Raw genomic sequence first — 114,151 nt, forward strand, 5'->3', positions numbered from 1 at the left:
GCCGTCCGAGTCGATCAGCGCGGAGCGCTCACCCACCGGGGGCAGCTCCTCCTTCTCCGCCTCGTACTCGGCGAGCAGCCCGGTCGTCGACACCTTCACGCCGTCGAGCACCGCCCGGACGAGCCGGTCGCGCAGCGGGCCGGGGAAGGCGAGCAGAAAGGGCTTGAGCGGTTCACTGTTCGGCATGGCGCTCAGTCTGGCACGCGCTCACGAACCCGGTGCCGGACGGCACGCCCTCCGTTCCCGCTGGTCAACCGCGCAGACGGTGACGGCGCCCGCACCGGACGCACGCCTCGGCATTTCGAAGCAAACCTTGCCGGTCGCGGCACTAAGGGCTGTCCCGCAATCCCTGACGGGCGCCCGACGACAGCCGCGGCACCTCGCCGCGTTGTCGGAACGCCCACATACGTCCCGTATGCGGGCGCCCCTCCGTCTTGCGATGCACCACATCTGACGCCGCGCGCTGATCCGCCACGGATTACGGGACAGCCCTTAGAGAAGCAGCGACAACGGCAGGATGAAGGCCAGCGCGACCACGGAGATGATGGTCTCCATCACCGACCAGGTCTTGATCGTCTGACCGACGTCCATTCCGAAGTACTCCTTCACCAGCCAGAACCCGGCGTCGTTGACGTGGCTGAAGAAGAGCGAGCCCGCGCCCACGGCGAGGACCAGCAGCGCGATGTGAGCGGTCGACATGTCGGCGGCCAGCGGGGCGACGAGACCGGCGGCCGAGATGGTGGCCACGGTCGCCGAACCGGTCGCGAGCCGGATCGCGACGGCGATCAGCCAGCCCAGCAGCAGGGCCGGGATGGACCAGTCCTTCGAGAAGTCCAGAATCATCTGGCCCACGCCGACGTCGATGAGGGTCTGCTTGAAACCGCCACCCGCGCCCACGATCAGCAGCACCCCGGCGATCGGGGCGAGGGACTTCTCGACGGTGCCGGAGAGCCGGCCCTTGGTGAACCCGGCCGCCCGGCCCAGTGTGAACATGCCGACGAAGACGGCCGTCAGAAGTGCGATCAACGGGGAGCCGATCACGTCGGTGACCCGCTGGAGGTGGCTCTCCGGGTCGTCCACGACGATGTCGACCAGAGCCTTGACCAGCATCAGCACGACCGGCAGCAGAATCGTCGCCAGTGTGGCGCCGAAGCCCGGACGGCGGTTCAGCTCCTCCGAAGGGCGCTGGGGGATCATCTTCTCCGGCGCCTCGACGTCCACCCAGCGCGCGGCGTAGCGGGAGAAAATCGGACCCGCGACGATCACGGTCGGGATCGCCACCAGCACACCCAGCGCGAGCGTGACACCGAGGTTGGCGCCGAGGGCGTCGATCGCCACCAGCGGGCCGGGGTGCGGCGGGATCAGACCGTGCATCACGGAGAGACCGGCCAGCGCCGGAATGCCGATCCGCATCAGCGAGTAGTTCCCGCGCTTGGCGACGAGCAGCACCACCGGGATCAGCAGCACGATCCCGACCTCGAAGAACAGCGGCAGGCCGATGACCGAGGCGATCAGCACCATCGCCCACGGCATGGCCCGCCCGCTCGCCCTCGCGAGGATCGTGTCGACGACCTGGTCCGCGCCGCCGGAGTCGGCGAGCAGCTTGCCGAGGATGGCGCCGAGCGCGATGAGGACCCCGACACCCGACACGGTGGAGCCGAGCCCCGTGGTGAAGCTGGCGATCGTCTTGTCCGCTGCGGCCCCGGCGAACGAACCGAGCGCCAGCGACCCGATGGTCAACGCGAGGAAGGCGTGCACCTTGAACTTGGTGATGAGCAGGACGATGACGGCGATGCCCGCCAGTACGGCGATGCCCAACTGCGCGTTGCCCGCCGAAGTGATTGGTTCGACGGCGTCCGCTGCCAGCGTCTCGACGCTGAGACTGGTCACGGTGGTGGTCCTTAGTCGTCGAGCCGCCGCAGTGCGGCGACGGCTCGCTGGGTGATTTCTTCAGGGGTGCCGGACACGTCGACCGAGACACCTGCCTCGTCCGCCTGGAGCGGCTCCAAGGTGGCGAACTGCGAGTCGAGCAGCGCGGTGGGCATGAAGTGGCCCTTGCGCTCCGCCATGCGGGCCCCGATCAGGGCGCGGTCCCCGGTCAGGTGCAGGAAGACCGCGCCGGGCGCCTCGGCCCGCAGCCGGTCCCGGTAGACCCGCTTGAGCGCCGAGCTGCTCACCACCCCGCCGAGCCCCGCCCGGCCGTGGGCCCACCGGCCGATCGCATCGAGCCAGGGCCACCGGTCCGTGTCGTCCAGCGGGATGCCCGCCGACATCTTGGCGACGTTCGCCGCGGGGTGGAAGTCGTCGCCCTCGGCGTACGGAACGCCCAGTTCGGCGGCGAGCAGGGGGCCGATCGTGGTCTTGCCGGTCCCTGCGACGCCCATCACCACGACGACGTGGGGGGTGCTCATTGGTGGCCTCGCTGTTCTCTTCGACGTCTTCCTCGACATCGGTCCGTCGCGCTACTGAAACGTATACGTACGACATATTCAAGATGTTGTGACATAAACGTCGTACTTTTCGGTCTCCGAGGGTGCCCCGTAATCTGTCCCCATGACCACACAGGGCCCCGGGCTGCATACACATGTGCTGGACACCCTGGGTCTGGAGATCGCCGCCGGGGAGCACCGTCCCGGGCAGGTACTGCGCACCGAAGAACTGGCCCGGCGCTTCGACGTCTCCCGGACGGTCGTGCGCGAGGTGGTCCGCGTCCTGGAGTCCATGCACCTGGTCGAGTCGCGGCGCCGCGTCGGCGTCACCGTGCGGCCGACCGAGGCGTGGAACGTGTACGACCCGCAGGTCATCCGGTGGCGGCTGGCCGGTGCCGACCGCCCGCGCCAGCTGCGCTCCCTGACCGTGCTGCGGTCGGCGATCGAGCCGGTGGCGGCGGGACTCGCCGCCCGCAACGCGACCCCCGAGCAGTGCGCGGCCCTCACGGAGTGCGCGCTGGGCATGGTCGCCACTTCGCGCGGCCGGCAGTTGGAGGGCTATCTGGAGCATGACATCGCGTTCCACCGGATCGTGCTCGACGCCTCCGGCAACGAGATGTTCGCGCGGCTCGGCGACGTCGTCGCCGAGATCCTGGCCGGCCGCACCCACCACCACGTGATGTTCGAGGACCCCGACCCGGCGGCGGTCACCCTCCACGTCCGGGTCGCCGAGGCGGTGCGCGAGGGGGACGCGGAAGCGGCGGAGCGGCTGACGAAGGAGATCGCGGTGGGCGCCCTGCACGAGCTGGACGTGCTCGCGCCCTGACCCCGCCCGGACACACGGCGGCCCCCGCCGGGACCTGCCGTCGGGTCGTCGCCCGCCGTCCGTGCGGCGGCGGTCCGACGACAGGCCCGAAGCGGCCGACGCGTCACCGGGACGGCGTCGGCGCTCCCGCGGGGGCCGTCGTTCGCGACCGGGTCAGACGCCGTGCCCCGGGCCGTGGCCGCCGTGCCCGGCGCCGTGGTCGAACTTGAGCGCCTCCGGCGGCATCACGACGAACGGCCGCATCATGCCCATGTCCTCGTGCTCCAGCAGATGGCAGTGGTACATGAACCGCCCGTACCCGCCGTCGAAGTTGCCGAGCACCTTCACCAACTGCCCCTGCGGCACCCGGAAGACGTCCTTCCAGCCCTGCTCGTTCGGCGGCACCGGGATCTTGGTGCCGTGGTCGAACGCCACGGGGGAGCGGGTGCCGCCGATCGCGGTGTCGAAGCCGTCCACCGTGTACGCCTCCCGGCCGAGGACCTGGAAGTCCGCCAGGTGGATGTGCATGGGATGGGTCGGGGCGCCCAGGTTGAGGAACGACCACTGCTCGTACGTGTTCTCGCCGACCGTGAACCCGAGCCCGTCGTTGAAGGTCCGGGCGATCCTGCGGTACGTGCGCACCGTGCCGTCCTCGCCCCGCACCTGGACGATGCCGTCCGACGGCACCGGCACCCCGGACGCGTCCTCGACCTCCGCCATCTCCCAGATCTCCGGGTGGCCGCCGCCCCCGACCGTGCCGGGCGGGGTCAGCACGACGAGCCGGTGCCCGTGCTCCACCAGGCTGTGCTCGTACCGGCGGAAGGAACCCGACAGCACCTCCGGCGGCACGAAGGCGTCCCGCCGCCCGGTCTCCCGTACCCGGAACTCCATCACCTGCGGGAACGGCACGCTGGACGCCGGGTCCGGCACCCCCGGCCCGAGCCTGCCCCGGTTGACCAGGCGGACCCGTCGCCCGGCCAGCGCCGAGAAGTCGATCAGCAGGTCCATCCGCTCGGCCGGTGCGATCGTCAGCGCCGGCATCGATTCGTCGAAGTCGACCGGCACCGGGCGCGCCAGCAGCCCGCCGTCGCTGCCGATCTGCCGGATCACGCCCGGCACCGGCTCGTTCGCGTCGTCCAGCAGCACCAGATCGTAGATCCGGGCGTTGGAGGCGTTGACCAGCCGGAACCGGTACCAGGCATCGTCCACGTCGAAGTGCGGCCAGATACGGCCGTTGACCGTCGTGTACGGGCCCAGGAACGGCAGCGACACCGGCTTTCCGGTCTCCGGGTCGGCCGCGACGACCACGGTGGTCTTGTGCAGCAGCCGTCCGTTCGGCCGTCCGTCCTCGTCGGTGTCCAGATTGCGGTCGGCGAGGATCAGCGGCACCTCCCGGTCGCCGGACGGCAGACCGAGCGTGTCCTCCTCGTCGTCCCGGACCAGGTAGGTGCCGACGAGCCCGGCGTACACGTTCCACCGGGTGATGTTCATGGCGTGGTCGTGGTACCACCAGTGGGCGGCGTGGTGGTCGTTCGGGTACTCCGACAACTGGGCGTCGCCGGAACCGACGGCGTTGTCCGCCCAGCCGTCGTTCCCGCCGCCGGTCTGCGCGCCGTGCAGGTGGGTCACCGTCCAGGCGGGCAGCGCGGCGACGTCCGCGTCCGGCTCGACGCCGTCGCGTCCCGGCCGGTTGTGCGGGGCCGTCTCGCCCGGACCCACCGGACCGACCTCCACGGCGGTCACCGGGTACTCGCTCCCCTCGGGCACCCGGTTCGTCCAGGCGATCCTGATCCGCTCCCCGCGCCGCACCTCGATGGTCGGCCCCGGCACCATCCCGTCGTACCCCCACATCAGGGTCGGCGGCAGCTGCGAGTGCATCCGTACCCAGGTGGGCGACACGGCGATCTCGGTCTCGTGGAGCGGGTCGTCGCTCCGCGGGCGCAGCACCGGTGGTACGGGCAACGGGTCGGCGTACGGCACGAGCCCGCCCACCCGCGCCGCCGGCACGGCCGCCCCGGCCTCCGGCGCCACCGCGTCGGTCCGGGCCGCGTCGGCCGGTGCCGCGGCCGTCACCGCGTCGGTTCCCGCCGTGTCGGTCCGCCGGCCGGTCTTCTCCGTGAACTCGGCGATCTCGGTCAAGGCACATCCCCCGTGATCCATAGATCATTTGTCGGTGGACCACGGGACCCCTGCCCCCGCAGGTATCGGCCCCGTGGTCCCTCTGCATCGAAGGACCGCGGAGAATGGTGCCGCAGTTCACCACAACGCCCCATCTGACCGAAACCGGTACATCCCACTGGGTGGACGGCGGCCGTTTCGCGCCAACGCGGCGCGCCGCCGTGACACCCTTTCGGGGCGTACGGTTGTTCGTGTTCGATCTTCACGAAATGACGGAAACAGGAGACCGCGGTATGTCGCAGCAGGTGCAAGGGGTCATCGCACCGGGGAAGAACGAGCCGGTACGGGTCGAGACCATCGTGATCCCGGACCCGGGCCCCGGCGAGGCCGTGGTGAAGATCCAGGCGTGCGGCGTCTGCCACACCGATCTGCACTACAAGCAGGGCGGTATCAACGACGAGTTCCCGTTCCTCCTCGGACACGAGGCGTCCGGCGTGGTCGAGTCCGTCGGCGAGGGCGTCACGGACGTCGCGCCCGGCGACTTCGTCATCCTCAACTGGCGAGCGGTGTGCGGCCAGTGCCGGGCGTGTCTGCGCGGCCGGCCCTGGTACTGCTTCGACACCCACAACGCGAAGCAGAAGATGACGCTGCTCGACGGCACGGAACTCTCCCCGGCCCTCGGCATCGGCGCGTTCGCCGAGAAGACCCTGGTCGCCGCCGGCCAGTGCACCAAGGTCGACCCCGAGGTCTCCCCGGCCGTCGCCGGACTCCTCGGCTGCGGCGTCATGGCGGGCATCGGCGCCGCCCTCAACACCGGCCAGGTCGGCCGCGGCGACTCGGTCGCCGTGATCGGCTGCGGCGGTGTCGGCGACGCGGCGATCGTCGGCGCCCGGCTGGCCGGAGCGGCGCGGATCATCGCGGTGGACGTCGACGACCGCAAGCTGGAGACGGCGAAGTCGATGGGTGCCACCCACACCGTCAACTCCCGTTCCACCGACCCGGTCGAGGCGATCCGCTCGCTGACCGGCGGCAACGGCGCGGACGTCGTCATCGAGGCGGTCGGCCGCCCCGAGACGTACCAGCAGGCGTTCTACGCCCGCGATCTCGCGGGCACCGTCGTCCTGGTCGGCGTCCCCACCCCGGAGATGCGGCTGGAGCTGCCGCTGCTCGACGTCTTCGGCCGCGGCGGCTCGCTCAAGTCCTCCTGGTACGGCGACTGCCTGCCCTCGCGCGACTTCCCGATGCTCGTCGATCTGCACCAGCAGGGCCGCATCGACCTCGGCGCGTTCGTCACCGAGACCATCGGACTCGGCGATGTCGAGAAGGCGTTCGCCCGGATGCACGAGGGCGACGTGCTGCGCTCGGTGGTGGTCCTCTGATGGCCGCCCGCATCGACCACCTCGTCACCTCCGGCACCTTCGCCCTCGACGGCGGGGAGTGGGACGTCGACAACAACGTCTGGATCGTCGGCGACGACACCGAGGCGATCGTCATCGACGCCGCCCACGACGCCGACGCCATCGAGACCGCGCTGAACGGCCGTGCCCTGCGTGCCATCGTGTGCACGCACGCGCACAACGACCACATCGACGCGGCCCCGGCCCTCGCCGCCGCCACCGGCGCACCGATCCTGCTGCACCCCGACGACCTGCCGCTGTGGAGGCGCACCCACCCGGACCGCGCCCCGGACGGCGAACTGACCGACGGTCAGGAGCTGCGGATCGCCGGCACGACGCTCACGGTCCTGCACACCGCGGGCCACGCGCCCGGCGCCGTCTGCCTGTACGCCCCCGGGCTGACCACCGTCTTCACCGGCGACACGCTCTTCCGGGGCGGCCCGGGAGCCACCGGACGCTCCTTCTCTCACTTCCCCACGATCATCGACTCGATCAGGGAACGGCTGTTCACCCTGCCCCCGGAGACCACCGTCCGCACCGGACACGGCGACTCCACCACCATCGGCTCGGAGACCCCGCACCTCGACGAGTGGATCGCCCGCGGCCACTGAGGCCGGGCGGCGCACACCGGTCCGGGCCCGCGGAGGTCACCCGGCCCCGGACCGGTACGGCCCGCCGGTCACCGTTCCGGCCACGCGCAGAGCCGCAGCCCGCTCTCGAAGCGGCGCGGCTCGCCCGTGACCGGATCGGTGAACTCCAGTACGCGCGCGAGCAGTTGGAGCGGGTGCGACCAGTCGTCGGCCTGGCCGTCTGCCTCGACCACCGGATAGACCGGGTCATTGACCAACGGCAGCCCCAGCCCGTTCATATGGACCCGCAGCTGGTGGGTGCGTCCGGTGGCGGGCAGCAGCCGGTAGCGGCCGAGACCCGCCCGGTGCTCCAGCAGCTCGATCCGGGTCTCGCTGTTCGGCTCGCCCGGCTCCTCACGCGCGGCGACGACCCCGCGCTCCTTCACGATCCGGCTGCGCACGGTCCGGGGCAGGGCCGGCCCGGGATCGTACGGCGCCACCGCCTCGTACTCCTTGCGCACCAGCCGGTCCCGGAACAGCGTCTGGTACGCGCCCCGCTCCTCGGGCCGCACCACGAACAGGACCAGTCCCGCGGTCAGCCGGTCCAGCCGGTGCGCGGGCTGCAGCGCGGGCATGTCCAGCTCGCGGCGCAACCGGGCCACCGCCGTCTCGGTGACATGACGTCCGCGCGGCGTCGTCGCAAGGAAGTGCGGCTTGTCGGCGACGACGAGATGCGCGTCGCGATGGACGACCCCGACCGGGAACGGCACCGGCTCCTCCGCCGCGAAGTCCCGGTGGAACCAGAGGTACCGCCCCGCGGCGTACGGCTCGTCGGCGGACACGGGACCGCGCACGGACACGAACCGCCCCTCGGCGAACATGGCGTCCACCCGCGCAGCCCCGATCGCGCCCGCGAACCGTGCCCGCAGATGATCCCCGACCGTCGCCCACCGCCCCTCCGGGTCCTCCGGAAGCCGCACCCGCACCGGATCGATCCCGTCCCGCTGGGGCAGCGGCGCGGGCGGGGGCTTCGCGCGTCCCCTCACCGGGGCGCGCCGTCCGGTACGGCGGTGGGCATGGCACGGACTCCTCGTGTCCTCGTCGGGGCGCTCGCCCAGTATCCCCGGTCGTCCGGGCCCGCCGGGCCACCGCCCCCGCCCCGCGGGACGGAGCGCGGGCCCGCTCCGCCCGGGAAGACGACGCGGCCGACCGGACCCTCGCGCACGCGGCAGGCGGGGCACGGCCCGTGCCCACCGCTCCGCATTCGACCGGACGGAACCGTTCGGCGGCCGACTGCGTGTCGGAGTATTCGGGGGATGTCGTGATCACCGGAGAAGGGAACGCCTTGCACCCCACAGGACCACGCCCGTCCCGCCGTACCGCGCTCGCCCTGGGCGCCGGCGCGGCGCTCTCCGCCGCCCTGCCCCTCGCACTCGGCGGCACCGCGTACGCCTCGACCGGCGGCACCGTCGCCTCGCGCCTGGCACGACTGGAGCGGGAGCACGGCGCCCGGCTCGGCGTGTACGCCCACGACACACGCACGCGGAGAACGGTGGCCTACCGGGCGGACGAGCGCTTCCCGATGTGCTCGCTGTTCAAGACGATCGCCGCCGCGGCCGTGCTGCGCGACCTCGACCACGACGGCGAGTTCCTGGCCGAGCGCATCCACTACACCCGCCGGTACGCGGAGGACTCCGGGTACTGCCCGATCACCGGCGAGGAGGAGAACATCGCCCGCGGTATGACCGTCGAGGCACTGTGCGACGCGGCCATCCGCCACAGCGACAACGCCGCGGGCAACCTGCTCCTGCGGGAGCTGGGCGGGCCGACCGCCATCACCCGCTTCTGCCGTTCGACCGGGGACGGCCGCACCCGGCTCGACCGCTGGGAGCCCGAACTGAACTCGGCGGAGCCGTGGCGTGTCACCGACACCACCACCCCGCGCGCCATCGGCCGCACCTACGCGAACCTCACGCTCGGCGACGCGCTCTCGCCCCGGGACCGGCGCCTCCTCACCGGCTGGCTGCTGGGCAACACCACCAGCGACGAGCGGTTCCGCGCCGGTCTGCCCGCCGACTGGACCGTCGCCGACAAGACCGGCGGCGGCCGGTACGGCGGCAGCAACGACGTGGGCATCACCTGGCCTCCGGGCGGCGCTCCGATCGTGATGGCCGTCCTGACGACCAGGTACGAGGAGGACGCGCCGGCCGACAACGCGCTGGTGGCCAGGACCGCCGCCCTGCTGGCCGAGGCGCTCGCGTAACCGGGGGGAGCCGGGGCCCGGGACGTCGACGGACGGCGTGCCGGGCCCGTGCGCTCCCGTGCCCCTGCCCGAAATAGCAGAAAACCCCAGCTGAGCTGGGGTTTCATTGGTGTCCGAGGGGGGACTTGAACCCCCACGCCCGATAAAGGGCACTAGCACCTCAAGCTAGCGCGTCTGCCATTCCGCCACCCGGACCAGGTGTTTGTCGTGCGGGCCTCGCCCGTTCCGACGTGGAAAACAATAGCAAACATCCGGGGGTGCTCGATCACGCCGGGGAGTGTGAAGGGCACATGACGAGAGGCGGAGGGCCTTGGGCGGGCGGACAGGGCGGGAGAGGATGAGGGGGAGGGACACAGCGACAGTGGAAGGAAGCAGTGTGAGCGAGACCAACACGGCCCGGACCGTCCCGGGCGAGGACGAGGTCGTGGACCTCTGTCGTGACCTGATCCGCATCGACACCAGCAACTACGGGGACCACTCGGGACCGGGGGAGCGCGGCGCCGCCGAGTACGTCGCGGAGAAGCTGGCCGAGGTCGGGCTGGAGCCGCAGATCATCGAGTCCCACAAGGGCCGGGCCTCGACCGTCGCCCGGATCGAGGGCGAGGACCCGTCCCGTCCCGCGCTGCTCATCCACGGGCACACGGACGTGGTGCCGGCCAACGCCCACGACTGGACCCACCATCCGTTCTCCGGCGAGGTGGCGGACGGCTGCGTGTGGGGCCGGGGCGCGGTCGACATGAAGGACATGGACGCGATGACCCTCGCGGTCGTCCGCGACCGGCTGCGCAGCGGCCGCAAGCCCCCGCGTGACATCGTGCTGGCGTTCCTCGCCGACGAGGAGGCGGGCGGCACGTACGGGGCGCGGTATCTCGTGGACAAGCACCCCGGTCTCTTCGAGGGCGTCACCGAGGCGATCGGCGAGGTCGGCGGCTTCTCCTTCACGGTGAACGAGAAGCTGCGGCTCTACCTCGTCGAGACGGCCGAGAAGGGCATGCACTGGATGCGGCTCACCGTGGACGGCACCGCCGGTCACGGCTCGATGACCAACGACGACAACGCGATCACCGAGCTGTGCGAGGCGGTCGGACGGCTCGGGCGGCACAACTGGCCGGTCCGGGTCACCAAGACCGTGCGGTCCTTCCTCGACGAGCTGTCCGACGCGCTCGGCGTTCCGCTCGACCCGGAGAACATGGAGGCCACGCTTCCCAAGCTCAACGGCATCGCCAAGATGGTCGGCGCCACGCTCCGCAACTCCGCGGCCCCCACCATGCTCGGCGCCGGCTACAAGGTGAACGTCATCCCCGGACAGGCCGTGGCCCACGTCGACGGCCGCTTCCTGCCCGGCTTCGAGGAGGAGTTCCTGGCCGATCTGGACCGCATCCTCGGCCCCCGGGTGAAGCGGGAGGACGTGCACACGGACAAGGCGTTGGAGACCAGCTTCGACGGCTCGCTCGTCGAGGCGATGCAGGTGGCCCTCAAGGCCGAGGACCCGATCGCGCGTGCGGTCCCCTACATGCTCTCGGGCGGTACCGACGCCAAGTCCTTCGACGACCTCGGCATCCGGTGCTTCGGGTTCGCCCCGCTGAAGCTGCCCCCGGAGCTCGACTTCGCGGGCATGTTCCACGGCGTGGACGAGCGGGTGCCGGTGGACGGCCTCAAGTTCGGCGTGCGGGTGCTCGACCGTTTCATCGACAACTGCTGAGCCCGCGCCGCCTCCGAGCAGGGACGAGTGACACCGGTCCGCCTCTGCGTCACGCAAATATTCGCCAACGTGTGCGCATCTGCCCGGAACGAGTGAAAGGAACCATACGCTCGTAGCCCGATTAGCTCGTCCTCGTTACAGGTGATGCGGTCCGCGGCTGGGACCGCATTGCCAACTAGGAGGAAACTAATGATCAAGAAGGTCGTCGCTGCTGCGGCCGTGACCGGTGGTCTGGTGCTCTCGGGCGCGGGCATGGCCGTCGCGGACTCCGGTGCCCAGGGCGCCGCCGTCGGCAACCCGGGTGTCGTCTCGGGCAACGTCATCCACGTGCCCGTGCACGCCCCGATCAACCTGTGCGGCAACACGGTCGACATCATCGGGCTGCTGAACCCCACCTTCGGCAACCCCTGCGTCAACGCCTGACGTTGATGGGTCAACCCGTGAGGGTTTGAATCCGGTCGGCCCCGGAGTGCACGTCATGCACTCCGGGGCTGCTGGGTAATCCGCCCCCGCTCGATCGAGTCCGGGGGTATTCCGGAAGGCAGAAGGCAGGAAAGAAGTTATGCGACAGGTCACGCGCAAGGGCCTGATCACCATGGCGGCGGCGGGCGGTGCGCTCGCGCTGAGCGGTGGGTACGCGCACGCGGACGCGGGGGCGTCCGGCGGCACGGCGAATTCCCCGGGGGTGCTTTCGGGGAATTCCGTCCAGATCCCGGTCGACGTCCCGGTCAACGTCTGCGGAAACTCCGTGGACGTCGTGGCGCTGATCAACCCCGCGTTCGGGAACACCTGTGGAAACGGTTCGCAGGGGGCCTCCGCGGGCAAGCACGCCTCCGGCAGCCAGGTGTCCGGCGACCTCACCCAGGCGAGTCGGCCGGGAACGGGCAAGCACCGGGCCCCGATCGACGGCGGGGCGACGGCCCAGGCCGTCGCAAAGGGTTCACCGGGCGTGCTGTCCGGGAACAGCGTCTCGGCGCCGATCGACATTCCCGTGAACGTCTGCGGGAACAGCGTCACCATCGGCGGACTGCTCAATCCCACCTTCGGCAACGAATGCGGGAACGGCACGGACGCCGTCACACCGCCGGTCAAGCCGGTCAAGCCGGTCAAGCCGGTCAAGCCGGTCACGCCGGTCACGCCGGTCACCCCGGTCACCGAGCACAAGCCGCCGGTGCCGGGTCCGCGGGAGGTGCCGAACGTGCCCGAGGCGCGGAACGTGCCCCAGCTCGCCCACACCGGGGCGGGAGGTGCCGGACTGCTGATCCCGGCGAGCGCGGGCCTGCTGCTGGCGGGTGCCGGGGCGGTGTTCTACCGCCGCGCCCGCCTGTCCGCGTAACGGACCGGGGCGGCGAAGCGAGAGGGGCGGGACCCGCGACAGCGGGGCCCGCCCCTCTCACCAGGTGGCGCGGAGCTGGCGGATGATCCGCCGTCGCAGTCGCACCCTGCGGCTGCCGTCGTGGCGCAGCGTCAGTCGGTCCAGTTCCCAGTACCCGTACTCGGCATGGTCGGTCAGCAGGCGTGCGGTCTCCTTCCGGGACACCCCGCGCGGTACGTACACATCGACAAATTCGTATTCCGGCATCGCATCCATTGTGCGGGCAGAGGCCCGGTACGGATAGCGTCTGCACCATGTCTGATGCTGCGCAGCCCACCGCTGCCGAGGTACGCGCCGCCGCCGAAGCCATCAAAGCCGCGCTCGACCGTCACCTCGACGCGGTCGAGCGCCGGACGGGGGACGACGATCCCGCCGTCTACGACGCGTTCAACGCACTGGCCGCCGCCGCCGAGGTCTACGACGAACTGCTCTACGACCGCTACGACGAGGTCACCCCCTTCGAGATCCCGGGTGCGGACGGCTCCCTGCCGCCGTACACCGGCCCCGAGGAACCGAACGCGCTCAGCGTTCTGATCCGGCGGGACTACGCCGTGGTGGAGCCGCCGCGGCTGTTCGCACAGGCACAGCGGATCGCCGACCTCGATCCCGACGACCGGGCCACCGGGAGCGCCGCGGTCGTCGGCTCCAGCGTGCACGCGGCCCTCGGAGTGCTGTTCGGGGAGTACGAACCGGACGAGATCGCCTCCCGGCACGCCGAGTTCGGGTTGGAGGAAGGGGACTCCACGCTCTGGGTCACGGCCGTGGAGGAGCCGCCGGAGGCGGGGGAGTGGCTCGACGCGCCGTTCGAGGACGCGGATCCGCAACTCGTGGTGTGCCGCTTCGACGTCAGCTCCGTCTTCGACGAGGACGACGCGGACGAGGAACCGACGGGACTGGTGGCGGACGGCTCCTGACCTGTGCCGTCGGCCGGGTCCGTACCCCCGGGCGCCCGGCCCGTCCCGTACCCGCCGCCGGAATCGGCCGGGGGTACGGGACGACGGGTGGCCCGGTCAGCGGTCCGCCGCCTCCAGGAGGCCGCGCAGCCGCGTCGTGCGGTCCTGGGCCGGGGGCTCGGCGACGGCGCGCGGGAGCGCCTGGTCCACGCCGTGCACCACGGAGAGGTGCCGCTCGGCCCGGCCGAACGCGGTGTACACCCAGGGGCGGCTCAGCCCCTGCGCCGCGTCGCCCGGCAGCACGACGACCACCGCCGGCCACCGCGTCCCGGCCGCCTGGTGGGCGCTGAGGGCCCAGCCGTGCCGCACGGACGACGCCACCCGCCGCTGGGGGACGACGATCCGCTCGCCCGCGCAGTCCAGGTGCAGGCCTTCGGCGTCGGCCGAGACGACCGTGGCGGGCACGGTCCTGCCGGGCGCCGGGACGTGGACGACCCGGTCGCCCGGATCGAATCCGCCGAACCGCCCCGGGCCGGGGTTGAGCCGCTGCTTGAGGGCCGCGTTCAACGCGCGGGTGCCCGCCGAACCTCCGTGGCCGACGGTGATGACCTGGGTGTCGGCCGAGGGGATGCCGAGGGCGCGCGGCACCGAGTCCGCGACCAGCTGCACGGTGCGGTGCACCGCCTCGCCCCCGTCGCGCACGGGGACGATCACCACTTCCCTGCCCGGCGCCTCGACCTGGTTCAGCTCACCGATGCCGATGCCCGAGACCAGTTCGCCGATCGGCCCCGGATCCGGGGTGCGGGAGACCACCTGCGGGCAGGCGCGGGCCGCCAGCACATCCGCGAACACCCGCCCCGCACCGGCCGATCCCAGCACGCCCGGATCGCCGCTGAGCACCAGCCGGGTGCCGTCGGCCAGGGACTCCACGAGCATCGCGGCGGACTCGACGTCCACCTGCGGGGCGTCCAGGACGACGAGCAGGTCGACGGCGATCGCCCCCTCCTCGTCCCGTCCCGGGCCCTCCGCGCCGGAGAGCAGCCCGGCGAGGGTGACGGCCGCCGCCGGATCGCCGGTCGCCCCGGCCAGCCTGCGTCTGCCGTCGACGCCGTGCGCGGCGCCCAGGACGCGCAGGCCCAGCGCGCGGGCGGTGACGAGGAGCGCGGCGGGTTCGGCACGGGCCGCCTCGCCGCCGGTGTGCGCCACGACGCCGTGGGCCGCGACCGCGCGGATCAGCTCGGCCGCCGACGGGGAACCCGCGGCCGCTGCCGCCTCCGTCCAGTCGCCCTTCTCGCAGGCGTGGGCCAGGCGGGCCAGACCGTCGGCGAGGCTCTCCTCGGCGAGCGCGTACCGGTCGAGCCCGAGCAGCACCCGGACAGGTTCCCGCCCGGACGGGTCGTCCTCTCCCGTGTCCTCGCCGGATTCCGGGGCGGTGGCCGGGCCGCCGTCCCCGGCCTCGTCCTCCTGGAACACGAGGACCGCGCCCGCGGCGACGGCGTGCCGCACGGCTGCCTCCGGGTCGGACACCGCGTGCTCGGCGAGCGCGGCGCGGACCGCCGTCGCCTCCATCGCCGTGTGTCCCCGCAGTGCGGCCCGCTCCAGCAGTCGGCCGATCAGGGCGGTGGTCCTGCGCTCGTCGTCCGGACTGCATCCGGGCCCCAGCAGGGCCCGCGCGAAGGCGTCGGCCTGCTCGGGTCCGACCCCCGGCACGGCCAGCATCCGCCACGGGTCCTCGCGCAGGACCCCGGCCGCCTGCGGGCCCAGTGCCTCGGCCGTCGGTCCCGCGAGCGCTTCGGGAGCACCGCCCTCGGCCAGCACCGCGGCCACCTCGGCCACCGTCCTTGGGGCGGGGCCGCGAGGAGCGGGCGCCGGCTCGGGCGGCCGGGGGCGCGTGGGCGCGGGGGCCGGAGCGGGCCGTCTGGGCACGGCGGCGGGCGCGGGCGAGTCGAAGAACGCGGCGGCGGTCTTCTCGCCGCTCTCCACGGCACGCACGGCGGCCAGCAGATCGGCCGCCGTGCCGCTCAGCTTCCCGCCGGCCGGGATGGGGCCCGCCTTCTCGGCCTTGCGCTTCTCGATCCGCTCCCTGAGTTCGCGCTGGGCTGCGAGCTCGGCCTCGGTCTCCGAGAGCGGCGCGGCGGCCCCTTCGCCCCCGGCGGTCTCCTCGCCGGGCGTCCCCTCGGCGTCGGTGGCCTCTCCGCCCCCGGACTCCCCGTCCTCGGGGGTCCCGTCGTCCCCGCCGTCCGGGGCCGCCTCCGCCCCCTCGGCGGCGACGTCGGCCGTCGCCGCTCCTTCGTGTGCCTCCCCGCCCTCGCCCCGCACGGGTGGTGAGGGCGGGGAGGGAACGGTTGCGGGGTCCGCGACGGCGCCTGCGTCGTCGGCGGCCGGGGAGCCGGGGGTGTCTCCCCCGGGAAGCGCGGTCACAGCGTGCTCCAGTCCTGGTCGGGATAGCGGTGCACGGGCGCCGACACGTCGTCGAGCGCCTGGCAGATCTCGTCAGGAAGACTAAGCGTCTCCACCGACAATGCCTCCGTCAGCTGCTGCGCGTTGCGTGCGCCGACGATCGGGGCCACCACTCCCGGCCGGTCCCGTACCCAGGCCAGCGCCACCTGGAGCGGTGTGGTGGCCAGACCGTCCGCCGCCGTGGCCACCGCGTCCACGACGCGGGCCGCCGCGTCGTCCAGATACGGCTCGACGAACGGAGCGAGCAGTTCCGAGGCGCCGCGCGAGTCCGCGGGAGTGCCCGTGCGGTACTTCCCGGTCAGCACTCCCCGGCCCAGCGGCGAGGAGGGGAGCAGTCCCACGCCCAGGTCGAGGGCGGCGGGCAGCACCTCGCGCTCCACCCCCCGCTGCAACAGGGAGTACTCCATCTGGGTGCTCGCCAGCCGGGTGCGCGCGCCGGGTGCGGCCAGCTGCCAGGTCGCCGCCTTCGCCAGCTGCCAGCCACAGAAGTTCGACACCCCCGCGTACCGGGCCCGGCCGCTGGACACCGCCAGGTCCACCGCCTGAAGCGTCTCCTCCAGCGGAGTCGCCGGGTCGAAGGCGTGGACCTGCCACAGGTCGACGTGATCCGTGCCGAGCCGGTCCAGCGAGGCGTCCAGGGCCGCCAGCAGATGCCCCCGGGAGCCGTTGAACCTGCGGTACGGGTCGGCGACACTGCCCGCCTTCGTCGCGATGATCAGCTCGTGCCGCGGCACGAGGCCGTCGGTGAGCCGTCCGAGCAGGTACTCGGCCTCTCCGCCGCCGTACACGTCGGCCGTGTCGATCAGGGTGCCGCCCGCCTCCCAGAACGCCTTCAGCTGTTCGGCGGCGTCGTGCTCGTCGGTGTCCCGTCCCCAGGTGAGGGTGCCGAGCCCGATCCTGGACACGCGAAGGCCGGTGCGGCCGAGATGCCTCTGCTCCATGGGCGCTGAGATTACTGGCCAGAACCCCACGGGGCGCGGGGCTGTGGACAACCCGGTTCCGGGGTCGCCCCTGACGCGAGGGGCCGACGGGCGCTAGAGTCCAGGACCCAGAGACGTTACTGATCGGTAAGGGGAGCGGCTATGCGGCTCGGCATCAATCTCGGTTACTGGGGCGCGGGCATGGACGGCGACAACCTCGCCGTGGCACAGGAGGCCGACCGGCTCGGCTACGACGTCTGCTGGGCGGCCGAGGCGTACGGCTCCGACGCGCCGACCGTGCTGTCCTGGGTGGCCGCCCGGACCGAGTCCATCGACGTGGGCTCCGCGATCATGCAGATCCCGGCCCGCCAGCCCGCGATGACGGCGATGACAGCCGCCACTCTCGACTCGCTCTCCGGAGGCCGCTTCCGGCTCGGCCTCGGTGTGTCGGGGCCCCAGGTCTCCGAGGGCTGGTACGGCGTGAAGTTCGACAAGCCCCTGGCCCGCACCCGGGAGTACGTCGAGATCGTCCGCCGGGCGATGTCCCGTGAACGGCTGACGTACGAGGGGCAGCACTGGACGCTCCCGCTGCCGGACGGCCCGGGCAAGCCCCTCAAGCTCACCGTCCACCCGCAGCGCGAGCACATCCCGCTCTACATCGCCGCCATCGGCCCGAAGAACCTGGAGCAGACGGGCGAGATCGCCGACGGCGCCCTGCTGATCTTCCCCGCGGCCGAGCACCTGGAGGAGACCGCGGTCAAGTACCTGCGGGCCGGGCGCGAGAAGGCCGGGCTCACCATGGACGGCTTCGACGTGTGCCCGACGCTGCCGCTCGCCGTCGGCGACGACATCGACGCGCTCGCGGACACGTTCCGTCCGTACACCGCGCTGTACGTGGGCGGTATGGGCAGCCGCGACCAGAACTTCTACAACCGGCTCGCACGGCGCATGGGCTACGAGAAGGAGGCCGTCGAGATCCAGGACAAGTACCTGTCCGGCGACAAGAACGGCGCCGCCGCAGCCGTCCCGCACGAGCTGATCGACCGGACCACGCTGCTCGGCCCGGTCGAGCGGATCGCCGAGCGGATGCAGGCGTACGCCGCCGCGGGCGTCACGACGCTCACCCTGGCCCCGGCCGGATTCACGCTCGACGAGCGGATCGCGGGGCTGCGGGCCGGCACGGAGGCGCTGGAGCGGTCCGGCCTCGCGTGACACGGATCCGCGGACCCCGGCGCCACGGGCTCCGACAGGCGTCGCGGCCGTGGTGGGGGCTCGGGGGTCTCCCCGCCACGGCCGTCACGCGGAACAACGCCCCCGACGGCGCGCGGTTACGCCCGCCCGGCCCGCCGTCCCTCGGAGGTGAAAGGTTTCGGCCACGGCGGCCACAGCGGCCACGGCGGCCGCGCGGCCGGCAGCCCGTCCGGCGTAGCCAAAGGCCGTTCCTGTTGCCCGGCTGGACGCGTCGCATTTGACTGGCGATGGGCCGAAGCCGGTACGGAGGTGGCTGTGGTGTTCTCGGCAAGGGACCTGTTCCAGGAGATTCTCGACGAGGACGAGTCGTTCCGGCTGTTCTGCTCCATCGCGGCCGGCGGCGAGGCCCAGGGCGGCTGGGAGAACGGCCGGATCGCGGCCCTCGTCCCCGGGAGCCAGCGGGCCCTGGCGCCCAGGATCGCCCGGCACGGCGCCGACGAGGACAAGCACGGACGGATCTTCCACGCACTGCTGAGGAAGCGCGGACTGCGACCGGTCGAGGTCCCGCCCGGGACCGACTACACGATGCTGCTGGAACGGCGGGGCATCGGCCTCGCCCACGAACGGCTGGCGCGCCGGGATCCGCTCACCGAGCGCGACATCATCGCCTATCTCGCCCACAGCCGGGTCACCGAGCAGCGCGCCTCCGAGCAGATGGCGCTGCTGCGACGGCACTTCGGCGACCACCCCGGCATCGGCCGCGCGGTGCGGATGATCGCGGACGACGAGGACAACCACCTGGCGTACTGCCACGAGGAGCTGCTGCGCCTGGCCGCTGCCGGACACGGCCGTACGATCCAGCGCCTGCTGCGCGAGTGCGCGCTCGCCGAGATCCGGGTGTACCGCGACGTCAGCCTCGCCGTGATGGACCACATGGGCCGCATCCTCGGCTGGTCCCGGGCCAGGGCGGCCGTACTGGCGGCGGGGATCCACCTGGTCCACGCGTACGAACGGCTCGGGGGATGGCGGCGCATGGTGCGCCTGGAGCAGCCGGAGCGCCGCGACGCACTGGGCGGGCGCGCGCCGTGCGAGGCCGAGCCCGTCTGACCGGCACCCCCGCACCGGACGGCCCGGCAACGCCGGAAGCCCACGCACCATGCCGCGTCCGCCTTCCGGTCGGAGCTCACCCGGCAGGCTCTCAGAGCCAGCCGCGGCGCTTGAAGAGCCGGTGCAGCCCGAAGACCACGGTGGCCATCAGCGCGATCACCGCCGGGTACGCCCACACCCAGCCGAGTTCCGGCATGTGCTCGAAGTTCATGCCGTAGATCCCCGCCACCATGGTCGGAACGGCGGCCATGGCCGCCCAGGCCGAGATCTTGCGCATGTCGTCGTTCTGCCGCACGCCCACCTGGGCCAGATGGGCGGCCAGGATGTCCGAGAGCAGCCGGTCCAGCCCCTCCACGTACTCGTTGGCCCGCGTCAGGTGGTCGTTCACGTCCCGGAAGAACGGCTGCGAGTGCTCGTGGACGAACGGCACGTCCGCGCCCGCCAGCCGGGCCATGGGGGCACTCAGCGGACCGGCGGCACGGCGGAACTCCATGATCTGCCGCTTGAAGGTGTAGATGCGGGACGCGGTGTTCTTGGTGTTCGCCGAGCCGGTCGGCGCGAACACCTCGGTCTCCAGCTCCTCCAGGTCGTTCTGCAGCTCGCCCGCCACCTCGATGTAGTGGTCGACGACGGCGTCGCTGATCGCGTACAGCACCGCGGTCGGCCCGTGCCTGAGCACCTCCGGCTCCGCCTCCAGCCGGCGTCGTACCGCGGCGAGCGGCGCGCCCTCCCCGTGCCGGACCGTCACGACGAACGAATCGCCGATGAAGGCCATCAGCTCGTCGGCGGTGACCGTGTCGCTGAAGTGCTCATACACCACCGGCTTGATCACCGCGAACAGCGAGTCGTCGTACACCTCCAGCTTGGGCCGCTGGTGGGCGCTCAGGGCGTCCTCCACGGCCAGCGGGTGGAGACCGAACTCCTCGGTGACGCGCTCCGTCTCCCGCTCCGTCGGCTCGTACAGCCCGATCCAGAGGAACGCGTCCCCGGTGGCCCGTGCCTGCGCGAGGGCGTCGGAGAGGTCGGCGGGGCCCTCGGTACGGCGCCCGTCCCGGTAGATCGCACAGTCCACAATCACGGCGCGCATTCTTCCCTGCCCCGCACTCCCGCGCATCCCGGCCCGCTCCGCGCGCCCCTGCGGCGGCCTACGCTGGCCCGTATGCCCACCCTGATCCTCGTACGCCATGGACGCTCCACCGCCAACACGGCCGGGGTGCTCGCCGGCCGCACCCCGGGGGTCGCGCTCGACGAGCGCGGCACCGCGCAGGCCGCGGCGCTTCCCGGACGGCTGGCCGCGCTGCCCCTCGCCGCCGTCGTCACCAGCCCCCTCCAGCGCTGCCGGGAGACCCTGCGCCCGCTGCTCGACGCCCGGCCGGACCTGGTGGCGCACACCGAGGAACGGATCAACGAGTGCGACTACGGGGACTGGTCGGGGCGCAAGCTGGCCGAGCTCGCCGACGAGCCGCTGATGAGCGTCGTGCAGCGGCACCCGTCGGCGGCGGCGTTCCCGGGCGGAGAGTCCCTGCGCGCCATGCAGGCGCGCGCCGTGGACGCCGTACGGGACTGGAACGCGCGGATCGAGTCCGGGCACGGCGACGACGCCGCCTACGTGATGTGCTCGCACGGCGACGTCATCAAGGCGCTCGTCGCCGACGCGCTCGGCATGCACCTCGACCTCTTCCAGCGGATCCACGTGGACCCCTGTTCGGTCACCGCGATCCGCTACACACGTCTGCGGCCGTTCCTGCTGCGGCTCGGCGACACCGGGGACCTCGCCTCCCTGGCGCCGCGCGAGCGGACGGACGGGGCGGAGCCGGCCGCGCACCCGGCCGCCGGCACCGAAGTCGACGCGGAGGTCGGTGGCGGCGCCGGGGCGCCGTGATCGCTTCGCGCAGTAGGGTGGACGCGCCGTGGGCGCCCGGACCGGGACGGCCCGGCGGCCCGGCCCCCATTCCCCATTCGCCGTCGATCTTCAAGGGAGACAGGACGTGTCCCGTCAGGTGTTCCTCTACGACCCCCCGGACCGCTTCGTGGCCGGCACGGTCGGGTTGCCTGGACGTCGTACGTTCTTCCTGCAGGCATCCTCGGGCAGCCGCGTCACCAGCGTGGCCCTGGAGAAGACTCAGGTCGCCGCACTCGCCGAGCGCATCGACGAACTGCTCGACGAAGTGGTCCGGCGCACCGGCGGCAACTCGCCGGTGCCCGCCGTCGCGCCCATGGACGTCACCGACACCGCCCCGCTCGACGTGCCCGTCGAGGAGGAGTTCCGGGTCGGCACGATGGCGCTCGCGTGGGACGGCGAGGAACAGCGCATGATCGTCGAGGCGCAGGCCCTGGTCGAACTGGATGTGGAATCAGACGAGGACCTCGCGGAGGCCGAGGAACGGCTGCTGCAGGACGAGGAGAACGGTCCTCCGGTCCTCCGGGTCCGTCTGAGCGGCGCACAGGCGCGGGCCTTCGCCAAGCGCGCCCTGGACGTCGTGAACGCCGGGCGACCCCCGTGCCCGCTGTGCAGCCTGCCGCTCGACCCGGAAGGACACGTATGCCCGCGCCAGAACGGATACCGCCGCGGAGCCTGACCGACGCCGACCCGGTCACCGTGCTGACCGAGGGTCGGCTCACCGTCCGCGGACAGGTCCGCGGGGCGTCCAACGCGGTGCTGCACTGCGCGGTCTCCCACGAGGGCGCGGAACTGGCCTGCGTCTACAAGCCCGTGGCCGGCGAACGGCCGCTGTGGGACTTCCCCGACGGCACCCTCGCCCAGCGGGAGGTGGCCGCGTACGAGATCTCCGAGGCGACCGGCTGGGGACTCATACCCCCCACCGTGCTCCGTGACGGTCCGTACGGCGAGGGCATGTGCCAGCTGTGGATCGATGCCGGGCCGGACGGCGACGGGCACGCCGAGGACCGGCGGCGCCCGCTGCTGGCGCTCGTCGAGGACGACGAGCCCGGCGAGGGCTGGAAGGCCGTCGTACGCGCCGAGATCGGGGAGGGCAGGACGGCCCTGCTGGTGCACGCGGACGACCCGGAGCTGCGGCGGATGGCGGTCCTCGACGCCGTGATCAACAACGGCGACCGCAAGGGCGGCCATCTGCTGCCCGCGCCCGACGGCCGGCTCTACGGCATCGACCACGGTGTGACCTTCAACGCCGAGGACAAGCTGCGCACCCTGCTGTGGGGGTGGGCGGGGGAGCCGCTGACGGCCGAGGCCGTCGGCGTCGTGGACCGGCTGGGCACGGAACTCGCCCCCGGGACCCCGCTCGTCACCCGGCTGGGGGAGCTGATCACCGAGGCCGAGATCGAGGCGCTGCGGGGTCGTGTGGGCGGGCTGCGCGCGTCGGGACGACACCCGGAACCCAGCGGCTCGTGGCCCTCGATCCCCTGGCCGCCGGTGTGAGCCGGTGCCCCGGGCCGCCGGTGTGAGCGGCGGCACCGGGGCGGGCGCGGGCGGCGCACCGGCGCGAACGTTCCGGCGCGGAGGACCGTCCGGGCGGCCCGGGTCGTTCCGGAGTCGGGCATCGCACCCGGCGCGGGGGCACGCCGGGTGCGATGCCCGCGGGGAACAGGCCGGTTCGGCGGTCGTGCGGCAGAAGGCGGGCGGGACCGTGCGCCTCCCCGGGGCACGCGCGGTCCCCGGCGCCGCCTTCCTCCGCGGCCGAAGCAGACGGGGCCGCTTCGCGCAAGAGCGCCTCTTCGGCCAGGATCCGGTATCCGGTTCGTATCCGGAACGTGCATCCGGTTAGGCTCGTGGCATGCATGCCTGGCCCGCTTCTGAGGTCCCCGCCCTGCCTGGCAAGGGCCGCGACCTTCGGATCCACGACACCGCGACCGGCGGACGGATCACTCTCGAACCCGGTCCCGTCGCCCGCATCTATGTCTGCGGCATCACGCCGTACGACGCGACCCACATGGGTCATGCGGCGACCTACAACGCGTTCGACCTCGTTCAACGCGTGTGGCTCGACACCAAGCGGCAGGTCCACTACGTGCAGAACGTCACCGACGTGGACGACCCGCTGCTGGAGCGGGCCGTGCGCGACGGTCAGGACTGGACCCAGCTCGCCGAGCGCGAGACGGCCCTGTTCCGCGAGGACATGACCGCCCTGCGCATGCTCCCGCCGAAGCACTACATCGGCGCGGTGGAGGCGATACCGGGCATCGTCCCGCTCGTCGAACGGCTCCGGGACTCCGGTGCCGCCTACGAACTCGACGGCGACGTGTACTTCTCCGTCGAGGCCGACCCGCACTTCGGCGGCGTCTCCCGCCTCGACGCCGAGGCGATGCGGCTGCTGTCCGCCGAGCGCGGCGGCGACCCGGAGCGCCCAGGCAAGAAGAACCCGCTCGACCCGATGCTCTGGATGGCCGCCCGCGAGGGCGAGCCGAGCTGGGACGGCGGCTCGCTCGGCCCCGGACGGCCCGGCTGGCACATCGAGTGCGTCGCCATCGCGCTGGACCACCTCGGCATGGGCTTCGACGTCCAGGGCGGCGGGTCCGATCTCGCCTTCCCGCACCACGAGATGGGTGCCTCGCACGCCCAGGTCCTGACCGGCGAGTACCCGTTCGCCCAGGCGTACGTGCACGCGGGGATGGTCGCCCTGGACGGCGAGAAGATGTCCAAGTCCAAGGGCAACCTGGTCTTCGTCTCACGGCTCCGCCGCGACGGCGTGGACCCTGCGGCGATCCGTCTCGCCCTGCTCGCGCACCACTACCGGTCCGACTGGGAGTGGACCGACCAGGTGCTCGCCGACGCGGTCGCCCGGCTCGGACGCTGGCGCTCCGCCGTCTCCCGCCCCGACGGACCGTCCGCCGAGGCCCTGGTCGAGGAGGTCCGCGAGGCCCTCGCCGATGACCTGGACGCACCGGCGGCACTGGCCGCCGTGGACCGCTGGGCCGAGCGGCAGCACGCCGAGAGCGGCACGGACGAGGGCGCGCCCGGACTCGTCTCGCGCACCGTCGACGCGTTGCTGGGCGTGGCGCTGTAGCACCCGCGCGGGGCGACCCGCCGATTCCCCGACCGACGAACCGGCCCCGGACTTCGTGCGAAGTCCGGGGCCGGTTCCGTTCCGGGGTCCGGACCCGGACCCGGGGCACGCGTCCGGGGCAGGTGCCCAGGGCCGCGGGCACCTCAGTCGTCGGGGGACTCCTCCGAGGACCGGGCCGGGCCGTCGTCGTCCTCGCCCTCGTCGTCGGCGGTGTCCGGGCGGGCGGAGCCGCTCGCGGGCGGAGCGCCGGGTGCCGTCCGGCCCTCGCCCTCCGGCCGCGGCGACTTCGCCGGACGGTTCCGGCCACCGGAGGTGTCGCGCAGATACGCGGTGTCGCCGCTCTCCGTCGCGTGCCCGCCGGGGCCCTGACCCGGACCGGCGTCCCGTCGGCGCAGATAGCGTTCGAACTCGCGGGCGATGGCCTCGCCGCTCGCCTCGGGAAGCTCCGCGGTGTCCCGGGCCTCCTCCAGCGTCTGCACGTACTCCGCCACCTCGCTGTCCTCGGCGGCCAGTTGGTCGACCCCGAGCTGCCAGGCGCGCGCGTCCTCGGGCAGTTCGCCCAGCGGGATGCGCAGACCGAGCAGGTCCTCCAGCCGGTTGAGCAGCGCGAGGGTGGCCTTCGGGTTGGGCGGCTGCGACACGTAGTGCGGCACCGCGGCCCACAGACTGACCGCGGGCACGCCCGCGTGGGTGCACGCCTCCTGGAGGATGCCGACGATGCCCGTCGGACCCTCGTACCTGGTCTCCTCCAGGTCCATGGACCGGGCCAGGTCGGGATCGGAGGTGACCCCGCTGACCGGCACCGGCCGGGTGTGCGGGGTGTCGCCGAGCAGCGCGCCCAGGACCACCACCATCTCCACGCCCAGCTCGTGGGCGAAGCCCAGGAGCTCGTTGCAGAACGAGCGCCAGCGCATGGACGGCTCGATGCCCCGGACCAGGACGAGGTCGCGGGGCTGCTCCCCGCCGACGCGGACCACGGAGAGCCGGGTGGTGGGCCAGGTGACCTTGCGCGTACCGCCGTCCAGCCAGATCGTGGGCCGGTTGACCTGGAAGTCGTAGTAGTCCTCGGCGTCCAGTGCCGCGAACACCTCTCCCTTCCACTCCCGGTCCAGGTGCGCGACCGCCGTGGAGGCGGCGTCACCCGCGTCGTTCCATCCCTCGAACGCGGCCACCATGACCGGGTCGATCAGCTCGGGAACCCCCTCGAGCTCGATCACCCAGGCCTCCTTCCGAAGTTCCCTTGCGTACGCAACAACCTTACGGCTTTTGGCCACCTCCGACGCAGCCCTCGGACACGGCGGGGTGAACCCGTCCTCGGGATCCCGGTCGCCCCGGCGTTCGCGGCGGCGCGGTGCGGGTCCGCCCGCCCGCCGGTGTCAGGGGGCGGGGTCCGGCCCCCGCCCGGCGTCCCGCGACATCGACCGCAACCACTGCTCCACGCCCGCCACATGCACCGTCGCCCAGGACCGCGCGGCCTCCGCGTCCCGGTCGCGCAGCGCGGACAGGATCGCCCGGTGCTCGTACAGCGTCCGGCCGATCGCGTCCTCCTGAGTCAGGCCGCGCCGGCCCCGCGCCCGGAGCGTCGGGCCCGTCAGCCCGTCGAGCAACGAGCAGAGCACCGTGTTCCCGGACGCCCGTACGATCCCGCGGTGGAACTCCAGATCGGACGCGACCAGTTCCTCCACCGAGGGGGCTTCCCCCAGGGCGTCCAACGCCGCGTCCAGCGCGTCCAGTTGGGCCTCGGTGATCCGGGCGGCGGCCATCGCCGTCGCCGCCGGTTCCAGGATCCGGCGCACCGCGAGGAACTCCAGCACCGTGTCGTCGCGGTGGAAGTCCACCAAGAAGCTCAGCGCCTCCAGCAGTACCTGCGGGTCCAGGCTGGTCACGTACGTGCCGTCGCCCTGCCGCACGTCCAGGATCCGGATCAGCGACAGGGCGCGCACGGCCTCCCGCAGGGAGTTGCGGGAGAGCCCCAGTTCCGCCGCGAGTTCGCTCTCCCTGGGAAGCCGGTCGCCGGGCCGCAGCGCACCCGAGACGATCATCCCCTTGATCTTCCCGATCGCCTCGTCGGTGACAGTCATGACGCTCCTCCTGGGAACGGACCGGAATCAGACGTCCGATGCATCCCGTCATTATGCGGTCCGGGAAGGGGCGATCCCGCGGTTTCGGGAAGGGGTGATCACATGGTTCCGGAAGGCCGGACGGGTCGGCCGGCCGTCGGGCACGGGCGGCGGCCCCGGAGCGAGGTGGGCGCCTCGCGCCGTACCACCGGCGCGCTCTCCTCGGCGAACCGCAGCGGTGTCCCGTCCTGTTCGGGACGGCTCGGCCCGAGGCCGTCCACGGTGACCGACCGGAGATCGTGCCCGTACGCCTCGAAGCGTTCCCGGTAGTGGTCGATCAGCCGGGCGCAGGCCGCGCGGGGCTGGACGGCGTTGGCGGTGAACAGCGGGTCGCCGTGCCGCGCGGCCGGCCCGGGGAGCCGAGGCCGGTCGCCGGACCGCGCCGGACGCGAGGGGCCCCGTCGCAGGGGCCCGACAGGGCGTCGTGTTCTTCAGCGCGGGCCTGAACTCGCCCTCCCGCTCGACGCTTTCGTCTGCCCACAGCCGCCGCGGCAGTTCGTGCTTCTCCTTCCGGCGGTCCCACCGGCGTTCCTCGTCGAGCCCGAGGAGGGAGAAGTGTCCGGCCTCCGCACCCTTCCCGACGACCCGTTCGATCCTGCCCCCGGAGATCGGGTCGAGCGTGGCGAAGTCCTCGGCCATCCGCACCGGATCGAGGATCGCGACGACCGTGACACCGGTCGGCAGCCGGATGGCGGAGGTCGGGGCGGCGAGCGCGCCGAGCACCACGCTCGGGCTCGACGAGAGGAACGGTCCGGCGTGCCGCTCGCCAGTCGCGTACGCGTCGAAGCCCGGCCGCTCCGCGACGACGCCGGTCCCGATCACCTCCTCGAACCGCTCGGCGGGGAAGGGGAGATGGCGGACGAGCGGATGCGGGGCACGGGCGATGAGGGAGAGCACCGAGGACTTCGTGCCTCGACCGTCCCCGCGTCGTACCGCGCGCGGATGGCGGTCGTGCGGCGCGTTCGGCGTGCCGCGTCCGCCGTGTGGGCGACCGCGGCCGACGGGACGCGGACGGGGCGGTCCAGCCGCGGGAGCCGCCCCGTCCGCCTCGTGCGCGTCTCGTCGTGCGCGCCTCGCGCGTCCCGTCAGCCCAGGTTGCCGAGCATGGACTCGACACCGGCCCGGATCTCGTCCGTGGCCAGGCCCCGGATCGTCAGGGTCGTGCGGCGGCGCAGCACGTCGTCCGCCGTCCCGGCCCACTCGTGGTCGCGGGCGTAGGCGACCTGCGCCCAGATCTCCGGCGCGTCCGGGTGGATGCGCGCGGCCAGCGCCGGGTTCTCGTTCGCCAGCCGCGCGATGTCGAAGGCGAGCGAACCGTAGTGCGTGGCGAGGTGGCGCGCGGTGTCCGCAGCCATCCGGGGGCCGGGCGCGGCGCCGTCGATCAGCAGCCGGTGCGCCACCGCGTTCGGGTTGGCGATGCCGGGCAGCGGGAGCTTCCTCGGCAGGTGCGATATCGGCTCCACGCCGCTGCCGAGGGGGCGCCCGGGGAGCGCGGCCAGCTTGGTCATCACCGTGCGGCCGATGTGGCGGAACGTCGTCCACTTGCCGCCCGCGACCGACAGCATCCCGCCGCGGCCCTCCGTGACGACCGTCTCGCGCTTGGCCTTGGAGGTGTCGCCGGGTCCGCCGGGCAGCACCCGCAGCCCCGCGAAGGAGTACGTGATCAGATCGCGCGACAGCTGCTGGTCCTTGATGGAGAACGCCGCCTCGTCGAGGATCTGGGCGATGTCCTTCTCGTCGACCGCGACGTCCGCGGGATCGCCCTCGTACTCCTCGTCCGTCGTACCCAGCAGCAGCATGTCCTCCCACGGCAGGGCGAACGTGATGCGGTACTTGTCGATCGGGGTCGCGAGCGCGGCGTTCCACGGACGCGTGCGCTTCAGCACCAGGTGCGCGCCCTTCGACAGGCGCACCGACGGGGCCGCCTTCGGGTCCTCCATCCTGCGCAGGTGGTCGACCCACGGCCCGGTGGCGTTCAGCACGAGACGGGCGTCGATGCCGAACTCCGTGCCGTCCAGGCGGTCCTGCAGATCGGCGCCCGTCACCCGGCCCCTGGTGAACCGCAGCCCGGTGACCGCCGCGTGGTTCAGGACCACGGCGCCCGCGTCGACGGCCGCGCGGACCGTCATCAGCGCCATCCGGGCGTCGTTCATCTGGCCGTCGCCGTAGACCGCCACGGCCCTCAGGTTGTCCGTACGCAGCTCCGGCACGTCGCGCTGCGCCTTCTCCGGGCTGATCACGTGCCCGACCCCGTCGCGGAACGCGGAGAGCGCCGAGTACGCGAACACGCCCGCGCCGAGGACCGCGGCGCCGTGCGGGCCGCCCTTGTAGACCGGCAGGTAGAAGGTGAGCGGATTGGCCAGGTGCGGTGCCACCTCGCGGGACACCGCACGGCGCTCGAAGTGGTTCTCCGCGACCAGCTTCACGGCACCGGTCTGCAGGTAGCGCAGACCGCCGTGGAGCAGCTTCGAGGAGGCGGAGGAGGTGGCGCCGGCGAAGTCGCCGGCGTCCACCAGGGCCACCCGCAGCCCGGACTGCGCGGCGTGCCAGGCCGTGGAGATGCCCAGGATGCCGCCACCGATCACCAGGAGGTCGTACGCAGCCCTGGACAGCTGCTCCCGAGTCTCGGCACGGCTCGGGAGGGAGCCGGAGGCCGGGTGTGTCCCGAGGGCCGGGACGCTCTGCAGGGTGGTCATGTCGCTTACTCCTCGTGTTCGATCCAGCCCATGGTCCGCTCCACGGCCTTGAGCCAGTTCTTGTACTCGCGGTCGCGGGTGTCCGCGGCCATGCGGGGGGTCCACTCGGCGGCCCGGCGCCAGTTGGCGCGCAGGGCGCCGGTGTCCGGCCAGAAGCCGACGGCGAGACCGGCGGCGTAGGCGGCGCCGAGGCAGGTCGTCTCGGCGACCATGGGCCGCACCACGGGCGCGTCCAGGAAGTCGGCGAGCGTCTGCATCAGCAGGTTGTTGGAGGTCATGCCGCCGTCGACCTTGAGGGCGGTCAGTTCCACGCCGGAGTCCTTGGTCATGGCGTCGGTGATCTCGCGGGTCTGCCAGGCGGTGGCCTCCAGGACGGCACGGGCGATGTGCGCCTTGGTGACGTACCGGGTCAGGCCGGCGATGACGCCGCGCGCGTCGGAGCGCCAGTAGGGGGCGAACAGACCCGAGAACGCGGGCACGAAGTACGCGCCGCCGTTGTCCTCGACCGACGACGCCAGGGTCTCGATCTCGGCCGCGGACTTGATCAGGCCCATCTGGTCGCGCATCCACTGGACGAGCGAACCGGTGACGGCGATGGAGCCCTCCAGGGCGTAGACCGGCTTCTCGTCGCCGATCCGGTACCCGACGGTCGTCAGCAGTCCGTTGTACGAGTTGACGGGCCGTTCACCGGTGTTCATCAGCATGAAGGTGCCGGTGCCGTACGTGGACTTGGCCTCGCCCTCGGAGAAACACGTCTGGCCGAAGAGGGCCGCCTGCTGGTCGCCGAGCGCGGAAGCGACCGGCACGCCGTCCAGGACGCCGCCCTTCGCGCTGCCGTACACCTCGGCGGAGGAACGGATCTCGGGCAGGATGGCCGCCGGGATCTCCATGGACGCGAGGATCTTCTCGTCCCACGCCATGGTGTGCAGGTTCATCAGGAGGGTGCGCGAGGCGTTCGTGACGTCGGTGACGTGGACGCCGCCGTCCGTACCGCCGGTCAGGTTCCAGATGACCCAGGAGTCCATGGTGCCGAAGAGGATGTCGCCGCGCTCGGCGCGCTCGCGCAGCCCCTCGACGTTGTCCAGCAGCCAGCGCACCTTGGGGCCCGCGAAGTACGAGGCGAGCGGCAGACCGGTCTCGCGGCGGAAGCGGTCCTGGCCCACGTTGCGGCCGAGCTCCTTGCAGAGCGCGTCGGTACGGGTGTCCTGCCAGACCAGGGCGTTGTGGACGGGCTCACCGGTGTTCCGGTCCCAGAGCAGCGTGGTCTCGCGCTGGTTGGTGATGCCGATCGCCTTCACGTCGGCGGCGGTGATGCCCGCCTTGACGACGGCACCGGCGACGACCTCCTGGACGTTCTCCCAGATCTCGGTCGCGTCGTGCTCGACCCAGCCCGGCTTCGGGAAGATCTGCTCGTGCTCCTTCTGGTCGACGGAGACGATCCGGCCGTCCCGGTCGAAGACGATGCACCGGCTGGAGGTGGTGCCCTGGTCGATGGCGGCGATGAACGGGCCGCTGGTGTGTGCGTCGGTCACGGTGTGCTCCCGGAGGTCTGTGTGGTCTTGGGGGGTCGGGGCTCGGTGCGTCATGGATCAGGCGAAGGCGACGTTGTAGAGCCCGCCCGCGATCGCGCCGCCGATGAGCGGTCCGACGACCGGGATCCATGCGTAACCCCAGTCGGAACCGCCCTTGTTCGGCAGCGGCAGCAGCGCGTGAACGATACGCGGACCGAGGTCGCGAGCCGGGTTGATCGCGTAACCCGTCGGGCCGCCGAGCGAGAGCCCGATGCCGACCACGAGCAGGGCGGTGACCAGCGCGCCGAGGGTTCCCAGGCCGTTGCCGTCGTTGTTGAGGCCCTGGGTGAGGATCACCAGGACGAGCACCACGGTCGCGATGACCTCGGTGACCAGGTTCTGCGCCACGTGCCGGATCTCGGGGCCGGTCGAGAAGATGCCGAGCACCGGGCCCGCCTCCGGGGCGGCGGCCTGGTCGACCATGCCTTCTTCACCCTTCCGGCCCACGACCCCGGGATCCGTCAGGTGCGCGCGGAACTGCCCGTAGTACGTCAGCCAGACCAGCACCGCGCCGATCGCCGCGCCGAGCATCTGGGAGGCGATGTACAGCGGCACGTCGCTCCACTCGGTGCCGCCCTTGATCGCGAGACCGATCGTGACCGCCGGGTTGAGGTGCGCACCGGACACGCCACCGGCCAGGTACGCGCCGGCCAGCACGGCGAACCCCCACCCGAAGGTGACCGCCAGCCATCCGGCGTTCTGCGCCTTGGAGCGCTTGAGCGTGACGGCGGCGCACACACCACCGCCCAGGAGGATGAGCACGGCGGTACCTATGGTCTCGCCGATGAAGATGTCGGAGCTGGACACCCGCGACTCCTTTGTCCTTAGTCCAGGTAAGCCGAACCCCGGGTCCCTCCGGTGGTCCGCGCCCTCGTGTGAGGGCGTTCTCCGGCCTAGAGCGCTGTCACACCATAACGCTTATTTCCGTTAGTTGTTCGACAATGCCGACCGGTGAACGGCAATGCTTCCCGGCGGTGGTTCGGTCGTCAAGAGTTGTGTGGCCCAAAACTCGATCGTTACCCTCGCGGCGCCCGGCCCGCGGCGCGGGGCGGCGACGGAGTGCGGGTGCGTGCGGCGCGGGGGTGCGCCCCGCTCGGGGCGGGGCCGCGTGGAGGCGCGGGCCCGTCGCCGGTGGTGGTGCGCCCCGCGCGGGGCGGGGCCGCCGTCCGGTGCGTCCGTTACCGCGGCGGCCCGCCGCGTGTCAGAAGCGTCCGGCGCCCAGGTCCCGGGAGACCGCCCGCGCGCAGTCCCGCACCGCCGCGATCAGCTCGGGCCGCAGCTCCCCGTCGGCGCAGACCCGCTCGACCGCGCCGGTCACCGCCACCGCGCCCACCGGCATCCGCCGCCGGTCGTGGATCGGGGCGGCCACCGCGGCCACCCCCTCCCAGGTCTCCTCCACGTCCGCCGCCCAGCCCCGGGCCCGGACCAGGTCGAGCATCGACTCGAAGTCCTCCGCTCCGGTCACGGTGCGTGGGGTGAAGGACTGCCGCTCGGCCTCCAGCGCCTCGGTGTGCGCCACCGGGTCGTACGCCGAGAGCACCTTGCCCAGGGCGGTGGAGTGCAGGGGCTGCATGGCCCCGACCTCCAGGACCTGGCGGCTGTCGTCGGGGCGGAAGACGTGGTGGACGACCAGGACGCCCTGCTGGTGCAGCACGCCCAGATGGACGCTCTCGCCGCTGGAGCGGGCCAGGTCGTCCGTCCAGACGAGCGCGCGGGCCCGCAGCTCGTGGACGTCCAGATAGCTGTTGCCCAGGCGCAGCAGCTCGGCGCCCAGCTGGTAGCGGCCCGAAGCGGCGTCCTGCTCGACGAAGCCCTCGTGCTGGAGCGTGCGCAGGATGCCGTGCGCGGTCCCCTTGGCCAGACCCAGCGAGGAGGCGATGTCGGACAGTCCCAGCCGCCGCTCGCCGCCCGCCAGCAGGCGCAGCATCGCCGCCGCTCGTTCCAGCGACTGGATGTTCTTGGCCATCGCGCCGTACTCCTCCACCTGTGGTTCGACAATGCTGAACACTATCGGTCGATGCCGACCGGCGCTCGATCACGGAGGAAATCCGCCGTAGCCTTCCGCACCGTCCGGATCCGGACACCGCCCGCCACAGCATGCCGTCCGTTCCGTGGGACGGAGTGACGGCCCCGGCCGCCTCCCGGCTAGGCTGGCCTGGTGCGCCTTCCACCGAAGACGCAAAGCCGACAGCCGTCGCACTCCAGGGAGTACATCCATGGCCTCGTTGCCGACCCCTTCCGCCGACAGCCGCCACCGCGCAGACGCGCTGCGCGAAGCCCTCGCCACCCGGGTGGTGGTGGCCGACGGTGCCATGGGCACCATGCTCCAGGCGCAGGACCCCACCCTCGAGGACTTCCAGAACCTCGAAGGCTGCAACGAGATCCTGAACATCACGCGCCCCGACATCGTGCGCTCCGTGCACCGCGAGTACTTCGCCGTCGGCGTGGACTGCGTCGAGACCAACACCTTCGGGGCCAACGCCTCCGCCCTGGGCGAGTACGACATCGCCGACCGCATCCAGGAGCTCTCCGAGTCCGGCGCCCGCATCGCCCGCGAGGTCGCCGACGAGTTCACCGCCGCCACCGGACAGCAGCGCTGGGTCCTCGGCTCCATCGGCCCCGGCACCAAGCTGCCGACCCTGGGCCACGCCCCGTACACGACGCTGCGCGACGGCTTCCAGCGCAACGCCGAGGGCCTGATCGTCGGCGGTGCGGACGCGCTCATCATCGAGACGACACAGGACCTCCTGCAGACCAAGGCCGCCGTACTGGGCGCCCGGCGCGCCCTGGAGGCCACCGGCAGCGACCTCCTGCTCCTGGTCTCCCTGGCGTTCGAGACCACCGGCACCATGCTGCTCGGCTCCGAGATCGGTGCCGCGCTCACCGCGCTGGAGCCGCTGGGCGTCGACATGATCGGCCTCAACTGTTCCACCGGCCCCGCCGAGATGAGCGAGCACCTGCGCTACCTCACGCGCCACTCCCGCATCCCGCTGCTCTGCATGCCGAACGCCGGCCTGCCGGTGCTCACCAAGGACGGCGCGCACTTCCCGCTCGGCCCCGAGGGCCTCGCCGAGGCCCAGGAGACGTTCGTCCAGGAGTACGGGCTCTCCCTGGTGGGCGGCTGCTGCGGGACGACCCCGGAACACCTGCGCCGGGTCGTCGAGCGCGTCCGCGGTGCCGCTCCCGCGCCGCGCGACCCGCGTCCCGAGCCGGGCGCCGCCTCCCTGTACCAGGCCGTCCCGTTCCGCCAGGACACCTCGTACCTCGCGATCGGCGAGCGCACCAACGCGAACGGCTCCAAGAAGTTCCGCGAGGCCATGCTGGAAGCGCGCTGGGACGACTGCGTGGAGATGGCGCGCGAGCAGATCCGTGAGGGCGCGCACATGCTCGACCTGTGCGTGGACTACGTCGGCCGCGACGGCGTCGCGGACATGGAGGAGCTGGCCGGACGCTTCGCCACCGCCTCCACCCTCCCGATCGTGCTGGACTCCACCGAGGTGCCGGTGCTGCGCGCCGGTCTGGAGAAGCTCGGCGGCCGGGCCGTCCTCAACTCCGTCAACTACGAGGACGGCGACGGCCCCGAGTCACGCTTCGCCAAGGTCGCCGCCCTGGCCGCCGAGCACGGTGCCGCGCTGATCGCGCTGACCATCGACGAGGAGGGCCAGGCCCGTACCGTCGAGCACAAGGTCGCCGTCGCCGAGCGGCTGATCGCCGACCTGACCGGCAACTGGGGCATTCGCGAGTCGGACATCCTCATCGACTGCCTCACCTTCACCATCTGCACCGGTCAGGAGGAGAGCCGGGGCGACGGCATCGCCACCATCGGTGCCATCCGCGAGCTCAAGAAGCGCCACCCCGAGGTGCAGACCACGCTCGGCCTGTCCAACATCTCCTTCGGGCTCAATCCGGCCGCCCGTACCGTCCTCAACTCGGTCTTCCTCGACGAGTGCGTCAAGGCCGGTCTCGACTCCGCGATCGTGCACGCCTCCAAGATCCTGCCGATCGCGCGCCTCGACGAGGAGCAGGTGAAGGTCGCCCTCGACCTCGTGTACGACCGCCGCTCCGAGGGCTACGACCCCCTCCAGAAGCTCATGGAGCTGTTCGAGGGCGTCAGCACCAAGTCGATGAAGGCGGGCAAGGCCGAGGAGCTGGCCGCCCTGCCGCTGGAGGAGCGGCTGAAGCGCCGCATCATCGACGGCGAGAAGAACGGGCTGGAGGCCGACCTCGACGAGGCCCTGCTCACCCGCCCGGCGCTCGACATCGTCAACGACACCCTGCTCGACGGCATGAAGGTGGTCGGCGAACTCTTCGGTTCCGGCCAGATGCAGCTGCCGTTCGTGCTCCAGTCCGCCGAGGTCATGAAGTCGGCGGTGGCACACCTGGAGCCGCACATGGAGAAGTCGGAGGCCGAGGGCAAGGGCACCATCGTGCTGGCCACCGTGCGCGGCGACGTCCACGACATCGGCAAGAACCTCGTCGACATCATCCTGTCCAACAACGGCTTCAACGTCGTCAACCTCGGCATCAAGCAGCCCGTCTCCGCGATCCTGGAGGCGGCCGAGGAGCACAGGGCCGACGTCATCGGCATGTCCGGCCTCCTGGTCAAGTCCACCGTGATCATGAAGGAGAACCTGGAGGAGCTGAACCAGCGCAAGCTGGCGGCCGTCTACCCGGTGATCCTCGGCGGCGCCGCGCTCACCCGGGCCTATGTCGAGCAGGACCTGCACGAGCTGTACGAGGGCGAGGTCCGCTACGCCCGGGACGCGTTCGAGGGGCTGCGCCTGATGGACGCCCTGATCGCGGTCAAGCGGGGCGTGCCCGGAGCGGCCCTCCCCGAGCTCAAGCAGCGCCGGGTGCCCAAGCGCGACACCGTCGTCCTGGAGGTCGACGAGCCGGAGGAGGGCGTCCGCTCCGACGTCGCCGTCGACAACCGGGTCCCCGAGCCCCCGTTCTGGGGCACCCGGGTGGTCAAGGGCATCCAGCTCAAGGAATACGCCTCCTGGCTGGACGAGGGCGCGCTCTTCAAGGGGCAGTGGGGCCTCAAGCAGGCGCGTGCCGGCGACGGACCCACGTACGAGGAACTGGTGGAGAGCGAGGGCCGCCCCCACCTGCGCGGCTGGCTCGACAAGCTCCACACCGAGAACCTGCTGGAGGCGGCCGTCGTCTATGGCTACTTCCCGTGCGTCTCCAAGGGCGACGACCTGATCGTGCTCCACGAGGACGGCTCCGAGCGCACCCGCTTCACCTTCCCGCGCCAGCGCCGCGGCCGACGCCTCTGCCTCGCGGACTTCTTCCGCCCCGAGGAGTCCGGAGAGACGGACGTGGTCGGGCTCCAGGTCGTCACCGTCGGTTCGCGGATCGGGGGCGAGACCGCCAAGCTGTTCGAGGCGAACGCCTACCGCGACTACCTGGAGCTGCACGGCCTGTCCGTACAGCTGGCCGAGGCACTCGCCGAGTACTGGCACGCCCGGGTCCGCTCCGAGCTCGGCTTCGGCGGCGAGGACCCGGCCGAGGTGGAGGACATGTTCGCGCTGAAGTACCGGGGCGCGCGCTTCTCACTGGGGTACGGGGCCTGCCCCGACCTGGAGGACCGGGCGAAGATCGCCGAGCTGCTGCGGCCGGAGCGGATCGGCGTGCAGCTCTCGGAGGAGTTCCAGCTGCACCCGGAGCAGTCCACCGACGCGATCGTCATCCACCACCCGGAGGCGAAGTACTTCAACGCGCGGTAGGACGGCGTTCGACGCGCGGTCGCGCGACAAGCCGTAGACTGGTCGGTCCAGTGAAGGCCGGTCGCCCTTCCCACGGGAAACGGCGGCCGGCCTTCTCGTCCCTCACGGAAGGTGTGCCGGATGACCAGCACGGTCCCCGCGTCCATGACCCGCGCGGCCGAAGGCGCCGCGCTGCAGGCCGTCCTGCTCGACATGGACGGCACCCTCGTCGACACCGAGGGCTTCTGGTGGGAGGCCGAGGTGGAGGTCTTCGCCGAGCTCGGTCACCAGCTCGACGAGGCATGGCGCGACGTGGTGGTCGGCGGACCGATGACCCGCAGCGCGGGCTACCTCATGGACGTGACCGGCGCGGACATCACCCTCGCCGAGCTGACCGTGCTGCTCAACGACCGCTTCGAGAGGCGCCTCGACCGCGGCGTGCCGCTGATGCCGGGGGCGAAGCGGCTGCTGGCGGAGCTGGTCCGGCACGACATGCCCACCGCCCTGGTCTCCGCCTCGCACCGGCGGATCATCGACCGGGTGCTGGAGTCGGTGGGCCACCACCACTTCGCCATGAGCGTCGCGGGCGACGAGGTCACCCGCACCAAGCCGCACCCCGAGCCCTACCTGACCGCCGCCTCCGGCTTCGGGGCCGAACCCGGACGCTGCGCGGTCATCGAGGACACCGCCACCGGAGTGGCGGCCGCGGAGGCGGCGGGCTGCCGGGTGGTCGCCGTGCCCTCCGTCGCGCCGATCGCCCCGGCCGACGGCCGGGTGGTCGTGCGTTCGCTGGAAGAGGTCGACCTCGCCTTCCTCCGGGGCCTGATCAGGTGAACACGTGATCAATTCCCGGGATTTCCTGTGAACGAATCGAAAGCACTCGGCGGGATTTCGTGCCTTTTCTGTCGCACCCGCGTGGGTAAATCCCGGACGGACGAACAGGGGAAGAAATGGTGCGGGCGTGAGCTTGGTCACCGAATTTCTCACGGAAAGCTTCCAGGATCTTCCCAGGTGCCCCTTTTGCCGCTTTGAATTGTCCGGATTAGTCCCTTTCTGGGGGCGAATTCCGAGGAAGGGAAATCGGCTCGCCGTCATTCTCCATAACCGTCCGGTCACGCGTCGTGCGGCGGCGACCGGGCGTGAACGACCCGGCCCGCTAAGGTCGCTCTCTCAATGTCCGGACGAGGGAGAGCCACCGAGATGAACCGCAAGACCCTGGTGCTGCCGACCGTCGCGTGCGTGCTCGCGCCCGTGCTCGCCGGGTGCGGCGCGTCCGAGGTCGACGGCGGCCGGGCCGGGATCGTCGTCGGCACCACCGACCGGTTCGTCGCGACCGAGAACGACCCCGCGCCCTTCGACCCCGCGGTCGGGTACGACGCGGGCGTGTGGAACGTGCTCCGCCAGACCGTCCAGTCCCTCCTGCACATACCGCGCGGCGGTGGCCGGCCGGTGCCCGAGGCCGCGGAGAGCTGCGGCTTCACGGACACCCAGAACGAGAGCTACCGCTGCAGGCTGCGCCCCGGCCTCACCTTCGCCGACGGCACCCCCGTCACCCCCGACGACGTGAAGTACTCGATCGACCGGGTCATCGGCATCGCCGCCCCCAACGGCCCGGTGGCCCTGCTGTCCGGCATCGACACCGTCGAGACGCAGGGGGAGCGGGAGATCGTCTTTCACCTCCGCGCGCCCGACGCCACGTTCCCGTACAAGCTCGCCACCCCGGTCGCCGGGATCGTGCCGCGGGCCAGGTACGCGGCGAAGTCCCCGCGCACCGGCTTCCAGGTCGACGGCTCCGGCCCGTACACCATGAAGCCGCGGGTCGAGCACGGCCGGGTGGTCAAGGTCGTCTTCACCAGGAATCCCCGCTACAAGGGCGACCTGCACGTGCGCAACGACCGGGTCGAACTGGACCTCTTCCCCGGCGCGGACGCGATGGGGAAGGCGTTCGACGACAAGAGGATCGACATGATGACCCGCACCATGTCGCCCGAGCAGACCCGGCGACTGCTCGACGATCCCGGCGACGGCGTCAGGCTCACCGAGATGCCCGGCCTCGCCATCCGCTACCTCGGCTTCGACACCGACGACCCGGCCGTCCGGAACAAGGCGGTCCGCCAGGCCATGGCCCAGGTCGTCGACCGCGGGGAGATCGCCGACAAGGTGTACGGCACCACCGCCGAACCGCTGTACTCGCTGATCCCCTCGGGCATCGCCGCGCACACCAACTCGTTCTACAACAAGTACGGCGAACCCGGCACCGCGAAGGCCGCGGCGATCCTGCGGGCGGCGGGCGTAGCCACCCCGGTGAAGCTCACGCTCCACTACACGACCGACCACTTCGGCGCCTCCACCGCCGCCGAGTTCCGGACCCTGCAGAAGCAGTTCAACGACAGCGGGCTGTTCGACGTCCGCGTCCGGGGAACGGACTGGGCCCGGTTCCGGCCGGCGCAGGTGCGCGGAGACTACGCCGTCTACGGATTCGGCTGGTTTCCCGACTTCCCCGACCCGGACAACTACACGGCACCGTTCCTCGACCGGAACAACTTCCTGAACTCGCCCTACAAGTCGGCCCTGGCGCAGAACACGCTCATTCCGCAGACCCGCCGCGAGACCGACCGCGGCACCGCGGCGAAGACCTTCCGGCGGCTCCAGGACATCGTCGCCGACGACGTCCCCGTCCTGCCCATCTGGCAGGGCAAGCAGTACGCCGCCTCCCGGACGGGGCTCCACGGCGTCGAATGGGCGGTCAACTCCGCTGCCGAGATCCGGCTGTGGGAGCTGAGCCGCGACGCCGTCTGAGACACGGCGGCACGCGGCCCCGCTCCCCGGCGCGACGAACGCGCCCCGGCCCCGGCCCCGGCCGCACGCCGCGCGCCGGGGCGCAGGCCATTCACCGGGCGTCGGAGCGCACGCCGGTCACTGGGCGTCGGAGCGCACGCCGGTCACTGGGCGTCGGAGCGCACGCCGGTCACTGGGCGCCGGGGCGCACCAGACCGCTCTCGTACGCGTACACGGCCGCCTGTACCCGGTCGCGCAGACCGAGCTTGGTCAGCACATGGCCGACATGCGTCTTGACCGTCGTCTCGCTGACGAAGAGGTCCGCGGCGATCTCCGCGTTCGACAGCCCGCGCGCCACCAGCTTCAGCACCTCGACCTCGCGGTCCGTCAGCGTGTGCAGTGTGTCCGGGAGCGGCTCCTCGCCCGAGGGAAGGTGGTCCGCGTACTTGTCGAGCAGCCTGCGGGTGACGCTCGGGGCCAGCATCGCCTCGCCGGCCGCGACCACACGGATCGCCTGCACCAGCTCGTTGGCCGGGGCGTCCTTCAGCAGGAAGCCGCTGGCACCGGCGCGCAGCGCCTCCACCACGTACTCGTCGAGATCGAACGTGGTCAGCACCAGCACCTTCGCCGGACCGTCCCGGTCCGGACCGGTGATCTGCCGCGTCGCCTCCACGCCGTCCATCCGCGGCATGCGGATGTCCATCAGCACCACATCGGGCTGGAGTGCCCGCACCTGGTCGAGAGCCTGGAGGCCGTCCCCGGCCTCACCCACCACCGCGATATCGCTCTCCGCCTCCAGGATCATCCGGAATCCGGTGCGCAGCAGCGGCTGGTCGTCGACCAGCAGGACGCGGATTGCCACAAGGTCTCCTCAGGGTCCCTCGACGGTCACGGGCCCGGCGGCCTCGGCGCGGGCCGGGTCCATTCTGCCCTGGACATCCTGAACGGACTCAGCCGGGCGTACCGACAGCGGATACACCGGGGGAGTCCCGCCGAATTCGGGGCAGACCGCCTGGTGGTCGCACCAGCCGCACAGCTTGGTCGGCCGCGGCCGCCACTCGCCCGTCTCCGTCGCGACCCGGATCGCCTCCCACAGCGCCAGCAGCTTGCGCTCGACCCGCTCCAGATCGCCCACCACCGGGTCGTACGTCACGACGTCCCCGCTGCCGAGATAGACCAGTTGGAGCCGACGCGGCACCACGCCCTTCAGCCGCCAGACCACCAGGGCGTAGAACTTCATCTGGAAGAGCGCGCCCTCCGCGTACTCCGGACGCGGTGCCTTGCCCGTCTTGTAGTCCACGATCCGGACCTCGCCCGTCGGCGCCACGTCGATCCGGTCGATCACCCCGCGCAGCCGCAGCCCCGACTGCAGCTCCGTCTCGACGAACAATTCCCGCTCCGCGGGCTCCAGGCGGGTCGGGTCCTCCAGCGAGAACCACCGCTCCACCAGGCGCTCCGCCTCCGAGAGCCAGCGCGCCAGGCGCTCGCCCCCGGCATCCTCCGTGAACAGCTCCGACAGCTCCGGCCTCGACTCCAGCAGCCGGTCCCACTGCGCGGGGATCAGCGCCGTCGCCCTGCGGGCCGTGCGCTCCGCCGCCGGGGCGTCGAAGAGGCGTTCCAGGACCGCGTGCACCAGCGTCCCCCGGGTGGCCGCCTCGCTCGGCTTCTCCGGCAGCCTGTCGATGACCCGGAAGCGGTACAGCAGAGGACACTGCATGAAATCGCCGGCCCGCGACGGCGAGAGGGACGAAGGCGGCTGGGCCGGCCGAGGCAGGGAGGTCATGCGAAGACCCTACGGCCCGCCACGGACATCCGTCGGCTTACCATCGACCACACACCCCCGGACACGGCATGATCGTGAAACAGGGCACCGACCGAAGGGACCTCGTGGACGAGAGCGGCGACAGCGGGCGCCCGCACCCCGGCGCGGGGGGACAGGCCCCCGGGACCGGCCCGGGCAAGGGCGGACCGCGCCGCCCCGAAGAGCCCGGAGGCGGCCTCCTCATGGGCCGTCTCTTCGGCGTACCCGTGTATGTCGCGCCCAGCTGGTTCGTCGTGGCCGCGCTCATCACCTGGGTCTTCGGCGGCCAGCTCGAACGGGTGCTGCCCGAACTCGGCGCGGCCCGCTACCTGGTCTCCCTCTTCTTCGCGATCGCCTTCTACGCCTCCGTGCTCGTTCACGAGCTCGCCCACACGGTCGTGGCGCTGCGCTACGAGCTTCCGGTCCGCCGCATCCAGCTCCAGTTCTTCGGCGGCGTCTCCGAGATCGAGAAGGAGACCGAGACGCCGGGCCGCGAGTTCGTGCTCGCCTTCGTCGGCCCGCTGCTCTCCCTGGTGCTCGCCGGTCTCTTCTACGCCGGGATGGGCCTGGTCGAACCCGGCACCGTCCCCGGCGTCGTCCTCGCCGGCCTGATGATCTCCAACCTCCTGGTGGCCGCGTTCAACCTGCTGCCAGGCCTGCCCCTCGACGGCGGACGCATGCTCCGCGCCGTCGTCTGGAAGATCACCGGCCGCCCGATGAGCGGTACCGTCGCCGCCGCCTGGGTGGGCCGCGCCCTCGCCGTCGTCACCCTCATCGGCCTCCCGCTGCTCACCCACACCGGCTCCTTCGGGAACGACCCCCGCGACCTCAGCGGCACGGACACCGTCACCGACGCGCTGCTCGCCGCCATCCTCGCCGCCATCATCTGGACCGGCGCCGGCAACAGCCTGCGCATGGCGAGGCTGCGTGAACACCTCCCCGAACTGCGCGCCCGCACCCTCACCCGGCGTGCCGTCCCCGTGGAGGCGGACACCCCGCTGTCCGAGGCCCTGCGGCGGGCCAACGAGGCGGGCGCCCGCGCCCTCGTCGTCGTCGACGGGCACGGCGAACCCACGGGCGTCGTCCGGGAGACGGCCATCGTCTCCGTGCCCCAGCACCGCCGCCCCTGGGTCGCCGTGAGCGGACTCTCCCAGGACCTCACCGACGGCATGAAGGTCTCCGCCGAACTGGCCGGCGAGGCGCTCCTGGACCGGCTCAGGGCCACCCCCGCCACCGAGTACCTCGTGGTCGAGGAGACCGGCGAGATCTACGGGGTGCTCTCCACCGCCGACGTCGAGCGGGCGTTCGTCGCCGCCCTGGCCAGGCCCGCCGCCTGACCACGGGCCCGGCCGGAGCCCCGCGGCCGCCCGGGCTCGCGGCCGGAGCACCGCGAATCACCGGTACGCTGGTCACATGTCTGAACCGACCGGTGCCGCCCGCCGACGCGGGCCCTTCAAGGTCGGGGACCAGGTCCAGCTCACCGATCCCAAGGGACGCCACTACACCTTCACGCTCGAAGCCGGAAAGAACTTCCACACCCACAAGGGTTCCTTCCCGCACGACGAGCTGATCGGTGCCCCCGAGGGCAGTGTTGTCCGAACCACGGGAAACGTCGCCTACCTCGCGCTGCGCCCCCTGCTCCCCGACTACGTCCTGTCCATGCCCCGCGGCGCCGCCGTGGTCTACCCCAAGGACGCGGGGCAGATCCTGGCCTTCGCCGACATCTTCCCCGGCGCCCGCGTCGTGGAGGCCGGCGTCGGTTCCGGCTCGCTGTCCACCTTCCTGCTCCGCGCCATCGGCGAGCAGGGCATGCTGCACTCCTACGAGCGCCGCGAGGACTTCGCCGAGATCGCCCGGCAGAACGTGGAGCGCTACTTCGGCGAACCCCACCCCGCCTGGCAGCTGACCGTCGGCGACCTCCAGGACAACCTCTCGGACACCGACGTCGACCGGGTCGTCCTCGACATGCTCGCCCCCTGGGAGTGCCTGGAGGCCGTCTCCAAGGCGCTGGTGCCCGGCGGCATCGTCTGCGCGTACGTCGCGACCACCACCCAGCTCGCGCGGACCGTCGAGTCCATCCGCGAGACCGGCTGCTTCGCCGAACCGCAGCCCTGGGAGTCGATGATCCGCAACTGGCACGTCGAGGGTCTGGCCGTCCGCCCGGACCACCGCATGATCGGCCACACCGGCTTCCTCGTCACCGCCCGCCGTCTGGCCGACGGCGTGGAGCCCCCGCTGCGCCGCCGCCGTCCCGCCAAGGGCGCCTACGGCGAGGACTACGACGGTCCCGGCAGCCAGAGTGGCTCCTCCTCGCGCGGCTGAGCCCTTCGCGCATCCGAGCGCGGCCGGGCCGCGCAACGTACCGGCGCCGCCGCCGAGTTCCCGGACCGATCCGGGAACTCGGCGGCGGCGCCCCTTCGTTGTCCCTACGGACAGTCATCCGTGCCGACCCCACCGTTTCCACCGCTCCGCCCGGTGTGGCACGATGCTGGCCGCTCCCACGCAGTCGCGGACGCCTCCCGGAGGCCGCGGCCCGGCCCGGGGCATCCTCGTCCACAGGAACCACAGGAGACATCCCGCGTGCAGACCTCCGAGCTCCCGGACCTCGCGCACACCGACAGCAGGCCGCTGCACTGGCTCGCCACCGCGGTGGCCATGGCGGCCGTCGTCGGCGCCGCGGGCATGCTCCAGCCGGAGCCCGCGGCATCCGCGTCGACCCACCGGACCACCGCGGGGCAGGGACCGGCTCCCGCGGCCGCGCCCGATCCGCTGCGGGCGACCTACCCCCTGGACTGCGGCGGCCTGGAGCACACCGTCGCCCGGCGGGCCGCGGGCGACCTGGACGGGGACGGCCGCCCCGAGACCGTCGCCGTGGTCCACTGCGCCGCCGGTTCCGGCACCCCGCCCAGCGGCGTCTACGTCCTCACACGGGCGAGCGGGGCCGCACCCAGGGTCGTGGCGACCCTGGTGGACCCCGCCCAGCAGATGAGCGTCGGTGCTCTCGCGGTGCGTGACGGAGTCGTCTCCGCCACCCTGCTCGGCTACTCCTCCGAGGACGTGCCCCGCTGCTGCCCCGACCAGCGCGAAGCGGTCACCTGGCGCTGGCAGGGCGGCGCCTTCGTCCGCAGCGCCGACACCGCCCCCGCCACCCCGGTCGGCGCCTGACCGGACACGTCGGCCGGAGCCGGCACGGGACCGGCCGCCCGGTCCGGTGGATCAGGCGGCCTCGGGGCCGAACACCTCGACCTTGTCCGACACGCGACGCACGTGAATGCACTCGCCGGGGCATTCCTTGGCCGAATCGACGACGTCCTGGAGCAGCGGCAGCGGCACGGGCGTCGTCGCCCCGCTGTCCTGGAGCAACTCGTCGTCGGCGCTCTTCACATACGCCAGACCGTCGATGTCCAGCTCGAAAACCTCGGGCGCATACTGCACGCAGATGCCGTCCCCCGTGCAGAGGTCCTGGTCGATCCAGACCTCCAGATCCTGCGCGTCGCCGCCGGTCGGAGCGTCCTGCTGCACGGTTGTCTCTCCTGTCGTTCCCTGCTTTTCCGAACCAGAAGTGGCCGGCCCTGACGTGTGTTGATCGGTTCGACGATACAACCGGCCGCTTTCCGATGTTGAAGGGTGGGTATTCCCCAGGGACGAGGGGGAACGCAAGGGTGAAGATCGGACACGCCCCGCAGTCTTTGTGATCTAGGGGTTTCAATCATCACCCACCCAGGTAGGGTCAGGAAGCGTCCAGCTCCCCTTGGAGGAGGTGAGGACCGTGGCAGCCCACGACGACGACATCAACCGCGGCATCCGGCCCGGGCGGGGGTCCGAAGACCCAGCCGGCCAGGTCGCCTATCTCGAGCAGGAAATCGCCGTCCTGCGACGTAAGCTCGCCGACTCTCCGCGCCATACGAGGATTCTCGAAGAGCGGATCGTCGAGTTGCAGACCAATCTGGCGGGTGTGACCGCACAGAACGAGCGGCTCGCCAACACGCTCCGCGAGGCCCGCGACCAGATCGTGGCCCTGAAGGAAGAAGTCGACCGGCTCGCGCAGCCGCCGGCCGGCTTCGGTGTGTTTCTCCAGGGAAACGAGGACGGTACCTGCGACATCTTCACCGGGGGCCGCAAGCTCCGGGTGAACGTCAGCCCCAGTATCGAGCTCGACGAACTCCGGCGCGGCCAGGAAGTCATGCTCAACGAAGCGCTCAACGTGGTCGACGCCATGGAATTCGAGCGTGCCGGGGACATCGTCACCCTCAAGGAGATCCTCGAGGACGGCGAGCGGGCCCTGGTCATCGGGCACACCGACGAGGAACGGGTGGTACGGCTCGCCGAGCCCCTGCTGGCCATCACCATTCGCCCCGGTGACGCCCTGCTGCTCGAACCCAGGTCCGGCTACGTCTACGAAGTGGTCCCCAAGAGCGAGGTCGAGGAGCTCGTCCTCGAAGAGGTGCCGGACATCGACTATGACCGGATCGGTGGCCTGGGCGATCAGATCGAGCTGATCCGGGACGCGGTCGAACTGCCCTACCTGCATCCCGACCTCTTCAAGGAGCACGAACTGCGGCCGCCGAAGGGCATCCTGCTCTACGGCCCGCCCGGCTGCGGCAAGACGCTCATCGCGAAGGCCGTGGCCAACTCCCTTGCCAAGAAGGTCGCCGAGGTCACCGGCCAGCCCGCGGGAAAGAGCTACTTCCTCAACATCAAGGGCCCGGAGCTCCTCAACAAGTACGTCGGCGAGACCGAGCGCCACATCCGCCTGGTCTTCCAGCGTGCCCGCGAGAAGGCGGGCGAGGGCACCCCCGTCATCGTCTTCTTCGACGAGATGGAGTCCCTCTTCCGCACCCGCGGCTCCGGCGTCAGCTCGGACGTGGAGAACACCATCGTCCCCCAGCTGCTCGCCGAGATCGACGGTGTCGAGGGCCTGGAGAACGTGATCGTCATCGGCGCCTCCAACCGCGAGGACATGATCGACCCCGCGATCCTGCGGCCCGGACGCCTGGACGTGAAGATCAAGATCGAGCGCCCCGACGCGGAGGCGGCGAAGGACATCTTCGCGAAGTACCTCACCCCCTCGCTGCCGCTGCACGCGGACGACATCACGGAGCACTCCGGCTCCAAGGAAGCCGCGGCGCACGCCATGATCCAGTCCGTCGTCGAGCGGATGTACATGGAGTCCGAGGAGAACCGCTTCCTCGAAGTCACGTACGCCAATGGCGACAAGGAAGTCCTCTATTTCAAGGACTTCAATTCCGGCGCGATGATCCAGAACATCGTCGACCGGGCGAAGAAAATGGCCATCAAGGCATTCCTCGAGCAGGGCCAGAAGGGCCTGCGCGTCTCCCATCTCCTCCAGGCGTGCGTGGACGAGTTCAAGGAGAACGAGGACCTGCCGAACACCACCAACCCGGACGACTGGGCCCGCATCTCCGGCAAGAAGGGCGAGCGGATCGTATTCATCCGTACCCTTGTCACCGGAAAGCAGGGTGCGGACACCGGTCGCTCGATCGACACGGTGGCGAATACCGGACAGTACCTTTAGAACACGGACCGGCTGCGGATGCCCGGCCGGGCATCCGCAGCCGGTCGCTTTCCGGACAGCTCGCCCGACGGCGCCCCACCGGTGCGGAGTCGCTCCAGGCTCTTGCGTACCGCCCGGTCGCGCAGTGCGGGAACGGGCATCGCACACAGGCACCGGACCAGCAGCGGTATGCGAGCGCCGCCCCTGAGGGGAGCGCCCGCCGGGCAAGGAGGGCCGCATGACCGTACGGCGAGTAATGGGCATCGAGACGGAGTACGGGATCTCCGTCCCCGGCCACCCCAACGCCAATGCCATGCTCACCTCGTCCCAGATCGTCAACGCCTACGCGGCGGCGATGCACCGGGCGCGCCGCGCCCGATGGGACTTCGAGGAGGAGAACCCGCTACGGGACGCCCGGGGCTTCGACCTCGCCCGCGAGGCCGCGGACTCCAGCCAGCTCACCGACGAGGACATCGGCCTGGCCAACGTCATCCTCACGAACGGTGCCCGCCTCTACGTCGACCACGCGCACCCCGAGTACAGCTCCCCGGAGGTCACCAACCCGCGGGACGCGGTCCTCTGGGACAAGGCCGGCGAGCGCATCATGGCCGAAGCGGCCGAGCGCGCGGCGCAGCTCCCGGGCGCCCAGCCGATCCACCTCTACAAGAACAACACCGACAACAAGGGCGCCTCGTACGGCACGCACGAGAACTACCTGATGAAGCGGGAGACCCCCTTCTCGGACATCGTGCGCCACCTGACCCCGTTCTTCGTCTCCCGCCAGGTGGTCACGGGAGCGGGCCGCGTGGGCATCGGCCAGGACGGCCACGAGCACGGCTTCCAGATCAGCCAGCGCGCGGACTACTTCGAGGTCGAGGTCGGGCTGGAGACCACGCTCAAGCGCCCCATCATCAACACCCGCGACGAACCGCACTCCGACGCGGAGAAGTACCGCCGGCTCCATGTGATCATCGGCGACGCGAACCTGTCGGAGATCTCGACCTACCTCAAGCTCGGCACCACCGCGCTGGTCCTGTCCATGATCGAGGACGGCTTCATCAACGTCGATCTCGCGGTCGACCAGCCGGTGCGCACCCTGCACCACGTCTCCCACGATCCGACGCTGAAGCAGCTGGTCACGCTGCGCAACGGCCGGACCCTCACGGCGGTGCAGCTCCAGATGGAGTACTTCGAGCTGGGCCGCAAGTACGTCGAGGACCGCTACGGGGCGGACGCCGACGCGCAGACCAAGGACGTCCTGGGCCGCTGGGAGGACGTCCTGGGCCGACTGGAGAGCGACCCGATGAGCCTGTCCGGCGAGCTGGACTGGGTGGCCAAGCGGGAGCTGATGGAGGGCTACCGCCGCCGCGACAGCCTGGACTGGGACGCCGCGCGGCTGCATCTGGTGGACCTCCAGTACGCCGACGTGCGGGCCGAGAAGGGCCTGTACAACCGCCTGGCGGCCCGCGGCAAGATGAAGAGGCTGCTGGCCGAGGGCGCGGTCGAGAAGGCGCGCACGGCGCCTCCGGAGGACACCAGGGCCTATTTCCGCGGTCGCTGCCTGGAGCAGTTCGCCGACGACGTGGCCGCGGCGTCCTGGGACTCGGTCATCTTCGACCTGCCGGGTCACGACTCGTTGCAGCGGGTGCCCACCCTGGAGCCGCTGCGCGGCACCCGTGACCACGTCAAGGAACTCCTGGACCGGTGCCGCACCGCGGAGGAGCTGGTCCAGGTGCTGTCGGGCGGCTGAAAGGGCCGCGACCGGGGAATCATGGAGGTGACCCCGGGCGTCCCGGCAAGTACCGGGCCGATGCCGGATCCCGTGGGTAGGGTCTGAATCAAGTGCTTCGAACCGAGCGGGGTGAGCGAGATGGCGACCAAGGACACCGGCGGCGGACAGCAGAGGGCGACGCGTTCCACCGAGGAGGTCGAGGAGCAGGCGCAGGACGCACAGGCGTCCGACGACCTCAAGGAGCGCCAGGAGAAGCTGAGCGACGACGTCGACTCGGTTCTGGACGAGATCGACGACGTGCTGGAGGAGAACGCGGAGGACTTCGTGCGCTCCTTCGTGCAAAAGGGCGGACAGTAGTTCACGACCGTGAACTCGGGGGAGTGGATGCAGGACGCGCGCGGTACGGGCCAACTCGGCCCGTACCGCGCGGTCGCAAACGGCGCCGCGAGTCGTGCGGGCCGCCCTTCCCGCTTCTTGTGGATCAGCGCCGCGAGCCGGGTAGGGTCCGTGGCACACACCGCATCGACTGCAATTCGGCCACCGTCACGTCGGGAGGGACTCCTGACGCCCTGCGCGGGCCGTCGCACACCTGGAGGGAAACGCGTGGAAGCCAACACTCGTAGCACCGGGCGGCTACCGGCTGCCTTCCTGACGCCGGGATCCTCTTCGTTCATGGAGTTCCTGTCCGCCCACGCGCCCGGGATGCTCCCGGGCAACCGGAGCCTGCCGCCCGTGCAGGGGGCCGTCGAGGCACCGCACGGCACGACCATCGTCGCGGCGACCTTCCCCGGAGGCGTGGTCCTGGCCGGTGACCGGCGGGCGACCATGGGCAACATGATCGCGCAGCGCGACATCGAGAAGGTCTTCCCGGCGGACGAGTATTCGGCGGTGGGCATCGCCGGCACGGCCGGCCTGGCCGTCGAAATGGTCAAGCTCTTTCAGCTGGAGCTGGAGCACTTCGAGAAGGTCGAGGGCGCCCAGCTGTCGCTGGAGGGCAAGGCCAACCGGCTCTCCACGATGATCCGCGGCAACCTGGCGATGGCCATGCAGGGCCTGGCCGTCGTGCCGCTCTTCGCCGGCTACGACGTCGACCGCGAGAAGGGCCGGATCTTCTCGTACGACGTGACCGGCGGCCGGTCCGAGGAGATCGGGTACGCGGCCACCGGCTCCGGATCCATCTTCGCCCGCGGCTCGATGAAGAAGCTCTACCGCGAGGACCTGACGGAACAGCAGGCCCTCACCCTGGTCGTCCAGGCGCTGTACGACGCCGCGGACGACGACTCGGCGACCGGCGGCCCCGACATGGCCCGGCGGATCTACCCGATCGTCACCGTCATCACCGACGAGGGCTTCCGGAAGCTGCCCGACGCGGAATCCTCCGATATCGCCCGCTCGATCGTGGAGCACCGGATGGAACAGCCCGACGGCCCGCGCGCCGCGCTGCTCTGACCGCCGGTCCCGATGCTTCCCCGACACTCTCGTCACTGACAGAAAGGGACGGACAACCGGTGTCGACGCCGTTCTATGTCTCACCCCAGCAGGCCATGGCCGACCGGGCGGAGTACGCCCGCAAGGGCATCGCCCGTGGACGCAGCCTCGTAGTGCTGCAGTATGCCGACGGCATTGTTTTCGTCGGCGAGAACCCGTCCCGCGCGCTGCACAAGTTCAGCGAGATCTACGACCGGATCGGTTTCGCCGCCGCCGGCAAGTACAACGAGTACGAGAATCTCCGCATCGGCGGGGTCCGCTACGCCGACCTGCGCGGATACACCTACGACCGCGACGACGTGACCGCCCGCGGTCTGGCCAACGTCTACGCCCAGACGCTGGGCACCATCTTCTCCAGCGCGGCCGAGAAGCCGTACGAGGTGGAGCTGGTGGTCGCCGAGGTCGGCACCGAGCCCGAGGGCGACCAGATCTACCGGCTGCCGCACGACGGCTCGATCGTCGACGAGCACGGCTCGGTCGCGGTCGGCGGCAACGCCGAGCAGATCAGCGGTTTCCTCGACCAGCGCCACCGCGACGGCATGACGCTCGCCGAGGCGCTCAAGCTGGCCGTGCAGGCGTTGTCCCGGGATCCCAACGGCAGCGAGCGGGAGATCCCCGCCGAGCGGCTGGAGGTCGCGGTCCTGGACCGTACGCGGCCGCAGCAGCGGAAGTTCAAGCGGATCGTGGGCCGGCAACTGGCCCGCCTGCTGGAGGCGGACGGCGGAGCCGCGCCGACCGACGCCCCCTCCGACGACGAGTCCGGCGAGGCGGCCGAACCGCCCGCGAGCACGACGGACACCGTCAGGCCCGCCGACGGCTCCGCCGACTCCGGCGGGGACGTGGAGTAAGCGACCCTCCGGTGCCCCGGTCCGCCCTTCCGGCGGGCCGGGGCACCGTCACGCGCGCCCGGCGTCCTGCGGCGCCGCCGCCGAGGAGCCCCGTGCCACCAGGCGCACGGGCAGGCTTCCCGGCTCGGCGGGGCGGCCGTCCAGGACCGCGAGCAGGGCGGCCATGCCGCGCTCGCCCACCCGCTCCGCGGGCAGCCGCACCGTGGTGAGCTCCGGCTCGACGGCCACGGAGAGGGCCAGATCGCTGAAGCCGGTGACCGACAGGTCGTCGGGGACGCGGAGGCCGAGCCTGCGCGCGGTCTTGCAGGCGCCCGCGGCGAGGACGTCGTCGTCGCACACGATCGCCGTGGGACGCGGCCCCGGGGCGGCCAGCGCCCGCTGCGCGGCCTCGCGCCCGGCATGGACGTCGAGCGCCGCCTCGACGGTCCGTACGCAGGTGCCGGGCACCGCCCCCACGGTGTCGTGCAGCGCCCGGGCGCGGATGGCGAACGTCCAGGAGTCGACCGCCGCCGCCAGGTGGACGAAGCGGCGGTGGCCGAGTGCGAGCAGATGCTCCGCGACCTGCCGCATGCCGTCGGCGATGTCCAGGTCGACCCGGGCCGCGACACCGGTGTCCGCCGGGTCGCTGTCGAGCATGACCAGCGGCAGGTCCGCGCCGCGCAGCGCGTCGAGCGCGCCCGCTGCCATCGACGAGGCGATCACCCCGTCCAGGGAGGCGCGCGCCGAGGCGAAGGGGTCCCTGGCCGGCCCGACGCCCTCGGGGGACGGGTAGAGGACGACCCCGAAGCCGTGTTCCGCGGCGACGGTGGCGGCACCGGTGTGGACGCGGGCGAAGAACTCGTTGGTGAGGGCCGGTACGACCAGCAGCGCCGTCCTGGTGCGGCCGAGGCGCAGCTGGCGGGCGGCCAGGTTGGGCTGGTAGCCGAGGCCGTCGGCGGCGTGCCGCACCCGGGCGGCGGTCGCCTCGGAGACCCGGCCGCGCCACTTGTCCCCGAGCACCAGGGAGACGGTGGCCTGCGAGACGCCCGCGGCCCGTGCGACGTCCCGGCTGGTGGGCCGGGCGGATGCGGGCATCTGTGCGCTGGTCACTCGGGCCTCCGGGCCGGTCGGGGCAGGCGCCGTGCGGTGGACCTGCGGACTGGGCACATGGTACGTATGACCCTCGTCGTTATACGTAAAACCCATGGTGCCGGAAGGCGCCCGAGGAGAGGGACGGGACATGGCCGCCGGATATCTGGACGTCCTCCGGGCGCGGCATGCCGCCAGGCTGCTGGTGGGAACCCTGGTGGGCCGATTGCCCAGCGGCACCGCCCACATCGCGATCGTGCTGTTCACCCGGGCCGAGGGCGGAAGCTACACCCTCGCCGGGGCGCTCGCGGCCGTGTACGGGCTGTCCACCGCGGTCGGTCAGCCGCTGCTGGGCCGGGCCGTGGACCTGTACGGCCAGCCGCGCGTCCAACTGCCCGCCGCCGTGGTGTCGGCGCTCGGCATGGTGATGCTGGCGCTGACGGGCACCGGGTCGCTGGCGCCGGCCTTCGCGGCCGTGATCGTGGCGGGGGTGTTCACCCCGCCGCTGGAGGGCGGCCTGCGGGCGCTGTGGCCGTCGGTGCTGGGCGGTGAGGAGCGGGTGCACCGGGCGTACGCCATGGACGCCGTCGCCCAGGAGGTCATGTTCACCCTGGGGCCGCTGCTGGTGACGCTGCTGGTGTCCCTCTGGTCGCCCGCCGCGGCCCTGCTCGTCATCAACGGCCTGGGGGTCCTGGGGGCGCTCTCCGTCGTGCTCTGCGAACCTTCCCGGGCCTGGCGCTCCGCGCCCCGCGAGGCGCACTGGCTGGGCGCGCTGCGTTCACCGGGGCTGCTGGCGCTGCTCGGCGCGTTCTTCTTCGTCGGACTCGCCCTGGGGTCGATCACCGTCGCCGCGGTGGCGTACGCCGACGACCACGGCCGGGAGTCGGTGTACGGCTGGCTGATGGCCGCGCTCGGCCTGGGCGCGCTGACCGGTGGCGCGGTGTACGGGGCGCGGCAGTGGGCCGGGACCCCGGAGCGCCGGCTGCGGTACCTCGTGGCGCTGCTGGCACTGGGCTACCTGCCGCTGGCGCTGACCCCGGGGGTGGTCGCCATGACCGTCCTGGCGGCCCTCGCGGGCGTCTTCCTCGCGCCCTCGATCGCCTGCTCGTTCATCGTCGTGGACCGGCACGCGCCGCGCGGCACGGTGACCGAGGCGTTCTCCTGGCTGGTGACGACGTTCGGGGTGGGCGCGGCGGTGGGCACGGCCGTGGCGGGTCCGGCCGTCGAGGGGGGCGGGACGTCATGGGGCTTCGTCGTGACCGGGGCCAGTGGGGTGGCGGCGCTGCTCGTTCTCCTGGCCACGAAAAAGGTCCTCGCAGTTCCCGCGAGCACGGGTGTCGCGGTGCGCAGATCGGAAAATGATCGAAACGGTGCTGTCGAACCCGGTTTCAGCTCAGGCCATAAGGCGTAATGTTCAGTCATGGACCGCCGCATTTTCGGGCTGGAGAACGAGTACGGCGTCACGTGCACGTTCAGGGGACAGCGCCGACTGTCCCCTGACGAAGTGGCGCGCTACCTCTTCCGCCGTGTCGTGTCATGGGGCCGCAGCAGCAATGTCTTCCTGCGGAACGGCGCCCGCCTCTACCTCGACGTGGGATCGCATCCGGAATATGCAACCCCCGAATGCGACAACCTGACCGAACTGGTCACCCACGACAAGGCCGGTGAGCGTATTCTCGAAGGTCTGCTCGTCGATGCCGAACGCCGCCTGCACGAGGAGGGAATCGCGGGCGACGTCTACCTCTTCAAGAACAACACCGACTCGGCGGGAAACTCCTACGGATGTCACGAGAACTATCTCGTGGCCCGGCACGGAGAATTCTCCCGGCTCGCGGACATCCTGATTCCCTTCCTCGTCACGAGGCAACTGATCTGCGGCGCGGGCAAGGTGCTCCAGACGCCGCGCGGCGCGGTCTACTGCGTCAGCCAGCGTGCCGAGCACATCTGGGAGGGCGTCAGTTCCGCCACGACCCGGTCCCGCCCGATCATCAACACGCGGGACGAACCGCACGCGGACGCGGAGCGGTACCGCCGTCTCCACGTCATCGTCGGCGACTCCAACATGTCCGAGACCACGATGCTGCTCAAGGTCGGCGCGACCGACCTGGTGCTCCGCATGATCGAGGCGGGCACGGTGATGCGGGACCTGACGCTGGAGAACCCGATCCGGGCCATCCGCGAGGTCAGCCACGACACCACCGGGCAGCGCAAGGTGCGGCTGGCCAGCGGGCGTGAGGCGTCCGCCATCGAGGTGCAGCGCGAGTACTACGAGAAGGCCGTCGACTTCGTCGACCGCCGCGGCATCCGCACCGGGACGGTCGCCCGGGTCCTGGACCTGTGGGGGCGTGCGCTCGACGCGATCGAGACCCAGGACCTGGACCGGATCGACACCGAGATCGACTGGGTGATGAAGTACAAGCTCATCGACCGGTACCGGGCCAAGCACAACATGACGATGTCGCACCCGCGAGTCGCCCAGATAGACCTCGCCTACCACGACATCCACCGCCGTCGCGGCCTGTACTACCTGCTGGAGCGCAAGGGGCAGGCCGACCGGGTCTGCAACGACCTGAAGATCTTCGAGGGGAAGTCCGTGCCCCCGCAGACGACCAGGGCGCGGCTGCGCGGCGACTTCATCCGCAGGGCCCAGGAGCAGCGGCGGGACTTCACCGTCGACTGGGTCCACCTCAAGCTCAACGACCAGGCACAGCGCACCGTGTTGTGCAAGGACCCGTTCCGCTCGGTGGACGACCGGGTGGAGAAGCTGATCGCGGGGATGTGATCCGGCACGGCACACCTCCCCGGGCGGTGACACGACGCGGGCCCCGTACGTTTCTCGTACGGGGCCCCGCGTATGTCCTGAGGGCTGTCCCGTAATCCCTGACGGGCGCACGACGAAATTTACGGCGTCTCGCCGCGTTGTCGGAACGTCCGGATACATCCAGTACGCGGACGTCCCTTCGCCTTGCGATGCACCGCATCCGACGCCGTGCGCTGATCCACCAGGGATTACGGGGCAGCCATTACGACCTCGTTCACGATTGGCAGCGGCGTCGCGGTGTCCGGGACCTCCGCCTCCGGCGTTGTCGTCAGTCCCCGACGCTCCTTCCCCAAGCTCTCAGCTGCGTTCGAGCAGGGGAGACCCCATCCGACTCCCTCCTCCGCCTTGGATTCGAAGGCCCGAGACGCCGCTCTTTCCTCCACTGCCAATCGTGGACGAGGTCGTTAGAGTGGCGGGGACCCAACCGACCGTGCCGTCTGAGATCTGAGGAACACGTGCGCCGACTTGCCGGCCTTCTCGTCGTCCCCCTGCTGCTGCTGACAGGGGCCTGTGGCAACGACAATGGCACCGCTTCCGAGTTCCCCGCGATCACCGCGGGGGCGAAGTTCGGGGAGAAACCCACCCTGTCCAAGGGCTCCGGTAACCCGCCCAAGGAGCTGAAGACGAAGGTCCTCAGCCAGGGCGACGGTCCCGAGGTCAAGAACGGCGAGGCGGTCCAGGTCAACTACCTCGGCCAGTCCTGGGACTCCGACAAGCCCTTCGACAACAGCTTCGACCGCAAGCCGTTCGATCTGACGCTCGGCGCCGGGATGGTCATCCAGGGCTGGGACAAGGGCCTGGTCGGCAAGAAGGTCGGCAGCCGGGTCCAGCTGGTCATCCCGCCGGACCTCGGTTACGGCGCACAGGGCCAGGGCGACATCAAGCCCAACTCCACCCTGGTCTTCGTCGTCGACATCCTGAAGGCGACACAGATCCCGGTATCCGCCAAGGGCACCGAGGTCGCACAGGACGACGTCGACCTGCCGAAGGTCGGCACCAACACCGACGGCAAGGCCCCGAAGGTCACCATCCCGTCCAAGAGCACCCCGCCGTCGAAGCTGGTCTCCAACTACGTCCTGGAGTCCAAGGGCGAGGTCGTGAAGGACACCGACAGCGTCATCGTGCACTACGTGGGCCTGGTGTGGAAGGACGGCAAGACGTTCGACAGCACGTACACCACGGGCCGGACGCAGACCTTCCCGCTCGCCCAGGTCACCCTGAAGGGCCTCAAGAACGGGCTGGTCGGCAAGAAGATCGGCAGCCGCGTGCTCCTCGTCGTCCCGCCGGACCAGGGATTCGGCGACCAGGCGCAGCAGACCATTCCGGCGAAGTCCACGCTGGTCTTCGCCGTGGACCTGCTGGCGAAGATGTAAGACTGTCCCGGTTGCGCAGTTCATCATCAAGAGGAGCAACTCAGTGAGCATCGAGAAGCCCGAGATCGACTTCCCGGGTGGCGAGCCGCCGGCCGACCTGGAGATCAAGGACATCTGGGAGGGCGACGGCGCGGTGGCCAAGGCGGGCGACAACGTCTCGGTCCACTACGTGGGCGTGGCCTTCTCCACCGGTGAGGAGTTCGACGCCTCCTGGAACCGCGGCACCCCGCTGCGGTTCCAGCTCGGTGCCGGGCAGGTCATCTCCGGCTGGGACCGGGGCGTGCAGGGCATGAAGGTCGGCGGGCGCCGCCAGCTGACGATCCCCGCGCACCTCGCGTACGGCGACCGCGGCGCCGGCGGCGGCCGCATCGCCCCCGGCGAGACGCTGATCTTCGTCTGCGACCTGGTCGCCGTCTGATCCGCGCCTCTACGCGACGAGGGCCCGTGCCGCAAGGTGCGGGCCCTCGCTTTTGTCCCGGAAGCCGGGAGCGGTACGGTCGACGATCGTAGAGCGGAGAAGAAAGGGCGTCGATGGCGATCGCCAAGGCCGAGCGGCTGATGAACCTGGCCCTGTGCCTGCTGGGAACGAGGCGCCCGCTGAGCAAGCGTGAGCTCCGGGGGTCCATCGAGGCGTACTTGGAAGCGGGCTCCGACGATGCCTTCAACCGGATGTTCGAGCGAGACAAGGACGATCTGCGCGAACTCGGTCTGGTCATCGAGACCGTGGAGAACCTGGACGGCGACACCGGGTACCTCGCCCGCCGCGACAGCAACCGCCTCCCCCCGATCACGCTGGACGCCGAGGAGGCCGCCGCGCTCGGGCTGGCCGCGAAGGTCTGGCAGCAGGCGCGGCTGGCCGGTGCCGCCAGCGGCGCGCTGCAGAAGCTCCGGGCGGCCGGAATGCCGGAGACCGAGGACACGTACGAGGTGCACAGCGCCCTCGAACCCCGCATCCCCGTGCACGAGGCCGCGTTCGAGCCGCTGATGCTGGCCTGCCGGGACCGCCGCCCGGTGACCTTCGACTACCGCAAGGCCAACGCCGCCCGGCCCGAGAATCGCCACGTCGAGCCGTGGACCCTGGAGTGCTGGCGCGGCCACTGGTACCTGGCCGGCTGGGACCGGGACCGCCGCGCCGAGCGGGTCTTCCGCCTCTCCCGGATCACCGGCAAGGTGCGCTCGCGGGCGGCCGGCACATTCACCGCCGAGGTGCCCGACGTCGTGACGGTCCGTGAGACCGTGGAGAGCTGGGCGGGGGAGACGGCCACCCGGACCGCGCTGATCAGGCTGCGCACCGGCGCCGGATACCCGCTGCGCTCGCGCGCCGTCTCGGTCCGGGAACTCGGGAACGGGTGGGACGAGTTGGAGATTCCCTACGGGCACGGACTGGACGCCTGGCTCGTCGAGTTCGGCCCGGACGTCGTCGTGGAGGAACCCGCGGACCTGCGGGCCGACGTGGTGGAACGGCTGCGTGCCGTGGCCAAGGACTGAAGGGGGCCCGTTCATGGCCACGAACGCGATCGACCAGACCCGGCGGATGCTCTCCCTGGTCACCTATCTGCGCGAGCGCCCCGGCGCCCACATCCAGGACGTCGCCCGCGCCTTCGGTATCACCGAGGACGAGCTGATCTCGGACCTCGACGTGCTGCCCATGTGCGGAACGAGCTTCCGCGGCGGCGACCTGCTGGACATCGACACCGACGGCGAGCGGATCTGGTGGCACAACCCCGACGACGTCGCCGAGCCGCTGCGGCTCGCGGCCGACGAGGCGACGGCGCTCCTGGTGGCCGCCCGCGCCGTGGCCACGCTGCCGGGCCTGCGCGAGAGCGACCGGCAGGCGCTGCTGCGGGCCACCGCGAAGCTGGAGACCGCGGCCGGTGAGGTGGGGGCGGCCAGTTCGAGGCTCTCGGTCACCTTCGAGTCCGAGGGCGGTGTCTTCGCCGAGGTCGACCGGGCGATCTCGGAGCGGCGCCGGCTGTGGCTGCGCTACTACTCGCCCGCGCGAGACGAGCTCACCGAGCGCGAGGTGGACCCGATCCGGCTGTTCGCCGTGGGTCACACGTACATGGAGGCGTGGTGCAGGTCCTCCGAGGACCGGCGCACCTTCCGCCTCGACCGGGTCGCCGCGATCCGGCTGCTGGACGAACCGGCCGCACCGCCGGAGCTCGAACTGCGCGATCTGTCCGAGGGACTGGTCCAGCCCTCGGCCGAGGACCCGGAGGTCGTGGTCGAGGTCGGCCCCGGCGGGCGATGGGTCGCCGAGTACTACCCGCACGACACCGCCCGGGAACTCCCGGACGGCGGGCTGCGGATCGCCCTGCGCACCCCCGACCCGGCCTCGCTGCGCAGGCTCGCGTTGCGGCTCGGCGGGGAGGGGCGCATCGTCTCCCCGCCGGAGCTGGCGCGGAGTGCCCAGGAGGCGGCCCGTGCCGCACTCGCCGCCTATGACGACCCGGTCTGAGCGGACATTCGAGGGAGATGTGAGCGATATGTCTGCGATGTCGGGTGTGCCTACCGTGGTGGTCCCGGACTCCGTGCGCTTCAAGGCGGCCTGTCCGGACTGCCGGGAGCGGTTCGAGCTGACGGCCGGGGCGATCCGGCTCGCCGTGGGCGCCAGCCGCCGCACCACGTTCTACTCCTTCACCTGCCCGGAGTGCGGCTCGGCCGTCCGCAAGCCCGCGGGGGAGCGGATAGTCGAGCTCCTCACCCACGGCGGGGTACGGACGCTGCGCCTCCACAGCAGTCTCTAGTGCCGTGACCGACAAGGTTTGCCCGGAAGGAGCGTCGTCCGGTGGGAAGGGCTACGCGGGCTCTCGGCCAACGCCGAAGGGGGTCCCCCTGGCCCTTGAGGCCTTGGGGGAGTGCGTGCCGGACGGTGCGACGGGGCAAACGTTGCCGGGAGCGGCACTGGTTCCACTCCCGTGCCGGCCGCTCCGGCTCCGGTTCCCTCCGCGCCCCATGTCCACCACCCGTCACCGGTCACCCGCCACCGTCCCCGGAATTCTCCGAGGCCCCGACACATCGAGGATCCCCGCATGTTCTGGCCCATGCTCGCCATCGCCCTGGGCTTCCTCGGGATCGCCGTTCTGGGCGTGCTCGCCGTCAGGGTCTTCATCGAGGTCCAGCGTCTGGGGCGGCAGGTGACGCTGACCACTCAGCGCATCAACCGTGCCGCGGAGGACCTCGAACGGGCTGCGACGGACCTCGCCGCCACGGGCGAGGCGCTGCGCTAAGGGCTGTCCCGTATCCGTCGCGGATCGGCGCGCGGCGTCAGATGTGGTGCATCGCAAGGCGGAGGGGCGCCCGCATACGGGACGTATGTGGGCGTTCCGACAACGCGGCGAGGTGCCGCGGCTGTCGTCGGGCGCCCGTCAGGGATTACGGGACAGCCCTTAGGGAGTGTTTCGAGAGTCCCGTCCGGTCCGCGACGCCTGGCACGGCGCCTCGCCACGTGGTCGAGACGCCGCCGGCCCCGCCCTTCGGGCGGACGGCACCACTTTCGGAACACGCCCCGGCCGGGCGCCGTCGCAGACGTACGCCGCCGGGTGACAGGGGCACGGCAGCCGCGCCGCCACGCGTTCGTGTGAGGCGGTGACCAGGGCCGATCGGTCGTCCAGGGCGCGGCCTCCTGTTTCCCGGACTCGGGGGGTACGCTGCTCGAGCGGCCCGCAGAGCGAGGCGCGGGCCGTCACCGCGGGTACGCACGGGTATTGCCCCGTGTTCACTACCGCGGGATACGATCGCTGACAGTACGACGATCGGACGCCCGTTGTTCGATCCGCCCCACCCCGGCTGCCTCGGTGAGAAGGTACACGCTTATGTTCGGAAAAATCGGCGCTCCCGAGATCATCCTGATCCTCGTCGTCATTGTTCTGCTGTTCGGCGCGAAGAAGCTTCCTGACATGGCTCGCTCGCTGGGCAAGTCCGCCCGCATCCTGAAGAGCGAGGCCAAGGCGATGAAGTCCGAGAGCGGCCCGTCGGCCACCCCGGCCGAGCCGGCGGCCAACGACCAGGCCCAGGACCAGGCCGCCCCGCGTACCATCAAGGCCGCGCCGGGTGATGTGACCAGCTCCCGCCCGGTCGCCGAGCCGACCGACTCGACCAAGCGCTGACAGTAACGGGCCGACGCAGGCGCCGGGGATTCGGTGACGGCCTGCTGCACGAGATGAGGACGTGGGTTGCTCAAGTCTTCCCGCAAGCAGGAGAGGGACCCAGAGGGCCGCATGCCCCTGGTGGAGCACCTGCGCGAGCTGCGTAACCGGTTGGCGAAGGGGTTGCTGGGGATCGTCGTCGTCACGATCGTCGCCGCCTTCTTCTACAAGGGGATCGTCGAGGTCTTCACCGACCCGGTACTGAAGTCGGTCGGTTGCGAGTCGAGCTTCGCCGAACTCGCCAAGAAGGATGACGGCACCTGCGCGCGTATCGTCCTGAACGGTCTGCTCACCCCGTTCACGCTGGCCCTCAAGGTCTCCCTGATGGCGGGCATCGTCGTCTCCTCGCCGATCTGGCTGTACCAGCTGTGGGCCTTCGTCGCGCCCGGGCTGCACAGGCACGAGAAGAAGTACTCCCTCGTCTTCGTGGGCGCGGGCTTCCCGCTGTTCCTCGCCGGGGCCTTCTTCGCGTACAAGACCCTGCCCACGATGGCGCGGGTGCTCCTGGACTTCTCGCCCGCCGATCTCGACAACCAGCTGCCTCTGGACGAGCTGCTGGATGTGATCACGCGCATGGTCGTGGTCTTCGGGCTCGCCTTCGAGCTGCCCCTGCTGCTCGTGATGCTCAACTTCGGCGGGATCCTCACCGGCAAGCGGATGCTCGGCTGGTGGCGGGGCATGATCATGGGGATCACGGTCTTCGCGGCGGTGGCCACTCCCAGCACCGATCCGGTCAGCATGCTGCTGCTCGCCGGACCGATCTGGGTCCTGTACTTCCTGGCCACGGGGATCTCCCTCGTCAACGACCGGCGCAAGGCGCGGCGCGAGGCGGCGGGGCCGGGCGACGACGAGGCGTCGGAGCTGGACCTGACCCCCGCGGACATCGGAGAGGTCGAGTCGGTCGCGTCCCGCGGCGCCCTGCCGCACCCGACGAGCCCGGACCGTGACCGGGTGAACGGTTACGACGACATCACCTGACCTGTAGGGTCCCCGGGTGACCAGCGAGATCACCCTTTTCGTCAATCCCACCGCCGGACGCGGCCGGGGCGCGCGTGCCGCGCAGCCGGCCGCTTCCGCGTTGCGGGACGCGGGATTCTCCGTGCGCACCGTCCTCGGCGAGGACGCCGACGACGCCCTGCGACGGGCCCGCGAGGCCGTCGCGGGGGGCACCGGCGCACTGATCGCCGTCGGCGGGGACGGCATGATGTCCCTCGCCCTCCAGGCCGTCGCCGGGACGACGACCCCGCTCGGCGTCGTCGCCGTGGGCACCGGGAACGACTTCGCCCGCGCGCTGGGAGTGCCGGTCGTGGACCCGGCCGCCGCCGGACGGCTGGCCGCCGAGGCGCTCAAGGGCGGCGGTGTCCGCGAGATCGACCTCGGCCGGGTCGGGGACCGGTGGTTCGGGTCCGTGCTCGCCTCCGGCTTCGACTCCCGGGTCAACGACCGCGGCAACCGGATGCGTTTCGTGGGCGGGCGGTTCAAGTACGACCTCGCGATCCTCGCCGAACTCGCCGCGTTCCGGCCGATCCCGTACCGCCTGCGGCTGGACGACGGACCGGTGCGGGAGATCGAGGCGACGCTCGTCGCCGTCGGCAACGGGACGTCGTACGGCGGCGGCATGCGGATGTGTGCCGACGCCGTCATGGACGACGGGCTCTTCGACGTGGTCGTGGTCGGGAACTGCAGCCGCGCCACGCTCCTGAGGGTCTTCCCCCGGGTCTACCGGGGAACGCATCTCGGCCACCCCGCGGTGACCGTGCACCGGGCCTCCTCGGTCGAACTGTCCGCGGCCGGTGTCACCGCGTACGCGGACGGCGAACCGCTGGGGGCTCTGCCGCTCACCGCGACGTGCGTACCGGGCGCGGTCACGGTGCTCGCGCCCGGTGCTCCCGGCGGACTCTAAAGATCGAGCCGCTGTCACAGGCGGCGGGTACGCTCGTAGGCAACATGACAGAGGACCTCTCACCCGCTGAGCGATACCAGGCTTCTCGGATCCGTGCCGCCGAGCTGGCCACCGCACTCGCGCCCTTCCGGGAGCTGTACGAATTCGAGCTGGACCCCTACCAGATCGAGGCATGCGAGGCACTGGAGGCCGGCAAGGGCGTGCTCGTCGCCGCCCCGACCGGCTCGGGCAAGACGATCGTCGGCGAGTTCGCCGTGCACCTCGCCCTCCAGCAGGGGCGGAAGTGCTTCTACACCACCCCGATCAAGGCCCTCTCCAACCAGAAGTTCGCCGATCTGGTCAAACGCTACGGGCCCGACAAGGTCGGCCTGCTGACCGGTGACAACAGCGTCAACGGCGACGCCCCCGTGGTCGTCATGACGACCGAGGTCCTTCGGAACATGCTGTACGCGGGCTCGCAGGCGCTGCGCGGCCTCGGCTACGTGGTGATGGACGAGGTGCACTACCTCTCCGACCGGTTCCGGGGCGCCGTCTGGGAGGAAGTGATCATCCACCTCCCGGAGTCCGTCACGCTCGTGTCGCTCTCGGCGACCGTGTCCAACGCGGAGGAGTTCGGCGACTGGCTGGACACCGTCCGCGGCGACACCGAGGTCATCGTCGCCGAGCACCGCCCGGTGCCGCTCTGGCAGCATGTGCTCGCGGGCCGCCGGATGTACGACCTCTTCGAGGAGGAGAGCGACCACGGCGGACGCGGTACCGCACGCCGCGAGGTCAACCCCGACCTCATCCGGCTCGCCCGGACGGAGAACCAGCGGACGTACAATCCCCGCGACCGCCGCCGGGGCAAGATGGTCCGCGAGGCGGACCGGGAGCGTGAGCGCCGCCAGCGCGGCCGGATCTGGACCCCGGCCAGGCCCGAGGTGATCGACCGGCTGGACGCCGAGGGGCTGCTCCCGGCCATCACGTTCATCTTCAGCCGGGCGGGCTGCGAGGCGGCGGTGCAGCAGTGTCTGCACGCCGGTCTGCGGCTCAACGACGAGGCGGGGCGCCGCCTGGTCCGCGAGATCGTCGAGGAGCGGACCGCGTCCATCCCCGGCGAGGACCTCCACGTCCTGGGCTACTACGAGTGGCTCGAAGGGCTGGAACGGGGCATCGCCGCGCATCACGCCGGCATGCTGCCCACGTTCAAGGAGGTCGTCGAGGAGCTGTTCGTGCGCGGCCTGGTCAAGGCGGTCTTCGCGACCGAGACCCTCGCCCTCGGCATCAACATGCCCGCGCGCTCGGTCGTGCTGGAAAAGCTCGTCAAGTGGAACGGCGAGCAGCACGCCGACGTCACGCCCGGCGAGTACACCCAGCTGACCGGGCGGGCCGGCCGCCGCGGCATCGACGTCGAGGGCCACGCCGTGGTCCTGTGGCAGCGCGGCATGGACCCGGTGCAGCTGGCCGGGCTCGCGGGCACCCGGACCTACCCTCTGCGGTCCAGCTTCCGGCCCTCGTACAACATGGCCGTCAACCTGGTGCACCAGTACGGGCGGCACCGCTCGCGCGAGCTGCTGGAGACCTCCTTCGCGCAGTTCCAGGCCGACCGGTCCGTGGTCGGGATCTCCCGGCAGGTCCAGCGCAACGAGGAGGGGCTCGAGGGCTACCGCGAGGGCATGACCTGCCATCTCGGTGACTTCGAGGAGTACGCGCGGCTGCGCCGCGACCTCAAGGAGCGGGAGAACGAACTGGCCAAGCGGGGCGCGACCCAGCGGCGGGCCGAGGCGGCGGCCTCCCTGGAGAAGCTGCGGCCCGGCGACGTCATCCACGTGCCCACCGGCAAGTTCGCCGGACTGGCGCTGGTCCTCGACCCCGGTCTGCCGGCCGGCCGGGCCAACGGCCACGGGCACCGCGGGCTCGAATACCACGACGGGCCGCGGCCGTTGGTGCTGACCGCCGAGCGGCAGGTGAAGCGGCTCGCCTCCATCGACTTCCCGGTTCCGGTGCAGGTGCTGGAGCGGATGCGGGTGCCGAAGTCGTTCAACGCGCGCTCGCCGCAGTCGCGCCGCGACCTGGCCTCCGCCCTCCGGACGAAGGCCGGGCACATCGTGCCGGAGCGGCACCGCAAGGGACGGTCCCCGGCCGCCGACGACCGGGAGATAGCCCGGCTGCGGGCGGCCCTGCGCACCCACCCCTGCCACGGGTGCGACGAGCGCGAGGACCATGCCCGGTGGGCCGAGCGCTACCACCGACTGCGGCGCGACACCAAGCAGTTGGAGCGCCGCATCGAGGGCCGGACGAACACGATCGCCCGGACCTTCGACCGCATCGTCGCGCTGCTCACCGAGCTCGACTACCTGCGGAGCGACGAGGTCACCGAGCACGGGCGGCGGCTCGCCCGCCTCTACGGGGAACTGGACCTGCTGGCCAGCGAATGCCTGCGGGACGGCGTGTGGGAGGGCCTGAACCCCGCCGAACTCGCGGCATGCGTCTCGGCGTTGGTGTACGAGGCGCGGCAGGCCGATGACGCGGTGGCGCCCAAGCTGCCGTCGGGGCCCGCGCGGGCCGCGATGGGGGAGATGGTCCGGATCTGGGGCCGACTCGATGCCCTGGAGGAGGAATTCAAGATCAATCAGGCGGAGGGGGTCGGGCAGCGCGAGCCCGATCTGGGCTTCGCCTGGGCCGTCTACATGTGGGCGTCGGGACGCACCCTGGACGAGGTGCTGAACGAGGCGGAGATGCCCGCGGGGGACTTCGTCCGGTGGTGCAAGCAGGTGATCGACGTGCTGGGCCAGATCGAGGCCGCGGCGCCCCGGGACGGCAGCACGGTCGCGCGCAACGCGCGCAAGGCCGTGGACGCGGTGTTGCGCGGGGTGGTCGCCTACAGCTCCCTGGGGTGACCCGGGGGCCGGGGCGGCTGCCGCTTCTTCCGGGCGACGCGGCCGCGCGACCGGCCTCCGGGACGGCGTATGTGCGCGCCGCGGACGGGGCGCGCACACCGGGACCCGGTTCGACGTCCGACGCCGTCCGGTTGCGGGGCGGGCGGGGTGCGCCCGGCCCCGAAGCAGGGACGCGGACCGGTGGCCGGCGTCGTGCTCAGCCACCGGCGGCGGGCGGTTCGTCGTGCGGCGCCGACAGGCTCGCGCGGCAGGCCAGTTGGAGGGCGAGGCGGATGTCCGGATCGCTCAGGTCGGCGCCCGTCAGCCGGACCACCTTGCGGATGCGGGCGCCCACCGCGTTCCGGTGCAGATGCAGGGCCTCGGCGGCGCGGCCGGGCGAATTGTTGTGGTCCAGATAGCCCTGGAGCGTACGCAGCAGCGGCTCGGCGCGCTCCGGGCCCAACGCCAGTACGGGGGCGAGAAGTTCGGCGACCGCCTCGCGCGCGGTGTCGGAGGCGTACCACTCCAGCAGCATCCGGTCGAGCCCCGCCGCGTCGTGCGCGGCCACCGCGGGGCCGAGGCCGCGCGGTACGGCGGCCCGTGCCTCCCGGGCCGAGGTGCGGATGCCCAGCGGACCCCGGTGGGGCGAGCCCACGCCGCACCGCAGTCCGGCCTCCGGACGCAGCCCGGCCAGCCGGTCCACCACGCGGCGGGCCCGGGCCAGGGTCGCGCGCCGCCCGTCCGGCCCCGGGTCGGCGGGCCAGGTGCCGAGCAGCACGAGGGCGTCGTCGACCAGAGCGGCGTTCCACTGGACGGCGTCGGCGGGCGGGGGCGCGGCGCCGGAGGGCTGTGCCGCCGGACCGTCCCAGGAACGCAGCAGCGTCAGGGCCCGGGACATCACCGCGTCCAGCACCTTCGGCCGGTCGGCGGCGTCGAGGCCGCCGGCCTCCACTCGCAACGCCATGTGCCAGCCGTCCACCGGGAGCGCCAGTGCCCGGCCCCGGGCGGCCAGCCGGGCGGCCTGGTCGCGCGGGGCCACGAGCAGTTCGGCGAGCAGCCGGCCGCGGGAGCGCACCGGGACGTCGCCGTGCCCGCCGCCCGCCGCCGCGAGGGCCGCCAGCACCAGCACGGAACGCACCGCCGCCCCCGCGTGGCCGGGACGGGGCGGGGCGGCGAGCCGGATGTCGCCGTCCGGACCGGCGGCCGACGCGCCCTCCTCGCCCGGGCCCGCCGCCCGCAGCTCCACGGGCACCCCCAGGGCCCGGGACGCCGCTGAGGCCACCCGCTCCGGGTCGCCCGCGACCGCCGTCACCTCCCGCGCGGCGGCGGCGACCCGGGCGAGCGCGTCCGCGGCGGACCCGGCCACCGCTCGTTCCACCGCCACCACGAGGGCGGCGAGGTCCCCGCCCGCGTACAGCACCGCGACCCGGCCCCGTTCGGCGAGCGCCCGGGCGGTGGCCGTCACCTCGGCGGGCAGCCCGTGCGGCGCCTGGGCCACCCCCGTCAGGACCAGCGCCGCGGCGCCCGCCGCCGCGGCGTCCCGTACCGCCACGTCCAGCAGATGCCCGGGCAGCGGCGCCAGCAGCACGGCGACCGTCCCCGCGGGCAGGGTGGCGAGCCGGTCCGGGCGAGGCTCCAGGCGCACCCCCGTCACCTCCACCGCGTCGAGCGGCCCCACCAACGGGCGCAGCCCCTCCAGACCGGGGGAGGAGAGGAGTTCCAGGATGTTCGGCATCCCATCAGTGTGCCGTGAGCACACCAGGAGGCCGAAGAGAGGGCCGATGGCCCAGGCGTCGCGCCTTGCGCCTCCCTACGCTGGAACGCATGCACATGGACGCCGGAGCGCTCGCCGACTTCGCGCGGGGCTGTGCCGTCCTGGGATCAGGCGGCGGCGGCCCCGCCGATGTGACGCTGCCCGTCGCCGGACAGGCGATCGAGGAATGCGGTCCGGTGCGTGTCGTCGACCCGTCCGGCCTGCCCGACGACGCGCTGGTCATGCCCGTCGGGCTGGTGGGTTCGCCCGCGGTCGCCGCCGAGCGGATCGGCGGCCGGGACGAGCCCGCGCGGCTGCGCGCCCGCTTCGAGGACCTGCACGGCGCCCCGGTGGCCGCGGTGATGAGCAGCGAGATCGGCGGCCTCAACGGCTGCGTCGCCGTCGCCTGGGCGGCCCGGCTGGGACTGCCGCTGCTCGACGCCGACTCGATGGGCCGCGCCTTTCCCCGCATGGACCAGAACGTGCTGCAATTGGCCGGCCTGCGCCCCTGCCCGGCCGTGCTCGTCGACGAGCACGGTCACACCGTCGTCGTCGACGGTGTCGACGGCGCGCACCTCGAACGCTTCGCCCGCGCCGCCCTCGACGCCTTCGGCGGGCGCGCCGCGTCCGCCGACTACCCCCTCACCGCCGGGCAGGCGGCCCGCCATGCCGTCACCGGATCGGTCACGCGGGCCCTCGCCCTCGGCCGCGGCGAAGGACCGGAGCCCCTGCTCACCGGCAAGGTCTCCTCGGTCCGCCGGTACGCCACGCGGGACGCGGACGGCGACGACGCCACCGCCGTCCTGCTGGAGGGCGCCGGGCCCGACGCCGGGCGACTGGTCCTCGTCGAGGCCCGCAGCGAGTTCGTCGCCGCCCTGGAGGACGGCACCGCGCTCGCCGTCGTCCCGGACGTGATCGCGCTGGTCGACGTGCGGACCGGCTGGGCCGTCCCGGTCGAGGAGGTCCGCTACGGGCTGCGCGTGCACCTCGTCACGCTGCCCTCCGCCCCGGTCTGGTACACGCCGGAGGGGCTGCGACTGGCCGGCCCGTCCGCCTTCGGTCTGCCGGGGCTCGGCCACGCGGACCCCTCGGGGGCCGTTCCCGAGGACGCCGCGCCGCTCGTCGCCGACGGCCGTCCGGGGCTCGTCCCGGACGGCGCGCCCGGCACCTCCTCGGCCGCACCCGGTCACCGGCCCGGGGGAGGCACGCCGTGATCCTCGGCGTGGACGTCGGGCCCACCAACACCGATGCCGTCCTGCTGGAGGGCGGCCGGGCGGTCCGGGCCGTCAAGGTCCCCTCGATCGCCGGTGACGCCGTCGGCTCGCTCGCCGCCGCGGTCGGCGCGCTCCCCGCCGAGCCCCGGCGCCGGGCCACACAGCTCGCCGTGGGGCTGCGGGTCGCCGCCCGCGCGGTCCGGGAACGCGAAGGACTGGCCCGGGTCGGGGTGCTGCGCGTGGGCGGCGCCGCCGCGGACGCCGTCCGGCCGCTGTTCGGCTGGCCCGCGGCGCTGCGCGACGCCGTGTGCGCGGGCACCGCCAACGTACGGGGCGGCGGGGGCCTGTCCCCCCGCGACACCACCCCGCTCGACCGGGACGCCGTCGCCCGGTTCGGCGCCGCGCTCGCGGGCCGCGCCGAGGCGTTCGCCGTCACCGCCGTGTTCTCGCCCGCCGACGGCGAGCAGGAGCGGGAGGCGGCCGAGATCCTGCGCGCCGAGACCGGCCCCGACACGACCGTCCTGCTCTCCAGCGACGTCGGCACGCTCAGCCTGCTGCACCGCGAGAACGCCACGGTCCTCGACGCCGCCCTGTCCGTCCTGGTGGCACGGGTCGCCGACGAGCTGACCGCCGCGCTGCCGCGCCTCGGCCTCGCGCCCGGCGCCGCCGTACTCGTCACCCGCAGCGACGGCACCCTCATGAGCCTGGAGTACCTGCGCCGCCAGCCCGGACTCAGCCTGGGCAGCGGTCCCGCCTGCACCATCCGGGGCGCCGGCCTCCTGGCCGGTCTCGGCGACGCCGTGGTCGCCGACATCGGCGGCCGCCGCGCCCGGGTCGGCGCCCTGACCGGTGGCTACCCGCAGGAGGCCGGACCCGGTGAGCGCTTCGGCGGCGTACCCGTCAGCCTGCGCTTCCCGGACCTGATCACCGTGCCCGCCGACGCGCACCGCGAGCTGGCCGAGGCCGCCGACCGGATGCGGCCCGCGGCCGGACTCCTGCCGCTGGTCCTGGTGGGCGGCGGCGCGGACGGCGTGCCCGGCCGCGTACTGACCGGATTCGACGTCGTACGGCCCGAACACGGCGACGTCGCCGGAGCGTTCGGCGCGGCGGCCAGCCCGGTCGGCGGCCAGTACGACCGCATCGTCACGCGCGGCCCCGGCCGTCGGATCGACGCCGTGCGCGACGAAGTACGGGATCTGGCCAGGGCCGGGGCCGTACGGGCCGGTGCCGATCCCCGGCGCGTGGAGACCCGGTCCGAACCGGATCTGCCGGTGCCGTATCTGCCGGGCGCGGTGCTTCTGCGCGCCCGGGCCGCGGGACCGCCCCTCCCGCTCTGAGACCCGTCGTTCCCCCTCCCTCCCCCGCGGAGCAGCCCACCGCCGTGCTGCCGCGTCCCTCCGCCCTACCCCCGCCCCGCCACCGCCACCCGAGGACCGTCCCCATGACCCAGCCCGCAGCGCGGCCGAAGCCGCAGCCACCCACCGAGACCGCCGAGCCGCAGCCGCAGGACGAGGACTACCCGCTGGAGCGGGTCCCGCGCTCGGCCCGCTACTCCTGGTTCAACGTCGCCGTGCAGCGTTTCGGCCAGCTCTCCGACCTGACCCAGTTCCTGCTGGGCGCCACGCTCGGCGCCGGTCTCTCCTTCTGGGGCGCGTTCTGGGCGTTCACGCTCGGCTCGGTGATCCTGGAGGTCGTCTGCATCTTCGTCGGCATCGCCGGCATGAAGGAGGGCCTCTCCACCTCGATGCTGGTCCGCTGGACCGGGTTCGGCCGCTACGGCTCCACCCTGATCGGGCTCGTCATCGCGGTCAGCCTGTTCGGCTGGTTCGGGGTGCAGACGGCGGTGTTCGCGGCCGGACTCCACTCCATCGTGCCCGCGCTGCCCCTCTGGGCCTGGTGCCTGGTCTGCGGCCTCGGCGTCACCGCGCTGGTCCTGCGCGGCTTCCGCGTCATGGGCTGGACCGCGTTCGTCACCGTGCCCGCGTTCCTCGGTCTCGCGGGCTGGGCCATGGCCGTCGAGTTCTCCCGGCACCACATCGGCGACCTGGTGACGGCCGCGCCCTTCGGCGCCCACCTCTCGATCGCCACCGGCGCGACCATCGTGGCCGGCTCGTACATCGTCGGCGCGGTCACCACCCCCGACATGACCCGCTTCAACCGCAACACCGGCGACGTGGTCAAACAGACCGTCGTCGGCATCAGCCTCGGCGAGTACGTCCTGGGCCTGGGCGGCGTGCTGCTCGCCTACGCGGTGAAGTCCTCCGACCTGATCGCCATCATCACCTCCTCCTCCGGTGTCATCGGCGTCATCGTCCTGGTCTCCGCCACCGTGAAGATCAACAACTGGAACCTGTACTCCTCGTCGCTGGGCCTGATCGGGGCCGTCGAGGCGCTGTTCAAGGTCCGGCTGCACCGGGTCGGCACGACCGTGGCCATCGGTGTGCTCGGAAGCCTCGCGGCGGCGGCCGGGATCCTGGACCGGTTCACCGAGTTCCTCACGGTGCTGGGCGTCCTCACCCCGCCGGTCGCCGGGATCATGGTCGCCGAGTACTTCGTCGTGAAGAAGTGGCGGCCCCAGCTGGACACGTCGCGTGCCGTGGGACGGCTGCCCGAGACCGAACCGAGCTGGGTTCCGGCCACGATCGCCCTGTGGGCCGCTGCCTCCCTGGTCGGCTGGCTCAGCGACCACTACCAGTGGTGGGGGATACCCGCGCTCAACTCCCTGCTGCTCGCCGGGCTCGGCTACGCGGTCGTCGGAAAGCTCGGCCTGGTGCGAGGCGCCCGCGAACTGCCGTTCACCCAGCCCGCCCGGCCCGCCGCGGCGATCGAGGCGGAGCAGGACGCGGTCCGGCCGCGGAGCGCCGTCGCCTGACCCGCGGGCCCACCCCGACACCCCACCCCTACGAAAGACGGACACACCATGCGCATCGGAATCGACGTCGGAGGCACCAACACCGACGCCGCCCTCCTGGGGGACGACGACCGGATCCTCGCGACCGCGAAGACCCCCACCACCTCCGACATCACCTCCGGGGTCACCACGGCCGTCCGGGCCCTGGACCCGCCGAAGGAGGACGTCACCGCCGTCATGATCGGCACGACGCACTTCCTGAACGCGCTGATCGAGGGCGCCCGCCTCGCCCCGGTCGCGGCGGTGCGCCTGGGCCTGCCGGCCACGGCGGCCCTGCCCCCGATGACCGACTGGCCGGAGCGCCAGCGGGCGGCCGTCGGCGGACACGGCTACCTGTGCCACGGCGGCCGCGAGTTCGACGGGCGTCCGCTGTCGCCGCTCGACCCGGAGGAACTGAAGCGCACCGCCGCCGACATCGCCGCGCGCGGACTGACCTCGGTGGCCGTGTCCTCGGTGTTCTCCCCGGTCGCGGAGGAGGACGAGCGCCGGGCCGCCGAGATCCTCGGCGCGGAACTGGGTCCGGACGTCCACTTCTCGCTCTCCCACGAGCTGGGCCGGGTCGGGCTGCTCGCCCGTGAGAACGCCACGATCATCAACGCGGCCCTGCGAGACCTGGCCACCGCGATCGTCGAGTCCTTCGCCAAGTCGCTCGCCGACGTCTCGCTGACCGCGCCGTTCTTCCTGTCGCAGAACGACGGCACACTGATGGACGTGGACTTCGCTCGCGCCTACCCGGTGGCGACGTTCGCCTCCGGGCCCACCAACTCGATGCGCGGCGCGGCGTTCCTGTCCGGCCTCGGCGACTGCGCGGTGGTGGACGTCGGCGGCACCACCGCGGACGTCGGCATCCTCACCGGCGGCTTCCCGCGCGAGGCGGCCGGCGAGAGCGAGGCCGCGGGCATCCGTACCAACTTCCGCATCCCCGACGTGCTGTCCCTCGGCATCGGAGGCGGGTCCCTGGTCTCGGCCGAGGGCGAGACGGGCCCCCGTTCGGTGGGCTACCGGCTCACCGACGAGGCGCTGGTCTTCGGCGGATCCACCCTGACGGCGACCGATCTCGCGGTCGCGGCGGGCCGCGCCGACATCGGCGACCGCTCCCGCGTCGCGCATCTGGACCCGGAATTCACCGCCCGGGCCCTCGACCGGATCGCCGAGCGCCTGGCGGAGACCGTCGACCGGATGCGCACCTCGCCGGGGGCGCTGCCGGTCGTCGCGGTGGGCGGCGGAAGCGTGCTGGTGCCCTCGTCCCTGCCGGGCTTCGACGACGTGCGGCGCCCTGGACACTTCGACGTCGCCAACGCCGTGGGCGCCGCGATAGCCCAGGTCGGCGGGGAGGTGGACCGGGTCTTCCAGGTCCCCGACGGCCGCCGGGACGCGGTACTCGCCGAGGCGCGCGAGGAGGCCGTCGCACGGGCGGAGAGCGCGGGCGCCCGGCCCGGCACCGTCCGCATCGTCGACGTGGAGGAGGTCCCGCTCGCCTATCTGCCCGGCGGCGCGACCCGCATCCGGGTCAAGGCGGTCGGCGATCTCGACCTGAACGGCATCGGCACCACCCGCACCCCGGCCGGGGCGCGCGAGACCCACGGAGCAGCGTCACATGCGTGAGATCACCCTCGACAACCTGGACGACATCGCGCGCGGCGCGGGCATCCTCGGCACCGGCGGGGGAGGCGACCCGTACATCGGCAAGCTGTTGGCGCGCGAGGCCATCCGCCGTCACGGGCCGGTGCGGCTCGTCTCCTTCGACGAGGTCCCGGACGACGCGACCGTCGTCCCCGTCTCCGGGATGGGCGCCCCGACGGTGCTGCTGGAACGCGTCCCGGCCGGGGGCGAGGAGGTGGCCGCCCTGCGCGCCCTGGAGAAGCACATCGGCCGCCGTGCCACCCACATCGCGCCGATCGAGGTCGGCGGCGTCAACTCGATGCTGCCCGTCGCCTGCGCCGCCGAGGCGGGCCTGCCGCTGGTCGACGGGGACGCCATGGGCCGCGCGTTCCCCGAGGCCCAGATGGTGCTGCCCGGACTGATCGGGGTGGCCAACACGCCGATGGCGCTCGCCGACGACAAGGGCAACACGATCATCGTCGACGCCGTCTCCAACCACGCGGCCGAGCGCATCGCCCGCGCGGTCTGCGTGGAGCTCGGCTGCCAGATCTCCAGCGCCGACACCGTGATGCGCGGCGACCAGCTCGCCGACGGTCTCGTCCCCGCCACGCTCACGCTCGCCGAACGGCTCGGCGCGGCCGTCCGCGAGGCGCGTGCCGCGCACGAGGATCCGGTACGGGCGGCCCGCGCCATGCTCTCCGGCAGCCATCTTCTGACCGGCAAGGTCGTGGATGTCAGCCGCCGCACCGAGGGCGGCTTCGCCCGGGGCAGCGCCCGGATCGAGGGCGTCGGCGGCGACGCGGGACAGGTCCTCGAACTCGGCTTCCAGAACGAACACCTGCTCGCCACCCGGGACGGCGAGACGGTCGCCACCACCCCCGACCTGATCTGCGTGCTGGACACCGACACCGGCGACCCGGTGACCACGGAAGGACTGCGCTACGGGCTGCGCGTCAGCGTGCTGGCGGCCCCGTGCGACCCGCGCTGGACCACACCGGGCGGACTGGCCCTCGCCGGACCGCGGTACTTCGGGTACGACGTGGACTACCTGCCGTTCTGCCGGGACTGAACCGCGCGACGGTTCTCGGGGCCGCGGGCAGAACCACGCGGCGGGCCCCGGACCGGTCGGCGGCACGGGCCCGGGCGTGGCCGGCCGGGTCCGCCTCCCGCGGGCCCGGCCGGCCGTCGGTTCGGGCCGGGTCCCTTGCTCAGGCCGGGCGGTCGGCTCGCGCCGGCCGGTCGGCCCGGGCCGCTCGCCTGCCGGTCGTGTGCTTGCCGGCCTTCATCGACACGGCCGCGCAGACCAGCCCGAGCAGCAGGGTCAGCGCGCCGATGATGACGTTGTTCAGGATCACACCGAGGCTCGGGGCACTGCCGACGACCCAGGTCGAGATGATCATCCAGATGCCCATGGCGCAGATGGCCCAGCTCAGGCCGTACATCCGCTCCGGCATGGCGGTGAAACCCAGACCGAGTACCGCGATCGCGATACCCATGATCACGTTGTGCGTCGTCAGCCTGGGCTGGGTCCCCAGGAAATTGACCACCCAGGGCGAGATGGCGCAGTAGAGACCGACGAGGAACACCGGTGCGTCCACGAGCGCCACGTCCCGCCCGCCCATCACGCGGGCGTAGCGGTCGCGCATTTCGGAAACATCGGGGTGACCGGCCATGTCACGGCCGGCGTGCGAGAGGTTCGACATGGGGTTCGTCTCCTTCGCTTCTGCAGACCTGGCCGCCCCTTCCGAGCGATAGCGGCCTGCTCTGCCATTCTGCTCTTATATGCCCCTTATGTGTAGTTCTAGGGAGTGTGAGCATCCGGAGAAGCGGAACGCGTGCTGGGCGACCGACCGTCCAGTCGTTGTGCCAGGGCGACCAGGTGGGCCGTGTGCAGCACCCGGTTCCCGAACCCCGGAAGCGGAACGTGCAGCGGTGCGGTCCAGCGCGCCGGAATCGCGGCGTACCCGTACACGGCACCCGCCAGCGCGCCGGTCACGGCGGCGACCGTGTCCGTGTCCCCTCCCACGTCGACCGCGGCGGACAGCGCGTCCTCGAACGTGCGCGTGGTGCGCAGCGCCCACAGCGCGGTGCCCAGGCACGGCCACACCGCCCCGTTGAACTCCGTCGCCGCGCCCGGGTGCCGGCCGGGTGCGAGAACGGCCGCCCACCGCTCGCGGTGATCGCCGTGCACGCAGTCGAGCGTGTCCGGAACGGCGGTGAGCGGATCGTCGCCGTCCAGCGCCACCCGGACGAGTTCGTGCAGGATGGCGGTGCCCTCCCAGGCGGCCCGGTCGCCGTGGGTGAGCGCGGCGATCCGGCGGGCGGCGTCCATCGTCGCCGTCCGTCCCGCACGCGCGAAGTACACCGCCGACGTGGCGGCCCGCATCAGCGAGCCATTGCCCGCGGCACGCCCCCTCGACCTGGAAGTGCAGGGCCGCCGCGAGGTCCTGGTGCTGCGACGGGAAAGGTTCACCGGCTCGCGACGCCCGGCACGGTACCTCGCCGCGTTGTCGCATCACCCGAGTACGTCCCGTACGAGGGCGATCCTCCGCCTTGCGATGCACCGCACCGGACGCCGCGAGCTTCGCGGCAGACCCTTCCGGCCACAGCACCAGGGGTCACCGCTCGTCAGTACGGCCTCGGTCTGCAGGCCGATGTCCTTCGGCCCGGCGTCCCGCCCAGCGGCGGAACCGGTCGAAGAGGTGGGGCGGATCGAAGCCGCCCCGCTCCAGCAGGGACTCGGCGACCAGCACGGCCATCTGCGTGTCGTCCGTGGCCTCGCCCGGCTCCCAGCCGCCGCCCCGCACATCGTGCCGACGCCGTCGGGGAAACGGGCCGCGTACGCACCGGCGGGGCCGAACTCGAACGGCGCGCCCAGGGCGTCGCCGACCGCCGACCCGACCACCGCCCCCGCGATCCGGTCCGGCCGGTGCGGGGCCACCGTCCGCCGCGGCCGCTCCCGTCGGTTCCGTGAGGTCATGGCCGGAGCGTACGGGGGCCGGCCTCCTCACGCGCGCGCTTTCGCCGAGCGGTCCCGGTCGCGAGTACGGGTGCGGCGTTCCGCTCCGGTACCGACCGGCGCTCGACGCAGTTCGCGGGCCCGTTCGAAGCGGGTCCGCGCCTCGCCGAGGTCCACGATCGGCTCCGGGTAGTGCGGCGCCGCCTCCCGGGCGGCCGGCTTCCACGGCTCGTGGACGGCGCCGCCCGCCAGCCCGGCCAGCTCCGGGACCCAGCGGCGCACGTAGTCGCCCCGAGGATCGAACCGCTTTGCCTGGACCACCGGGTCGAGGACACGGTTCGGCCGGGTGTCCGTGCCCGTGCCGGCCACCCACTGCCAGTTCAGCTGATTGTTCGCCAGATCGCCGTCGACCAGCAGGTCCAGGAAGTGCGCGGCGCCGACCCGCCAGTCCACGTACAGCGTCTTGGTCAGAAAGCTCGCCGTCAGCAGGCGCGCCCGGTTGTGCATCCAGCCCTCGTGCGCCAGTTGCCGCATCCCCGCGTCCACGAGCGGGTAACCGGTGCGCCCGGCCCGCCAGGCGGCGGCCCCGTCCTCGTCCGCACGCCAGCGGTCGCCGCGCGGGCGGTAGTCGTCGTGCGCGGCGTCGGGGCGGGCGGCGAGCACCTGGTGGTGGAAGTCCCGCCAGGCCAGCTGCCGTACGAACGCCCCGGCGCCGGGGCCGCCGCGTCGCCGTGCCCGGTGGACCACCTCGGCCGCGGAGAGGCAACCGAAGTGGAGATAGGGGGAGAGATGTGACGTCGCGTCGGCGGACAGATCGTCATGAAGGCTCCCGTAGGCGTCCATCGGCCCGTTCACCCACGCGGACAGCAGCCGACGCGCCACCGATTCGCCGCCGGTGGCGAGTCCGGGCGACACCCCGGTCACCTCCTTCCGCTGCGGCAACGGCTCGCCCCGCACCCCCTTTGGCAGCCGCACCGCGCGGGGAGCGGGCAGGACACCTCGTACCCCTGCCGCCTCCCAACGGCGGAAGTAGGGCGTGAACACCGCGAAATGGTCCCGGCCCGTCGGAACGACCCGGCCCGGCGGGAGCGCGGTGACCACCGCGTCATGGACGTGCAGCGCGCAGCCGACCGGCGCCAGCGCGGTTCGCAAGCGCTCCTCGCGGCGCAGTGCGTACCCGCTGACGCCCGCCGCGACGTGCAGCTCGCGTGCGCCGGTCTCCACGACCACGGCACGGGCGGCCGCCACCGCGTCGCCGCTCCGGACGACCAGCCGGCCGCCGCGGCGGCGCAGGCCCGCGTCGAGGTCGTGGAGGCAGTCCGCGAGGAACGCCCGGCGGTTGGGGGCGTCGAAACCGGCCTGCCGGATCCCGTTGTCACGCACGAACAGCGGGACGACTCCGTCCGTGCCGCGTACCGCCGCCCGCAGCACCGGGTTGTCGTGCAGCCGCAGGTCGGAGGTGAGGAGTGCCACGGACACCGGCATGGGGGCGTACGCCTTTCCGTCGTCGTTCGCACGCCCGGGAGGCCGGGGGACGCGGGCCCGGAAGGCCGTGCGGCGGGTCACCGGGGCCGAGGCGCGCGGGCCCGGAGGCCGACGGCGCGGGCCCGGGGACGTGCGGCAGCGGGGCCGGGGGCGCGACGGTCCGGGTGTGACGCTCCGGGGCCGGGCGTGCGCGAGATCCTTCCACGCGGCCGGGCCGGGCGCCCGTCGGCCGCCCGGAGCGTCCCCCTCACGGCCGTACGGCGCAGGCCCGTTCGACGCGGGTCGCCGCGCTCGGCCCGGAAACGCGTGTGCCCCCGGCCGGGGCCGGGGGCACACGGGAGCGGGCGGTCTCATGCCGCCGCGCTCTCCTGTTCGCGCTCCACCTGGGCGTTCCACTCGCGCTTGACCGCGCGCCAGGCGTCGTCGCTCTGGCCGAGCCGCCAGTACCCGGAGATCGACAGCCGGGAGAGCGGGATCCCGCGTTCCAGGCGCAGATGGCGGCGGATCTCCTTCACGAAGCCCGCCTCGCCGTGGACGAACGCCTGGACGTCGCCCCGCGGGAACTCCAGCTCCGTGACGGCGGCGACCAGCGCCTCGCCGACCCGGCGCTCCCCGCGGTGCAGCCAGGTCACCTCGACCCCGTCCGGCGTCACGATCTTCTGCTCCTCGGAGGCGTCCGCCACCTCCACGAACGCGTGCACCACCGCGCCCGCCGGCATCCGCTCCAGGGAGGCGGCGATGGCCGGGAGGGCGCTCTCGTCGCCCGCCAGGAGGTGCCAGTCGGCCGCGGCGTCCGGGACGTAGGCCCCACCGGGCCCGAGCATCGTCACCTGCTGGCCCGGGACCGCGCGCAGCGCCCAGGGCCCGGCGAGGCCCTCGTCGCCGTGGACCACGAAGTCGACGGCCAGCTCCCGGGCGGCCGGATCCCAGGAACGCACGGTGTAGGCGCGGGAGGAGGGCCACAGCTCCCGGGGCTGCTCCTCGCGGATGCGGGCCATGTCGAACGGGTGCGGGTAGTCCGCGCCCTCGGGCGCGAAGCAGATCTTGACGTAGTGGTCGGTGAACCCGGCGAGTTCGAAGTCGGCGAGCCCGTCACCGCCGAACACGACGCGCACCATGTGCGGGGTGATCCGCTCGGTGCGCAGGACCTCGGCCCGCTGCGCCTTGGGTGCCTGCCGTGCCGGTCGCTCTGCCACGAGGTTCTCCCCTGATTCGATTTGCTTAGGCTTACCTAAGCTAGCATCTCAGGTGCGCAGTGTGGAGAGCAGGCGCTGCAGGGCGCCCCCCAGCCCCCAGCGCTTCGCGAGGGCCTCCAGGGCGACGGGATCGCGCGGCTCGACGGGCAGCGCCGGGTCGAACGCGGGCAGCGGTACGTCACCGGCGACGCGGACCACCTTCGGCGCGACCGCCACGTAGTCCCGGGCCTCGTCGAGCCGCTTGCGCTGCGAGGGCGTCAGCCGGGAGGACGGGTCGTCGACGGCGGCCATGATCCCGGCCAGGTCGCCGAAGGCGTCCAGCAGTTTCGCCGCGGTCTTCTCGCCGATGCCGGGGACCCCGGGCAGGCCGTCGCTCGGGTCGCCGCGCAGCAGCGCCAGGTCGGCGTAGCCGGAGCCGTCCACCCCGTACTTCTCCCGCAGCCAGGTCTCGTCGGTGAGCTGGAGCGAGCCGACCCCCTTCAGCGGGTACAGCACCCGCACGCCGCGGGCGTCGTCGACCAGCTGGTAGAGGTCGCGGTCGCCGGTGACGATGTCCACCGGCCCGCCGGCCAGGCGGGTGAGCGTGCCGATCACGTCGTCCGCCTCGTAGCCCGCGACGCCGACCCGGGCGATGCCCAGCGCGTCCAGCACGTCCTCGATCACCGGCACCTGCGGGGCCAGGGTGTCGGGGGTCTCCTCCTCGTCGGGCAGGCCCTCGGCGGTCTCGACCGCCACCCGGTGCGCCTTGTACGAGGGGATCAGCTCCACCCGCCAGTGCGGCCGCCAGTCCGCGTCCATGCAGGCGACCAGGTCGTCCGGGCGGTGGTCCTGCACCAGGCGCGCGATGAAGTCGAGCAGACCGCGCACGGCGTTGACCGGCGTCCCGTCCGGTGCGCGCACCGAATCGGGGACCCCGAAGTAGGCGCGGAAGTACAGGGAGGCGGTGTCCAGGAGCATGAGTCGTCGCGTCACACCCCGATGATGCCGCACCCCGCCGACACCGCCCGTCGGCCGCGTGGGCGGCGGGGTGCGGGGCGGGCCGGGGTGCCCGGAAGGGGGGCGGGGCGCCCCGGCCCGGTGCGTGCCGTTCACCCCGGGGCGATCGCGTGCATACTTCGTTCGAATGTGACCTGAATCACTCTTGCGTTTGGCTCGTGTAAGTGGGGGCAGGCGCGCAGCCGGAGCGGAACACGTAGCGATTTCAACCAGTGCACGTGCCATGCGGACCGAATCCGCGCCGCTCCACGGTCTGCCGGAGGGGGTGGCAGACCGTTTTTCGGTTCAACGCGCGAGGTGTATGTGTCAAGGCTGCAAGCCGAACACCTGTACAAGGTGTTCGGTAGACGACCCGATCAAGCAGTGCGAAAACTCGAAGGCGGCGCCGACCGCGACGAGCTGCGCGCCGACGGAACGACCGCAGCGGTGATCGATGCCTCGTTCACCGTGGAACCGGGACAGATCTTCGTCGTGATGGGTCTGTCCGGGTCCGGAAAGTCCACGTTGCTGCGCATGCTCAACGGGCTTCTGGAGCCCACAGCCGGACGAGTCCTGTTCGACGGCCAGGATCTGACCGCCCTGAGCCCCGCCGAACTGCGCCACGTCCGGTCCTCCAAGATCAGCATGGTGTTCCAGCACTTCGCGCTCTTCCCCCACCGGAGCGTGCTGGAGAACGCCGCGTACGGCCTCGAAGTGCAGGGCGTGCCGCGCGCCGAACGCGAGAAGCGCGCCGTCGAGGCGCTGGAGCTGACCGGCCTCGCCGGCTGGGAGAAGTCCTGGCCCGACGAGCTGTCCGGCGGCATGCAGCAGCGTGTCGGCCTGGCCCGCGCCCTGGCCACCGACGCCGACCTGCTGCTGATGGACGAGTCCTTCAGTGCGCTCGACCCGCTGATCCGCCGCGACATGCAGGACCAGCTGCTCGAACTGCAGAAGCGCCTGAAGAAGACCATCGTCTTCATCACCCACGACCTCAACGAGGCCATGCGCCTCGGCGACCGCATCGCCGTGATGCGCGACGGCAGGATCGTCCAGCTCGGCACAGCCGAGGACATCCTCGTCACCCCGGCCAACGACTACGTCGCCTCCTTCACCCAGGACGTCGACCGCACCCGGGTGCTCACCGCGGGCGCCATCATGGCCGAGCCGCACACCGTCCTGGGCACCAGCACGGACGACGGCGAGGAACTGCGTACCCCGGACGACGTGCTGCGCGCGGCCCCGGCCACCGTCACCGAGTCCACGCCGATCATCGAGCTGTTCACCCCCTGCTCCCGCAGCGGGGTCGCCGTCGCCGTCACCGACACCGAGGGCGAACTCGTCGGCGTCGTGCCGCGTGCCCGGCTGCTCGCCGTCCTCGGCGAACCGATGAGCCCCACCGAGGTCCCGCAGGACGTCCGGACTCCGGCCGCCGACGCGAAGGGCGCCCAGAACCCGAAGAAGGTGGCCAGTGTTTAGGCTTCCTCTCGGCGACTGGGTCGACTCCGCCGTCGACTGGCTCCAGACCCATCTCTCCTGGCTGTTCGACGCGATCAGCTCGGTCGTCAGCGGCATGTTCGACGGCATAGCCGCCGTGCTCTCCGCCCCCGCCCCGCTGCTCTTCGCGGGCATCGTCGCCGTCATCGCCTGGTGGCTGCGCGGCCTGCTCGCCGGTGTGCTCGCCTTCGTGGGCTTCGCCCTCATCGACTCCGTCGAGCTGTGGGACGAGGCGATGGACACCGTCACGCTGGTGCTCGTGGCCACCATCATCTCACTGGTGCTGGCCGTGCCGCTGGGCATCTGGGCCTCCCGCTCGAAGGCCGTGAGCGCGGTGACCCGGCCCGTCCTGGACTTCATGCAGACCATGCCCGCCATGGTCTATCTGATCCCCGGCGTCATCTTCTTCGGCGTCGGCGTGGTCCCCGGGATCATCGCCACCATCATCTTCTCGCTGCCCCCGGGCGTCCGGATGACCGAACTGGGCATCCGCCAGGTCGACAGCGAGCTGGTGGAGGCGGCCGAGGCGTTCGGCACCACCCGGCGCAACACCCTGCTGCGGGTGCAGCTGCCGCTGGCGCTGCCCACGATCATGGCGGGCATCAACCAGGTCATCATGCTGGGCCTGTCCATGGTGGTCATCGCCGGCATGGTCGGCGGCGGCGGCCTCGGCGGCGCCGTCTACCGCGCCATCGGCAACGTCGACGTCGGCCTCGGCTTCGAGGCGGGCATCTCCATCGTCATCGTGGCCATGTACCTGGACCGGATGACCGGCGCGCTCGGCCGCGAGGTCTCGCCGCTGGCCCGCAGGGCGGTCGCCAAGGCGCAGGCCATGGCCGGCGGACTGAAGATCTGGAACCACCGCCCGCAGCCCGTCGTCGCGGTCGTCGGGGTCGTCGTGCTCGCGCTCGTCGCGGGCGGTATGGGCCTCTTCGGTTCCGGCGGCGCGGACAAGGGCGCGGGCACCGACGCCGCGAAGCCGGGCACCGGCAAGAAGATCAGCATGGGATACATCCCGTGGGACGAGGGCATCGCCTCCACGTTCCTCTGGAAGGAGATGCTGGAGCGGCGCGGCTACCAGGTCGACGTCGAGCAGTACGAGGCCGGGGCGCTGTACACCGGTATGGCGGGCGGCCAGATCGACTTCGAGACCGACTCCTGGCTCCCGGTCACCCACGCCCAGTACTGGGAGAAGTACCAGGACCGGCTGGAGGACCTGGGCGCCTGGTACGGCCCCACCTCGCTGGAGCTGGCCGTCCCCGCGTACATGAAGGACGTCCGGTCCCTGGAGGACCTCAAGGGCAAGGCGTCGCAGTTCAAGGGCCGGATCGTCGGCATCGAGCCGAGCGCCGGCGAGATGGGCCTGCTCAAGGAGAAGATCCTGCCGGGCTACGGCCTGGACAAGGAGTACAAGGTCGTCGACGGCTCCACGCCGTCCATGCTGGCCGAGCTGAAGCGCGCCTACGCCAAGAAGGAACCGATCGTCGTCCCGCTCTGGTCGCCGCACTGGGCGTACAACCAGTTCGAGCTCACCAAGCTCGAGGACCCCAAGGGCCTGTGGGGCAAGGGCGACGGCGTCCACACCCTGGCCCGCAAGGGCTTCTCCGCCGACAACCCCGAGGTCGGCCGCTGGCTGAAGAACTTCAAGATGACCGAGGACCAGCTCACCAGCCTGGAGGCGGAGATCCAGAAGGCCGGCTCCGGCAACGAGCAGAAGGCCGTCCGCACCTGGCTGGAAGCGAACCCCGGCGCCGCCGACAAGTGGACCCCCGTGGCGGGGGCCGGCGCGGCCGAGGGCGCGAACGGCAAGGACGAGCGCTCCCGCCCCCTCGACGTCGCCTGGTTCCCCTGGGAGGAGGACATCGCCGCCACCTACCTGTGGAAGGCGGTCCTGGAGGAGCGCGGCTACAAGGTCAACCTCAAGCAGTTCGAGGTCGGCCCGATGTACGCGGCGATGTCCCGCGGCCAGATCGACGTGCAGTTCGACGGCTGGCTGCCGTACACCCAGAAGAACTACTGGGAGAAGTACGGTTCCCGGCTGAGTGACCTCGGTTCCTGGTACGGCCCGACGTCCATCGAGGTCGCGGTGCCCTCCTACGTGAAGGACGTCGAGTCCCTCGCCGACCTCAAGGGCAAGGCCTCGCGGTTCAAGGGCCGGATCATCGGCATCGAGCCGGGCACCGCCACGATGGAGAACCTCAAGAAGAACGTGCTGCCGACGTACGGCCTGGACAAGGAGTACCAGGTCGTCGACTCCTCGACGCCCGGCATGCTGGCCGAGCTGAAGCGCGCGTACGCCAAGAAGGAGCCCGTCGCGGTCCTGCTGTGGACCCCGCACTGGGCGTACAACGAGTTCGACATGACCAAGCTGAAGGACCCCGAGAAGGCCTTCGGTGACGGCGACCGGCTGCACACCATCGCCGGCAAGGACTTCCCGAAGACCTACCCGCGGCTGACGAAGTGGTTCAAGGACTTCAGGCTGAGCGAGGACCAGCTCGCCGGACTGGAGAACGAGATCCAGAAGCACGGCGCCGGTCACGAGGAGGAGGCCGTCGGCGCCTGGATGAAGGAGAACCCGGACATCGTGGACACGATGGCTCCGCAGTAGGGTCCGGACAGGGACTCCGGGACACCGGGGAAGGGGTGGGCACCGCCACGGGCGGGCCCACCCCTTTCCGTTGCCCAGGACCGGGGGAGGGTTGGTCCCAGGGCCGGGTCCGGCGGTCCGGAAGCCCTCCTCCGGTCCCGTCCGCAGGGCGTACGCGGGTCGCGCGGAAGCCGCACGCCGGTCCGTGCGGAACCGCCCGGAGGGGCCCTAACCGGCCGATCTCGCGCAACCATGTGCGGAATGCGCCGACAACCGGAAGGATGACGAGTCGGGAGGGAGCCGCACATGGACGAGAAGGAAACACTCCGCGTGGGCACCGCGATCCGCCGAAGGCGCAGGTCCCTGGGGCTCACACTGGCCGCGGTCGCGACGCGCAGCGGTCTGTCCGTGCCGTTCCTCAGCCAGATCGAGAACGAGCGGGCGCGGCCCAGCACCCGGTCCCTGGACCGGGTCGCCGGAGCGCTGGAGACCACCCCGGCCCGGCTGCGCGCCGCCGCGGACTCGGCACGCGCCGTCGACGTCGTACGGGCGGCCGGGAGCCGCGCGGACGCCGGGAGCCGGGTGGACGCCGGGAGCCGGGTGGACGCCGGGACCGGAGCGGTCGCCGGGCGTCACGGCGACCGCCACGGGACCGAGGAGGCCGGCGGGCACGAGGGGAACGGCACGGTCGACGGGGTGCGCAGGGTGGTGCGCGGACGCCACCAGCTCAGCGCCCTGGAGTTCACCGGCGAACTCGACCTCGGGCGCGAGTTCCAGCACCGCAACGACGAGGTGATGTACGTGGTGCGGGGTGCCGCGGAGGTGGAGGCGGAAGGGCGGGCGTACCGGCTGGAGGAGGGCGACACGCTGTTCCTGTCCGGCGGGGTGCGGCACCGCTGGCGGGCCACGACGCCCGGCACGCGGCTGCTGGTCGTCGGGGTCGCCGAGCACATCGACGCGACCGTCGACCCGCGCCGCTGAGAGGGTGTCCGTCGTGCGCGTCGTCTCCCTGGTGCCCTCGCTCACCGAGGCCGTCGCCGTCACCGCCCCCGGTCGGCTCGTCGGCGTCACCGACTGGTGCACCCACCCCGCCGGGCTGACCGCCGCCCGCGTCGGCGGCACCAAGAACCCCGACGTGGCCGCGATCGTCGCGCTGCGGCCCGACCTCGTCCTCGCCAACGAGGAGGAGAACCGCGCCCCGGACCTCGCGGCCCTCCGGGACGCCGGTGTCGAGGTGCTCGTCACCGGGATCCGCAGCCTCGACCAGGCGTTCGAGGAGCTGGAGCGGGCCCTGGGCGCCGCCTGCGGCGCGCCCCGGCCGCGCTGGCTGGACGAGGCCGAGGCGGCCTGGGCCGCGCTGCCCCCGCCCCGGGCCCCGCGCCGTGCGGTCGTGCCCGTCTGGCGCAGGCCCTGGATGGTGCTGGGCCGCGACACCTTCGCCGGTGACCTGCTGTCCAGGCTCGGCGTGGACAACGTCTACGCGAGCCACGCCGAGCGCTACCCCCGGATTCCGCTCGACCGGCTGAACGCGGCCGGGGCCGACCTGGTGGTCCTGCCCGACGAGCCGTACCGCTTCACGGCGGACGACGGGCCGGAGGCGTTCCCCGCGCTGCCCGCCGCACTCGTCGACGGGCGGTACCTCACGTGGTACGGGCCGTCGCTGGTGCGGGCGCCTGCGGAGCTGCGAGCAGCGCTCCGCTGAGCAGCCCGCGCAGCGTCCGCGCCCCGGCCACCGCCCACGCCGTCACCAGCAGCACGTACAGCGCGACGGCCAGCCAGGTGTACGCGTCGAGGCCGGTGTGCCGGGCCAGCCCCGCGGCGCCCGTGACGCACGTGCCGACCGGGAAGGTGAAGCCCCACCACGTCATGGCGAAGGGCATGCCGTTGCGAATCGCGCGCACCACCAGGGCGGACGCCAGGGCCAGCCACATCAGCGCGAAACCCATCACCGGCACCCCGTAGAGCACGGCGAACGCCTCGAAGCCCGCGGCGTACGGCGCCGGGATCGTCCCCTCCGCCACATCGGCGAGCTGGCCGACCGCCGTCGTCGACTGGCCCAGCGGCCCGAGGACCAGGAACAGCGTGGGCGTCAGCGCGAGCGGCAGCGGACCCTGGTGGACCAGCCGGGCGAAGATCAGCGGCAGCATCACCAGCGTAGCCAGCAGGCTCAGCCCGAACATCGCGTAGCAGGCCAGCAGCATCGCCTGGCGCCACTGACCGGCGGGCAGCTCGGGGATCAGCAGCGGGCCGAGCGCCGCGGAGACCATCGGGGCCACCACCGGCAGCAGCCACACCGGCGAGGCGGTGCCGGCCTCGATCCGGTGGCGCGCGACCATCAGGTACGGCACCGCGACCGCGGCCGCCAGCCCGATCACCGTGCCCGCCGTGTACAGCACGGCGTCCAGGGCCACGGCCGCCCCGTGTCCGACGACGTCCCGGCCGACCACCATCGTCGAGCCCCCGACGGCCAGCAGCGCCATCGAGAGACAGCCGTAGAACGGGACGACGGCCGGGTCCAGCAGATGACGGCGGGCCTGGTCGCGATGGGCGGCCCAGTGCCCGGCGCGGGCCACGAGCACCACGGCCAGCATGACCGTCGCGAGCGCCCACACCACCGTGCAGGCGCCCCGCAGCCCCGGAACGCTCACCGGCAGCGCGACCCCCGCGCTCGCCACGATCGAGGTGCCCATGACACTCGCGTACCAGTTGGGGCCGATGTGCCGCAGCCGGGGGAGGGGCGGGGCGTCCGGTCGAGGGGCGGCGGACCGTCCGGTCGGCTGTGGGGCGTCGGACTGCCGGGGCTGCGAAAAGATGGCCATGCCACGATTCTCGGAAGGGGTGCGGAATCCCACCAGGGAGTCCGTTCCTATGAGGCCATAAGCTGGATTTATGACTGTTGGCACGCATGTTCCGCTCTCCCACCGGGTTCCCGACCTCGGCGCGCTGGAGCTGCTGCTCGCCGTCGCCCGGCACGGCAGCCTGGGGCGCGCGGCCCGCGAGGTCGGGGTCACCCAGCCCGCGGCCAGCAGCCGGATCCGGTCCATGGAGCGGCAGCTCGGCCTTGCCCTGCTGGACCGTTCACCGCGTGGTTCCCGGCTCACCGACGCGGGCGCGCTGGTCACCGACTGGGCGCGCAGGATCGTCGAGGCGGCCGAGGCGTTCGACGCCGGTACGCAGGCGCTGCGCGACCGCCGGGACTCCCGGCTGCGGATCGCCGCCTCCATGACCATCGCCGAGTACCTGCTGCCGGGCTGGCTGATGGCGCTGCGCGCCGAGCGGCCGGACACCGCGGTCTCGCTGCTCGCCGGGAACTCGGCGGCGGTCGCGGGGCGGCTGCTCGCCGGGGAGGCCGATCTCGGGTTCGTGGAGGGCCTGTCGGTGCCGGTGGGGCTCGACGGCACGGTCATCGCCCACGACCGCCTCGTCGTCGCGGTCGCCCCGTCCCACGCGTGGGCCCGCCGCCGCACCCCGCTGACCCCGCGCGAACTCGCCGCGACCCCCCTGGTGCTGCGGGAGCCGGGCTCGGGGACCCGCCAGGTCCTGGACGCGGCCCTGGCCGCGCACGGCGGGCTCGCCGTGCCCCTGCTCGAACTCTCCTCGACGACCGCGGTGAAGGGCGCGGCCCAGAGCGGGGCCGGGCCGTGCGTGCTCAGCGAACTGGCGGTGGGCGAGGAACTCTCCGCCCGGCGGCTGGTGAAGATCCCGATCGGCGGCATGCGGCTGCGGCGCCAGCTGCGCGCGGTGTGGCCCTCCGGCCACCGTCCCACGGGCCCGGCGCGCGATCTGCTGTCCCTGACGGCGCGGGACGCCCGGCCGCGGTGAGGGCGGGCGGGACCCGCCCGCGGAGCCGGTGGTGCGCCCCGTCCGCCGGTCAGTCGCCCGTTCGCCGCTGCGGGGCGAGGCCCTCCAGCGGCGCACCGGCCGCGACCGGGCGGGACGTCGACGCCGCCGCCACCAGTGCCCGCGCCAGCCGCAGGTCCTCGCCCATCTCCGGATGCCACTGCACCCCGAGGACCCACGGGGCCCCGGGCAGCTCGACCGCCTCGACCGTGCCGTCCGCCGCGTGCGCCGAGGCCACCAGGCCCGGGGCGAGCCGTCGTACGCACTGGTGGTGGTAGGTGGGGACGGCGCTCTCCTCCGGCACGATCGACGCGTAGAGCGTCCCCGTCACGGGGACGACCGGGTGCGAACCGAGGACCCCGGCCGCTCCCAGCGGTCCGCCGTGCCCGTCGAGGTGCTGGGTCAGCGTGCCGCCGAGCGTCACGTTCAGCAACTGCATGCCGCGGCAGACGCCGAGCAGCGGGGTGTCGCGCTCCAGCGCGGCCCGGATCAGGGCCGTCTCCCAGACGTCGCGTTCCTCGGCGGGAGGGCCCGTCCTGAAGTCGCGCTCCGCGCCGTACAGGGCCGGTTCCACGTCCGCGCCGCCCGCGACGACGAGACCGTCCAGCCGGGCCACGGCGGCCGCGGCCCGGGCCGGGGCGTCCGGCGGGAGCAGCACGGCCAGGCCGCCCGAGCGCTGGATCATGCGCGGATAGGCGGCGGGCAGGAGCGCGGCGGGCAGTTCCCAGACGCCCCAGCGGGCCGCGGGCTCCAGGTAGGTGGAGACGCCGATGAGAGGTTCGGACACGGGACGGTCCCTCCGGTCGGCCGCCGCTGGGCGGGCGGCGGGCTCGGTTCCATCATGCCAATGGTGGCAGAGAATACCTTTGGGATCGGACGGGAGCGTCGCCCGGGCGGCGCCGGTCCCGGACCGGCTCATGCCCCGGTGCCGGCCGCTCGGTCCGGGAACCCAGGAGTCCGGGCGGGGAACTCGGCGGCTCGCGCCGGGAGGCTCAGGCCAGGAAGCCGCGCAGCAGCGCGGCCGTACCGTCGCAGTGCTCGCGCGTCACCGCGCGCGCGGCCTCCGCGTCCCGGTCCAGGACCGCCTCGACGATGCTCGTGTGCTGGTGCTGGGAATGCTCCAGGTTCCGCACCAGCAGTGGTATGCAGTCCAGCAGGTCGTTCACCGTGGCCCGGACCGCCGCGTACTGCGCGGTCAGCGAGGGTGAGCCGGCGAGTTCGGCCAGGGTCAGATGGAAGAGGGTGTCGCGCCTGCGGTATTCGGGCAGAGGAGCCTCGTGCGTCGCCGCCAGAGCAGCCCGCAGCCGCTGCACGCCCGCGTCCGTCAGCCCCTGTTCGGCGCAGAGTCCGGCCGCCCCGGCCTCCAGCACCTCACGGAAGCGCAGCACGTCCTCCAGGTCGACCGACTCCACCTTGCGGCGCAGCTCCGCCTCGCCCGCCCCGGCGCGCCGGGGCACCACGAACGTGCCGCCGTACCGTCCCCGCCTGCTCTCCACCAGGCCCTGGTCGTGCAGCACCTTCAGCACCTCGCGCAGCGTGACCCGGCTGATCCCCAGCAGTTCGGCCAGTTCGCGCTCGGCCGGCAACCGCCCGCCGCCCGGCACCAGGCCCAGCCTGACCACCTGGAGGATCTGCTCCAGCGCCTCCTCGAAGCCGTTGCCCGCCCGGACCGGCCGGAGCACGGGCAGCAGACGGTCGGCGAACTCGTTTTCCTCGGCCACGCCCCGTGGTTCCCTTCATATTCAAAGGTTCTCTCACATACCTTAGGGGGTCCGGCAGTGGCGGCACGGGAGCAGGAGCGGGGCCCGGGCGCGTGCATCGCGGGGCGGAGGACCGGGCCGACGCGGGGCATCGGCGCTCGACGACGACGCCGCGAGACGCGTGCCCCGATCCGCGACGCCGCGAAGCCCACTGCCGGACCCCTCTTACGCGTTCCGGCTGACCGAAGGAGGAATGTCCCGTGGCAGACCCGACGGCACCGCTCGGCATCGAGGAGTTGCACGCCCTGGTCGCGAACGGCGAGATCGACACGGTCGTCCTGGCCTTCCCCGACATGCAGGGGCGGCTCCAGGGCAAGCGGTTCGCCGCCCGCCACTTCCTCGACGAGGTCGTGGAGCACGGCACCGAGGCCTGCGACTATCTGCTCGCCGTCGACACCGACATGAACACCGTCGACGGATTCGCGATGTCCTCCTGGGAGAACGGCTACGGCGACTTCGCCCTCCACGCCGACCTCACCACCCTGCGCCGGACCCCCTGGAACGAGGGCACGGCCCTGGTCGTCGCCGACCTCGCCCGGGCCGACGGCGCCCCGGTCGCCGCCGCGCCCCGCCACATCCTGGACCGCCAGCTGGAACGGCTCGCCGCGCACGGCTACACCGCCCACGTCGGCACCGAACTCGAGTTCATCGTCTTCCGGAACACCTACGAACAGGCGTGGGACCGCAACTACCGCGACCTGACCCCGGCCAACCGGTACAACGTCGACTACTCGGTCCTCGGCACCGGCCGCGTCGAACCCCTGCTGCGGCGCATCCGCAACGAGATGGCCGCTGCGGGACTCACCGTCGAGTCCGCCAAGGGCGAGTGCAACCCCGGACAGCACGAGATCGTGTTCCGCTACGACGAGGCCCGGGTCACCTGCGACCAGCACGCCGTCTACAAGACCGGGGCGAAGGAGATCGCCGCCCAGGAGGGCGTGGCGCTCACCTTCATGGCGAAGTTCAACGAACGCGAGGGCAACTCCTGCCACATCCACCTCTCGCTCCGCTCCACCGACGGGCCCGGACACGGCGTCATGGCCGACGGGGACGGCGGCATGTCCCCGGTGATGCGCCACTTCCTCGCCGGACAACTGGCCACCCTGCGCGAGTTCGCCCTCCTCTACGCACCGAACATCAACTCCTACAAGCGCTTCCAGCCCGGCTCCTTCGCCCCGACCGCCGTCGCCTGGGGCCACGACAACCGCACCTGCGCGCTCCGCGTCGTCGGCCACGGCCACTCGATGCGCTTCGAGAACCGGCTGCCCGGCGGCGACGTCAACCCGTACCTCGCCGTCGCCGCGATGGTCGCGGCGGGCATCCACGGCATCGACAAGGGCCTCGAACTCCCCGGACCCTGCGCGCGCAACGCCTACACCGCCGACTACGACCACGTGCCCACCACCCTGCGCGAGGCCGCCGAACTCTGGGAGCACAGCGAGGTGGCCGCGGCCGCCTTCGGCGACGACGTCGTCGCGCACTACCGCAACATGGCCCGCGTCGAGCTCGAAGCCTTCGACGCCGCCGTGACCGACTGGGAGCTGCGCCGCTCCTTCGAACGTCTGTGAGGCATCCGTGACCCCGACCGACCGGCCCGAAGGGCCGCTGGAACACCAGGTACTCGACCCCGCGACCGAAGAACTCCTCGCCACCGTCCCGTCCACCGCCGTCGCCGAGGTGGACGCGGCGGTCGTACGCGCGAGGGCGGCCCGGCGCGTCTGGGCCGCCCTCGCCCCCGCCGACCGCGCCCGCGGGCTGCGCCGGTTCGCCGCAGCCGTCGACGCCGAGACCGAGGAACTGGCCCGTCTGGAGGTGCGGGAGGCCGGGCACACCCTCGCGGGCGCCCGCTGGGAGGCCGGCAACGTCCGTGACCTGCTCGACTACGCCGCCGGGGGAGTGGAACGGCTCACCGGACGGCAGATCCCGGTGCCCGGCGGAATCGACGTCACCCTCCTCGAACCCGTCGGCGTCGTCGGCGTGATCGCGCCGTGGAACTTCCCCATGCCGATCGCCGCCTGGGGGTTCGCCCCCGCCCTCGCCGCGGGCAACGCCGTCCTGCTCAAACCCGCCGAGACCACCCCGCTCACCGCCCTGCGCCTGGCCCGGATCGCCCTGGACGCGGGACTGCCCGAACACCTCCTCCAGGTGCTGCCCGGCGCGGGCGCCGTCACCGGCGACGCCCTGGTCGAGCACCCCGGCGTCGACAAGATCGTCTTCACCGGCTCCACCCGCACCGGCAGACGGATCATGGCCAGGTGCGCCGACCGTGTGAAGCGGCTCACCCTCGAACTCGGCGGCAAGAGCCCCAACATCGTCTTCGCCGACGCCGACATCGAGGCCGCGGCGGCAGCCGCCCCCATGGCGTTCCTGGACAACGCGGGCCAGGACTGCTGCGCCCGCACCCGCATCCTGGTCCAGCGGTCCGTCCGCGACCGCTTCCTCGAACTCCTCGCCCCCGCGGTCGAGTCGGTCGTCGTGGGCGACCCGTCCGACGAACGCACCGACATGGGACCGCTGATCTCCCGGGAGCACCGCGACCGGGTGCGCGCCCTCGTGCCCGAGGAAGCGGAGGCGATCCGCGGCAAGGCACCCGAAGGACCCGGCTTCTGGTTCCCGCCCACCGTCCTCACCGGCGTGGGCCCCGACGCGCCCGTCGCCACCGAGGAGGTCTTCGGACCGGTCGCCGTCGTCCTCCCCTTCGACGACGAGGCCGACGCCGTCCGGCTCGCCAACGCCACGGAGTACGGCCTCGCCGGCTCGATCTGGACCCGGGACGTGGGCCGCGCGCTGCGCGTCTCGCAGGGGGTCCGGGCCGGGAACCTCTCCGTCAACTCGCACGCGAGCGTCCGCTACTGGACCCCGTTCGGAGGATTCGGCCGGTCCGGACTCGGCCGGGAACTCGGCCCCGACGCCCTCGCCGCCTTCACCGAGACCAAGAACGTCTTCATCAGCACGGAGGACTGAACCGACATGACCACCACCGACGCCGAGCACGTCTGCCGCCGCCTGACCGGCCGGACCGCCGTCATCACCGGGGCCGGCAGCGGCATCGGTCTCGCCACCGCCCGCCGCCTGGCGTCGGAGGGCGCCCACATCGTCTGCGCCGACATCGACGAGGCCACGGGCAAGGCCGCGGCCGAGGAGGCCGGCGGCATCTTCGTACGCACCGACGTCACCGACCCCGAACAGGTCGAGGCGCTCTTCGCGGCCGCGTTCGACACCTACGGCTCCGTCGACATCGCGTTCAACAACGCGGGCATCTCCCCGCCCGAGGACGACTCCATCCTCACCACCGGCCTGGAGGCGTGGAAACGCGTCCAGGACGTCAACCTCACCTCCGTCTACCTCTGCTGCAAGGCCGCCCTGCCCTACATGCGGCGACAGCGCCGCGGCTCGATCATCAACACCGCGTCCTTCGTCGCGGTCATGGGAGCGGCCACCAGCCAGATCTCGTACACCGCGTCCAAGGGAGGCGTCCTCTCCCTGTCCCGCGAACTCGGCGTCCAGTTCGCCCGCGAGGGCATCCGGGTCAACGCGCTGTGCCCGGGACCGGTCGACACCCCGCTGCTCCGCGAGCTGTTCGCCGAGGACCCGGAGCGCGCGGCCCGCAGGCTCGTGCACATCCCGGCCGGGCGGTTCGCCGACGCCACCGAGATCGCGGCGGCCGTCGCGTTCCTCGCCAGCGACGACGCCTCGTTCGTCAACGCCACCGACTTCCTCGTCGACGGAGGCATCTCCGCCGCCTACGTCACCCCGCTCTAGGGCGTGTTGCGAAGGTCCTGCCCGGCCCGCGACGCCTGGCACGGCGCCTCGCCGCGTCGTCGGGACCGTCCATGTACGCGCCGTACGAGGACGGCCCTCCGCCTCGCGACGCACCGCGCCGGAGGCCGCGGGCCCCGCCCTTCGGGCGGACGACGCCACTTTCGCAACACGCCCTGGAACGACCGGAGGCGGGGCCCGCCCGGCCCCGCCGCGCGACGAAATCAGAGGAACGTGCGGCCCTCGCCCCGGTACGTCGGCACCGTCGCCGTCACCCGCTCGCCCTCGACCAGCCGCAACACGTCGAAGCGCTCGCACAGTTCACCGGCCTTCGCGTGCCGGAACCACACCTTGTCGCCGATCAGCAGATCGTCGGCCGGTGAACCCAGCAGCGGCGTCTGCACCTCGCCCGGCCCCTCCTGGGGGTCGTAGCGCAGGCCCTCCGGCAGATACGGGACCGGCAGCCGGTCCGTCCCCGCGGGGCCGGACGCCGGGTAGCCTCCGCCGAGCACGGTCACCACCCCCACCCCCGGGCGGCGCACCACCGGCTGGGCGAACAGCGCCGCCGGGCGCGCCGTGAACGACGTGTAGTTGTCGAACAGCCGGGGCGCGAACAGCCCCGACCCGGCCGCGATCTCCGTCACCGCCCGCTCCGCCGCCGTGTGCTGCACACTGCCGGTGCCGCCGCCGTTCACGAACTCCAGGTCCGGGGCGACCGCCCGCACGGCCCGCACCGACTCGGCCCGCCGCACGACCAGTTCCCTGCGGCTCGTGGCCTGCATCAGCCGGACCGCCCGCGAGCGCAGCGGATGCCCCGCGACCGCGTCCCCGACCCCGGCGATGTGCCCCTCGTAGGCCATCAGACCCACCAACCGGAAGCCGGGCCTGCGCACCACCGAGCGCGCCAGCTCGGCCAGTCGGGCGGGCGTCCGCAGTGGCGAGCGGCGGGCGCCGATCCGCACCCGGCCGCCCAACAGACGCAGCGAGGTGTCCAGTTCGAGACAGACCCGGATCTCCTCCCGGCCACCGGCCCGTGCCGCGTCGATCAGCTCCAGCTGCGCGTGGTCGTCCACCATCACCGTCACGGCCGCGGCGAGCTTCGGATCGGCGGCCAGCTCCGCGAAACCGGCCCGGTCGGCCGACGGATAGGCCAGCAGCACGTCATCGAAACCGGCCCGCGCCAGCCACAGCGACTCGGCCAGTGTGAACGACATGATCCCGGCGAACCCGGGCCGCGCCAGCACCCGTTCCAACAGGGCCCGGCAGCGGACGGACTTGCTCGCGACTCGGATCGGTTTGCCGCCGGAACGGCGCACCAGGTCGTCGGCGTTGGCGTCGAACGCGTCCAGGTCGACGACGGCGAGCGGGGCGTCCAGATGGGCGGTGGCCCGGTCGTAACGGGACCGGTCGGCGGCGCGGGCAGTCATGGCCGCAGCTTGCCAGACGTCCGTACCGCTGGGTAGGGGTTGATCCGCGCAGATCGCCCCGCCGCCCCGGCGTCCCGCTCCCAACCGGGCCCCGCCACCCCGTAGAGTGACGACACGCGGCGAACCAACGGGCCTGCCTGCGACGTCGATCCGCGCACGGTACGGAATGGGATCAGGGGGGCGGATGAGTACCGAGGCGCAGCGCCCTCCCGTTCCGCCCCGCCCGGCCGTGGCCCCGGCCCCCGTGCCGGCACCCGCCGCACCGCCCTCCCCGGTCCCGCCGCCCGCTGCGACGGCAGCACCCCTACCGGCCCCGACGGCCGCCGCGACGCCACCAGTCGGTGCCCCGCACCCGTACACGTACCGGCAGCCGTTCCCCGAGACCCCCACCGAGACCACCACCCGGCTGCGCCCGGTACGGACCCGCCACCCCGCCCGCACCGCGGCCGCCGCGGTGTGTGTCGTGCTCGGGCTCGGACTGATCGGCGGCGCCGCCACCGGCGCCTGGCTGACCAGCACCTCCTCCGCCGACCCCGCCGCCCGCAGCCCCTACACCGTCGGGCGCTCCGCCTGGCACAGCGTCCCCGTGGACACCCTCTTCCCGCGCGTCCTCGACGGCCGGGGAGCGGGGCCCGGCGGCGCCGACCGGGTCTGGACCAGGCTCGCCGTGGCCCCGGACGGCGGCTGCGCGCCGGCCCTGGACCCGCTGCTGGCCCGGGCCCTGCGGCCGGTCGGCTGCGAACGGCTGCTGCGGGCCACGTACACCGACGCCACCACGAGCTCCGTCACCACGGTCGGGGTGATCTTCACCGAGGGGGACGCCCGGGCCATGACGGCGCTGCGCGACCGGTTCTCCGAACAGCACCTCGACCGCCGCGCCGACCTGATGCCCCGCACCTACCCCGTCGACGGCACGGTCGCCGCCGCGTTCGGCGACCGGCAACGCGCCGCCTGGTCCGTCCGTGTGTCGACCGGGATGCCCGTCGTCGTGTTCGCCGTCTCCGGGTTCGCCGACGGGCGCCCCGTCACCGACCCGCGCCCCGCGGACCGGGCCGCCGACCCCGAGGCGAAGGGCACGGTCGCCGAGGCCGGGCTCGGCCACGAGGCCGGAGGCGTCTCCGACCGGATCGAGCGCGGTCTGCGCCGGACCATCACCGACCTCACGGAGAAACCGCGATGAGCCGCCGCGCCCGCCACCACCGACGCGTGCTGGGCGCGGTCTGCGCCGCCACCGCGTTCGCGCTGCTGCCCGCGGTCCCGGCCCGCGCCGACGCGATACGGGACCAGCAGTGGGGCCTGGAGGCGCTCCACACCGACCAGGCATGGCGGACCACCAAGGGCCGGGGGATCACCGTCGCCGTCGTCGACACCGGGGTCGACGGCAGCCTCCCCGACCTGGACGGCCAGGTACTGCCCGGCAAGGACATGATCGGCTTCGGCGCCCGCCGCGGCGACCACGCCTGGGCGCGCCACGGCACGGCGATGGCGGGCATCATCGCGGGCCGCGGTCACGGAGCCGGTGGCGCCGACGGGGTGCTCGGCGTGGCGCCCGGGGCGAGGATCCTTCCGGTCCGGGTGATCCTCGAAGCCTCCGACCCGGCCCGCGCCAGGGCCCGGGAGTCCCGCGGCGCGGCCCTCGCCGACGGCATCCGCTGGGCCGCCGACCACGGCGCCGACGTCATCAACCTCTCGCTCGGCGACGACAGCGAGTCGGCCCACCCGGAGGCGGGCGAGGACGCCGCGATCCAGTACGCGCTGGGGAAGGGGGCCGTCGTCGTCGCCTCCTCGGGCAACGGCGGCGAGAAGGGCGACCACGTCTCCTACCCCGCCGCCTACCCCGGGGTGATCGCCGTCGCCGCCGTCGACCGGTACGGCACCCACGCCGCCTTCTCCACTCGCCGCTGGTACACCACCGTCAGCGCGCCCGGGGTCGACATCGTCGTCCCCGCCCCCGACCGTCAGTACTACGTGGAGTGGGGCACCTCCGCCGCGGCCGCGTTCGTCTCCGGGGCGGTGGCACTGGTGCGCGCCGCACATCCGGGACTGACCCCGGCCCAGATCAAGCGGCTGCTCATGGACACGGCCCGCAGCGGCTCCGGCACCGGCCACGACGACGCCCGGGGGTACGGCATCGTGGACCCCGCCGCCGCGATCGAGGCGGGCTCCGCGCTCCGCCCCGCCGGTCCGCGGGCCGAGTCGGCCGAGGCCGGGTACCGCGAGCGGTACTTCGGACCGGGGCCCGCCCCCGAGCACCACGACACCCGGCCCACCGGCCGGCTCGCCCTCGCCGCCGGCGGCCTCGGGGCCGTCCTGCTGGCCCTGGCCGTGGTGCTGTGGCGCGGCCGGGCCGGAGCGCGGCGCCGGGCCTGATCCAGTACGCCGACGGGCATCCGGCACGGCGGCGGAGTCCACGCCGACCTGCCGGAAGGGCGGGCGGGCGCAGGGACTACGCTCGCCCCGTGGAGCTGAAGAACATTCCGGACCCCGGTTACTCCGACGACGACGGCTCGGCCGACCCGGCAGTCGCGGCGGCGCTCGCCGCCTGGGCCGAGGACCGGACGGCGGTCGGCCCGGTACTCGAAGCCCTCCAGGGGACCCGGCTGCTGGTCCCCGTCGTCGCCGTGCTCGGCGAGGCGGAGGTGGACGAGAACGGGCTGCGGCGCGAGAAGACCAGCGACATGGCCGTCCCCACCCTCCTGGCCGGGGACCGCCGCGCCCTGCCCGCCTTCACCTCGACCGACTCACTGGCGCTCTGGGACCCCGGGGCCCGCCCCGTCGCCGTCCCCCTGCACCAGGCCCTGCGCGCCGCCGCGCACGAGAAGGCGGACACCGTCGTTCTCGACCTCGCCGGACCGGTCGCGTTCGAACTGACCGGCCCCGCGCTGCTCGCGCTCGCCGAGGGCCGCACCAGCGCCGATCCGCTGGACGACCCCGCGGTCACCTCGGCGGTGCGCGACGCGGTCGCCGCCGAGCCGGCCGTGGTCCGCGCCCATCTCGTGCCCGGCCGGGCCGACGGCACCCTCGCCCTCGTCCTCGGCGCCGGGACGGACCCCGCCGACGTGGCCCGCCGGGTCGCCGAGCGGCTTGCGGCCGACGAGGTCCTGCGCGCCCGTCTGGTGCGGGGCCTGGACCTGGCGGTGCTCCCGGCCGATGCGGCGGCACCGGGCGAGGCCCTGTTCACGCGCTGAGCCCAGGAGTCCGTACGACACGCGTGAGCCCACCGCCCCCGGGGCGGTGGGCTCACGTCTGCGCGGAAGAAGTGAAGACCGGAAGGGAAGAAGGAGGGGCGGGTCAGCCGAAGACCGGACCGGTGTACTTCTCACCGGGGCCGGCGCCGGGCTCGTCCGGCACCAGCGACGCCTCGCGGAAGGCGAGCTGGAGCGACTTCAGACCGTCGCGCAGCGGGGCCGCGTGGAAGGAGCTGATCTCCGTCGTACTGGCGTCCAGCAGACCGGCCAGGGCGTGGACCAGCTTGCGGGCCTCGTCGAGGTCCTTGTGCTCGTCGCCGTCCTCGGTCAGGCCGAGCTTCACTGCGGCGGCGCTCATCAGATTGACCGCGACCGTCACGATCACCTCGACCGCGGGCACCTCCGCGATGTCGCGGGCCATCTCGTCGAAGCCGGGGGAATCGTTCACGGGGGTCGCGTCACTCATGCGCCATACGATAGGCGCACGTGAACACCGTGCCGTGGGCGGGAGTGCCGGGAGACACCGGGTTAGCGCACGCCCCGCGGAACTGCTAACCTTGTGTGACGACCGGCTGGGCGACTATGTGCCCGGCCCACAAGTGGAGGCTCCGATCTCCCACCTGGCTGCCCCTCGGGGCGGCGGGTCACCGGTCAGGCGGTGCCCATCGTTCCGTACGGACGATGGAGCCGCCCGATGCGCCCCGCGGAGGACCGCGGCGGTGTTCCGGTTGTTCCAGGAGCCCCGCCTGTGTCCCGTCGGGGCATTTTTCTTGTCCCTGTGCGGTTGGTCTGATCGAAAACAGACGTTACGCGGCTGTCCGCCAGGCGGTCGCGTGGTGCTACCGAGGAGGATCCATCAGCGCCGAGCCCCGCATCAACGACCGGATTCGCGTTCCCGAGGTGCGACTTGTCGGTCCCAGCGGCGAGCAGGTCGGGATTGTTCCGCTTGCCAAGGCCCTGGAACTCGCGCAGGAGTACGACCTCGACCTGGTCGAGGTGGCGGCGACCGCCCGTCCGCCCGTGTGCAAGCTCATGGACTACGGGAAGTTCAAGTACGAGTCGGCCATGAAGGCCCGTGAGGCGCGCAAGAACCAGGCGCACACGGTCATCAAGGAGATGAAGCTCCGGCCGAAGATCGACCCGCACGACTACGACACCAAGAAGGGTCACGTCGTCCGGTTCCTCAAGCAGGGCGACAAGGTCAAGATCACGATCATGTTCCGTGGTCGTGAGCAGTCCCGCCCCGAGCTGGGCTTCCGACTGCTCCAGCGTCTGGCTTCGGACGTGGAGGACCTCGGTTTCATCGAGTCCAACCCGAAGCAGGACGGCCGGAACATGATCATGGTTCTTGGCCCGCACAAGAAGAAGACCGAAGCCATGGCCGAGGCCCGCGAGGCCCAGGCCGCCCGCAAGGCGGGGCGCCAGGGTTCCGGCTCCGGCGCCGGTGCCGAGGGCGGGAACGCCCAGGCTTCGGGAGAGACACCTTCCGAGTCGTGATCTCAGGGGGCCGCCATCCAGGCGGCCCCGGGTCACCCCGGAATCCCCACCAAGAACTGACGCCCCTGCTGTCCGGTGCCCGCACCGAGAGGGGCGCCACTGACGAGGAGAGAACGGCGCGATGCCGAAGAACAAGACGCACAGCGGTGCCAGCAAGCGTTTCAAGATCACCGGCTCCGGCAAGGTGCTCCGCGAGCGCGCCGGCAAGCGCCACCTTCTTGAGCACAAGTCGTCCAAGAAGACCCGCTCGCTGACCGGCACGGTCGTGCTGGCCCCGGCCGACGCCAAGAAGGTCAAGAAGCTTCTCGGCAAGTGAGTCCGTCGCCCCGGGTGATCCCGCGGGCGCGACCTCGACTGAGACCGGGACCCATTCGTTTTCGGGTCGTGTGAGTCCAACCACGGCCCCGCTGCAAGGAGTTGACAAGTGGCACGCGTCAAGCGCGCAGTAAACGCCCACAAGAAGCGCCGGGCGATCCTGGAGCAGGCCAGCGGTTACCGCGGCCAGCGCTCGCGGCTGTACCGCAAGGCGAAGGAGCAGGTCACCCACTCCCTCGTCTACAACTACAACGACCGCAAGAAGCGCAAGGGCGACTTCCGCCAGCTGTGGATCCAGCGCATCAACGCCGCTGCTCGTCAGAACGGCATGACGTACAACCGCCTCATCCAGGGTCTGAAGGCCGCCAACATCGAGGTGGACCGCAAGATGCTGGCCGAGCTCGCGGTCAACGACGCCAACGCGTTCGCCGCCCTCGTCGAGGTCGCCCAGAAGGCCCTTCCGAGCGACGTCAACGCCCCGAAGGCCGCCGCCTGATCCAGGCCGCACCTTCCGCTCGCTGAGCCGGACCCGCAGGCGCTCGCCGTCTGCGGGTCCGGTGCGTTGCACCCCCGTTCCGTTCCGTACGTCCGTCACCTCCGTACGCAGAGAGGCTCGCCGCCGACCATGGGCACCCCCGAACTGATCTCCCCGCGATCCCCGCGCGTCACCGCCGCCCGGCGGCTGGCCAAGCGCAACTTCCGCGGCAAGGAGCGCAGGTTCATCGCCGAGGGCCCGCAGGCCGTGCGCGAGGCAGCCGGACACCGCGGCGCCGACGGCGAACCGACGCTGATCGAGCTCTTCGCCACCGTCGAGGCCGCCGAGCGGTACGCCGACATCGTCGACGCCGCCCACGCGGCCGGCGCCCGGGTGCACCTCGCGGACTCCGGTGTCCTCGCCGACGTGTCGCAGACCGTCACCCCGCAGGGCCTGATCGGCGTCTGCCGCTTCCTCGACTCCCCGTTCGACGCCATCCTCGCCGCGCGGCCGAAACTGGTCGCCGTGCTCGCCCACGTACGCGACCCCGGCAACGCCGGCACAGTGCTGCGCTGCGCCGACGCCGCGGGCGCCGACGCCGTCGTGCTCACGGACGCCTCGGTGGACCTCTACAACCCCAAGTCCGTCCGGGCCTCGGTCGGTTCGCTCTTCCACCTGCCGGTCGCGGTCGGCGTCCCGGTCGAGCAGGCCGTACAGGGGCTGAGGGAGGCGGGCGTACGGATCCTCGCCGCCGACGGCGCGGGTGACGACGACCTCGACGACGAGCTCGACGCCGGGACCATGGGCGGGCCGACCGCCTGGGTCTTCGGCAACGAGGCGTGGGGGCTGCCGGAGGAGACCAGGGCGCTGGCCGACGCCGTCGTACGGGTGCCGATCCACGGCAAGGCGGAGAGCCTCAATCTGGCGACCGCGGCGGCCGTCTGCCTGTACGCCTCCGCGCGGGCCCAGCGTTCCCGCTCCTGAGCCCGCTCCCGGGCCGCCACGGGGCCCGTGACGGCGCCGTGACCGGGTCCCGTCGGACGGCGCACGGCGCACGGCGGGCGTACGCCCCCGCAGGGTGTCGCACCGTCACCGACGACTAGTAGGGTGACGGGCCCGGGGGCCCACTGCACCGGTCGGCATCGCGAGAGGTGGGATAGAGGGATATGGGCGTCGGCATGAACAGGCCGCGCGGGACATGCACCGCCGCCGTGCACGCCTGCCAGGAACCCGACGCAGCGGACGGGCCGCCCGACGACCGGAGCCCCGCACCCGATCCCCGCGCGGACGCCGACACCCCCGGGGATCCCCACCGGGGCATCGACCCCGACGACCTGCCCGACGGCCTGGTCGTCGCCGACGCGTCCGGCCGGATCGTCGGCTACAACGCCGCGGCGGCCCGCATCACCGCCGTGCCCCGGGCCGCGGCCCTCGGCCGCCTCCTGGAGCAGGCGCTGCCGCTGGAGGACCTCAAGGGCCACCGCTGGTGGGCCCTGACCGATCCGTACGGCGGGCTGGCCACCCGCACCGGCCAGCCCGAGCGCCACCTGCTGCTGCCGGGCGGCCGCGAGGTCCTGGTCTCCGCACGGTACGTGCGCGAGCGCCCGACCGGTCCCGTGCGCCGCGTGGTGGTCTCCCTGCGCGGCACCGAGGCCCGCCGCCGCAACGAGCGCAGCCACGCCGAACTGATCGCGACCGTCGCCCACGAACTGCGCTCCCCGCTGACCTCCGTCAAGGGGTTCACCGCGACGCTCCTCGCCAAGTGGGAACGGTTCACCGACGACCAGAAGCGGCTGATGCTGGAGACCGTCGACGCCGACGCGGGCCGCGTCACCCGGCTCATCGCCGAACTCCTCGACATCTCCCGGATCGACTCCGGCCGGCTGGAGCTGCGCCGGCAGCCGGTGGACCTCTCCGCCGCCGTCGAGCGCCACGTCCAGGCCCTCACCGCCAAGGGACAGGACCCCGACCGCTTCCTCGTCCGCACCTGCCAGCCGGTGCCCGCGGTCTGGGCCGACCCGGACAAGGTCGACCAGGTGCTCGGCAACCTCCTGGAAAACGCGGTGCGCCACGGCGAGGGAACCGTCACCATCGAAGTCGCACCCGCACCGGCGGACGACGACGAGAAGGGAACGGCCGTCACCGTGAGCGACGAAGGCCCCGGCATCCCCGAGGAATCGATGTCCCGCGTCTTCACCCGCTTCTGGCGGGGCAGCAAGCGCGGCGGCACCGGCCTGGGCCTCTACATCGTCAAGGGCATCGTCCAGGCGCACGGCGGGACGATCACGGTCGGCCGCGGCCCCGGCGGCGGCGCCGAATTCCGGTTCGTCCTGCCCGTGAGCGCTCCCGCCTACCTCGGATAGCGGCGTCCGGGCCGCGGGCGGCGGTGTTCGCGCGGCGACCGGACGGGCCGGGGGCGGGGTGCCGGGAGGCCGCCCGCGCCGCCCGCGGACCCTGCGCACGTCCGGAGCCCTTTAGACTCGTCCTTTGGCACCTTTGCGTCCTCCAGCCGTCGGGCGGGGCCGCCGGGGTCCGGGGCGTCCCCGGTTCAGAGCAGTACCAGCCAATCGGAAGCACGGGAAGAGATGTCGGCACCGAACAAGTCGTACGACCCAGTCGAGGTCGAGGCACTGAAACCGGAAGAGATCGAGCGCATGCGGGACGAGGCGTTCGCCGCCTTCGCCGCCGCCGGTGACCTCGACGCGCTCGCCCGGGCGAAGACCGCGCACACCGGCGGCACCTCGCCGCTGGCGCTCGCCAACCGGGAGATCGGCGCGCTGCCGCCCCAGGCCAAGGCCGAGGCGGGCAAGCGCGTGGGCCAGGCCCGCGGCGCCGTGAACAAGGCCCTCGCCGCCCGTCAGGCGGAGCTGGAGGCCGAGCGGGACGCCCGAGTGCTGGTCGAGGAGGCGGTGGACGTCACGCTGCCGTACGACCGTGTCCCGGCCGGCGCCCGCCACCCGCTGACCACGCTCATGGAGCGCGTCGCGGACGTCTTCGTGGCCATGGGCTACGAGATCGCCGAGGGCCCCGAGGCCGAGGCGGAGTGGTTCAACTTCGACGCGCTGAACTTCGTGCCCGACCACCCGGCCCGGCAGATGCAGGACACCTTCTTCGTCCGCGGCGCCGACGGCGCCGACACCGACGAGTCCGGGGTCGTGCTGCGCACCCACACCTCGCCGGTCCAGGCCCGTACCCTGCTCGACCGCGAGCCTCCCGTCTACGTCGTCTGTCCCGGCCGCGTCTACCGCACCGACGAGCTCGACGCGACGCACACCCCGGTCTTCCACCAGATCGAGCTGCTGGCCGTCGACGAGGGCCTCACCATGGCCGACCTCAAGGGCACCCTCGACCACATGGTCCAGGCGCTCTTCGGCGCGGACATGAAGACCCGGCTGCGGCCGAACTTCTTCCCGTTCACCGAGCCGTCCGCCGAGATGGACATGGTCTGCTACGTCTGCCGCGGCGCGTCCGTCGGCAACCCGGACCGTCCCTGCCGCACCTGCGGCAGCGAGGGCTGGATCGAGCTCGGCGGCTGCGGCATGGTCAACCCCAGGGTGCTCATCGCCTGCGGCGTCGACCCCCAGAAGTACAGCGGATTCGCCTTCGGGTTCGGCATCGAACGGATGCTGATGTTCCGCCACAACGTCGAAGACATGCGAGACATGGTCGAGGGTGACGTCCGTTTCACCCGGCCGTTCGGGATGGAGATCTGATGCGTGTCCCGCTTTCCTGGCTGCGGGAGTACGTCGACCTGCCGGCGACGGAGACCGGCCGTGACGTACAGGCCAAGCTCGTCGCCGTCGGCCTGGAGGTCGAGACCGTCGAGCAGATCGGCGCCGGCCTCAAGGGTCCCCTGGTCGTCGGACAGGTCCTGACCATCGAGGAGCTGGAGGGCTTCAAGAAGCCCATCCGCTTCTGCACCGTCGACGTCGGCGACGCCAACGGCACCGGCGAGCCGCAGGAGATCGTCTGCGGAGCTCGCAACTTCTCCGTCGGCGACAAGGTCGTCGTGGTCCTCCCGGGCGCCGTCCTGCCCGGCGACTTCGCGATCTCCGCGCGCAAGACGTACGGCCGGACCTCGCACGGCATGATCTGCTCCGCCGACGAGCTCGGCATGGGCGACGACGGCACGCACGGCATCATCGTGCTGCCGCCGGAGCACGAGGTCGGCACCGACGCCATCGAGCTGCTCCAGCTCGTCGACGAGGTCCTGGACATCGCCGTCACGCCCGACCGCGGCTATTGCCTGTCCATGCGCGGCGTCGCCCGCGAGACCGCCATCGCCTACGGCCTGCCGCTGCGCGACCCGGCGCTCCTGGACGTGCCCGCGCCGAACGCGTTCGGCCACCCGGTGAAGGTCGCCGACCCGGTCGGCTGCGACCGGTTCACCGCGCGGACCGTCGTCGGCCTCCAGCCCGAGGCGCGCTCCCCGATCTGGATGCAGCGCCGGCTGCAGAAGGCCGGGATGCGCCCGATCTCGCTCGCCGTCGACATCACCAACTACGTGATGCTGGAGCTCGGCCAGCCGCTGCACGCCTACGACCGCACCCGTCTCGACGGGCCGATCGGGGTGCGCCGCGCCCAGCAGGGCGAGAAGCTCACCACCCTCGACGGCACGGTCCGCGTCCTGGACGCCGAGGACCTGGTCATCACCGACGACCGCGGCCCGATCGGCCTCGCGGGCGTCATGGGCGGTGCCAACACCGAGATCGCGGACGCCCAGGACGGCACCCACGGCACCACCGAGGTCGTCATCGAGGCGGCGCACTTCGACGCGATCTCGATCGCCCGTACCGCGCGCCGCCACAAGCTGTCCTCCGAGGCGTCCAAGCGCTTCGAGCGCGGCACCGACCCGCAGGCCGCGGCCGCCGCCGCGCAGCGCACCGTCGACCTGCTGGTGCTGCTCGCGGGTGGTACGGCCGAGGCCGGGGTCACCGAGGTCTGCGCCCCGTCCGCGCCCCGCACCATCGTGATGCCCGCGTCCCACCCCGACCGGGTGGCCGGGGTGGAGTACGGCCGTGAGACCGTCGTGCGCCGCCTCCAGGAGGTCGGCTGCGACGTCTACGGGCAGGACGAGCTGGTCGTCACCGTGCCGTCCTGGCGTCCGGACCTCAGCGAGCCGAACGACCTCGCCGAGGAGGTCATCCGGCTGGAGGGCTACGAGAACCTCCCGTCCACGCTCCCGACGCCCCCGTCCGGGCGTGGGCTCACCGACCGCCAGCGGCTGCACCGCCGGATCGGCCGGGCGCTCGCCGGGGCCGGGTACGTCGAGGCGCTGAACTACCCGTTCGTCGGCGGCGCCGTGTTCGACCAGCTCGGGCTCGACGCCGATGACGCCCGTCGCCGCACGGTCGACCTCGTCAACCCGCTGTCCGACGAGGAACCGTCCCTGCGCACCACGCTGCTGCCGGGGCTGCTCGGCGCGCTGCGGCGCAACGACGGCCGGGGCGGTCACGACCTGGCGCTGTTCGAGACCGGGCTCGTCTTCAGGCCCGCCGACGGCGCTGCGAAGGCCGTCCGGCTGTCCGTCGACCGCCGTCCCGGCGACGAGGAGATCGCCGCGCTCGACGCCGCGCTGCCGCACCAGCCCCGCAACGCCGCGGTCGTCCTCGCGGGTGCCCGCGAGCAGGCCGGCTGGTGGGGCGCGGGCCGCCCGGCGGACTGGGCCGACGCCGTCGAGGCCGCCCGCACGGTCGCCCGGGAGGCGGGTGTCGAGGCGACCGTCCGCGGCGCCCAGCACGCGCCGTGGCACCCGGGCCGGTGCGCCGCGCTGTACGTCGCGGTGAACGGGGAGGAGACCCTCCTCGGCCACGCCGGCGAGCTGCACCCGCGCGTCGTCAAGGCGCTCCACCTGCCGGAGCGCACCTGCGCCATGGAGATCGAGCTGGACGTCCTGGAGCGGGCCGTCGACGGTCCGGTCCGGGCACCCGGCATCTCCGCCTTCCCGGTGGCGACCCAGGACGTCGCGCTGGTCGTCGCGGAGAACGTCCCGGCGGCCGACGTGGAGCGGGCGCTGCGCGAGGGTGCGGGTGAACTCCTCGAATCGCTGCGGCTGTTCGACGTCTTCACCGGCGACCAGATCGGCGCGGGCCGCAAGTCCCTGGCGTACGCGCTGCGCTTCCGCGCCGCGGACCGCACGCTGACCGTCGACGAGGCCACGGCCGCCCGCGACGCCGCGGTGGCGCTGGCCGCCGAGCGGACGGGCGCGGTGCTGAGGGGCGCGTAACGGCACACCGCGCATCGCGCGGCATGGGACGAAGGGGCGTGTCCGGGCTTCGGACACGCCCCTTCGTGCTCGCCGGGAGATGTGTTCGCGGGTGCGGTCCGACCCCTCCGGCGCCTTCGCGGGGCGCGACCCGGGACGGCGCGGGAACGCGAACGGGGCCGGACCGGGCGCACCGGTCCGGCCCCGAACAGGCGCGGTCGCGGATCAGGAGTACACGTAGAAGCCCGAACCGGTCTTGCGGCCGAGCCGCCCCGCGTCCACCATGCGCTGGAGCAGCGGGGGAGCGGCGTACAACGGCTCCTTGAACTCCGCGTACATCGAATCGGCGACCGATGCCACGGTGTCCAGCCCGATCAGGTCGGAGAGCTTGAGCGGCCCCATGGGGTGGGCGCAGCCGAGCTCCATGCCGTTGTCGATGTCCTCGCGGCTGGCGATCCCCGACTCGAACATCCGGATCGCGGAGAGCAGGTACGGGATCAGCAGCGCGTTGACGACGAAGCCGGACCGGTCCTGGGCGCGGATCGGGTGCTTGCCGAGGACGTCCTGCACCAGGGCCTCCGCGCGCTTCACCGTCTCGTCGGACGTCGTCAGCGCGGGGATCAGCTCGACGAGCTTCTGCACCGGTGCCGGGTTGAAGAAGTGGATGCCGATGACCTGGTCGGGGCGGGAGGTCGCCACGGCCAGCTTCACCAGCGGGATGGAGGAGGTGTTCGAGGCCAGGATCGCGTCCGGCCGGGTCACCACCTGGTCGAGCACCTGGAAGATCTCGGTCTTGACCTGCTCGTTCTCCACGACGGCCTCGATGACGAGATCGCGGTCGGCGAATTCTCCGAGGTCGGTCGTGAAGGTCAGCCGGGCGAGTGTCTCGTCCCGTTCCTCCGCGGTGATCTTGCCGCGGTCGGCGGCCTTCGAGAGGGAGTTGTGGAGCCTGGTGCGGCCGATCTCCAGCGCCTCGCCGGTGGTCTCGGCCACCTTGACCTCAAGACCGCTGCGGGCGCACACCTCCGCGATGCCCGCGCCCATCTGGCCACAGCCCACCACTCCGACGCGTGAAATATCGGCCATAGAGTCCGTCACCTCGTGCCTTTCGCTGATCTCCGAGTCGCAGGTTCCCGTGTGAGTCCGGTGCCCGCCCCGACCCCCCGACGTTACTCCGCCGCCTACGGGTGATCGCGGGCCGGGGCGGGCATGCTCTGCCGTACGCCCGGACACGGAGGCGACGGACACCGGCGCGGACCGACGGCGACGCGGTGCCGGCGGCGGTGGTCACGACGAGGACGACGAGGGAGAGAGACGGCAGGTGCGAGACGAGATGCGGCAGATGGCCCGAAGAGGCTTTGTGACGGGAGCGGCCGGAGCGGTCGCCGGAGCGATGGGCGGGGCCGTCCTGGCGGGTGACGCCGTCGCGGCTCCCGTCCGGCAGGGTCCCGCCTCCCGGACGGTCGACGGCCCCGGGCGGGAGGGCGCGCCACCGCACGGGGGCGGCCACCGGACCGCGCGGCGCGAACTGCGCGGCGTGTGGGTCGCCACCGTCGCCAACCTCGACTGGCCGTCGAAGCCCGGTCTGACGGCCGCCGCGCAGCGCGCGGAGCTGATCGACCACCTGGACGAGGCCGTCGACCGGCGGCTGAACGCCGTGATGCTCCAGGTCCGGCCGACCGCCGATGCCCTGTGGCCCTCGCCGTACGAGCCGTGGGCCCAGTACCTCACCGGCGTCCAGGGCAAGGACCCCGGCTGGGATCCGCTGGGCACCGCCGTGCGCGAGGCGCACGACCGGGGGCTCGAACTGCACGCCTGGTTCAACCCGTACCGGGTCGCCAACCACACCGACCCGTCCCGGCTGACCGCGGCCCACCCCGCCAGGCGGCACCCGGACTGGGTCCTGCCGTACGGCGGGAAGCTCTACTACAACCCGGGCCTCCCCGAGGTCCGCCGCTTCGTCCAGGACGCGATGCTGGACGCGGTCCGCCGCTACGACATCGACGCCGTGCACTGGGACGACTACTTCTACCCGTACCCGGTGGCCGGACAGGAGTTCGCCGACGACGCCGCGTACGCGCAGTACGGTGCGGGGTTCCCCGACCGGGCCGCCTGGCGGCGCGACAACACCGACCGGCTGGTGCGCGAGACCGGCGAGCGGATCAAGAAGATCAAGAAGAACGTCCGGTTCGGCATCAGCCCGTTCGCGGTCTGGCGCAATGCCGCGACCGATCCGCGCGGCTCCGCCACGAAGGCGGGCGTGCAGACCTACGACGACCTGTACGCCGACACCCGCGGCTGGATCAAGAAGGGCTGGATCGACTACATCTGCCCGCAGGTCTACTGGAACCTCGGATTCGCCGCCGCCGACTACGCCGAACTGGTGCCCTGGTGGAACGAGGTCGTGCGGGGCACGGGCGTCGATCTGTACATCGGCGAGGCGCTGTACAAGGCCGGTGACCCCGCCCAGCCGGCCGCCTGGCAGGATCCGGCCGAACTCTCCCGCCACCTCGACTTCGCCGCCGCCTGCGACCAGGTGCGCGGCCATGTCTACTTCTCGGGCAAGGACGTGGTCGAGGACAGGATCGGCGCGATGACCCGCGTGGTGGACGACCACTACCCGGGCCGGGTGCGCCCGCCCCGCTGAGGGAGCGGCGGAGCGGACGCGGGGGACGGGGCGGGCGGCCGGGAGGAATCCGGTCGTCCGCCCGTGGCCCGGGAGCGACGAGCGCCGCCGCGGAGGCCGCTACGGGCTCTCCGGTGTCCGCTTCCTGTCGGCGGTGTGCTGTACGACGCTGTCGGGACCGGGCGAAATCAGGTGCTCGTGTCCGTCCTCGGAACGGACGCGGAACGGGGGAGTGCCCCCGGCACCGAGCACTTCGAGGATCTCTGCGACCTTGTCGTGCTGCCCCACGGTCCTGCCGTGCGTCAGCAGCCGGTCGCCCGCGCGTGCCTCCATCGGGAGTGACCTCCTCACGGGTGGCGGTCCTTGTCGACAAGTCTATGACCGAAAAGCGACTTCGCCCGGTGGGGAAGCGGGGAGCGCGGGCCGTACGCCGGGGCCGGGGCCGCACGGGTGCGCCTTGCCGAGGGCGCCGGGTGCGCGGCCTCGCCGCGGGTGGCGAGCGGGCGGCGCGGGGAGTCCGTCACGGGGAAGGGGCCGGGGGCGGGTGCTCGTCACGGGCGCCGGAGCCCGGCTCCGGGCACGGGGCCCGCTCGTCACGCGCCCTTGTCACGGCCCCTCGTCACGGGGCCGGCCGCGCCCCGCACGCTGGGTGACCACGATGCAGACGAGGACCGCGACCGCCGCCACCGGCGCAGCCGCCGCCACGTCCTCGCCGAGCAGGAAGAACGACCACCCCAGGGTCAGCAACGGCTGCGCGAGCTGGAGCTGGCTGGCCCGGGGCACGCCGATCTCCGGCGCAACACCATGACGGCTGCCCTGCGGCTCGACCTGCCGGCCCTCGCGCTCCCGCACGTCCCCTCGGGCGGCGGCAGTCTGTGGCTGCGCCTGCCCGGGACGGAGGCGGGCACCGACGAGTCCGCGGTGGTCTCGGCGGCGCTGCGCGCGGGCGTGGCCGTCGCGCCCGGCCGCCCGTACTTCTGCGCCGAACCCCCTTCCCCGCACATCCGGTTGAGCTTCGCCGCGGTCGCCGGAGCGGCCGAGATCGCCGAGGGCGTCCGCCGTCTGCGCACGGCCTGCGAAGAGACCCTGGGGACGTTGCCGGCCGGATCCGGGGACGGATGTCCGGCGGAGGAGCCGACGGAACCGGGCGGGAGGACGCGGTAGGGGCCGCGAGGCCGTCCGCAGGGCGCGGGGCATGCCGGGCCGTCGAGGGAGCGGCGCACCGCACGGGCACCACGTTCCCGAACCTTCGTAAAGGCTTGCGGTTACCCCCTTGACCCGGGTGGCGTTCGGCTCCACGATCGCCGCCATGACTGTGCGAGTCTCGCTCGTCGCCGCGGCCCGCAGTTCCGCGCCGCTCGCCGAGCGCTTCGACGAGGACCGGCCGCTCGACCCCACCGGGTGGCACGAAGTGCGGCTCGCCGCGCACGCCCTGGCACCGCTGGGGGCCGCCGAACTGCGCTACTGCTCGCCCACCGCGCGCAGCCGCGCCACCGGTCGGGCGCTCGGCTACGCACCGCTCGTCCAGCCCGCGCTGCGCGACTGCGACATGGGGCGCTGGCGCGGCTGCACCCTGGCCGACGTCGCCACCTGCGAGCCCGCCGCCGTCGACGCCTGGCTCGCCGACCCGAGCTCCGCCCCGCACGGCGGCGAACCGCTGCTCGCCTTCATCTCCCGGATCGGGAGCTGGCTGGACACCCGGCCCGTGTGCGAGGGCGCCATCGTGGCCGTCGCGGAACCCGCCGTCGTCCGGGCCGCGCTCGTCCACGCCCTCATGGCCCCGCCGTCGACGTACTGGAACGTCGACGTGCGCCCGCTGTCGACGGTCACGCTCTCCGGTGGGCCGGGGCGCTGGAGCCTGCGGCTCGAAGCGGGAGCCCACTGACCGGCCGTCATCGCCGCCCGCGCCCGCTCCCCGCGCGCGGCGTCGTGCGCGTCGCGTTGGGCGGGCCTCGTGCGGAGTGCGGCGTCCCGGCCGCACGCGTACGGCCGGGACGCCGCACCTTGCGGGACCGTTCGGTCAGCCCTCCTTGTTGTCCTCGTCCTTGCTGTCGTCGCCCTCGTCCGCGCCCTTGTTCGGGGAGTCGGCGAGGAACGTGAGGGCCTCGGCGATGGCCGTCTCGGCGGTCGACTTGTCGATACCGAGACCCGACAGCACGCCCGCGCCGTCCTCCTGCTCCAGCAGGGCGAGCAGGATGTGCTCGGTGCCGACGTAGTTGTGCCCCATGCGCAGCGCCTCGCGGAACGTGAGTTCCAGCGCCTTGCGGGCCCCGGCGTCGTACGGGATCAGGTCCGGCACCTCGTCCGCGGCGGCGGGCAGGGCCTCGGTCGCGGCGCGGCGGATCGCGTCCGGAGTGATGCCCTGGGCCTTGACGAAGGCGATGCCCAGCCCCTCCGGTTCGCTGAGCAGCCCCAGCACCAGGTGTGCGGTGCGCACCTGGTCGTTGCCCGCCGCCCGGGCCTCGTTCTGCGCGGCCATGACGACGTTCTTGGCCCGCGGGGTGAAGCGGCCGAATCCCTGGCTCGGGTCGAGGTCCGACGGTTCGCCGGGGTCCTTGGCGACGAACCGCTTCTGGGCCGCCTGCCTGGTCACGCCCATGCTCTTGCCGATCTCGGTCCAGGAGGCGCCCGAGCGCCGGGCCTGGTCCACGAAGTGGCCGATCAGGTGGTCGGCCACGTCGCCGAGGTGGTCCGCGGCGATGACGGCGTCGGAGAGCTGGTCGAGGGCGTCGGTGTGGGTCTTCTTGATGGCCTCGATCAGGTCGTCGAGGCGCACGGGATGGGTCATGCGTACGGGATTCACCATGCGTCAACCGTAGGTTGACAGTCGGGGTGGCGTCAACTTCGAGTTGACAGTGGGGGTGCCGGAACGACGGAGCGCGCCGCCCGACGGGGGTCCGTCGGACGGCGCGCTCGTTCAGAGGTCGCGCATGCGCTCGGTCATGCGGTCGTGCGAAGGGTGCGTACGCCGCGCGCGAGGGCGCGGGCGCGGGTCAGAGGACGCCGCTGTCCGCGATGGTGATCTTCGCCTGGGGGCGGCCGCTCTGCGTGCCGAGGGCCTCGATCTTCTTCACGAGGTCCATGCTCTCCTCGTTGTCGACCTCGCCGAACACCACGTGCTTGCCGTCCAGCCACGACGTCACGATGGTCGTGATGAAGAACTGGGAGCCGTTGGAGTCGGGGCCGCTGTTGGCCATGGACAGCAGGCCGGGCTTGGAGTGCGCCAGCTTGAAGTTCTCGTCGGGGAACTTCGCCCCGTAGATGCTCTTGCCGCCCGTGCCGTTGCCCGCGGTGAAGTCGCCGCCCTGGAGCATGAATTCGGGGATGATCCGGTGGAAGGACGACCCCTTGTAACCGAAGCCCTTCTCGCCGGTCGCCAGTGCGCGGAAGTTCTCCGCGGTCCTGGGAACGACGTCGTCGAACAGTTTGAACGTGATCCGCCCGGCGGGCTCGTCGTTGATGGTGATGTCGAAGTAGACCTTGCTCGTCATGGAACCATCCTGACATCGACGCGTCCGGGGCCGCCCGGCGGGAGCGGTTCCACGCCCTCGGGGCGCCCCCGTCGTCCGCGGCGCGGAAGCGGACCGCCCCGGTTGTCCGCACTGCGGAAGGCGGTGGTGCGCGCTGTCCGACTGTGGTTACCTGGGCGCATGATCGTGCTCGTGACCCGCCGCCACGTGGACTACGCGCGTGTCACGACCATGAGTTGTCCCACCGCCCGCTGACGCGGCCCCGTGGTGGCCCACCCCGCGCCGTAGCCGCGCACACCCCCGCGTACGCCCTCCGACACGGAGCCCCGTACGCCTGCTTCCTGCACCCCGCCGCTCACACCGGCACCACCCCGCCCGCCGCCGGGCATCGCACGTGTACCGAGGAGAAGCATGAGCCAGCCGATCGACGCCGTCACCGCCGGTCACACCCCCGAGGACGAGCCGACCGGACCCGCCACCCCCGCCTGGTCGTTCGAGACCAGGCAGCTGCATGCCGGCGCCGTCCCCGACCCGACCACCGGCGCCCGGGCGGTCCCGATCTACCAGACCAGCTCGTTCGTCTTCCGCGACACCCAGCACGCGGCCGACCTCTTCTCGCTCGCCGAGCCCGGGAACATCTACACCCGCATCCACAACCCCACCACGGACGTCTTCGAGCAGCGGATCGCCGCACTCGAAGGCGGCGTCGCCGCCGTGGCCCTCTCCTCCGGGCAGGCCGCGGAGACCCTCGCCGTCCTCAACGTGGCCGGGGCCGGCGACCACATCGTCTCCAGCGCCGCGCTCTACGGCGGCACGTACAACCTCTTCCGGCACACCCTGCGGAAGTTCGGCATCGAGGTGTCCTTCGTCGAGGACCCGGACGACCTCGACGCCTGGCGGGCCGCCATCCGGCCCGGCACCAAGGCCCTGTTCGCGGAGACCCTCGGCAACCCGCGCGGCAACGTCCTCGACATCCGCGCCCTCGCCGACGTCGCGCACGGGGCCGGGCTCCCGCTGATCGTCGACAACACCGTGCCCACCCCCTTCCTCCTGCGCCCCATCGAGCACGGCGCCGACGTCGTCGTCCACTCGGCGACCAAGTTCCTCGGCGGTCACGGCACCACCATCGGCGGCGTCGTCGTCGACGCCGGGACCTTCGACTTCGGCGCGCACCCCGAGCGCTTCCCCGACTTCAGCGAGCCCGACCCCAGCTACCACGGGCTGCGCTACTGGCCCGCCCTCGGCCCCGGCGCGTACGCCATCAAGCTGCGGGTCCAGCTGCTGCGCGACCTCGGACCGGCCATCGCGCCGCACTCCGCCTTCCTGCTCCTGCAGGGCGTGGAGACGCTGAGCCTGCGCATGGAGCGCCACTCGTCCAACGCCCAGGCGCTGGCGGAGTGGCTGGAGCAGCGCGACGAGGTCGCGGCCGTCCACTACGCCGGACTGCCGTCCAACCGCTGGTACGAGGCCGGGCGCCGCTACCTCCCGCGCGGCGCCGGTGCCGTGCTCTCCTTCGAGCTGCGCGGCGGCGTCGAGGCGGGCATGCGCTTCGTGGACGCCGTCGAACTCTTCAGCCACCTCGCCAACATCGGTGACGTGCGCAGCCTCATCATCCACCCCGCGTCCACCACCCACAGCCAGCTCGACGACGCGCAGCTCGCCGCCACCGGCACCTCGCCGGGCCTGGTGCGCCTGTCGGTCGGCATCGAGAACCTGGACGACCTCAAGGCGGACCTGGAGGCCGGCTTCCGCGCCGCGAAGGAGGCGTCCTGAACACCGCCGACCACCCCGCCGACGGGACCGCCCCGGGGGCGATCCCCCCTCCTGCCACCGGCGCGTGGCAGGAGGGGGACCCCCCGGGGCGCCGCGCCTGGTACCACCGTCCGGAGCCCCTGCCGCTGGAGGGCGGCGGCCGGCTCCCGGACGTACGGCTGGCGTACGAGACGTGGGGGCGGCTCGCGCCCGACCGCTCCAACGCGGTCCTCGTCCTGCATGCGCTCACCGGCGACAGCCATGTCGCCGGACCGGTCGGGCCCGGCCACCCCAGCCCCGGCTGGTGGGACGCGCTGATCGGGCCGGGCCGGGCGCTCGACACGGACCATTGGTTCGTGGTGGCGCCGAACGTCCTGGGCGGCTGCCAGGGGAGTACGGGCCCGGCCTCGCCGCGCCCCGACGGCCGTCGCTGGGGCGGGTCGTTCCCCCGGCTCACCCAGCGCGACCAGGTGCTCGCCGAGGCCGGGCTCGCCGACGCGCTGGGCATCGACCGCTGGGCCCTCGTGCTCGGCGGCTCCATGGGCGGGATGCGGGCGGTGGAGTGGGCCGTGTCCCACCCGGAGCGCGTCGCGTCGCTGCTGCTGCTCGCCACGACGGCGGTGGCGAGCGCGGACCAGATCGCCTGGGCCACCGCCCAGCTCCACGCGATCCGCGCCGACCCCAACTGGCGGGGCGGCGACTACCACGACGCGGGACCGGGGCAGGGGCCGCACGCGGGCCTCGGCGTCGCCCGCCGCATCGCCCACATCACCTACCGCGGGGCCGAGGAACTCGACGCCCGCTTCGCCAACCGCGCCCAGGACGGGGAGGACCCCTCGCTGGGCGGCCGCTACCAGGTCGAGTCCTACCTCGACCATCACGCCGCCAAGCTCGTCCGGCGCTTCGACGCCGCCAGCTACGCCGTGCTCGCCGAGGCGATGAACGCCCACGACGTGGGCAGGGGCCGCGGCGGCACGCGCGCCGCCCTCGCCCGGGTGACGGCGCGGACCTTGGTCGCGGGG

At 72.5% G+C, this 114,151-nt stretch carries 98 protein-coding genes, 1 tRNA gene and 4 pseudogenes (2 of these 103 only partly in view); 65 read left to right on the forward strand and 38 right to left on the reverse strand.

Going from position 1 to position 114,151, the window contains the following annotated elements; all coding sequences use genetic code 11:
- The 3 genes from ACFYY6_RS12465 to ACFYY6_RS12475 all read right to left on the reverse strand — a co-directional run.
- Positions 1-186: the 5' portion of an ASCH domain-containing protein gene (locus tag ACFYY6_RS12465; RefSeq protein ID WP_351519186.1), read on the reverse strand. Its footprint begins 264 nt before the window's first position; only the first 186 of its 450 coding nucleotides appear in the window; the start codon lies at positions 184-186; its stop codon lies beyond the left edge, outside the window.
- A gap of 306 nt (positions 187-492) precedes the next feature.
- On the reverse strand, positions 493-1,890 hold the full coding sequence (locus ACFYY6_RS12470) for a gluconate:H+ symporter (protein ID WP_389192974.1): 1,398 nt from the start codon (positions 1,888-1,890) through the stop codon (positions 493-495).
- A gap of 11 nt (positions 1,891-1,901) precedes the next feature.
- Complete coding sequence (locus ACFYY6_RS12475) at positions 1,902-2,411, reverse strand: gluconokinase (RefSeq protein ID WP_351522704.1); 510 nt, start codon at positions 2,409-2,411, stop codon at positions 1,902-1,904.
- A 142-nt stretch (positions 2,412-2,553) separates the two neighbouring features.
- Here ACFYY6_RS12475 and ACFYY6_RS12480 point away from each other — a divergent pair, with 142 nt between their 5' ends.
- On the forward strand, positions 2,554-3,255 hold the full coding sequence (locus ACFYY6_RS12480) for a FadR/GntR family transcriptional regulator (RefSeq protein ID WP_389192977.1): 702 nt from the start codon (positions 2,554-2,556) through the stop codon (positions 3,253-3,255).
- 153 nt (positions 3,256-3,408) lie between these two features.
- Here ACFYY6_RS12480 and phsA read toward each other — a convergent pair whose 3' ends face one another.
- Positions 3,409-5,265: an O-aminophenol oxidase PhsA gene (gene phsA / locus ACFYY6_RS12485; RefSeq protein WP_389193137.1), complete on the reverse strand. Its 1,857-nt coding sequence runs from the start codon at positions 5,263-5,265 to the stop codon at positions 3,409-3,411.
- Between the two features lie 380 nt (positions 5,266-5,645).
- On the opposite strand from phsA, the gene ACFYY6_RS12490 reads away from it, so the two are divergent.
- Together ACFYY6_RS12490 and ACFYY6_RS12495 are read left to right on the forward strand one after the other, a co-directional pair.
- Positions 5,646-6,731, forward strand: a complete 1,086-nt coding sequence (locus tag ACFYY6_RS12490; RefSeq protein ID WP_351522701.1) for an S-(hydroxymethyl)mycothiol dehydrogenase — start codon at positions 5,646-5,648, stop codon at positions 6,729-6,731.
- Positions 6,731-7,360 (forward strand): MBL fold metallo-hydrolase, encoded by a 630-nt coding sequence (locus ACFYY6_RS12495; RefSeq protein ID WP_351522699.1) that lies wholly within the window; start codon positions 6,731-6,733, stop codon positions 7,358-7,360. Before ACFYY6_RS12490 ends, ACFYY6_RS12495 begins: the two co-directional genes overlap by 1 nt.
- A gap of 68 nt (positions 7,361-7,428) precedes the next feature.
- Here ACFYY6_RS12495 and ACFYY6_RS12500 read toward each other — a convergent pair whose 3' ends face one another.
- Positions 7,429-8,364 (reverse strand): pseudouridine synthase, encoded by a 936-nt coding sequence (locus tag ACFYY6_RS12500; protein ID WP_389192980.1) that lies wholly within the window; start codon positions 8,362-8,364, stop codon positions 7,429-7,431.
- A 299-nt stretch (positions 8,365-8,663) separates the two neighbouring features.
- On the opposite strand from ACFYY6_RS12500, the gene bla reads away from it, so the two are divergent.
- The gene (bla, locus tag ACFYY6_RS12505; RefSeq protein WP_351629325.1) at positions 8,664-9,581 is read left to right on the forward strand and encodes a class A beta-lactamase; all 918 of its coding nucleotides are present in this window, start codon (positions 8,664-8,666) and stop codon (positions 9,579-9,581) included.
- Between the two features lie 107 nt (positions 9,582-9,688).
- Here the strand turns inward: bla and ACFYY6_RS12510 are convergent.
- A tRNA-Leu gene (locus tag ACFYY6_RS12510) sits at positions 9,689-9,776 on the reverse strand.
- Between the two features lie 181 nt (positions 9,777-9,957).
- On the opposite strand from ACFYY6_RS12510, the gene ACFYY6_RS12515 reads away from it, so the two are divergent.
- The 3 genes from ACFYY6_RS12515 to ACFYY6_RS12525 all read left to right on the forward strand — a co-directional run bounded on the left by ACFYY6_RS12515 (position 9,958) and on the right by ACFYY6_RS12525 (position 12,619).
- Positions 9,958-11,283, forward strand: a complete 1,326-nt coding sequence (locus ACFYY6_RS12515) for a M20/M25/M40 family metallo-hydrolase (RefSeq protein ID WP_351629326.1) — start codon at positions 9,958-9,960, stop codon at positions 11,281-11,283.
- Between the two features lie 189 nt (positions 11,284-11,472).
- Entirely contained in the window at positions 11,473-11,706 is a 234-nt protein-coding gene (locus tag ACFYY6_RS12520; protein WP_351522668.1) for a chaplin, read from the forward strand.
- Between the two features lie 139 nt (positions 11,707-11,845).
- Entirely contained in the window at positions 11,846-12,619 is a 774-nt protein-coding gene (locus ACFYY6_RS12525) for a chaplin (RefSeq protein ID WP_386607362.1), read from the forward strand.
- Positions 12,620-12,676: 57 nt separating this feature from the next.
- On the opposite strand, the gene ACFYY6_RS12530 is transcribed toward ACFYY6_RS12525, so the two are convergent.
- Entirely contained in the window at positions 12,677-12,865 is a 189-nt protein-coding gene (locus ACFYY6_RS12530) for a DUF5703 family protein (protein ID WP_351522664.1), read from the reverse strand.
- Positions 12,866-12,912: 47 nt separating this feature from the next.
- Here ACFYY6_RS12530 and ACFYY6_RS12535 point away from each other — a divergent pair, with 47 nt between their 5' ends.
- Positions 12,913-13,572, forward strand: a complete 660-nt coding sequence (locus tag ACFYY6_RS12535; RefSeq protein WP_351522662.1) for a hypothetical protein — start codon at positions 12,913-12,915, stop codon at positions 13,570-13,572.
- A gap of 96 nt (positions 13,573-13,668) precedes the next feature.
- On the opposite strand, the gene ACFYY6_RS12540 is transcribed toward ACFYY6_RS12535, so the two are convergent.
- The gene (locus ACFYY6_RS12540) at positions 13,669-15,972 is read right to left on the reverse strand and encodes a helix-hairpin-helix domain-containing protein (RefSeq protein ID WP_386607364.1); all 2,304 of its coding nucleotides are present in this window, start codon (positions 15,970-15,972) and stop codon (positions 13,669-13,671) included.
- The gene (locus ACFYY6_RS12545) at positions 15,969-16,952 is read right to left on the reverse strand and encodes an aldo/keto reductase (protein WP_351522658.1); all 984 of its coding nucleotides are present in this window, start codon (positions 16,950-16,952) and stop codon (positions 15,969-15,971) included. Before ACFYY6_RS12545 ends, ACFYY6_RS12540 begins: the two co-directional genes overlap by 4 nt.
- Before the next feature lie 141 nt (positions 16,953-17,093).
- Between ACFYY6_RS12545 and ACFYY6_RS12550 the strand changes: the two genes are divergently transcribed.
- Positions 17,094-18,143: an LLM class F420-dependent oxidoreductase gene (locus tag ACFYY6_RS12550; protein ID WP_351522656.1), complete on the forward strand. Its 1,050-nt coding sequence runs from the start codon at positions 17,094-17,096 to the stop codon at positions 18,141-18,143.
- Between the two features lie 297 nt (positions 18,144-18,440).
- A complete protein-coding gene (locus tag ACFYY6_RS12555) occupies positions 18,441-19,229 on the forward strand; it encodes a ferritin-like domain-containing protein (protein ID WP_351629340.1) in 789 nt (262 codons plus the stop codon).
- Positions 19,230-19,320: 91 nt separating this feature from the next.
- On the opposite strand, the gene corA is transcribed toward ACFYY6_RS12555, so the two are convergent.
- On the reverse strand, positions 19,321-20,316 hold the full coding sequence (gene corA, locus ACFYY6_RS12560; protein ID WP_351522652.1) for a magnesium/cobalt transporter CorA: 996 nt from the start codon (positions 20,314-20,316) through the stop codon (positions 19,321-19,323).
- Between the two features lie 72 nt (positions 20,317-20,388).
- Here corA and ACFYY6_RS12565 point away from each other — a divergent pair, with 72 nt between their 5' ends.
- From ACFYY6_RS12565 to mshC, 4 genes are all read left to right on the forward strand, one after another.
- Positions 20,389-21,111: a histidine phosphatase family protein gene (locus tag ACFYY6_RS12565; RefSeq protein ID WP_386607365.1), complete on the forward strand. Its 723-nt coding sequence runs from the start codon at positions 20,389-20,391 to the stop codon at positions 21,109-21,111.
- Between the two features lie 106 nt (positions 21,112-21,217).
- Complete coding sequence (locus ACFYY6_RS12570; protein WP_073787872.1) at positions 21,218-21,808, forward strand: DUF3090 domain-containing protein; 591 nt, start codon at positions 21,218-21,220, stop codon at positions 21,806-21,808.
- On the forward strand, positions 21,772-22,626 hold the full coding sequence (locus tag ACFYY6_RS12575; RefSeq protein WP_351522648.1) for an SCO1664 family protein: 855 nt from the start codon (positions 21,772-21,774) through the stop codon (positions 22,624-22,626). Before ACFYY6_RS12570 ends, ACFYY6_RS12575 begins: the two co-directional genes overlap by 37 nt.
- A 355-nt stretch (positions 22,627-22,981) precedes the next feature.
- Entirely contained in the window at positions 22,982-24,211 is a 1,230-nt protein-coding gene (gene mshC / locus ACFYY6_RS12580; RefSeq protein ID WP_386607367.1) for a cysteine--1-D-myo-inosityl 2-amino-2-deoxy-alpha-D-glucopyranoside ligase, read from the forward strand.
- 143 nt (positions 24,212-24,354) lie between these two features.
- Here the strand turns inward: mshC and ACFYY6_RS12585 are convergent, their stop codons facing one another.
- The 7 genes from ACFYY6_RS12585 to ACFYY6_RS12615 form a co-directional block, all read right to left on the reverse strand.
- Complete coding sequence (locus tag ACFYY6_RS12585) at positions 24,355-25,428, reverse strand: PAC2 family protein (RefSeq protein ID WP_389192986.1); 1,074 nt, start codon at positions 25,426-25,428, stop codon at positions 24,355-24,357.
- Positions 25,429-25,587: 159 nt separating this feature from the next.
- Positions 25,588-26,292 (reverse strand): FadR/GntR family transcriptional regulator, encoded by a 705-nt coding sequence (locus ACFYY6_RS12590; protein WP_351524425.1) that lies wholly within the window; start codon positions 26,290-26,292, stop codon positions 25,588-25,590.
- Positions 26,293-26,343: 51 nt separating this feature from the next.
- Positions 26,344-27,228, reverse strand: a complete 885-nt coding sequence (locus ACFYY6_RS12595; protein ID WP_351524426.1) for an LLM class flavin-dependent oxidoreductase — start codon at positions 27,226-27,228, stop codon at positions 26,344-26,346.
- A 188-nt stretch (positions 27,229-27,416) separates the two neighbouring features.
- Complete coding sequence (locus tag ACFYY6_RS12600; protein WP_389192989.1) at positions 27,417-29,027, reverse strand: FAD-dependent oxidoreductase; 1,611 nt, start codon at positions 29,025-29,027, stop codon at positions 27,417-27,419.
- A gap of 5 nt (positions 29,028-29,032) precedes the next feature.
- Entirely contained in the window at positions 29,033-30,559 is a 1,527-nt protein-coding gene (gene glpK, locus ACFYY6_RS12605; RefSeq protein WP_351629355.1) for a glycerol kinase GlpK, read from the reverse strand.
- Positions 30,560-30,616: 57 nt separating this feature from the next.
- Positions 30,617-31,405, reverse strand: coding sequence for an MIP/aquaporin family protein (locus ACFYY6_RS12610; protein WP_389192992.1), 789 nt, complete (start codon positions 31,403-31,405; stop codon positions 30,617-30,619).
- Between the two features lie 394 nt (positions 31,406-31,799).
- Complete coding sequence (locus ACFYY6_RS12615) at positions 31,800-32,564, reverse strand: IclR family transcriptional regulator (protein ID WP_351524433.1); 765 nt, start codon at positions 32,562-32,564, stop codon at positions 31,800-31,802.
- Between the two features lie 250 nt (positions 32,565-32,814).
- On the opposite strand from ACFYY6_RS12615, the gene metH reads away from it, so the two are divergent.
- From metH to ACFYY6_RS12630, 3 genes are all read left to right on the forward strand, one after another.
- The gene (gene metH, locus ACFYY6_RS12620; protein WP_389192995.1) at positions 32,815-36,327 is read left to right on the forward strand and encodes a methionine synthase; all 3,513 of its coding nucleotides are present in this window, start codon (positions 32,815-32,817) and stop codon (positions 36,325-36,327) included.
- 120 nt (positions 36,328-36,447) lie between these two features.
- Positions 36,448-37,140, forward strand: a complete 693-nt coding sequence (locus ACFYY6_RS12625; RefSeq protein WP_351629360.1) for an HAD family phosphatase — start codon at positions 36,448-36,450, stop codon at positions 37,138-37,140.
- Between the two features lie 366 nt (positions 37,141-37,506).
- Positions 37,507-39,105: an ABC transporter substrate-binding protein gene (locus ACFYY6_RS12630; RefSeq protein ID WP_389192998.1), complete on the forward strand. Its 1,599-nt coding sequence runs from the start codon at positions 37,507-37,509 to the stop codon at positions 39,103-39,105.
- Between the two features lie 169 nt (positions 39,106-39,274).
- On the opposite strand, the gene ACFYY6_RS12635 is transcribed toward ACFYY6_RS12630, so the two are convergent.
- Both ACFYY6_RS12635 and ACFYY6_RS12640 read right to left on the reverse strand, forming a co-directional pair.
- A complete protein-coding gene (locus tag ACFYY6_RS12635; protein ID WP_073787861.1) occupies positions 39,275-39,946 on the reverse strand; it encodes a response regulator transcription factor in 672 nt (223 codons plus the stop codon).
- A 9-nt stretch (positions 39,947-39,955) separates the two neighbouring features.
- Complete coding sequence (locus ACFYY6_RS12640; RefSeq protein WP_351524434.1) at positions 39,956-40,801, reverse strand: PD-(D/E)XK nuclease family protein; 846 nt, start codon at positions 40,799-40,801, stop codon at positions 39,956-39,958.
- A gap of 170 nt (positions 40,802-40,971) precedes the next feature.
- Between ACFYY6_RS12640 and ACFYY6_RS12645 the strand changes: the two genes are divergently transcribed.
- From ACFYY6_RS12645 to ACFYY6_RS12655, 3 genes are all read left to right on the forward strand, one after another.
- Positions 40,972-42,222 carry a site-2 protease family protein gene (locus ACFYY6_RS12645; RefSeq protein WP_351524435.1) on the forward strand — a complete coding sequence of 417 codons (1,251 nt, stop codon included), beginning with the start codon at positions 40,972-40,974 and terminating at the stop codon, positions 42,220-42,222.
- Positions 42,223-42,298: 76 nt separating this feature from the next.
- Complete coding sequence (locus tag ACFYY6_RS12650) at positions 42,299-43,207, forward strand: tRNA (adenine-N1)-methyltransferase (protein WP_073787859.1); 909 nt, start codon at positions 42,299-42,301, stop codon at positions 43,205-43,207.
- A 258-nt stretch (positions 43,208-43,465) separates the two neighbouring features.
- The gene (locus tag ACFYY6_RS12655) at positions 43,466-44,050 is read left to right on the forward strand and encodes a hypothetical protein (RefSeq protein ID WP_351526047.1); all 585 of its coding nucleotides are present in this window, start codon (positions 43,466-43,468) and stop codon (positions 44,048-44,050) included.
- Positions 44,051-44,101: 51 nt separating this feature from the next.
- Here the strand turns inward: ACFYY6_RS12655 and ACFYY6_RS12660 are convergent, their stop codons facing one another.
- Positions 44,102-44,407 carry a ferredoxin gene (locus ACFYY6_RS12660; protein ID WP_073787857.1) on the reverse strand — a complete coding sequence of 102 codons (306 nt, stop codon included), beginning with the start codon at positions 44,405-44,407 and terminating at the stop codon, positions 44,102-44,104.
- A gap of 247 nt (positions 44,408-44,654) precedes the next feature.
- Here ACFYY6_RS12660 and arc point away from each other — a divergent pair, with 247 nt between their 5' ends.
- From arc to prcA, 5 genes are all read left to right on the forward strand, one after another.
- The gene (gene arc, locus ACFYY6_RS12665) at positions 44,655-46,421 is read left to right on the forward strand and encodes a proteasome ATPase (protein WP_351526049.1); all 1,767 of its coding nucleotides are present in this window, start codon (positions 44,655-44,657) and stop codon (positions 46,419-46,421) included.
- 217 nt (positions 46,422-46,638) lie between these two features.
- Positions 46,639-48,150: a depupylase/deamidase Dop gene (gene dop / locus ACFYY6_RS12670; protein WP_351629037.1), complete on the forward strand. Its 1,512-nt coding sequence runs from the start codon at positions 46,639-46,641 to the stop codon at positions 48,148-48,150.
- A gap of 120 nt (positions 48,151-48,270) precedes the next feature.
- On the forward strand, positions 48,271-48,489 hold the full coding sequence (locus ACFYY6_RS12675) for a ubiquitin-like protein Pup (protein ID WP_073787958.1): 219 nt from the start codon (positions 48,271-48,273) through the stop codon (positions 48,487-48,489).
- 246 nt (positions 48,490-48,735) lie between these two features.
- Positions 48,736-49,581, forward strand: a complete 846-nt coding sequence (gene prcB, locus ACFYY6_RS12680; RefSeq protein WP_351525156.1) for a proteasome subunit beta — start codon at positions 48,736-48,738, stop codon at positions 49,579-49,581.
- Positions 49,582-49,640: 59 nt separating this feature from the next.
- On the forward strand, positions 49,641-50,468 hold the full coding sequence (prcA, locus tag ACFYY6_RS12685) for a proteasome subunit alpha (protein WP_351525157.1): 828 nt from the start codon (positions 49,641-49,643) through the stop codon (positions 50,466-50,468).
- A 48-nt stretch (positions 50,469-50,516) separates the two neighbouring features.
- On the opposite strand, the gene ACFYY6_RS12690 is transcribed toward prcA, so the two are convergent.
- The gene (locus ACFYY6_RS12690) at positions 50,517-51,557 is read right to left on the reverse strand and encodes a LacI family DNA-binding transcriptional regulator (protein ID WP_389193003.1); all 1,041 of its coding nucleotides are present in this window, start codon (positions 51,555-51,557) and stop codon (positions 50,517-50,519) included.
- A gap of 130 nt (positions 51,558-51,687) precedes the next feature.
- Between ACFYY6_RS12690 and ACFYY6_RS12695 the strand changes: the two genes are divergently transcribed.
- From ACFYY6_RS12695 to ACFYY6_RS12750, 12 genes are all read left to right on the forward strand, one after another.
- Positions 51,688-52,947: an MFS transporter gene (locus tag ACFYY6_RS12695; RefSeq protein WP_386607372.1), complete on the forward strand. Its 1,260-nt coding sequence runs from the start codon at positions 51,688-51,690 to the stop codon at positions 52,945-52,947.
- A gap of 9 nt (positions 52,948-52,956) precedes the next feature.
- The gene (pafA, locus tag ACFYY6_RS12700; protein ID WP_351525160.1) at positions 52,957-54,318 is read left to right on the forward strand and encodes a Pup--protein ligase; all 1,362 of its coding nucleotides are present in this window, start codon (positions 52,957-52,959) and stop codon (positions 54,316-54,318) included.
- 494 nt (positions 54,319-54,812) lie between these two features.
- On the forward strand, positions 54,813-55,730 hold the full coding sequence (locus ACFYY6_RS12705) for an FKBP-type peptidyl-prolyl cis-trans isomerase (RefSeq protein ID WP_351525161.1): 918 nt from the start codon (positions 54,813-54,815) through the stop codon (positions 55,728-55,730).
- A gap of 43 nt (positions 55,731-55,773) precedes the next feature.
- Positions 55,774-56,148, forward strand: a complete 375-nt coding sequence (locus ACFYY6_RS12710) for an FKBP-type peptidyl-prolyl cis-trans isomerase (protein ID WP_351525162.1) — start codon at positions 55,774-55,776, stop codon at positions 56,146-56,148.
- A gap of 113 nt (positions 56,149-56,261) precedes the next feature.
- Entirely contained in the window at positions 56,262-57,218 is a 957-nt protein-coding gene (locus tag ACFYY6_RS12715; protein WP_351525163.1) for a WYL domain-containing protein, read from the forward strand.
- 13 nt (positions 57,219-57,231) lie between these two features.
- The gene (locus ACFYY6_RS12720; protein ID WP_351525164.1) at positions 57,232-58,188 is read left to right on the forward strand and encodes a WYL domain-containing protein; all 957 of its coding nucleotides are present in this window, start codon (positions 57,232-57,234) and stop codon (positions 58,186-58,188) included.
- A 37-nt stretch (positions 58,189-58,225) separates the two neighbouring features.
- Positions 58,226-58,477, forward strand: coding sequence for a hypothetical protein (locus ACFYY6_RS12725; RefSeq protein ID WP_386607429.1), 252 nt, complete (start codon positions 58,226-58,228; stop codon positions 58,475-58,477).
- 285 nt (positions 58,478-58,762) lie between these two features.
- Entirely contained in the window at positions 58,763-58,960 is a 198-nt protein-coding gene (locus tag ACFYY6_RS12730; RefSeq protein ID WP_351525165.1) for a hypothetical protein, read from the forward strand.
- A gap of 585 nt (positions 58,961-59,545) precedes the next feature.
- Positions 59,546-59,839, forward strand: coding sequence for a Sec-independent protein translocase subunit TatA (gene tatA, locus ACFYY6_RS12735; protein WP_351524933.1), 294 nt, complete (start codon positions 59,546-59,548; stop codon positions 59,837-59,839).
- A 66-nt stretch (positions 59,840-59,905) separates the two neighbouring features.
- Positions 59,906-60,856, forward strand: a complete 951-nt coding sequence (gene tatC / locus ACFYY6_RS12740) for a twin-arginine translocase subunit TatC (protein ID WP_351524934.1) — start codon at positions 59,906-59,908, stop codon at positions 60,854-60,856.
- Positions 60,857-60,872: 16 nt separating this feature from the next.
- Positions 60,873-61,781 carry a diacylglycerol kinase gene (locus tag ACFYY6_RS12745; RefSeq protein ID WP_351629058.1) on the forward strand — a complete coding sequence of 303 codons (909 nt, stop codon included), beginning with the start codon at positions 60,873-60,875 and terminating at the stop codon, positions 61,779-61,781.
- Between the two features lie 44 nt (positions 61,782-61,825).
- A complete protein-coding gene (locus tag ACFYY6_RS12750) occupies positions 61,826-64,660 on the forward strand; it encodes a DEAD/DEAH box helicase (protein WP_351524936.1) in 2,835 nt (944 codons plus the stop codon).
- A 196-nt stretch (positions 64,661-64,856) separates the two neighbouring features.
- Here the strand turns inward: ACFYY6_RS12750 and ACFYY6_RS12755 are convergent, their stop codons facing one another.
- Positions 64,857-66,374, reverse strand: coding sequence for a PucR family transcriptional regulator (locus ACFYY6_RS12755; protein WP_389193008.1), 1,518 nt, complete (start codon positions 66,372-66,374; stop codon positions 64,857-64,859).
- A gap of 89 nt (positions 66,375-66,463) precedes the next feature.
- On the opposite strand from ACFYY6_RS12755, the gene ACFYY6_RS12760 reads away from it, so the two are divergent.
- The 5 genes from ACFYY6_RS12760 (at position 66,464) to ACFYY6_RS12780 (ending at position 73,188) form a co-directional block, all read left to right on the forward strand.
- Positions 66,464-67,606: a DUF917 domain-containing protein gene (locus ACFYY6_RS12760; protein ID WP_389193011.1), complete on the forward strand. Its 1,143-nt coding sequence runs from the start codon at positions 66,464-66,466 to the stop codon at positions 67,604-67,606.
- Complete coding sequence (locus tag ACFYY6_RS12765) at positions 67,603-68,943, forward strand: hydantoinase/oxoprolinase N-terminal domain-containing protein (RefSeq protein WP_389193014.1); 1,341 nt, start codon at positions 67,603-67,605, stop codon at positions 68,941-68,943. The genes ACFYY6_RS12760 and ACFYY6_RS12765 overlap by 4 nt, the downstream gene beginning before the upstream one ends.
- A gap of 104 nt (positions 68,944-69,047) precedes the next feature.
- Positions 69,048-70,478 carry a cytosine permease gene (locus ACFYY6_RS12770; RefSeq protein ID WP_351629072.1) on the forward strand — a complete coding sequence of 477 codons (1,431 nt, stop codon included), beginning with the start codon at positions 69,048-69,050 and terminating at the stop codon, positions 70,476-70,478.
- 48 nt (positions 70,479-70,526) lie between these two features.
- On the forward strand, positions 70,527-72,122 hold the full coding sequence (locus ACFYY6_RS12775) for a hydantoinase/oxoprolinase family protein (RefSeq protein ID WP_351629075.1): 1,596 nt from the start codon (positions 70,527-70,529) through the stop codon (positions 72,120-72,122).
- Positions 72,115-73,188 (forward strand): DUF917 domain-containing protein, encoded by a 1,074-nt coding sequence (locus tag ACFYY6_RS12780; protein ID WP_351524942.1) that lies wholly within the window; start codon positions 72,115-72,117, stop codon positions 73,186-73,188. The genes ACFYY6_RS12775 and ACFYY6_RS12780 overlap by 8 nt, the downstream gene beginning before the upstream one ends.
- Positions 73,189-73,327: 139 nt before the next feature.
- On the opposite strand, the gene ACFYY6_RS12785 is transcribed toward ACFYY6_RS12780, so the two are convergent.
- From ACFYY6_RS12785 to ACFYY6_RS12810, 6 genes and pseudogenes are all read right to left on the reverse strand, one after another.
- Positions 73,328-73,822, reverse strand: a complete 495-nt coding sequence (locus ACFYY6_RS12785) for an SPW repeat protein (protein WP_351629078.1) — start codon at positions 73,820-73,822, stop codon at positions 73,328-73,330.
- A gap of 98 nt (positions 73,823-73,920) precedes the next feature.
- Positions 73,921-74,566: pseudogene (locus ACFYY6_RS12790) on the reverse strand (ADP-ribosylglycohydrolase family protein); the annotation flags it as partial.
- Positions 74,567-74,737: 171 nt separating this feature from the next.
- Positions 74,738-75,099 (reverse strand): annotated as a pseudogene (locus ACFYY6_RS12795) (ADP-ribosylglycohydrolase family protein).
- Between the two features lie 27 nt (positions 75,100-75,126).
- Positions 75,127-76,563 (reverse strand): deoxyribodipyrimidine photo-lyase, encoded by a 1,437-nt coding sequence (locus ACFYY6_RS12800; protein ID WP_351523692.1) that lies wholly within the window; start codon positions 76,561-76,563, stop codon positions 75,127-75,129.
- Between the two features lie 350 nt (positions 76,564-76,913).
- The gene (locus tag ACFYY6_RS12805) at positions 76,914-77,759 is read right to left on the reverse strand and encodes a siderophore-interacting protein (RefSeq protein ID WP_351523690.1); all 846 of its coding nucleotides are present in this window, start codon (positions 77,757-77,759) and stop codon (positions 76,914-76,916) included.
- A gap of 48 nt (positions 77,760-77,807) precedes the next feature.
- Positions 77,808-78,716, reverse strand: a complete 909-nt coding sequence (locus ACFYY6_RS12810; protein ID WP_351523695.1) for a 5'-3' exonuclease — start codon at positions 78,714-78,716, stop codon at positions 77,808-77,810.
- Positions 78,717-79,118: 402 nt separating this feature from the next.
- Here ACFYY6_RS12810 and ACFYY6_RS12815 point away from each other — a divergent pair, with 402 nt between their 5' ends.
- The 4 genes from ACFYY6_RS12815 to ACFYY6_RS12830 all read left to right on the forward strand — a co-directional run bounded on the left by ACFYY6_RS12815 (position 79,119) and on the right by ACFYY6_RS12830 (position 84,517).
- A complete protein-coding gene (locus ACFYY6_RS12815; protein WP_362028307.1) occupies positions 79,119-80,210 on the forward strand; it encodes a glycine betaine/L-proline ABC transporter ATP-binding protein in 1,092 nt (363 codons plus the stop codon).
- Positions 80,203-82,836: an ABC transporter permease/substrate binding protein gene (locus ACFYY6_RS12820; RefSeq protein WP_351523688.1), complete on the forward strand. Its 2,634-nt coding sequence runs from the start codon at positions 80,203-80,205 to the stop codon at positions 82,834-82,836. The genes ACFYY6_RS12815 and ACFYY6_RS12820 overlap by 8 nt, the downstream gene beginning before the upstream one ends.
- A 285-nt stretch (positions 82,837-83,121) precedes the next feature.
- Entirely contained in the window at positions 83,122-83,796 is a 675-nt protein-coding gene (locus tag ACFYY6_RS12825) for a helix-turn-helix domain-containing protein (RefSeq protein ID WP_389193022.1), read from the forward strand.
- 13 nt (positions 83,797-83,809) lie between these two features.
- Complete coding sequence (locus ACFYY6_RS12830; protein WP_351523685.1) at positions 83,810-84,517, forward strand: helical backbone metal receptor; 708 nt, start codon at positions 83,810-83,812, stop codon at positions 84,515-84,517.
- On the opposite strand, the gene ACFYY6_RS12835 is transcribed toward ACFYY6_RS12830, so the two are convergent.
- Positions 84,456-85,634 carry a TDT family transporter gene (locus ACFYY6_RS12835; RefSeq protein WP_389193025.1) on the reverse strand — a complete coding sequence of 393 codons (1,179 nt, stop codon included), beginning with the start codon at positions 85,632-85,634 and terminating at the stop codon, positions 84,456-84,458. The two genes, ACFYY6_RS12830 and ACFYY6_RS12835, sit on opposite strands and share 62 nt — an antisense overlap.
- Before the next feature lie 70 nt (positions 85,635-85,704).
- On the opposite strand from ACFYY6_RS12835, the gene ACFYY6_RS12840 reads away from it, so the two are divergent.
- Entirely contained in the window at positions 85,705-86,637 is a 933-nt protein-coding gene (locus ACFYY6_RS12840) for a LysR family transcriptional regulator (protein ID WP_351629089.1), read from the forward strand.
- Between the two features lie 49 nt (positions 86,638-86,686).
- On the opposite strand, the gene ACFYY6_RS12845 is transcribed toward ACFYY6_RS12840, so the two are convergent.
- Together ACFYY6_RS12845 and ACFYY6_RS12850 are read right to left on the reverse strand one after the other, a co-directional pair.
- On the reverse strand, positions 86,687-87,442 hold the full coding sequence (locus ACFYY6_RS12845) for a gamma-glutamyl-gamma-aminobutyrate hydrolase family protein (RefSeq protein ID WP_389193028.1): 756 nt from the start codon (positions 87,440-87,442) through the stop codon (positions 86,687-86,689).
- A gap of 205 nt (positions 87,443-87,647) precedes the next feature.
- Positions 87,648-88,376, reverse strand: a complete 729-nt coding sequence (locus ACFYY6_RS12850; RefSeq protein ID WP_351523680.1) for an FCD domain-containing protein — start codon at positions 88,374-88,376, stop codon at positions 87,648-87,650.
- Positions 88,377-88,615: 239 nt separating this feature from the next.
- Here ACFYY6_RS12850 and ACFYY6_RS12855 point away from each other — a divergent pair, with 239 nt between their 5' ends.
- The 3 genes from ACFYY6_RS12855 to ACFYY6_RS12865 are packed head-to-tail and all read left to right on the forward strand — an operon-like array spanning position 88,616 to position 92,177.
- The gene (locus tag ACFYY6_RS12855) at positions 88,616-89,983 is read left to right on the forward strand and encodes a glutamine synthetase family protein (RefSeq protein WP_351523678.1); all 1,368 of its coding nucleotides are present in this window, start codon (positions 88,616-88,618) and stop codon (positions 89,981-89,983) included.
- Positions 89,984-89,990: 7 nt separating this feature from the next.
- Positions 89,991-91,379 carry an aldehyde dehydrogenase family protein gene (locus ACFYY6_RS12860; RefSeq protein WP_351523676.1) on the forward strand — a complete coding sequence of 463 codons (1,389 nt, stop codon included), beginning with the start codon at positions 89,991-89,993 and terminating at the stop codon, positions 91,377-91,379.
- Positions 91,380-91,385: 6 nt separating this feature from the next.
- Positions 91,386-92,177 (forward strand): 3-oxoacyl-ACP reductase, encoded by a 792-nt coding sequence (locus tag ACFYY6_RS12865; RefSeq protein WP_351523674.1) that lies wholly within the window; start codon positions 91,386-91,388, stop codon positions 92,175-92,177.
- A 221-nt stretch (positions 92,178-92,398) separates the two neighbouring features.
- On the opposite strand, the gene ACFYY6_RS12870 is transcribed toward ACFYY6_RS12865, so the two are convergent.
- Complete coding sequence (locus ACFYY6_RS12870) at positions 92,399-93,601, reverse strand: amino acid deaminase/aldolase (RefSeq protein WP_351523673.1); 1,203 nt, start codon at positions 93,599-93,601, stop codon at positions 92,399-92,401.
- A 184-nt stretch (positions 93,602-93,785) separates the two neighbouring features.
- Here ACFYY6_RS12870 and ACFYY6_RS12875 point away from each other — a divergent pair, with 184 nt between their 5' ends.
- The 3 genes from ACFYY6_RS12875 (at position 93,786) to ACFYY6_RS12885 (ending at position 96,789) form a co-directional block, all read left to right on the forward strand.
- Positions 93,786-94,781 (forward strand): hypothetical protein, encoded by a 996-nt coding sequence (locus ACFYY6_RS12875; protein ID WP_351523672.1) that lies wholly within the window; start codon positions 93,786-93,788, stop codon positions 94,779-94,781.
- A complete protein-coding gene (gene mycP / locus ACFYY6_RS12880; RefSeq protein ID WP_351523671.1) occupies positions 94,778-95,971 on the forward strand; it encodes a type VII secretion-associated serine protease mycosin in 1,194 nt (397 codons plus the stop codon). Before ACFYY6_RS12875 ends, mycP begins: the two co-directional genes overlap by 4 nt.
- Positions 95,972-96,060: 89 nt before the next feature.
- The gene (locus tag ACFYY6_RS12885) at positions 96,061-96,789 is read left to right on the forward strand and encodes an SseB family protein (protein WP_351523669.1); all 729 of its coding nucleotides are present in this window, start codon (positions 96,061-96,063) and stop codon (positions 96,787-96,789) included.
- 103 nt (positions 96,790-96,892) lie between these two features.
- Here the strand turns inward: ACFYY6_RS12885 and ACFYY6_RS12890 are convergent, their stop codons facing one another.
- On the reverse strand, positions 96,893-97,255 hold the full coding sequence (locus ACFYY6_RS12890; RefSeq protein WP_351523668.1) for a DUF1844 domain-containing protein: 363 nt from the start codon (positions 97,253-97,255) through the stop codon (positions 96,893-96,895).
- Between the two features lie 326 nt (positions 97,256-97,581).
- Between ACFYY6_RS12890 and infC the strand changes: the two genes are divergently transcribed.
- The 7 genes from infC to pheT all read left to right on the forward strand — a co-directional run bounded on the left by infC (position 97,582) and on the right by pheT (position 105,302).
- A complete protein-coding gene (infC, locus tag ACFYY6_RS12895) occupies positions 97,582-98,286 on the forward strand; it encodes a translation initiation factor IF-3 (protein ID WP_351629193.1) in 705 nt (234 codons plus the stop codon).
- 121 nt (positions 98,287-98,407) lie between these two features.
- The gene (rpmI, locus tag ACFYY6_RS12900; RefSeq protein WP_351523667.1) at positions 98,408-98,602 is read left to right on the forward strand and encodes a 50S ribosomal protein L35; all 195 of its coding nucleotides are present in this window, start codon (positions 98,408-98,410) and stop codon (positions 98,600-98,602) included.
- A gap of 108 nt (positions 98,603-98,710) precedes the next feature.
- Positions 98,711-99,097: a 50S ribosomal protein L20 gene (gene rplT, locus ACFYY6_RS12905; protein ID WP_073787782.1), complete on the forward strand. Its 387-nt coding sequence runs from the start codon at positions 98,711-98,713 to the stop codon at positions 99,095-99,097.
- A 129-nt stretch (positions 99,098-99,226) separates the two neighbouring features.
- Positions 99,227-100,060, forward strand: coding sequence for an RNA methyltransferase (locus tag ACFYY6_RS12910; protein ID WP_351523666.1), 834 nt, complete (start codon positions 99,227-99,229; stop codon positions 100,058-100,060).
- A gap of 182 nt (positions 100,061-100,242) precedes the next feature.
- Entirely contained in the window at positions 100,243-101,439 is a 1,197-nt protein-coding gene (locus tag ACFYY6_RS12915) for an ATP-binding protein (protein ID WP_389193033.1), read from the forward strand.
- 222 nt (positions 101,440-101,661) lie between these two features.
- Complete coding sequence (gene pheS / locus ACFYY6_RS12920) at positions 101,662-102,789, forward strand: phenylalanine--tRNA ligase subunit alpha (RefSeq protein WP_351522151.1); 1,128 nt, start codon at positions 101,662-101,664, stop codon at positions 102,787-102,789.
- Entirely contained in the window at positions 102,789-105,302 is a 2,514-nt protein-coding gene (gene pheT / locus ACFYY6_RS12925) for a phenylalanine--tRNA ligase subunit beta (protein WP_351522149.1), read from the forward strand. Before pheS ends, pheT begins: the two co-directional genes overlap by 1 nt.
- Before the next feature lie 204 nt (positions 105,303-105,506).
- On the opposite strand, the gene ACFYY6_RS12930 is transcribed toward pheT, so the two are convergent.
- Positions 105,507-106,367 carry a 3-hydroxybutyryl-CoA dehydrogenase gene (locus tag ACFYY6_RS12930; protein ID WP_388650100.1) on the reverse strand — a complete coding sequence of 287 codons (861 nt, stop codon included), beginning with the start codon at positions 106,365-106,367 and terminating at the stop codon, positions 105,507-105,509.
- 247 nt (positions 106,368-106,614) lie between these two features.
- Here ACFYY6_RS12930 and ACFYY6_RS12935 point away from each other — a divergent pair, with 247 nt between their 5' ends.
- Entirely contained in the window at positions 106,615-107,928 is a 1,314-nt protein-coding gene (locus ACFYY6_RS12935) for a family 10 glycosylhydrolase (protein ID WP_351522159.1), read from the forward strand.
- Positions 107,929-108,027: 99 nt separating this feature from the next.
- Here the strand turns inward: ACFYY6_RS12935 and ACFYY6_RS12940 are convergent, their stop codons facing one another.
- Both ACFYY6_RS12940 and ACFYY6_RS12945 read right to left on the reverse strand, forming a co-directional pair.
- A complete protein-coding gene (locus ACFYY6_RS12940) occupies positions 108,028-108,240 on the reverse strand; it encodes a DUF1918 domain-containing protein (protein WP_351522145.1) in 213 nt (70 codons plus the stop codon).
- Positions 108,241-108,513: 273 nt separating this feature from the next.
- Positions 108,514-108,699 (reverse strand): annotated as a pseudogene (locus ACFYY6_RS12945) (EamA family transporter); the annotation flags it as partial.
- Here ACFYY6_RS12945 and ACFYY6_RS12950 point away from each other — a divergent pair.
- Both ACFYY6_RS12950 and ACFYY6_RS12955 read left to right on the forward strand, forming a co-directional pair.
- Positions 108,700-109,071, forward strand: a pseudogene (locus ACFYY6_RS12950) (hypothetical protein); the annotation flags it as partial.
- A gap of 145 nt (positions 109,072-109,216) precedes the next feature.
- On the forward strand, positions 109,217-109,792 hold the full coding sequence (locus ACFYY6_RS12955; RefSeq protein WP_389193036.1) for a histidine phosphatase family protein: 576 nt from the start codon (positions 109,217-109,219) through the stop codon (positions 109,790-109,792).
- Positions 109,793-109,927: 135 nt separating this feature from the next.
- Here the strand turns inward: ACFYY6_RS12955 and ACFYY6_RS12960 are convergent, their stop codons facing one another.
- Both ACFYY6_RS12960 and ACFYY6_RS12965 read right to left on the reverse strand, forming a co-directional pair.
- A complete protein-coding gene (locus ACFYY6_RS12960) occupies positions 109,928-110,713 on the reverse strand; it encodes a Clp protease N-terminal domain-containing protein (RefSeq protein WP_351522141.1) in 786 nt (261 codons plus the stop codon).
- Between the two features lie 187 nt (positions 110,714-110,900).
- Positions 110,901-111,398 (reverse strand): peptidylprolyl isomerase, encoded by a 498-nt coding sequence (locus tag ACFYY6_RS12965; protein ID WP_351522139.1) that lies wholly within the window; start codon positions 111,396-111,398, stop codon positions 110,901-110,903.
- A gap of 390 nt (positions 111,399-111,788) precedes the next feature.
- Between ACFYY6_RS12965 and ACFYY6_RS12970 the strand changes: the two genes are divergently transcribed.
- Positions 111,789-113,150, forward strand: a complete 1,362-nt coding sequence (locus ACFYY6_RS12970; protein ID WP_389193039.1) for a bifunctional o-acetylhomoserine/o-acetylserine sulfhydrylase — start codon at positions 111,789-111,791, stop codon at positions 113,148-113,150.
- Between the two features lie 41 nt (positions 113,151-113,191).
- A protein-coding gene (locus ACFYY6_RS12975) for a homoserine O-acetyltransferase (protein ID WP_351629195.1) crosses the window boundary here: on the forward strand, positions 113,192-114,151 show its 5' portion. Its footprint extends 195 nt past the window's final position; the window shows 960 of its 1,155 coding nt (coding positions 1-960); it begins with the start codon at positions 113,192-113,194; the stop codon falls past the right edge of the window.

Source organism: Streptomyces sp. NPDC001750 (assembly GCF_042892615.1).
Classification (GTDB): Bacteria; Actinomycetota; Actinomycetes; order Streptomycetales; family Streptomycetaceae; genus Streptomyces.

What these genes read in the sequence shown, in the direction of transcription:
- ACFYY6_RS12480 (WP_389192977.1), top strand. Translation starts at nt 2,554, where the DNA reads ATGACCACACAGGGCCCCGGGCTGCATACACATGTGCTGGACACCCTG.
- ACFYY6_RS12730 (WP_351525165.1), top strand. Translation starts at nt 58,763, where the DNA reads ATGTTCTGGCCCATGCTCGCCATCGCCCTGGGCTTCCTCGGGATCGCC.
- ACFYY6_RS12910 (WP_351523666.1), top strand. Translation starts at nt 99,227, where the DNA reads ATGGGCACCCCCGAACTGATCTCCCCGCGATCCCCGCGCGTCACCGCC.
- ACFYY6_RS12640 (WP_351524434.1), bottom strand. Translation starts at nt 40,801, where the DNA reads ATGCAGTGTCCTCTGCTGTACCGCTTCCGGGTCATCGACAGGCTGCCG.
- ACFYY6_RS12835 (WP_389193025.1), bottom strand. Translation starts at nt 85,634, where the DNA reads ATGGCCATCTTTTCGCAGCCCCGGCAGTCCGACGCCCCACAGCCGACC.
- rpmI (WP_351523667.1), top strand. Translation starts at nt 98,408, where the DNA reads ATGCCGAAGAACAAGACGCACAGCGGTGCCAGCAAGCGTTTCAAGATC.
- ACFYY6_RS12865 (WP_351523674.1), top strand. Translation starts at nt 91,386, where the DNA reads ATGACCACCACCGACGCCGAGCACGTCTGCCGCCGCCTGACCGGCCGG.
- ACFYY6_RS12720 (WP_351525164.1), top strand. Translation starts at nt 57,232, where the DNA reads ATGGCCACGAACGCGATCGACCAGACCCGGCGGATGCTCTCCCTGGTC.
- ACFYY6_RS12825 (WP_389193022.1), top strand. Translation starts at nt 83,122, where the DNA reads ATGGACGAGAAGGAAACACTCCGCGTGGGCACCGCGATCCGCCGAAGG.
- ACFYY6_RS12575 (WP_351522648.1), top strand. Translation starts at nt 21,772, where the DNA reads ATGCCCGCGCCAGAACGGATACCGCCGCGGAGCCTGACCGACGCCGAC.
- pafA (WP_351525160.1), top strand. Translation starts at nt 52,957, where the DNA reads ATGGACCGCCGCATTTTCGGGCTGGAGAACGAGTACGGCGTCACGTGC.
- ACFYY6_RS12775 (WP_351629075.1), top strand. Translation starts at nt 70,527, where the DNA reads ATGCGCATCGGAATCGACGTCGGAGGCACCAACACCGACGCCGCCCTC.
- mycP (WP_351523671.1), top strand. Translation starts at nt 94,778, where the DNA reads ATGAGCCGCCGCGCCCGCCACCACCGACGCGTGCTGGGCGCGGTCTGC.
- ACFYY6_RS12525 (WP_386607362.1), top strand. Translation starts at nt 11,846, where the DNA reads ATGCGACAGGTCACGCGCAAGGGCCTGATCACCATGGCGGCGGCGGGC.
- ACFYY6_RS12675 (WP_073787958.1), top strand. Translation starts at nt 48,271, where the DNA reads ATGGCGACCAAGGACACCGGCGGCGGACAGCAGAGGGCGACGCGTTCC.
- ACFYY6_RS12495 (WP_351522699.1), top strand. Translation starts at nt 6,731, where the DNA reads ATGGCCGCCCGCATCGACCACCTCGTCACCTCCGGCACCTTCGCCCTC.
- ACFYY6_RS12935 (WP_351522159.1), top strand. Translation starts at nt 106,615, where the DNA reads ATGCGGCAGATGGCCCGAAGAGGCTTTGTGACGGGAGCGGCCGGAGCG.
- mshC (WP_386607367.1), top strand. Translation starts at nt 22,982, where the DNA reads ATGCATGCCTGGCCCGCTTCTGAGGTCCCCGCCCTGCCTGGCAAGGGC.
- ACFYY6_RS12725 (WP_386607429.1), top strand. Translation starts at nt 58,226, where the DNA reads ATGTCGGGTGTGCCTACCGTGGTGGTCCCGGACTCCGTGCGCTTCAAG.
- ACFYY6_RS12530 (WP_351522664.1), bottom strand. Translation starts at nt 12,865, where the DNA reads ATGCCGGAATACGAATTTGTCGATGTGTACGTACCGCGCGGGGTGTCC.
- ACFYY6_RS12630 (WP_389192998.1), top strand. Translation starts at nt 37,507, where the DNA reads ATGAACCGCAAGACCCTGGTGCTGCCGACCGTCGCGTGCGTGCTCGCG.
- ACFYY6_RS12715 (WP_351525163.1), top strand. Translation starts at nt 56,262, where the DNA reads ATGGCGATCGCCAAGGCCGAGCGGCTGATGAACCTGGCCCTGTGCCTG.
- pheS (WP_351522151.1), top strand. Translation starts at nt 101,662, where the DNA reads ATGTCGGCACCGAACAAGTCGTACGACCCAGTCGAGGTCGAGGCACTG.
- ACFYY6_RS12960 (WP_351522141.1), bottom strand. Translation starts at nt 110,713, where the DNA reads ATGGTGAATCCCGTACGCATGACCCATCCCGTGCGCCTCGACGACCTG.
- dop (WP_351629037.1), top strand. Translation starts at nt 46,639, where the DNA reads ATGACCGTACGGCGAGTAATGGGCATCGAGACGGAGTACGGGATCTCC.
- ACFYY6_RS12625 (WP_351629360.1), top strand. Translation starts at nt 36,448, where the DNA reads ATGACCAGCACGGTCCCCGCGTCCATGACCCGCGCGGCCGAAGGCGCC.
- ACFYY6_RS12750 (WP_351524936.1), top strand. Translation starts at nt 61,826, where the DNA reads ATGACAGAGGACCTCTCACCCGCTGAGCGATACCAGGCTTCTCGGATC.
- ACFYY6_RS12475 (WP_351522704.1), bottom strand. Translation starts at nt 2,411, where the DNA reads ATGAGCACCCCCCACGTCGTCGTGGTGATGGGCGTCGCAGGGACCGGC.
- ACFYY6_RS12650 (WP_073787859.1), top strand. Translation starts at nt 42,299, where the DNA reads ATGTCTGAACCGACCGGTGCCGCCCGCCGACGCGGGCCCTTCAAGGTC.
- ACFYY6_RS12890 (WP_351523668.1), bottom strand. Translation starts at nt 97,255, where the DNA reads ATGAGTGACGCGACCCCCGTGAACGATTCCCCCGGCTTCGACGAGATG.
- ACFYY6_RS12545 (WP_351522658.1), bottom strand. Translation starts at nt 16,952, where the DNA reads ATGGAGCAGAGGCATCTCGGCCGCACCGGCCTTCGCGTGTCCAGGATC.
- ACFYY6_RS12780 (WP_351524942.1), top strand. Translation starts at nt 72,115, where the DNA reads ATGCGTGAGATCACCCTCGACAACCTGGACGACATCGCGCGCGGCGCG.
- ACFYY6_RS12755 (WP_389193008.1), bottom strand. Translation starts at nt 66,374, where the DNA reads ATGCCGAACATCCTGGAACTCCTCTCCTCCCCCGGTCTGGAGGGGCTG.
- ACFYY6_RS12565 (WP_386607365.1), top strand. Translation starts at nt 20,389, where the DNA reads ATGCCCACCCTGATCCTCGTACGCCATGGACGCTCCACCGCCAACACG.
- ACFYY6_RS12785 (WP_351629078.1), bottom strand. Translation starts at nt 73,822, where the DNA reads ATGTCGAACCTCTCGCACGCCGGCCGTGACATGGCCGGTCACCCCGAT.
- ACFYY6_RS12695 (WP_386607372.1), top strand. Translation starts at nt 51,688, where the DNA reads ATGGCCGCCGGATATCTGGACGTCCTCCGGGCGCGGCATGCCGCCAGG.
- ACFYY6_RS12800 (WP_351523692.1), bottom strand. Translation starts at nt 76,563, where the DNA reads ATGCCGGTGTCCGTGGCACTCCTCACCTCCGACCTGCGGCTGCACGAC.
- ACFYY6_RS12615 (WP_351524433.1), bottom strand. Translation starts at nt 32,564, where the DNA reads ATGGCCAAGAACATCCAGTCGCTGGAACGAGCGGCGGCGATGCTGCGC.
- tatA (WP_351524933.1), top strand. Translation starts at nt 59,546, where the DNA reads ATGTTCGGAAAAATCGGCGCTCCCGAGATCATCCTGATCCTCGTCGTC.
- ACFYY6_RS12760 (WP_389193011.1), top strand. Translation starts at nt 66,464, where the DNA reads ATGCACATGGACGCCGGAGCGCTCGCCGACTTCGCGCGGGGCTGTGCC.
- ACFYY6_RS12770 (WP_351629072.1), top strand. Translation starts at nt 69,048, where the DNA reads ATGACCCAGCCCGCAGCGCGGCCGAAGCCGCAGCCACCCACCGAGACC.
- ACFYY6_RS12915 (WP_389193033.1), top strand. Translation starts at nt 100,243, where the DNA reads ATGGGCGTCGGCATGAACAGGCCGCGCGGGACATGCACCGCCGCCGTG.
- pheT (WP_351522149.1), top strand. Translation starts at nt 102,789, where the DNA reads ATGCGTGTCCCGCTTTCCTGGCTGCGGGAGTACGTCGACCTGCCGGCG.
- corA (WP_351522652.1), bottom strand. Translation starts at nt 20,316, where the DNA reads ATGCGCGCCGTGATTGTGGACTGTGCGATCTACCGGGACGGGCGCCGT.
- ACFYY6_RS12840 (WP_351629089.1), top strand. Translation starts at nt 85,705, where the DNA reads ATGACTGTTGGCACGCATGTTCCGCTCTCCCACCGGGTTCCCGACCTC.
- ACFYY6_RS12600 (WP_389192989.1), bottom strand. Translation starts at nt 29,027, where the DNA reads ATGACCACCCTGCAGAGCGTCCCGGCCCTCGGGACACACCCGGCCTCC.
- ACFYY6_RS12520 (WP_351522668.1), top strand. Translation starts at nt 11,473, where the DNA reads ATGATCAAGAAGGTCGTCGCTGCTGCGGCCGTGACCGGTGGTCTGGTG.
- metH (WP_389192995.1), top strand. Translation starts at nt 32,815, where the DNA reads ATGGCCTCGTTGCCGACCCCTTCCGCCGACAGCCGCCACCGCGCAGAC.
- ACFYY6_RS12870 (WP_351523673.1), bottom strand. Translation starts at nt 93,601, where the DNA reads ATGACTGCCCGCGCCGCCGACCGGTCCCGTTACGACCGGGCCACCGCC.
- ACFYY6_RS12930 (WP_388650100.1), bottom strand. Translation starts at nt 106,367, where the DNA reads ATGGCCGATATTTCACGCGTCGGAGTGGTGGGCTGTGGCCAGATGGGC.
- ACFYY6_RS12810 (WP_351523695.1), bottom strand. Translation starts at nt 78,716, where the DNA reads ATGCTCCTGGACACCGCCTCCCTGTACTTCCGCGCCTACTTCGGGGTC.
- ACFYY6_RS12955 (WP_389193036.1), top strand. Translation starts at nt 109,217, where the DNA reads ATGACTGTGCGAGTCTCGCTCGTCGCCGCGGCCCGCAGTTCCGCGCCG.
- ACFYY6_RS12590 (WP_351524425.1), bottom strand. Translation starts at nt 26,292, where the DNA reads ATGACTGTCACCGACGAGGCGATCGGGAAGATCAAGGGGATGATCGTC.
- ACFYY6_RS12875 (WP_351523672.1), top strand. Translation starts at nt 93,786, where the DNA reads ATGAGTACCGAGGCGCAGCGCCCTCCCGTTCCGCCCCGCCCGGCCGTG.
- ACFYY6_RS12535 (WP_351522662.1), top strand. Translation starts at nt 12,913, where the DNA reads ATGTCTGATGCTGCGCAGCCCACCGCTGCCGAGGTACGCGCCGCCGCC.
- ACFYY6_RS12550 (WP_351522656.1), top strand. Translation starts at nt 17,094, where the DNA reads ATGCGGCTCGGCATCAATCTCGGTTACTGGGGCGCGGGCATGGACGGC.
- ACFYY6_RS12970 (WP_389193039.1), top strand. Translation starts at nt 111,789, where the DNA reads ATGAGCCAGCCGATCGACGCCGTCACCGCCGGTCACACCCCCGAGGAC.
- ACFYY6_RS12490 (WP_351522701.1), top strand. Translation starts at nt 5,646, where the DNA reads ATGTCGCAGCAGGTGCAAGGGGTCATCGCACCGGGGAAGAACGAGCCG.
- ACFYY6_RS12965 (WP_351522139.1), bottom strand. Translation starts at nt 111,398, where the DNA reads ATGACGAGCAAGGTCTACTTCGACATCACCATCAACGACGAGCCCGCC.
- ACFYY6_RS12940 (WP_351522145.1), bottom strand. Translation starts at nt 108,240, where the DNA reads ATGGAGGCACGCGCGGGCGACCGGCTGCTGACGCACGGCAGGACCGTG.